This is a genomic window from Acrocarpospora pleiomorpha (genome assembly GCF_009687885.1).
GTDB classification, from domain to species: Bacteria; Actinomycetota; Actinomycetes; order Streptosporangiales; family Streptosporangiaceae; genus Acrocarpospora; species Acrocarpospora pleiomorpha.
Map to the genome: position 1 here is coordinate 44,619 of NZ_BLAF01000029.1, position 97,305 is coordinate 141,923.

Sequence of the window (97,305 nt, forward strand, 5' to 3'; positions counted from 1 at the left end):
GGCTTCCGCCCTACCCCCGCCACTCAAGGGAGTTCCCGCCCATGACCCAACCCCGACCCGACCCCCAACCCGCCACCGAAAGAGACGCGGTGGACGGCGCCGCGCTACTCGACCGGCTACGCGCCGCACTCACCCGCTACGTCGTCCTGCCGACCGGCGAAGCCGCCGACGCCGTCACCCTCTGGATAGCCGCCACCCACGCCCAACCCGCGTGGGCGCACGCGCCCCGCCTGGTCATCCGCGGCCCCGAGAAGCGGTGCGGCAAATCCCGGCTGCTAGACACCGTCGAATCCACCTGCCACCAGCCGTTCATCACCGTCAACTCCAGCAGCGCAGCGGTGTACCGGTCCATCACCGAAGACCCGCCCACCATGCTCGTCGATGAAGCCGACACCATCTTCGGGCCGAAAGCAGACGGCAACGAAGACCTGCGCGGCCTGCTCAACGCTGGCCACCAGCGCAACCGCCCGGCCAAACGCTACGACGCCGCATCCAACCGAGTGGAATCCATCCCCACCTTCGCCATGGCCGCACTCGCCGGAATCGGCGCCATGCCGGACACGATCGAAGACCGCGCGGTCGTCATCCGGATGCGACGCCGCGGCCCCGGCGAAACCGTCGCCCCCTACCGGCACCGCCGCGACCGGCCCCCACTCCGCCAGCTGGCCGAAGAACTCCGCGCCTGGCTCCGCGCCGACCTGCCCACCCTGGAGAAAGCCGAACCCGGCATGCCACTGGAAGACCGCGCCGCCGACACCTGGGAACCCCTCATCACCGTCGCCGACCACGCAGGCGGGCACTGGCCCGACCGCGCCCGCATCGCCGCCCTGGCCCTGACCGCCGAAGCCGACGACAACGGCCATACCAGCGCCCGGCTACGTCTGCTGGCCGACTGCCGGACCGCTTTCGGCACCGACACCGCTCTCCCCACCGCGACGCTGCTGGAACGGCTCAAAGCCGACCCGGACGGCGAATGGGCCGACCACGGACCCGCCGGACTGACCGCCATGAAACTCGGCGCCCTGCTCCGCGAATTCGACATCCGATCCACCACCGCCCGATTCCCCGGCGGACAAGCCAAAGGCTACTCACGCGCCGACTTCACCGACGCCTGGAACCGCTACTGCCCCGCCCCCGACACCCCGCCAAACCAGCCCGAACCGGCCCCCGGAGACAGACGCGTCGTCCTGTTCGAGAGGGGAAGCCGTACCAGCCGTACCAGCCTCAATTCCGCAGGTCAGCCTGGTACGGCTTCCCACCCTGGTACGGCTTAAGCCGTACCACCCAAAAAGCCGTACCAGCCCTGACCAGGCAAAACGAGGCTGGTACGGCTGGTACGGCTACCCCCCTCAACCGTGTCAAACGCCCTCGGTAACTCGTCACCAAAGCACCCTTGCCGAGGCCACTCCCGCACCCACACAAGTCCGGGAAGGGATGCGCCCGATGGAAACAGCCAAGCGCCTTTACTCGATCAACGCCCTTGCCGATAGCCGTCCGAAATTCCTCACGCCCGATGAGCTTGCCGAGCTCTTCACGGTGCCTCTTGAGACCGTCTACCAGTGGCGACGCAAGCACACCGGCCCGCCCGGTTTCAGGGTTGGCCGACACCTTCGCTATGACCTAACCGCCGTACTCGCGTGGGTCGCCGAACAGACCCAGACCGGAGTGAGCTGATATGGCTGGACACGTTCAAGACCGCTGGTACAAGACCGTCACCGGCCCGGACGGCAAGCCCAAGCGCGAACGCACCGACCGATACGGAACAGGAAAGCGATACCGCGCTCGCTACACAGGCCCGGACGGCACCGAAAAGAGCCAGTCCTTTCCTGATCGCCAAAAGCGACTAGCAGAGGAATGGTTGGCCCGCATAGAAGCCGACATGTCGCGCGGGCACTATCTCGATCCCCGAGCTGGCCGCATCACGTTCGGGCAGTATGCCGAGCAGTGGCTGAGCTCATTGACGACCGATCTCAATACTCGTTCCTCGGTTGTCACACAGATCCGGCGGCATGCTATTCCCCACCTCGGCTCGCGTCCACTCGAATCCTTCCAGCCGAGTCACATCCGGGAGTGGCTGAGTGCGCTGGAAGGCACACTTCCGCAGTCCTCCTACCGCCGTGTCATCTTCAGCAACGTGTCGGCCGTCTTCACGGCAGCCATTGATGATGGTGTGCTGTCGAAGAACCCATGCGCCGCACGATCCGTGAGCGCCCCCGCGCCCGCACGTCGGCGAGTCCAACCTTGGACGGCAGAGCGCGTATTCGAGGTACGGGCCGCACTTCCAGCCCGCTATCAGGCCATGACAGACCTGGGAGGAGGTTGCGGGCTGAGGCAGGGCGAAATCTTCGGCCTTCCGCTCGACGAAGTGGACTTCGATGGTGGATGGCTTCATGTGGCCCATCAGGTAAAGGTCATCAGCGGCCATCTCGTCTTTGCTCCACCTAAGCGTGAGAAGGAACGAGATGTGCCGCTTCCCGATCGTGTCGCCAGTGCGCTTCGCGAGCACGTGAAGCAGTTCCCACCCGCCGAAGTCACCCTTCCGTGGAGGACTCCGGACGGCCCGCCGCTCACAAAGCTGCTGGTCTTCACCCGCGACCGTGGCGGACCAGTACGGCGAACCGACTTCAACGCCTACAGCTGGAAGCCAGCTCTAGAAGCTGCTGGCGTCATCCCTCCACCCAGAGATGGCGCGCGGCACCAAGCTGCCCGTGAGCACGGCATGCACGCGCTCAGGCACTTCTACGCCTCGGTGCTCCTGGACGCTGGTGAGAGCATCAAGGCGCTGAGTCAGTACCTCGGACACAGCGATCCCGGCTTCACTCTCCGGGTCTACACCCACCTCATGCCGAGCAGTGAAGGACGCACCCGGCGGGCTGTAGACAAGGTGCATGAAGCCACCGATTCCAAGTCAGACGGCCCACAGACGGCCCAGGACTGATCAATAGGCCGTGATGGTCAGCGAGAACCGGTTCGCTGACCATCACGCTGTCTGTATCCGAATCCCCTTTGACCTGCGGTTACAGAACCGGCAGGTAGCGCCCCAGCTCGAATTCGGTGACCTGGCGGCGGTAGTCGCGCCACTCGGCGCGCTTGTTGCGGAGGAAGAAGTCGAAGACGTGTTCGCCCAGGGTTTCGGCGACCAGTTCGCTGTGTTCCATGACGGAGATGGCTTCGTCGAGGGACTGCGGCAGCGGCTGGATGCCGAGGGCGCGGCGTTCGCCGCTGGTGAGGGCCCAGACGTCGTCTTCGGCGCCGGGGGGCATTTCGTAGCCCTGTTCGATGCCGCGCAGGCCGGCGGCCAGGATGAGGGCGTAGGCGAGGTAGGGGTTGCAGGCGGAGTCGAGGGAGCGGAACTCGATGCGGGTCGAGCCGCCCTTGTGCGGCTTGTACATGGGGACGCGGACCAGGGCGGAGCGGTTGTTGTGGCCCCAGCAGATGTAGGAGGGGGCTTCGCCGCCGGCGCCCGCGATGGCTTCCGCGCCGCCCCACAGGCGCTTGTAGGAGTTGACCCACTGGTTGCACACGGCGGTGATCTCGGCGGCGTGCTTGAGCAGGCCCCCGATGAAGGATCGGCCGATCTTGGAGAGCTGGTAGTCCGAGCCGGGCTCGTAGAAGGCGTTGCGGTCGCCTTCGAACAGGGACATGTGGGTGTGCATGCCGGAGCCGGGGTATTCGGTGAACGGCTTGGGCATGAACGACGCCCAGACGCCCTGCTCCAGCGCGACCTCCTTCATGACCAGCCGGAACGTCATGATGTTGTCGGCGGTGCTGAGCGCGTCCGCGTAGCGGAGGTCGATCTCCTGCTGGCCGGGCGCGCCCTCGTGGTGGCTGAACTCGACGGAGATGCCCATCGACTCCAGCATCATGATCGCGTTGCGCCGGAAGTCGTGGCCCGCGCTGTGCGGGGTGTGGTCGAAGTAGCCGCCCTCGTCGATCGGCTCGGGGCGCACGCCCTTCTCCGGCTTCTCCCTGAGCAGGAAGAACTCGATCTCCGGGTGGGTGTAGAAGGTGAAGCCCATGTCGGCGCACTTGGCCAGGGCGCGCTTGAGCACCCAGCGCGGGTCGGCGTGCGACGGGGAGCCGTCGGGCATCAGGATGTCGCAGAACATCCGGGCCGCCCCGGGCGTCTCGCTGCGCCACGGCAGGATCTGGAAGGTCGACGGGTCGGGCTTGGCGAGCATGTCCGACTCGTACACGCGGGAGAAGCCTTCGATGGCGGAGCCGTCGAAGCCGATGCCCTCGGCGAAGGCGCCTTCGAGCTCGGCGGGGGCGATCGCCACTGATTTGAGGAAGCCGAGGACGTCCGTAAACCAGAGTCGGATGAACCGAATATCGCGCTCTTCTAGCGTGCGGAGGACGAATTCCTGCTGGCGGTCCAAGGCGCTACCTCACGGAATGGACATCTCTGGGCATCTACCAGTGTGCCCTTTCTGTGTTTCACATGCGTTACGCGCCCCCGGTGCGGACTCTCCGTCGCGCCTCGCGGACAACGGGTGAACATTGTCCTAGCGTGTGATCACATGAGCGCTGAGCTGCGGATACCGTCCGCTGCGGCCATTCTTGTCCCGCTTGCCGAGCTGTTCCCGCCGTTGGGGTGTTCGTCCCGGCCGTGCGACGGGACCGCGCTCCGCGCCTGGGCCGCCCCGTACGGCCTGCCCACCGACGCCGGATTCCACCGCCTCGCGGCCCGCCTGATGCCCGAAGGCCGCCTGCTGTCCCGCTGGCTGACCTGGACATTCGCGTACGACGACTGGTGCGACGAGGGCACCGGCAGCAGGGAGGGACGGGTGCTCGACCGGATGCACGCCCGGCTGCGGGAGACCATGCGCACGGGGCACGGTTCCGCCGAGCCGCTGGTCGCGTCCTTCGCCGACCTGTGGCGGGCGACGGCGCCGCGGATGAGCCCTGCCTGGGCGCGCAGGTTCGCCAACCGCCTGGAGCTCCACGCGGACGCCTGCCGGGTGCAGGCCGTCAACCGGACGTACGGGCGGGTGCCGACGGCGGGCGAGTATCCGGCGCTGCGCCGCCACGCGTTCTGCGGGTTCGTCACCGACCTGCTGGAGCCGTGCCTGCGGATCGACGTGCCGGGACGGCTGCACACCTCGCCGCCGTGGCGCACGCTGGTGGACGCGTCCTCGGACGTGATCGCCTGGTGCAACGACATCGCGTCGCTGGCGAAGGAGCAGGGCGATCCGCACAACTACGTGCGGGTGGCGGCCGAGCGGATCGGGGTGCGGGATCCGGCGGCGTGGGTGGCCGACCGGATCGCGGAGCGGGTGGAGGATCTGCGGGACGCGGCGCTGGCGCTGCCGGGGACGTGCGCGGAGCTGGGCGTGCCGGCCACGGTGGCGCCGGTGGCGGTGTGCCTGCTGGCCGGTCCGCGGGCGCATGTGGAGTGGCTGCTGGAGTCGGCACGATATAGATCTACGTAACGTAATCGATTGCTCGCTCTATGTATATACATGAGGCACGCTAAGCGGGGGAACAGGCGGAAGGTCGTCGTGGGGTGCGCCGTGGTGGTTGCGGTGGCGGTCGCCGTACAGGTGACCAGGACGGTGGCGTGCGCGGACGGGCCGGAGAACGGGCGGGCCTACTTCTACGAGCCGCAGGCGGGGCCGGGGAACTGCTCGCTGGAGGCGGCGGGGCAGCTGTTCGTGTCGGTGTCGGCCGGGGAGTACGCGGGCTCGCAGGCGTGCGGCGGCTACCTGGACGTGACCGGCCCGCGCGGGACGGTCCGGGTGCAGGTGGTGGACCAGTGCGTGAAGTGCGGGAAGGGCGAGCTGGACCTGAGCCGCCCGGCCTTCTCGAAGATCGCCCAACCGGGCGTGGGCGTGACCAGGGTCGTCTACGACCGGGTGCGCAATCCCCAGGTGGACAAGCCGCTCGGGTTCCGCGTCAAGGCGGGGTCGTCGGTCTACTGGCTGGCCGTCCAGGTTCTCGATCACGGCAACCCGCTGCGCAGCGTCCGGATCAGGGACGGCGGGCACTGGCGCGACCTGCGGCGCGGCGGCGACAACTATTGGGTCTTCGAGCACTTCCCTGGCGCGGGCCCGTTCACCCTGCGGGTCACCGACGTCTTCGGCCAGCGCGCCACCGCCACCGGCGTCGTCCTCGCCCCCGGTCGCGTCCAGCGCAGCATCAAACGCCTGTACGGCCAGAACGCCGTCACCCCCATCACGCAGCGAGCCCTCCCGGCAGCCCCAGCAGCCCCCGAAAGCCCCATGTTCTGCTGAACCACCCCAGCAAAACCTCCGTCATACGGTGGAAAGCGTGGCAATCGGTCTTTGATCGGGCATCTACCCGAACGCGATACGGTCCGCGCGACCGTATGACCGACCGGGGGGCGACCGAGATGGCGGCGGATGCCGACGCGCTGACACGTGCCGCGCCAGAAATCACGCCGGAGAACACCCCGCGACCGCCGGTGAAGCCCCACTGGATGAAGGTGCCGGAATCCTGGGCGAAAGCCGCCGCCGTCGCCATCGCCGTGGCCTCCATCGCGCTGGAACTCGCCGACATCTGGATCACCGCCCAGCTCCCCCAGCCGGCCTACACCCCGTTCCCCTTCGCCCCCGAGGACATGGCCGGAACCGCGTTCCCCGTCTTCGGCGCGCTGCTCGTGATCCGCCGCCCGCGCCTGGTGATCGGCTGGCTGCTCTGCCTGGGCGGCCTCGGCTCGGCTGCCAACATCACCGTCTCGAACCTGGCGTTGCTGATCGTCCAGGAGGGCGGCCACCCGGCGGTGTTCCTGCTCTGGCTGTTCGCCTCGGCGGTCTGGAGCCTCACCACCTACGCGCTGGGCATCCTGCTCCCGATGCTCTACCCGACCGGCCGCCTGCCCTCCAACCGCTGGTGCGTGCCCGGCGGTTTCGCGGCGCTGGTCCTGATCGCGGACTGGGCGCGGGTGCTGATCGGCCCGTCCACCCCCAGAACCGGCCACAACCCGTTCGCGGTGGCCGCGTTCGCGCCGTACTACCACGACGCCAGGCTGCTGCTCTCGGCGCTGATCAAGGTGGCCCTGGTGCTGGCCTTCTCCTCGCTGGTGGTCAGGTTCCGCCAAGCCGGTCCGGACGAGCGGCGGCAGATCCTGTGGCCGTCGCTGGCCATCGCCGGCCTGGTCGTGCCGTGGGCGATCGGCGACCCGGTCTGGTGGACGGTGTCACTGACGATCCCGCTCATCCCGGCCGCGGTCACGGTGGCGGTGCTGCGCTACCGCCTGTTCGGCATCGACACCCTGGTCACCCGGGCGCTTGTCGGCGCGGGCCTGGTCGGCGCGATCGCGGGCGGCTACGTGCTGGCCACCGGCCTCTCCAGTTTCTTCCTGGCCGGGGTGGACCAGCTGTTCGGCCTGGCCGCCGCGCTGGTCGCGGGCGCGTTCTTCCACCCGATGCGGCGCGCCCTGCAACGCCTGGCCGACCGCGCCCTGTACGGCACCCGCGGCGACCCCGTCGCCCTCGCCGACGGCCTCAAGGCCCGCCTCCAGCAGACCGACCCCGTGCACGGCCTGCTGGCGGCCCTGGAAACCCTCAAGGACGGCCTCGCGGTGACCGGAGCCGGGGCAGAGGTCGACGGCGCGACCATCGCCGCCGGGGAGCTCCGCCAGGTCTCCCGCGCGGTCCCGCTGATCTGGCACGGCCAGCCGGTGGGCACCCTGCTGATCGGCCCGCCAGGCCGCCGCAGGTTCCCGGCCGCCCACGACGAGCGCGTGATCTCCGCCCTCACCCCGTACGTGGCGGACGCGGCCCACACCATGCGCCTCACCACCGCCCTGCAGCGTTCCCGGGAGCGCATCCTGACCGCGCGCGAGGAGGAGCGCCGCCGCCTGCGCCGCGACCTGCACGACGGCCTCGGCCAGACGCTGACGACGATGGCGATGACCCTCAACATGGCCAGGGTCAGCCTGCCCCGCTCCCCCGACGTGGCCGACACCCTGCTGAAAGAGCTCCGCACCGGCATGGACGCCGTCTCCGGCGACATCCGCGAACTCGTGTACGGCCTGCGCCCGCCCGCCCTGGACGATCTCGGCCTGGCCGGAGCCGTACGGCAGCTGGCGGCCGACGGCCCGATAGTGGAGATCGCCGGCGACCTGGACGGGCTGCCCGCCGCCGTGGAGGTGGCCGCCTACCGGATCGTCCAGGAAGGCCTCACCAACATCCGCAAGCACGCCCAGGCGACCTGGGCCAAGGTCACCCTCCGCCGCGAGAGCGCCCTGATCGTGGAGATCAGCGACGACGGCGCCGGCCTGCCGGAGACCGTCACCCCGGGCGTCGGCCTCGGCTCGATGCGCGAGCGCGCCGCCGAACTGGGCGGCACCTGCGTGATCACCTCCTCCGCGTCGGGCACCACGGTGACCGCGAGGTTGCCCCTCTAGACCCCGGACACCAGCGCGTCGCCCACGGCGGTGCGGCGGTAGAGGACTTCGCGGCCGATTCGCTGGCGGGTGACCAGGCCGCCGTCGGATAACACGGTCAGGTGCTGGCTGACCGCGCCCGCCGTCAGTTCCATGCGCCGGGCCAGCGCCGACGTGGACGCCGGGTCGACCAGCGCGGTCAGGATCCGCGCCCGTGTCCTTCCGATCAGCGCCGACAGCGCGCCCGGCGTGCACGGGACCCCCGCCGACCAGAGATTCCCCGACCCCCGCGCCGGATATATCAGCATCGGCTGGTAGGGCTCGCACAACACCGCCACATCCGGCCACCGGAACACGCTCGGCACCAGCACCAGCCCGTCCCCCGCGATGTCCCCCGAGTAGATCCACGGCCGCGACGTCACCAGCCGATCCCCATGCCAGACCACCGCCGGATGCAGATCCGCGAACAGCTCCCGCACCCCGCCGCTGGCCAGCCGCCTGGTCCGCCACATGACGTCGGCTTCCAGCAGCCCGTGCACCCGGGGCCAGAACTCGGCCAGCGCCAGCGTCCAGAACGCCTCCAGCGTGTCCGCCACCCGCCGCACCCCTTCGGCGGGATCCCGCAGGAAGCGCTGGATCGCGACCGGGTCGACGGGTTCCACCCAGCCGACCTCCTCGGCGGCCTTGTCCGGCGGCGTGAGCCGTACGCGCTGGAGTTCGGCCGCGAAGTCGGGCAGCGGCGTATCCGGCGGCGGAGTCAGGAAATCAGGGAAATATCCGTCGGGCGGGACCAGCGCCAGCAGGTCGGTGAGGTCGAAGGAGCGCAGGCGGGGCCGTACGATCCGGAGCCAGGGCAGGTGGATGGAGTGCCGGGCCGGGGTGCGGAGCACGCGCAGGCTGGACACCAGCTCCCAGAGCGGCGAGAACGCGAACCTGAGCCGCGCCACGTCGTCGGGGCGAAATCGCCATTCGATGGCCATCTTTTAGCCTCCGCTAAAAGATTCGCATCCCCCGGGGCCGGTTGTCCAAGGTTGACGGGTGACTGTCACCGCGCCTCCCACCTTCCTGAAATCCAAGATCGGCGGCTTTCCCCGGGCGTTCTGGGTGCTGTTCGGCGGCACCGTCGTGAACCGGCTCGGCACCATGGTGGAGCCGTTCTTCGGGATCTACCTGACCCAGGCCCGCGGCATGTCCCTGGCCGTGACCGGCCTGGTGCTGTCGGTGTTCGGCGCGGGATCGCTGCTGTCGCAGCCGCTCGCGGGCTGGTTAGCCGACCGGTTCGGCCGCCGGGTCACGCTGACCGGCGGCATGCTGGCCTCGGCCGCCACGATGCTGGCGCTCGGTTACAGCACCAGCGTGCAGGGCATCGCGGCCGGGATGTTCGTGCTGGGCGTGGTGGTGGACGCCTACCGCCCGGCCTCCCAGGCGCTGGTCGCCGACCTGGTCTCGCCGCAGGACCGGCCGCGCGCGTTCGGCCTGCTGTTCTGGGGCCTCAACCTGGGCTTCTCGGTCGCGATGATCACCGGCGGCTGGCTGGCCGAGGCGGGTTTCCTCTGGCTGTTCTGGATCAACGCCGTCACCTGCACGATCTTCGGCGTGCTGGTCTGGCGGGCGATCCCGGAGACCCGCCCGGCCGCGTCGCAGCGCCAGGGCGGCTTCCGCGAGGTGTTCCGCGACCGGCTGATGATCGCCTTCGTGGCCATGAACCTGGCCTACACCTGCGTCTACCTGCAGGCGTTCTACACCCTCCCGCTGGCCATGAAGGACCTCGGCACCAGCGCGTACGGCTGGGCGATGGCCGTCAACGGCCTGCTGATCGTCTTCGTGCAGCCGCTGACCAACACGTGGCTGGCCCGGCGCGACAACAGCAACGTGCTGGCGACCGGCTTCGCCATCGTCGGCCTGGGTTTCGCCCTGACCGTATTCGCCTCCACCGCGTTCGAATTCTCACTCACCGTAGCCGTCTGGACGCTCGGCGAGATCCTCACCGCGGGCATGAGCGGCGCGATCGTCGCCACGCTCGCCCCGGCGCACCTACGCGGCCGTTACTCAGGCCTGTACGGTTTCTCCTGGTCAGTGGGCGCGCTGATCACCCCGCTGATCGGCACCCAGCTCCTTGCGGTCGGCCCGGCGGTCCTATGGTCGAGCGCGGGCGCGCTCGGTATTGTCGCCGCCCTCGGCCAGCTGGCCCTTGCCCCCGCCATCCGCCGCAGGTCTCAGCTGGTGACCGCACCATAATCACGCCATAATCTCCTCAACGGGTGATTTACGGGGAGAACATGCGACTGGCGTTATGGGCGATGGCGGCCGTGGGGCTGGTCATCGTGCCGACGGCCGTGGTCATCCAGATCGGACTGCCGCCCGAGTGGACGCCCGCCCTGCCCGCGACCCCCGACTACGCCGCCGGCTTCGCCTTCCCGCTGGTCGGCGCGTTCCTGCTCGCGCACCAGCCGAAACTGAAGATCGCCTGGCTGATGTACGCGGGCGGGATGTGCTCGGCGATCTGCGTGCTCCTGTCCGTCCTGACAAACCGCGCGGCGGCCGACGGCGATCTCACGCTGGCGGGAGCGCTGAACAACCTCGCCGCGTTGCCGTGGACGCTCGGCGGCGTCATGCTGGCCGTCCTCGTCCCGCTCTTCGCCCCCGACGGGCGGCTCCCGTCCCCGCGCTGGCGCCCGCTGGTGCCGATCGCCGTGACCGGCGCCGTGACGCAGGCGTTCCTGTTCATCACGGCCGGGAAAACACGACTCCCCAACCCCCTGGCCATCGATCTTTTCCAGCCCTACCACCGCGTGCTGTACAACGCCGTCTACGTCCTCATGGTCGTGTGCATCGTGGCCGCGCTGGTGTCCTTCACCGTCCGGATGCGCCGCGCCGACCCGGTGACCCGGCGGCAGATCGCGTGGCCGCTGTTCACCTTCGCCGGCTACGTCGTGTGCCTGCTGCTGGGCCCGAACTTCTGGGTGCTCGGCGCGCTCTGGACCGGCCTCATCCCCATCGCGATCATGGTGTCGGTGCTGCGCTACCGCCTGTTCGGCATCGACACGGTGATCAGCCACACCATCGTGGCCGCCGGGCTGATCACCGTGGTCAGCGCCGTCTATTTCGGCGTCGGCGCCGTGTCCAGCCTGCTGGTCTCCAGCTATCACCAGGTCGCCGGGCTGGCCGCCGCCCTGTTCGCCGGCGCGTTCTTCCAGCCGCTGCGGCGGGCCCTGCAACGCCTGTCCGACCGCGTGCTCTACGGCAGGGTCGGCGACCCCCGCCTGCTCGCCGACCGCCTCATCCAGGAGGTACGGCAGGCCGACCCCGCCGGGGCGCTCGGCGCGGTCGTCGCCGTGGTCCGGGACGGCCTGGCCGTGGCCGGGGCGGCCGTCGAGGTGCTCGACGGCCTGCGGGTGGACAGCGGCACGGTCGGCGAGCACCCCCGCGCGATCGACCTGGTCTGGCACGGCGAACCCGTCGGCCGCCTGCTCCTGGGGCCCTGCGGCCCGCGCCGGTTCGCCGTCTCCCACGACGAACGGGTGATCGCCACGCTGCTGCCGTACGTGGCGGACGTGGCGCACGCCGCCCGGATGGCCGCCGACCTGCAACGTTCCCGCGAGCGCATCCTGGCCGCCCGGGAGGAGGAGCGCCGCCGCCTGCGCCGCGACCTGCACGACGGCCTCGGCCAGACGCTCGGGGCGATGGCCATGACCATCAACATGGCCAGGATCAGCATCAGCCGCTCCCCCGGCACGGCCGACGACCTGCTCCAGGATCTCCGCACCGGCATGGACGCGGTGGCCGGCGACATCCGCGACCTGGTGTACGGGCTGCGCCCGCCCGCCCTCGACGATCTCGGCCTGACCGGCGCGGTGGCCTCGCTGGGCACCGAGACGCTGCCCCCGGTGATCAAGGTGGAGGTGGTGGCCGACGAGCTGGGCGAGCTGCCCGCCGCCGTCGAGGTCGCCGCGTACCGAATCGTGCAGGAGGCGCTCACCAACGTGCGGCGGCACGCCCAGGCGGGCAAGGTGCTGATCCTGCTGGCCCGGGAGGAGGAGCAGCTGGTGGTGCGGATCGAGGACGACGGCGTCGGGCTGCCGGAACACCGGCGCGCCGGGGTGGGCACGGCCTCGATGCGGGAGCGCGCCGCCGAGCTGGGCGGCACCTGCGCGATCATCTCACCGGACAGCGGCGGCACCCTGGTCGAGGCCCGGCTGCCAGCCGTCGCCGGCCAGCCCGCGCGCTCTTCCTGAACAGGTCGTTGTGTTCCGAGCCGAAGGCTTTACAGTTACCGATGCAATGGTGATATTTCGTGCGCTGGGCCCGTTCCAGGCGGTCTCAGGCGATCAGTTGCTCGATCTCGGGGGGCAGCGGCAGCAGGCCGTGCTCGCCCGGCTCCTCGTGGCGGGCGGGCGGGCCATTCCGGTGAGCACGCTCATCGACGAGCTCTGGCCGGGCGCGCCCCCGGCCCAGGCGCTGTCCACGATCCAGGGGTACGTGTCGCGGCTGCGCCGCGCCCTGGAGCCGGGCCGCGCGCCACGCGAGGAGGCCGGGATCCTGGTCTCCGCGCCGCCCGGCTACGCGCTCCGCGCCGGTATAGAGCGGGTCGACGCCTGGCATTTCGAGAGCCTGGTCAAGCGGGACGGCGACGATCTGGAGGAGATCACCAGGCGGCTGGACACCGCGCTGGCGCTGTGGCGGGGCCCCGCGCTGGCCGAGTTCGCCGACCTGCCGTGGGCCCAGGCCGAGTCGCTCCGCCTGGACGAGCTGCGGCTGATCGCCGTCGAGCGCCGCGCCGACGCCGCCGTACGGCTCGGCAAGACCGCCGCCCTCATCCCCGACCTGGAGGCGCACGCCTCGGGCTACCCGCTGCGGGAGGAGGCGTGGCGGCTGCTCGCGGTCGCGCTCTACCGGTCCGGACGGCAGGCCGACGCGCTGGGCGCGCTCCGCCGGGCCAGGCACGTGCTCAGGGACGAGCTCGGCCTGGATCTCGGGCCCACGCTGCAGCGACTCGAGCAGGACATCCTCGCCCAGGCGTCCCATCTGGACGCGTCACCGGCCGCCACGGTCACGGTCAGGCCCGCCGCGCCGGGGACGGCGTTGCGGGTGGTGGTGGCCGACGATCAGGCGCTCGTCCGCACCGGCCTGCGGGTGGTGCTGGACAGCGAGCCGGAGCTCGAACTGGTGGCCGAGGCGGAGAACGGCGAGCAGGCCATCGCGGCCGTGCGGCTGGCCAGGCCGGACGTGGTGCTGATGGACATCCAGATGCCCCGGCTTGACGGGCTGGCCGCGGCCCGGCGCATCCTGGCCGGGGAGGACCCGCCGAAGGTGATCATGATGACCACGTTCGGCACCGACGACAACCTGTACTCGGCGCTGCGGGCCGGGGTGAGCGGGTTCGTGCTCAAGACCTCGCCGCCGGAGCAGCTGATCGCGGCGATCCGGGCGGCCGTGGCCGGCGACGCGCTGATCGACCCGGCGGTGACCACACACCTGATCGCGGCCTTCGCGGGCCGCCAGGATCCGGCCGCCCCGGCGGGGTTGTCCGACCCCGAGATCGATCTGGTCCGGCTGGTCGCGCGCGGCTTCACCAACCGGCAGATCGCGGTCACCCTCGCCGTGCCGGAGCAGGCGGTCGCGGAGGAGGTGAACCGGCTGCTGAAACGTCTGGAGCTGCTGGACCGGGCGCAGCTGGTGGTGCTGGCCTACGAATCGGGTCTGGTCAGCCCGGGATCCTGAACTTATCGTCAGGTTGACGACAATAAATCGGGGGCCGTACCCTGGTCGCGTGGCCCAACTCCGTATTGCCCTCGCCCAGACCAATCCTGTCGTCGGCGACCTCGCCGGAAACGCCGACAAACTGATCGGGTGGACCCGCCGCGCCGCCGACCGCGGCGCGCACCTGGTGGTGTTCACCGAGATGTTCCTCACCGGCTATCCGGTGGAGGATCTCGTGCTGCGGACCTCGTTCGTGGACGCGTCCATCGCCGGGCTCGAGGCGGTCGCCGCCCGGCTCGCCGCCGAGGGGCTCGGCGAGCTGCCGGTCGTGGTGGGTTACGTCGACCGGGCAGGGCTGACGCATCGGGTGGGGCAGCCGAAGGGCGCGCCGCTGGACGCCGCCGCGCTGCTGCACCAGGGGCGGGTGGTGATGCGGACGGCCAAACATCACCTGCCGAACTACGGCGTCTTCGATGAATACCGATATTTCGTGCGCGGGGATCGGCTGCCCGTCTTCCGGTTGCACGGGGTGGACGTGGCGGTGGCCATCTGCGAGGACCTGTGGCAGGAGGGTGGTCCCGTCTCGGTGGCGCGGGAGGCGGGGGCGGGGCTGCTGGTGGTGCCGAACGCCTCGCCGTACGAGATGAACAAGGACGACGTGCGGTTCGCGCTGTGCGCCCGCCGGGCCGGGGAGGCGGGGTGCGCGCTCGCCTACGCCAACCAGGTGGGCGGGCAGGATGAGCTGATCTTCGACGGGGACTCGCTGATCGTGTCGGCCGAGGGGGAGCTGATCGCGCGGGCCGGGCAGTTCACCGAGGAGCTGCTGGTCGCCGATCTGGAGCTGCCGCTGGGTTCGGGCCAGCCCGGGGAGTTCCAGGTGGACGCCGAGGACGGCACGACGATCACCGTCGAGCGGGTCGTGCTGTCGGAGGAGCCGCTGGCGTATCCGGCCGAGCCGCCGGTGATCCAGGAGCGGCTCGACGACCGGGCCGAGGTGTATCAGGCGCTGGTGCTCGGAGTGCGCGACTACGTGGCCAAGAACGGGTTCCAGTCGGTCATCCTCGGGCTGTCCGGCGGCATCGACTCGGCGCTCACCGCGACCATCGCGGCCGACGCGATCGGGCCCGACCGGGTGCACGTGGTGCTGATGCCGTCGCGCTACTCCTCCGACCACTCCGTCGAGGACGCCGAGGAGCTGGTCCGCCGCCAGGGGCTGCAGGCGCGGGTGGTGCCGATCGCCGACGTGGTCAACGCGTTCGAGAAGGAGATCGAGCTGACCGGCCTGGCGGCCGAGAACCTGCAGGCGCGGGTGCGCGGCATGCTGCTGATGTCGCTGTCCAACCAGCACGGCCACCTGGTGCTCACCACCGGCAACAAGAGCGAGCTGGCGACCGGCTACTCCACCCTGTACGGCGACTCCGCCGGCGGCTTCGCCCCGATCAAGGACGTGCCCAAGAGCCTGGTCTGGGAGCTGTCCAAGTGGCGGAACACGCGGTCCACGCCGCCGCCCATCCCGGAGAACTCGATCACCAAGGAGCCGAGCGCGGAACTGCGGCCCGAACAGCGGGACACCGACTCGCTCCCGCCGTACGAGGTGCTCGACCGGCTCCTGGACGACTACGTGGAACAGGATCTGGGGCGGGAGGAGCTGATCGCGGCCGGGCACGATCCCGAGCTGGTGACCCGGGTGATCCGGCTGGTGGACACGGCGGAGTACAAGCGCCGCCAGTACCCGCCGGGTCCGAAGATCAGCCCCAAGAACTTCGGACGCGACCGGCGCCTTCCCATCACCAACCGGTGGCGGGAAGGCTAACGGGACAGGAAGCCGCGCAAAGCCTCGTCGACGATTCTGGCGGCCAGGTCGTCGGCGAGGGGCGTGTTGTTGTGGGCCGCCCCTTTGGTGTACCAGAGCATGGTGCCGCTGAGCATGCCGATGGCCAGCTCGATGTCCAGGTCGGGGCGGAGTTCCCCGCTGGCCACGCCGCGTCCCAGCACCGCGCGCATCGCGACCCTGCGGGGCTCGATGGCGGTCTTGTGGAAACGTTCGTACAGGTTCGGGTGGCGGTCAGGTTCGCTCATCGCGATGTTCATGATGCAGCGGGTGCGCAGGGTGAGCGAGTCCTGCCGCATCACGTCCAGATAGGCGACCAGATCCTCCCGGACCGTCCGGCCCTCGACCACCGGCAGCGGGGCCTTGAGGGTGGCCAGGGCGTCCCCGACCAGCTCCTCCTTGTTGGCCCAGCGCCGGTAGATCGTCGTCTTGCCCACTCCGGCGCGGGCCGCCACGGCCTCGATCGACAGCTCGGACACCGAGGTGCCCTCGCCGATCAGATCGAGCGTGGCGTCCACGATCGCCTTCTCCGCCCGCTCACTCCGGGGACGCCCCGCGGGCCTGGCGGTTCCCATCACGGTCATCTCGGAGCCTCCTCTCGCGCGTGTGATCGTTAAACTACCGCCGATTCCCGCTCCACGTCAGTGGCGTGGGCCGGGACGTACTTCGCGCTCTTGCCCGGCATCCAGCGGGCGACCACGAGCGCGCCGATCAGGGCGACCAGGGCCGAACCCGCCGCCGCCCAGTGAATGCCGGTGACGAACGCGTCGTTGGCCGCGTCCATCAGCGCCGCGCCCTGCGCGCCCATGCGCTCGGTCACGGCGGCGGCCCCGGCGATCGACTCGGTCACCGCGTGAGCGGCCTCCGGCGGCAAGCCGGTGACCTGGCCCTCCATGTTCCCCCGGTAGCTGGCCGAGAGCGCGGCGCCCAGCACGGCGATGCCGAGCGTGCCACCGACCTGGCGGACCACGTTGCTCATCGAGGAGCCTACCCCGGCCTTCTCCCGTGGCAGCGCGTTCATGATCGCCGTGGTCGAGGTGGGCAGGATGTTGGCCATCGCCGCGCCCTGCACGAACCCGAGCACCAGCAGGATCCACAGCGGCGTGTCCGCCTCGGCGAACACGTAGCCGGCCAGCGCGACGGCGATCACCAGCATCGAGACGGTGCCGACCGCCCTGGCGCCGAACCGCTCCACCACCCGGGCGCTCTGCGGCGAGAACAGCAGCTGCGCCACCGCGAACGGCAGCACCAGCGCGCCCGACTGCAGCGGCGAGAAGCCGCGGACGATCTGCCAGTAGAACGCCAGGAAGAACAGCACGCCCATGGCCGCGAAGAACACCAGGCCGACGGTGATGATCGCGGTGGAGAAGCCCGCGTTGCGGAAGTTGCGCACGTCGAAGGCCGGGTGGTCGATGCGGCTCTCGTACCAGACGAAGGCGGCCAGGATGGCCAGGCCGATCGCGGACGGCACGATGACCGTGACGTCGGCGGCGGTGCCCAGCTCGGTGATCCTGACGATGCCGTAGACCAGGGCGACCAGGCCCAGGATGGACAGCAGCACGCCGACCGGGTCGAGCGCGGCCCGGTGCGGGTCCTTGGAGTCGGGCACCAGCGAGGCGATCAGCACGATCGCGAGCAGCACGATCGGCACGTTGATCAGGAAGACCGAGCCCCACCAGAAGTGTTCGAGCAGCAGGCCGCCGGTGATCGGGCCGATCGCGACGGCGATGCCGACGCCGCCCGCCCAGACGCCGATCGCCCGGCCGCGCTCGTGGAGCGGGAAGACGTTGGAGATGATCGCCAGGGTGGCGGGCATGATCGCCGCGCCGCCGATGCCCATCAGGGCTCTGGCCACGATCAGCTGCATCGGATCCTGGGCGTACGCGCTGGCCAGCGAGGCCAGGCCGAACAGGATCATGCCGATCAGCAGCATGCGCTTACGCCCGTAGCGGTCGCCGAGCACGCCGAAGGTGAACAGCAGTCCCGCGAACACGAGCGTGTAGGAGTTCATGGCCCACTCCAGCTCGCCCTGGGTGGCGCCCAGGCCGTGGACCGGGTCGGCGATCGTCTTGATCGCCACGTTCAGGATGGTGTTGTCGAGCACCACCGCGAGCAGGCTGAACACCATCACGCCGAGGATCTGCCAGCGGCGCGGGTGACCAGAGTCTGGTTCCACGATATTTCCCCCCAAATACGATACGATCTAGTTTCGCAACGCCACCGTATCGTATGGCTTTACGATACGCAACGGTCCCGTAAAGCAATCCTCAAGGGCGGGTCATTCCCCTAGATCACACAAGCACCGGCTCGGGCGCCTTCCGCCAGATCGGAGCGGCCGCGGCGACCACGGCCAGGCCGATCAGTCCCGCCCCGGCGAACGCCCAGTCCGGACCTGCCCCGTCGATGATGGCTCCGGCGATCGGGCCCGCGACGGCGATGCCGGTGGTCAGGAAGGTGCCGTGCAGGCCCATCACCTCGCCGCGCACCGCCGTGGGCGCCCACCTGTTGACCATGTCGACGGTGGCGGACTGGGAGGGCGCGCAGAGCAGGCCGCTGGGGATGAGCGCCAGGCAGAGCCACCACCAGCCGCCGCCCGCCAGCCCGACCGGAATCGTCAGCGCGCTGAGCGTGGCGATCATGGCCAGCGGCGAGAAGCCGCGCGAAAGGCCGCCGTAGACGAACCCGCCGACCAGCGAGGAGAGGCACCAGATGCTGATGACCGGGCCGATCCAGCCGGTGGCGCCGCTGTCCTCCAGCGTCGCCACGATGGCGAGGTCGGTGGAGGTCAGCACGAAACAGAGCGTGGACCCCATCACCAGCACGGTGAGCAGCCGGGGCGTCAGCCACTGCCGCCGGGGAACGTGCTCGCCGGTCTCGGCCGCGAGCTCGGCGGCTGACCGGGTGGGCGGATTCAGCGCGAATAACGCCAGGCCCGCGCCGAGGAAGCCGACCCCGATCACCGCCATCGCGGTGGTGCTGGACAGCGCGCTCACCCCGGCGGCCGCCACCGCCGGGCCGATCATGAACGACGTCTCGGTGGCCATCGAGTCCAGCGCGAACCCGGTCCGATGGCTCTCAACGGGCACCATCGCCGCCAGGCACTGCCGGATCACCCCGAACACCGGCAACATCAGCAGCCCGCTCACCCCCGCCAGGACCAGCAGCGCCGGGTACGGCAACGCCCACGCGCTCACCCAGAACAGGAACTGCGCCAGCATGGTGACCACCACCACCGGCCGCACCCCGCGCCGGTCGATGAACCGGCCCGTGATGGGCGAGCCCAGCGCCATGCCGATCGTGGCCGAGGCGCCGACCAGTCCGGCCTGGGTCCAGGTCATCCCGAGCGACTTCACCGTGTGCAACGTCAGCACCAGGCTGGTAGCTGTGTGCGGGATCCGGGCGAGGAGTCCGACTACGAGCAGGTTCCGCACGCCGGGCTCAGCCAGGACCCGACGGTAAGGTTCAATTTCCATTTTTGCGACTTACCTCCGCATGGCATTGTGCCCTGCGGCACCGACAGGTTCGCCACTGGATTACCGGGGCGGCGTGGGGTGTTCCCACCTGGTGACGGCATGCAATGATCTGACTGTCCGGGGACGCCACTGGGGCGCCACGAGACCTGGAGGTAGCCATGTCCTCTGCTAGTTCTGTCAGTGCGCTCTATGGCGGGAACGCCGGGCGCAGGGTCACCGTCCGCGATATCGGCGCCGCCAAGGCGCGGCACGAGCGCTGGCCGATGGTCACCGCGTACGACGCGATGACCGCGCGGGTCTTCGACGAGGCGGGCATCCCCGTCATGCTCGTCGGCGACTCGGCCGCGATGGTGGTCTTCGGTTACGACTCGACGCTCCCGGTGACCGTCGACGACCTCATCTCCCTCACGGCCGCCGTCGTCCGGGGCTCCTCCCGGGCCATGGTCGTGGCCGATCTCCCGTTCGGCTCCTACCAGGCCTCACCCCAGCAGGCCCTGGAGTCGGCGACCCGGTTCATGAAGGAAGCCGGAGCCCACGCCGTCAAACTGGAGGGCGGCACCCGGGTTCTCCCCCAGATCGAAACCCTCGTCTCGGCCGGCATCCCCGTCATGGGCCACCTCGGCCTCACCCCCCAGTCGGTGAACGTCTTCGGTGGGTATCGGGTGCAGGGCCGCGGCCAGTCGGGCGAGGAGCTGATGGCGGACGCCAAGGCTCTCGAGCACGCGGGTGCCTTCTCGCTCGTCCTCGAGTGTGTTCCCACCGACCTGGCCAACCGCGTCACCACTGCCCTCTCCATCCCCACCATCGGGATCGGCGCGGGCCCGGGCACGGACGCGCAGGTTCTCGTCTGGCAGGACCTCATGGGCCTGACCGAGCACCCCGCGAAGTTCGTCAAGAAGTACGCGGACCTGGCGGGCGAGATGCACCGCGCGGTCCGCACCTTCGCCGACGAGGTGGTCACCGGCGCGTTCCCCACCGCCGAACACAGCTACAGCTGAACAAGCGGCGCCGTGGCCCGGGCCACCTCCGGGCCACGGCCTACTGCGACGCGCTGATCAGCCACTCCGCGATCTCGCCCGGGGCGACGACCTGGTGAAGGTGCTCACCCGGAATGCGCGTGACCGGCCACCCACGCTCGTCAGCCTCCTTGGCGACCCTCGCATAGGGTTCGCCGAACCACAGGTACGCGCCGCGCACATGATCCCACTTGGCCGGTACAGGAATCTCCTGGTCGTAGTACGCCAGCGGAAGCCGCGGCTGCTCAGCCACGATCTGGCGGCGAGCCGCCTCATCGGGCACCAGTTCTGCGACCGCCTCCTCCGGCCACCAATCCGTCCAGCGCGGCAGGATGCCGTCCGGATCGGCCATCGAACCAAGGAAGACCAGGTGCTCCGGCTCGGCCGCCCGGGTGGAGCCCCTCCGGGGTGGCAGGGCCGCGTCCACGAACAGGCAGATCGTGATCTGCCCGCGCAGGGCCTCCACCACCAGGGGCACGAACAGGCCCGCGTTGCTGTGCGCCACGATCGCCAGCGGCCCGAGCGGCGCCGACGCCACCACCTCGTCCACCACCCTCGGCCAGTACGGCGGAGCCCCCACCCCGACATCGACCAGCGAGGGCACGACCGCCGCCCGCCCCCGGGCGCGTAACGCGGCGGCGACCGGCGTCCACGTCGAAGGCCCGACGGAGGGACTGTGCACCAGCACGAAGGTCGCGTCCATTACCCCAGCATTCACCCGAGATCGTCCCTCTAGGGCGGACGTCCTCTTAGCGCGAACGAAGAGGCACCGGCTTACACGGAACGAACAAGATCACCGCTAGCGTTGCGCACCGAATCGGCTACGTATCGTATAAGCGGAAGGTAAAATCCGTGTTTGACAGCAAGCGTTTAGCCGTCCTCGGCATGGGGCTGACCCTGGCGCTCGTGACCGCCTGCAGCGGCTCCGACGCGACTGCCCCGGTCGCGGCCGAGTCCGGCGCACCCTCGTCGGTGCCGCCCTCGGAGGTCCCGTCAGCGGTCCCGTCGGAGCTCTCGGACGAGAGCCCCGCGCCGCCGGTCAACCCGGCCAAGGCCACCTGCGACTACCGCAAGGACGACACCGGGAGCCCGGCCAAGTTCGTCGGCTTCCCGGCCAAGAAGCCCACCAAGGCCGCGTTGAACGCCAAGACCATGACGATGCGCACCAACCACGGTGACATCGTGATCGAGCTCACCCCGAACACGCCGTGCACGGTGAACTCCTTCGCGTTCCTGGCCGACAAAAAATACTTCGACGACACCGTCTGCCATCGCCTGGTCACCGCCGAGACCAACGGCGTGGACATGCTCCAGTGCGGCGACCCGCAGGCCAAGGGCGACGGGAAGAACCCGACCGACGGCACCGGCGGGCCCGGCTACCTGTTCCCGGATGAGAACCTCGGCCCGCAGTACGTGCGCGGCGTGGTCTTCATGGCGCAGGGCGGGGACGCGGCCAACTCCAACGGCAGCCAGTTCGCGATCTCCACCGCGAACGAGACCGCGCAGCTGCCCGCCGCCTACACGCCGTTCGGCGTGGTCGTGAAGGGCATGGAGATCATCGACAAGATCGTCGCTGGAGGCGTGCAGACCACCCAGGACGACATCCTCAGCGACGAGGGCGGCTCCAACGCGCCGAAGATCCCCGTCAAGATCTCCACGATCGTGCTCAAGTAGCGCTCACACGACCAAGGGGTGGAGCGAGGCGCGGCGGCGGGTGCCGTCGTACTCGGCCCAGGCGGCGGCGAGCCGGGCGACCGATTCGGTGAGTTCGGCCTCCGGGTGCACGAACGGCAGCCGCAGGCGGTCCACGTGCTCGCCCGCCGGGTCGAAGGACGGGCCGGGCGGGACGGCGACGCCGTGGCGGGCGGTCAGCTGGGCCAAGGCGCCGGCGTCGCCGCGCGGGAGCCGTACCCACAGGGTCTGGCCGCCCAGAGCGGGCTGGTGGGACCAGGAGGGAAGCCGAGTGGCGAGCTGGGCGCGCAGGTGGTCGTGGCGGTGTTTGAGGGTGGCCACGCGGGCTTGGCGTATCTCGTCCAGGCGGCGCAGGAGAGCGATGGCGGCGAGCTGGGCGAGGACGTCACCGCCCAGGTCGTGGATGGCGCGCAGGCGGGCCAGCCGGGAGATGACGGGGGTGGCGGCACGGATCCAGCCAACCCGGATGCCGCCCCAGATCAGTTTGCTGAGGGAGGCGACCGTGATGAGGTGCTCGCCCTTGACGTACGCGGCGAGAGGGAACGGGAGCTCGTCGTCGAAGCAGAGCTCGGCGGGGACCTCGTCGTCGATCACCGGGACGTCGGCGGCGGCCGCCCAGCCGGCCAGGCGGCGCCGGGCCAGCGGGGGCATGATCAGGCCGGTCGGGTTGTGGGCGGTCGGGATCACGTACGCGAGGGCGGGCTTGCCCACCTCCGGCTCGCGCGGGGACAGCACACCCCGGTCGTGGGCTTCGGCCAGGTCGCAGGGGGAGAGCAGGGCCCCGGCGTCGCGGAAGATCTCGATGGCGCTCGGGTAGGTCGGGCTCTCGATCCTGACCGTGTCCCCCGGCGCCACCAGCAGCGCGGTGATCAGCGAGATGGCCTGCTGGCCGCCGTTGGTGACCAGGATCTGGTCCGGGCCGGTGGGCAGGCCGCGGCGGCTGTAGTACTCCGCCAGCGCCCGCCGCAGATCCGGATATCCAGCCGGATGGTAGCCAATATCGTGGCGAACCCCGCTCAACCGCGTGACCGCCTCCTGGTACGCCTCGATCAGCTCGGGCGGCGGCTCGATCGGCGCGGCACAGGTCAGCAGCGTCACCCCGTCCGGCGGGTCGAGCACGTGCAGCAGCAGCGGGTTCGACACCCCGTCCGCCGCCCGGGTGGCGGGCAGCTCCGCCTCGGCGACCCTGGTTCCGCTGCCCTGCCGCCGGATCACCCGCCCTTCCTGCTGCAGCAGGTCGTAGGCCGCCACGACCGTCCCCCTGCCGACGGCCAGCCGCCGCGCCAGCACCCGGTCGGGCGGCAACGCCGACCCCGGCGGCAGCAGCCCGTCGTCGATCAGCGCCCGCAGCCGGATCGCCAGCAGCAGATACAGCGGCCCTCGCCCGGACGCCCAGCGCCCCAGCCACCCGATCAACCGCTCGACGTCCATCCGCGCACTCCCTCCATTGGCTCGAGAAGCGGACCAATTCGGAGCCATTGGATCTGACATCGGGCGGAGTTTCAAGTAATCCTTGGCGTTATGAGTGCTTTTCGACCGGAAACGCGGCTTGTTCACCTGCCGAAGCCGGTGCTGACCGGGAGTTCGCCGATCTCAGTGCCGATCTACCAGACGTCGGGGTTCGAGTTCGAGGACCCCGCGGTGTTCGCGGACGGGATGACCCGCCCGGACGGCGCGTTCGTCTACGCGCGCTACTCCAACCCGACCGTACGGTCCCTGGAGGACGCCGTCGCCGGCCTCGAAGGAGGCGTGGCGGCGGTGGCCGCGGCCTCCGGGATGGGCGCGATCAACATGGTGCTGCTCGGGTTACTGCAACCGGGCGACCACGTCATCGCGCAGCACGCGCTCTACGGCGGCACCGCGCACATGCTCGACGATCTCGTCGAGCGGTTCGGCATCCAGGTCAGCCACGTGCCGGAACACGACCCGGCGGCGGTCCGCGCGGCCATCCGGCCGCAGACCAAGCTGCTCTACCTGGAGACCATCGCCAACCCGATGACCCAGGTCGCGGACCTGCCCGCGATGTGCGCCGCCGCGCGCGAGGCGGGCATCCTCACGGCGGTGGACAACACCTTCGCCTCACCGGTCCTGTGCCGCCCGATCGAGCACGGCGCCGACATCGTCCTGCACTCGACCACCAAATACCTGAGCGGCCACGCCGACATCATCGGCGGCCTGGCGGTCTTCGCCGACGACGCGCTCTACCGGAAGGTCTGGTCCTACTCCTGCGCTCTCGGCGCCACCCCCGACCCGTTCGCGGCCTGGCTGACCCTGCGCGGCATGCAGACGCTCGCGCTGCGGATGGAACGCCACTGCGCCAACGCCCGCGTGCTGGCCACCCGCCTGGCCGGTCACCCGGCGGTCGCCGCCGTGCACTGGCCCGGCCTGGCGAGCCACCCCTCCCACGAGATCGCCGCCAAACTCCTCCCCGACTTCAGCGGCGTGTTCTCCTTCGACCTGCTCGGCGGGCGCGCGGCCGGCGAGAAATTCATGAGCTCGGTACGGCTCGCGCTCCTCGCCCCTTCCCTGGGCGGCGTCGAGACCCTGATCCTCCACCCCGCCAGCACCTCCCACCGCCACCTGGACGAGTCGCAGCTGGCCCAGGCGGGGATCGGCGCGGGAACCGTCCGCGTGGCGGTCGGCATCGAGCACGCCGAGGACCTCTGGGCCGACATCGCCCAAGCCCTGGACTAGAGTTCCCCGGATGACGGTCACACGGGCGGACGTGGCGCGGGCGGCGGATCGCATCGGCGGGTATGTGCTGCGCACGCCCGTCATCGAGGTCGAACCCGGGCGCTGGCTCAAGCTGGAATGCCTCCAGCACGCGGGCTCCTTCAAGGTCAGGGGAGCCTTCAACCGGCTCCTCGGCGCCACCCCGCCCGCCGCCGGGGTGCTCGCGGCCAGCGGCGGCAACCACGGCCTCGCGGTCGCCTTCGCGGCCCGTCGCCTCGGCGTACGCGCGGAGATCTTCGTCCCCGAGGTGTGCGCGCCCGTGAAGATCGCGGGCCTGCGCGCCCTGGGCGCGGAGGTGGTCATCGGCGGGGCGATCTACCAGGAAGCCCTCGAAGCCTCCGGGAAACGCGCCGCCGAGACGGGCGCCGTCGAGATCCACGCCTACGACCAGCTCGACGTCGCCGCCGGTCAGGGCACGGTGGCACCGGAACTCCTGGAGCAGGTCGGCCAGGTGGACACGGTTGTGGTGGCCGTCGGCGGAGGCGGCCTGGTGGCCGGGATCGTCGCCGGTCTGGACGGCCGGGCCCAGGTGGTCGCCGTGGAACCGGAGCGTATCCCGACCCTGCACCGTGCCCTGGCCGCAGGCGGGCCCGTGCGCGTCGAGGTCAGCGGCGTCGGCGCGGACGCCCTCGGCGCGAGCATGCTCGGCCGCATCGCGTACGAGACCGTGGCCGGACGCGTCACCAGCGTCCTGGTCTCCGACGACGCCATCGTCGAAGCCCGCCACGCGCTCTGGCACGACCACCGCATCGCGGTCGAGCACGCGGGCGCGGCGGCCCTGGCCGCCCTGCGCGCCGGGGCTTACACCCCCGCGCCGGGCGAGCGGGTGGCCGTGATCGTCTGCGGTTCCAACACCGATCCCGCCACCCTGGCCGTCACACGTCGGTGATTCTGAGCCCGGCGTGGGCCTTGTACCGGCGGTTGATCGAGATCAGGTTGGCGGTGAAGGCCTCGATCTGGTGGGCGTTGCGGAGGCGTCCGCCGTAGACGCCGCGGACGCCGGGGATGCGGGCGGCCAGGGCCTGGACCAGATCCGTGGCCTCGCGGTCGTCGCCGAGGACCAGGACGTCCAGGTCGATGGTGGCGACGGCGGGATCCAGGAGCAGGACCGCGGACACGTGGTGGAAGGCGGCCACGACCCGGCTGGCGGGCAGCAGCGCCGCCGCCTGCTGAGCCGCGCTGCCCTCCTCCACCACCAGTGGGTACGCGCCCTGCTTGTCGAAGCCGAGCGGGTTGACGCAGTCCACCACGATCTTCCCGGCCAGCTCCCCGGCCAGGGCCGACACGGTCGCCGCGTGCCCCTCCCAGGGCACCGCCACGATCACCACGTCGGCCGCCGCCGCGACCGCCGCGTTCTCGCCGCCCGTCACGTTTCCCGCGACGCTCAGCTCAGCGGCGGCCGCGTGCGCCCGCTCCGCGTTGCGCGAGCCGATCAGCACCTGGTGCCCGGCCAGCGCGAACCGGTGCGCCAGGCCCTTGCCCTGATCACCGGTGCCGCCCAGGATCGCGATCGTCAGTTCCGAAATATCATTCCGCTCAACCATGGGCTAGATCATGCCAGGCCCTCCGAAGGGACCCGTCAGCCGTCCCCTCAACAGTTGCTGATGGCCGGGAGGCCGAGCACCCGGGAGGCCAGCCAGGCGATCGCGAGCGGGCCGCCCTCGACCGCGCCCAGCACGTGGCTGCTCGCCGGAACCGACGTCCACAGCACGTTGGCGCCCTTGGCGCAGTACTCGCGCCGCAGCGTGCGGCTGACCGCGATCGGGATGATCTCGTCGCCGGTGCCGTGGTAGACGAACATGGGCACGGACGGCTTGCTCGCGCCGAGCCGGTTCTGGGCCAGCCTGGCCTGCCAGTCGGGGCGGTGCATCACGTCGGTCGTGGTCAGGTCGGTCAGGTGGCGGCCGGCCAGCTTGGATCTGATCTCGTCCACGCAGTCGTCGCGGGCGTCGTCGAACAGGGCCGCGCCCTCGGGGGTGAGGTAGCTCTCCAGGGCGAGTTCGGGGTAGGCCGCGTCCAGGCCGACGCCCGCCGCCGCGGCCAGGCCGAAGTCGGGGCCGCCGTCCACGTTGTCGGCCACCGCCTGGAGGTCGGCCGGGACTCCGCCGGCGGCGACGCCTTTGAGTTTGAGCTCGGGGGCGTACGAGGAGTGCAGCTCGGCCGCCCACCCGGCCGACGAGCCGCCCTGCGAGTAGCCCATGATCACGACGGGGCCGCCCGCCGCCACGTTCGCGCCCGGGGTCCTGGTCGCCGCCCTGATCGAGTCGAGCACGGCCTGCCCCTGCGAGCGGCCCGCCATGTACGTGTGATCGCCCGGCGTGCCGAGCCCCTCGTAGTCGGTCACCGCGACCGCCCAGCCCTTGAGCAGCAGCAGGCTCATGAACGCGAGCTCCAGCTCCGTCCCGTTGGCCATCGCCTGCGAGGGGGCGCACTGGTCGCCGAGGCCGTGGGTGCCGACCGCGTACCCGGCGACGGGACGTTTCCCGAACGGGTAGGACGCCTTCGGAACCAGCAGCGTGCCGGACACGATGGTGGCGGCGCCGGTCGCGGAGGTCGAGCGGTAGCGCAGGTGCCAGGCCTTGACGGGAACTTCCAGCAGCCGGCCCGGCGCGAGGTAGACGGTGGTCGGAGTGGCCTCGACGACGTCGCCGGGAGCGGCCGCGGAGGCGGGAGCGAGGAACAGGGTGGATAACAGGAGGGAGCCGATGGCGAGCACGGCGGATCTGACTCGAACGTGCATGGTGAGGCCGCCCTTCGTGGCGTCACTGCTCGGTGGACGGCGCCGTGAGCTTGATAGTTACCCGGCAGTAGCTCCTGGTCAAGAGGGCATAGCAGGGAAAAATGTGACACCTGCCACCGGCAATCTGGCCGAACCCCGCCGCACGGCCGTGACCTGGGGCACGATGGAACGCATGGACGCCGCCGCGGTCAGATTCCTGCGGGAGGCCCTCGCCTCCACCGACTGGGTGGCCCGCACCCGCGAATTCGGCCGCACGCTCCGCGCCACCCGCTCCCCCGGCGGCCTGCTCCTGGTCGGCACCCCCGACGAGGAACCCTGGCACCTGACCGCGCACCTCAGCGACGAAGCGCGCCTGTCCGGCCTGGGCCAGCTCGCCCCCACCCTGCTCCGCTGGTCCCCTCCCCCGGACGCCCCCGCCCACCTCCGCGTCGGCCTGGACCGGCTGACCGCCGCCACCCGGGGCGAAACCCTCTTAGTCGTCGCCGAGGACCAGGCGCCCGTCCCCCTGCTGGAACGCGTCGACGACGCCCGCAGGACCGGCGCCACCATCCTGGCCCTGGACGGCGGCGACCCCGATCTCGCGTCCCTGGCCCACGACGCCCTCTCCATCCCCGAGATCGGCGCCCCGCTCTCCTTCGACGGCGCCCAGCACCTGATCAGCATGGCCGCCGCCGAACTCCCGCACCGCGCCTCCCTGCGCGAACGCCTCGCCCGCCTCGCCGACCGGGTGACCGGACCCCGGACCCTCGACTGACCTCAGGCGTCGCTCAGATCGGTGACCCGCTTGGTGAGCCGCGCCGCGACCTCTCTGAGGGATTCGATGACCACGGCCTGCACGGGGTCGGGCTCGCCGGATTTGGTACGGCTCACGCGGGTGAGCGCCTCGATCCGCCGCGACCCGACCCCGGGGATACCGGTGATCACGACGTGCCCCTCGGGCACGTCCAGCAGCGCCAGCGAAGGGACGATCGCGACCCCGTGACCTGCCGAGACCAGGTCCAGGGTGGGCGGAAACTCCGAGATCACGTGCACCCGGCGCGGGGTGAAACCGTGGAACTGGGCGAGGCGGTCCAGGGCCTGGCCGCAGGCCTGGTGCGGGACACCCGCCACCCAGGGCAGGTCGGCCAGGTCGGACACCTCGGTGGGCGGGTCGATGCCCGGCGGGGCGACGATGCGGTACTCGTCGTCGTAGAGGCGGTGGCGGATCATGGACGGGAGGGCGGGGGCGGGCTGGTTCATGTCGCGTTCCGTGACCATCAGGTCGACGCCGCCCAGGCGAAGTTCCTGGAGGGCGGCCTGGCCGTACAGCTCGTGGATCACGGGGGTGATGAGCGGGTGGCTGCCGGCCAGCTCGGCCAGGGCGGGGACGAGCAGGTGGCGGATGACGGTGGGGAAGGCGGCGATCGTGACCGGGCCCGCCAGGCGTTCGGTGAAACGGTTGAGCTCGTGCCGGGCCTCGGCGAGCTGTTCCTCGATGCGCTCGCCGTAGGCGGAGAGCACGCGCCCGGCCGGGGTGACCGAGATCCGGCGCTGGGAGCGGTCGATCAGGGCGATGCCGACCTCGCGTTCCAGCTGGGCGAGTTGCTGGGAGATCGCCGAGGGCGTCAGGTGCAGGGCTTCCGCGGCCTTCATGACGCCGCCTCTGCGGGCGACTTCGTGCAGAATGCGCAGGCGACGGGGGTCGATCTCCATACAGTGGAGCTTACGCCGGACTTAAGTTTTCTTCACTTGCGCTACAGCACCGCGCCCTCAGATGATTGACGCAAATGTCTACATTTATCACCATTCTTGGCACGGGTGGGGCGATTGCCCTGCTGATCGGATACGGCATGGTCTCCTCGTCGCGGCTGTCCGGCGACGGGTTGGCGTACCAGGCGATCAATCTGGGCGGGGCGCTCGCGTTGGCGATCAACAGCGGGTATCACGGCGCCTGGCCGTCCGCGATCCTCAACGTGATCTGGACCGCCATCGGAGCGCTGGCCGTCGGAAAGTTCATCGCGAAACGCGCGGCCGCCCGTACCGCGAAGGGGGCCTGACCTCGGTGATCGGCTGAACGCTCAGACGTGGGGCGCGACGGCCATCGCGTTGATGTCGTAGCCGTCGCCGACCACGCGCCAGCCGCGCAGGTCACGGCTGTGCGGCACGGCCTGGAAACGGCGGACGCCGTCCTGGGCGGCGACCGCGGCCAGGCCGGAGCCGCGCGCGTCGATCACGGCCTGGTCGGCGTGGCGGGCGGCCCGGCTCAGCGCCATGGCGACGGCGGCGCTGGTGTCGCCGACGGCGAGGACCACGAAATCGGTCGGCACGCCGTCGACCAGGGCGTCCGGCCGGTTGCCCAGCCGCCCGCGCGGTTCGGGATCCGCGCCCCCGACGGCGATCACCTCGTGACCGGAGGAGGCCAGGAATTCGGCCACCCGTCGTTCGGCGTCGGACAAACGACGAGCCCGCTCGTCCACCCGGCTCAGCCCGCTCTCCCCCACCTCTCCAGCTTGACAGTTAACCGACGGGAATGTCCCCTATTTCCGGTCAAGGATCAGTCGTCGTCCTCGTCCTGATCCTGGGCCTGCCATGCCTTGTTCCGTTCGGCCGCCGTCTTCAGGGCGTCAGCCGCCTCGACCTCCGAGGCGTAGGGACCCATGCGGTCCTTGTTCGGGCAGCCCTGATCGGGCTCGACGCGCATGTGCTTCAGGCAGAACCACCATTGCTCGCTCACGACCTAATCCTGCCCCGTCAGGGCGCAACTAGACTTGCCCCATGACGACGCTGCTGCGCCCGGGACGGATCTCGGCTACCCGGAAGGTTCCCGCCCACATCGAACGCCCGGAATACGTGGGCAAGCCGGAGCCCAAGCGCGGCGAATCAGACGTGCAGACCGCGGAGACCATCGAGCGCATGCGGATCGCGGGCCGGATCGCGGCGCAGGCCCTGGCCGAAGTCGGCAAGCACGTGGCGCCCGGGGTGACCACCGACGAACTCGACCGGATCGGCCACGAGTTCCTCTGCGACCACGACGCCTACCCGTCCACCCTTGGCTACCGCGGCTACCCGAAGTCTCTGTGCACCTCGATCAACGAGGTCATCTGCCACGGCATCCCCGATGACACGGTGCTGAACGACGGCGACATCGTCAACGTGGACATCACCGCCTACATCGGGGGCGTGCACGGCGACACCGACGCCACCTACCTGGTCGGCGACGTGGACGAGGAGTCCCGCCTGCTGGTCGAGCGCACCCGCGAGGCCACCAACCGCGCCATCAAGGCCGTCGCCCCCGGCCGCCAGCTCAACATCGTCGGCCGCGTCATCGAGGCCTACGCCAAACGTTTCGGCTACGGCGTGGTCCGCGACTTCACCGGCCACGGCATCGCCCGCTCCTTCCACTCCGGCCTCATCGTCCCCCACTACGACGACCCGTCCCTGGCCGTCACCCTGGTCCCCGGCATGACCTTCACCATCGAGCCCATGCTCACCCTCGGCACCATCGACTACGAGATCTGGCCCGACCGCTGGACCGCCGTCACCAAGGACGGCAAACGCACCGCCCAGTTCGAGCACACCATCCTCGTCACCGACACCGGCCACGAGATCCTCACCCTCCCCTGAGCGGGAGGCCTACGAGGAGCCGGTCTTGTTGGGTTTGCGGCGGTTGAGCTTGGCCAGGTAGTCGTTGTAGGCGTCCAGTTCGGGGTCGCCGGTGCCGCCGGATTTCGCGGCGCGGGCGTCGGCGCGGCGGTCGGCGCGGCGGGCCAGGCGGTCGTCGGCCCGCCACCACTGGATGGCGAGGGCGATCACGACGATCAGGGTGGGAATCTCGCCGAAGGCCCACGCGATGCCGCCGCCCAGTTTCTGGTCGGCGACGGCGGTGTCGCCCCAGGTGCGGCCGAGCTGGTCATACCAGTCGGAGGCCAGCACGGTGCCCATGCTCATCAGGGCCAGGCCGAAGAAGGCGTGGAAGGGCATGGTCACGAAGAGCAGGATGAGGCGGCCCACGTGGGGCAGCTGGATCGGGGCCGGGTCGACGCCGACGATGATCCAGAAGAACAGGCAGCCGGTGAGCAGGAAGTGGGTCGACATCGCCAGGTGGCCCAGGTGCTCCTCCATCGCGGAGGCGAACAGGGGGGTGAAGTAGAGGGCGTAGGTGGAGGCGATGAACAGGGCGGTGGCGATGCCGGGGTGGCCGATGACGCGCATCGCCCGGCTGTGCAGGATGACCGTCAGCCATTCGCGGGGGCCGCGGTCGCCGCGGCGGGCGGCCGGTTTGAGCGCGCGCAGGGCCAGCGTGACGGGGGCGCCCAGGACCAGGAAGATCGGGACCAGCATGGACAGGATCATGTGCTCGGTCATGTGCACGCTGAACAGGACCGGTGCGTAGCGGGCGACGCCGCTCTGGGTGGCCAGCACCAGGATGGCCACGCCGATGAACCAGGCCACGGTGCGGCCGACCGGCCAGGAGTCGCCGCGGCGGGACAGCCGGACCAGCGCGGCGGCGTACAGACCGCCCAGGGTGACGGCGACGACGGCGAAGAACAGGTCGAACCACCACAGGGTGAGCAGGTTGCCGAGGGTGATCGGTGGCGGGACCAGGTAGCCGAGCAGGTCGAAGGCGCGGTCGGTGGGAACGTCCACGGGGGGCGGGGCGGTCTGGGCGAGCGCGACCGCGACGCCCACGGTGGCCGCCATCAGCATGATCTCGCCGAGCGCCAGGCGCAGGAAGGCGCCCGGCCTTCCGGCGCTGAGATGGGGAAGCGTGCGGCCGCGATGCCACCAGCCGATGACGCCCAGCACGCCGAAGGCGAGCAGTTTGGCCAGCAGGAGCAGGCCGTACGCGGAGGTGAAAAGGGCGTCGACGCCGGCGAGCCGGGCCACGACGCTGGCCAGCCCGGACAGGCCGACCCCGGCGAAGCACCACAGCGCCATCCGGGAGAACCGTTCGGCGGCCAGGGGGAGCTTGTCGGCGGACCTGATCGCGTGCACGCACAGCAGGCCCAGGCCGCCCACCCAGACGGCGAGGAACAGCAGGTGGAAGGCGACCGAGGTGGTGGCCAGGCCGTGGTTGGGCGAGGAGGACGAGTGCCCGGTCAGCGCCGGGGGCAGCAGCGTGACCAGCGCGAAGACCAGCAGGCCCCCGGCCGAGCCGACGGTGATCGCCCCGCGCGCGAACAGCGCGATGGACACCGCGAACAGCACCACCAGGGTGAGCGCGATGCCCTGCGGGGTCTGGCTGGCGTAGCTGGTGAGCTCGTTACCGCCGAGGATCACCCCGATCGGCTGCCCCATCGACTGGGAGAGCCCGAACACCAGCGTGGACGCCGCCGCGATCGCCCACACCAGCGCGGCCCACGACGCGGCCTTCACATACTCCAGCGCCGGCTTCCCCAGCAGCCCCTTGTCGCTGGGCAGCAGCGCGGCGGCCATCAGCAGCAGGCCGACGGTCAGCACACCCGCCGCGTCCATCAACAGCTTGGAGAGCGGCACCATCCACCGGGTCAGCGCGCCCTCGTCCGGCAGCCCCGGAATGACCCGCGGCGTCGCCGCCCCGCCGGCCACCATCCCGATCACCAGGGCCCCGATGGCCGCGCACACGCCCGCGATCGCGAACCGCACCGTTCTGTTCATCCCCGGCCTCCGGCCTGTACGGCAACCGCCCCAGCCATCACAGTCCGCCTCGTCATGATCGTCAACATGCTCACGGCTTCTTCCGCATGCTGAACGCCATCCCGATACCGATGCCCGCTAGCCCGAACACCACGACCCACACCCAGCCCGGCACGCTCGGCGACTCGGCGACCCGCGCCTCCGGGCTGGCCGCTGGACTGGCCTCCATGCTCACCTCTGGGCCGACCTCCACGCTGGCCGACGGCGCGGCGATCACCGGAGCGACGGCAGTCTCCTCCGGCGACGGGGGCGGCGCGAGCCTGAAGGGAATCTCGCCTTCGATCGGGTGGCCATCCCGGGAGACGACCCGGTAGGCGATCGTGTAGGCGCCGCCGGGCAACTGCGGGCCGACATCCTGGAGGACCCTGGGACCGCGCACCTGGGGCTTGCCGTCCTCGTAACGCAGCCCACCAGGGCCGGTGACGATCACGACGGGAAAGCGCACCGACTCGGTGAACTCCAGGGTCACCTTCCTGAGCACCTCCACCCGGGAGTCCCGCAGCGGATCGCTGGTCCGCAGGGAGGTGTGCGCGAACGCCGGAGCGGTGCCCGACAGGAGCATGGCGAGGAAGGCCAGCGCGGCGAGGAGCGGGGAAATCTTCATGACGCCCCCAGGCTACCGACGCACGCGCTCGCTCCCTACCTCGCAGGCCACCTTCCAGCCTCCGCCCTCAGAGTCCGACCTCAGAGCCCGACGCAGGAGAGGGCCCGCTGGTAGGCGTCCACGCTCGCGTCGTGGTCACCCAGCTGGGACATCGTCTCGGCGGCGTGATGCCAGCTCTCGGCCACCTTGCGAGTGGCGGAGAGGTGCTTGAGCGACTCCCCGGCCACCGAAAGCTCCGTAGTGCACTCCTGGTCCCTGCGCTGCATGAAGTAGATCTGGCCGAGCATCAGGTGTGCCTCGGAGTGCAGACTGCGGTTGTTCTCGCCGACCAGGTCCACGGCCTGCTGCGCGTAGCCGAGGGCGGCGTTCAGATCACCCAGGGCCAGTTCGCACCTGGCCAGGTAGAGCGAGCAGTGGATGATGTCACCCAGGCCAGCGGAGGACTCCTTCAGTTCGCTCATCGCGCGCAACGTGATGTCGCGAGCGAGCTCGGCCTCGCCGGGGCGCACCTGGAGCAGCAGTTTAGCGTAGGCGCCGCGGAGCCGGGCAAGGTTACGGGGGCCGCCGGTCTCGGACTGGACCGCCAGGGCGCGCTCGATCAGCGACATGGCCTCCTCGCCGAAGCCGAGGTGCTCGGCGGTCACGGCGGCGTTCCAACAGGCGGCGACAGTCGAGCGTGGGGAGGCGAGCGTCTCGGCGGCCGACAGGAGCTCGGTGGCGAACTGCCGGGCCCTGAGCAGGTCACCGCGCCAGAAGTAGACCGAGAGCAGGGTGGCGCCGAGTTCTACCAGATCGTCGTTCCAGTGCTGGCGGGCGGTCTCGCCGAGGATGCGCTCGCCGACGTCGACACCTTCTTGGAAGTCGCCGCGCTCCCGGTAGCAACGGCAGAGCGCGACCGCGATCGCCACCCGGCGAGAGGGGGTCTGGGCCTCCGTGTCGGACTCGAGCAGGGAGTCCAGCATCTCGATCGCCTCGTCCAGCTCAGCGCACGCCTCCAGAGAGCGGGCGTAGCCGAACTGGACGTCCTGGCGGAGCGAGGCCAGCCCAACGAGGCTCTTGTCGTCCATTAGTTCGCGGTAGCGACGGCGCGCCTCAAGGAACTCGCCGTTCTCCAGCGCCATCCGGGCGAAACGCAGCCCCAGGTCGAGTTCCTCCATCTGCTCGGCCGTGACACCGTTGACAAGATACGTCAACGAACAGTCGAGCTTCTGCGCAAGCAACTCCAAAACGGCGGGAGTTGGCGTACGCTTACCACTCTCGATGAGTGAGACGTATGAGTCTGACAATTCGGGATGGGCGAGCTGGGCCTGAGAGAGACCGCGTTGGCGGCGGATTGTTTTTATCCGCTGACCCACCAAATCTTGACTGGTCACATGCACCCCTTGAGAAGATGTAGGCCCCACAACCAAACACCGACGGGAGTTCCCCCCATGAAACGCCGCCTCGCCGTCTCTGTCGTAGCTGTCTTGATCGCAGCCGGAGTGGCTGTCTGGTTAAATGCTACGACCGCAGGCGCCGCCCCGTCTCCCCTACCGCAGTCACCAGCGTTCATGTGCTGCTGATTCGTTACGCGCGCAGCGCGTGAAGACGGGCCGACCTGGTGTGCTCAGGCGCAGCCCACGAGCACAGCAAGAGGCAAGACCGCGAGCCTCTACGTGGAGGAACGCGCACTGTCCACTTCTGGACACCGGCGCGGCACCTGCGCCGGACATGTGAAAACGTACGGGGTTAGTGGTTGACCATAGGCCGCCTAGAGCGCGGCGGCCGAAGGCCGACCGGAGCCCACAGTCCGATCGGGGCCCGGCCGCATCTCTCGCCAAGAGGTTTCACGCCACGGCCACCCCCTTTCGGGCCAGCATGACAAGGTAGTCGACTCCATTGTGGCGGCGCTTTCTGGAAGATTCCAGAGAGCGCCGCCTGACTATGTGTCAGGAAGCGCCACCACATCTTGTCACCAACCGACCACTTTGGGTGACCATTCCCGGGAATTCGAATTCAGGACGCCCGAAGCGCGAGATAAAGGTCTACTCGATCCGCCATCGCGGAGAGATCTTTTCCCGTCAATTCCTCGACTCGCCGAATGCGATATCGCACCGTGTTCACATGCACGTGCAGATGCTCGGCACAAGTGTTCCAGGAACCTGCACAATCAAGGAAAGTGCCGAGGGTACGCACAAGATCCGCCTGATGTTTTCTGTCATACGCGAAGAGCGGATCAAGCAACCGTTCCGAGAATGATCGGCGAACATCGCCGGGAACGGTCGCCAGCAGCAGTTCGTGGGTGTAAATCTCGGCGCTGGTGACCACCCCGCCCCCGCGCGCCTCGGCCATCCGGCGCGCGTGCCCGGCCTCCTCCACCCCGCCGCGAATGGCGGCGGGGCCGGTCAGGGCGGCGCTGACGCCGATCGACACCGCCACGCCCGGCAACGCGGCCACCCGGGCGGTCAGGGCCGCGGCGACCGTGTCGGCCGTGCCCGACCGCAGCGGGACCAGCGCGATCGCTCCGTCGGCCGCGGCGGCGGCGACCACCCGGCGGTCCATGAGCTCCTCCACCACCTGGCCGCCCAGCACGGCGGGATCGGCCGACGGCTCGGCGACGGTGGCCGACACGACCGCGTACGGCTCCCCCGCGTCGATGCCGCACGTGCGCAGCCGGGCCGACAGCTCCGACAGGTCCGCGGTCCCGGCGGTGGCGAGTGCGATGAGTTGTTCCGCCAGCCGACGCTCGACCCGGCGGCCACCCTCAATCCGGGTCCGTTCCAGCGCCACGCACGAGGCCAGCTCGTAGCCGATCTCCGGGTCCAGCTCGCCCCCGCAGACCAGCGCCCACCCGGCGGCCCGGTGCGCCCGGTCCACCGCGAAGATCGTGTACGGCCCGGCGGTCACCAGCGGCAGCCGTACCGCGCCCAGGAATTCGGCGGCCAGGCGGGACGCGTCGGCCGCCGGCAGCGAACCGGCGATGACGGTTCCGGCGGCGGAGACGACCGCGCCGGTGACGCCCAGTTCCGCCGACATCAGCGCGCACAGTTCGGTCAGGCTCGCGCCCTCGGCCACGGCCGCCACGATGCGCCGGTGCCGTCCCAGCGCGCGGCGCAGGTCGCCGGCCTGCGCCCCGGCCAGGCGGCGGGTGACGGCCTCGGTGACCGCGCCGAAGGACACCTCGACCGGCACCTCGATCAGCGGCAGGCCGCGCTCCCGGCAGGCCGCCAGCAGATCCTCGGGGATGTGGCCGAGCCGGGCGTCCCCGGCGGCCAGCGCGGCCACGCCGCCGCGGACCAGGATGTCCACGAACCGCCACGAGTCGGCGGGCTCCTGCCGCCACATCATCCCGGTCAGCACGAGCTCGCCGCCGGACAGGTAGCGCCCGGGATCGGGCAGGTCGGTGATGAGCGCGCCGGTGATCTCGGCCTGCGTCTCCCCGGCGAGCAGGATGAGTCGCAGATCGTCGAGGGCCAGCAGATCGCGTATCCGCACACGCCCACACTATTTGGACGAATCTACAAGGCGCAGCCGCCGCCCGGCCCCGCGTTTCATGGCCACACCTCTAGGCCGCCCCTGAGCTGGGCTGATCTACTCACTCTATGAGCATTGCCACGGGACAGAGCCAGGGCGTCGGCCAGGGCGTCGGTCACAGCGCGCTGCGTCCGGACGGGACGCTGAAGGTCACCGGCGAGTTCGCCTACTCCTCCGACCTGTGGCTGGACGGCATGCTGTGGGGCGCCACCCTGCGCAGCCCGCACCCGTCGGCGTGGATCAGATCCATCGACATCGCCCCCGCCCTGGCCATGCCCGGCGTGTACGCCGTGCTCACCCACGAGGACGTGCCCGGCACCAAGTTCTACGGCCTGGAGCACAAGGACCAGCCGGTCCTCGCCATCGACCAGGTCCGCTACCAGGGCGAGCCGGTGGCCCTGGTGGCCGCCGACCACCCCGAGACGGCCCGCCGCGCCGCCGACGCCATCCAGGTCCGGTACGAGCTGCGCGAAGCGGTCACCGACCCCCGCCGCGCCGCCTTCGACCCCGCCTGCCCCCAGGTCAACCCGCACGGCAACGTGGTCCGCCACCAGCCCGTCCGGGTGGGCGCGGAGTTCACCGCCGACGTCGTCGTGACCGGCGAGTACGAGGTCGGCATGCAGGACCAGGCCTTCCTCGGCCCCGAGTCCGGCCTGGCCGTGCCCGCCGAGGACGGCGGCGTCGACCTCTACATCGCCACCCAGTGGCTGCACGTCGACCAGGACCAGGTCGCGCCCTGCCTCGGCCTGCCCAAGGACAAGGTCCGCCTCACCCTGGCCGGGGTCGGCGGCGCGTTCGGCGCCCGCGAGGACCTGTCCATGCAGATCCACGCCTCGATGCTGGCCCTGCGCACCGGCAAACCCATCAAGATCGTGTACGGCCGGGAGGAGTCCTTCTTCGGCCACGTGCACCGCCACCCGGCATGGATGCGCTACGAGCACGGCGCGACCGCCGACGGCCGCCTGGTCTACGTCAAGGCCGAGATCGTCCTGGACGGCGGCGCGTACACCTCCTCTTCCCCCGCCGTGGTCGGCAACGCGGCGTCGCTGGGCGTGGGCCCGTACGAGGTGGACAACATCTGGATCGACGCGTACGGGACCTACACCAACAACCCCCCGTGCGGGGCGATGCGCGGGTTCGGCGCGGTGCAGGCCTGTTTCGCGTACGAGTCGCAGATGGACCGGCTGGCCGAGGCGTGCGGGCTCTCCCCCGTCGAGATCCGGGTGCGGAACGCGGTCTCCCAGGGGTCGAAGCTGGCCACCGGTCAGGTGGTGGACACGCCCGCGCCGCTGGCCGGCATGCTGCGCGAGCTGGCGGCGATGCCGCTGCCGGGGCCCGGCTCGGCGGATCTGCGCGCGCTCCCCGGCGGGGTCGCGCAGACCACGCACGGCGAGGGGGTGCGGCGGGGCGTCGGCTACGGGGTGGGGATCAAGAACATCTGCTTCTCCGAGGGGTTCGACGACTACTCCACCGCGCGGGTCCGGGTTGAGCTGCTGGGCGGCGAGCCGCACGTGCTGGTGCACACGGCGGCGGCCGAGGTAGGCCAGGGGCTGATCATGGTCAAGAGCCAGATCGCCAGGACCGAGCTGGGCATCGAGCGGGTGACGATCGTCCCGGCCGACACCTCGGTGGGCTCGGCGGGGTCCTCGTCGGCGTCGCGGCAGTCGTACATGACCGGCGGCGCGGTCAAGGTGGCCTGCGAGGCGGTGCGGGAGCGGCTGGACAAGCTGAGGGCGGGCGGGGCCACGCTGGCGGAGGTGCTGGCGGACGGGCCGGTCGAGGAGACCAGGGAGTTCCGGCACCGGCGCACGTTCCCGATGGATCCGGTGACGGGGCAGGGCGACTCGCACACCCAGCTGGCGTTGTGCGTGCACCGGGCGGTGGTGGACGTGGACGTGGAGCTGGGTCTGGTCAAGGTGGTGGAGCTGGCGGCGGTGCAGGATGTGGGGCGGATCATCAATCCGCTCGCGCTGGAGGGGCAGATCCACGGGGGGTCGGCGCAGGGGCTGGGGCTGGCGCTGATGGAGGAGATCCAGGTCAGGGACGGCAAGGTGCTCAATCCGTCGTTCACCGACTATCTGATCCCGACGATCCTGGATATGCCGCCGATGCGGCTGTCGATCCTGGAGAACCCGGACCCGCACGCGCCCTACGGTCTGCGCGGCGCGGGTGAGCCGCCGACGTTGTCGTCCACGCCCGCCATCGCGGCCGCCGTCAGGAACGCGACCGGGCTCGCGCTGACGCGAGTGCCGATCCGGCCGGACGACATCGCCCTCGCCGGTTAGAGATCGTCGGGGTCGCAGGCGATGCCGTCGTTGTCCTTGTCGACATACCACGCGTACTGCGGGTGGGTGCCCTTGAAGAAGGGCCCCGCGCCCGCCGCGACGGCCTCGCGGCAGCTCGCGTATTTGGTCTGATTGTTTCCGCTGGCCGCGGGGCTGGGGTTGTCTCCCGCCTGCGGCGCCAGCGGCTGGCCGGTGTTCTGCGGGGTTCCCGATTGCGTCACCGCGGGGTTGGTGAGACCAGGGTCGGTGGCGGGCGGCGGAGTCACGACGGCGGACGGCTGCGTCACGGGCGCGGACGCGCCCGTGGGACCGCTCAGGCGGGCCCGCAGGGCCACCGCCTCCTGCTGGCTGAACCCGGCGATGCTCAGGCTGTCCTCGGTGATCTCCTGCGCCACCCGGGGGGCGGCCACCACCTTGTCGGCGACCACGATGGCCAGCTGCCGGTTGACCGTGTCCCTGGTCAGGTCGGCGATCTGGGCGCGGCTGTCCGGCGCGAGCACGACCCGGACCGCGTACTTCCCGTCGGTCTCGGCGAGCGACTCGATCTTCTGCACCACCGCGACGGTGACCCCGGGCTCCAGCTGATAGCACATGGCCCCGGCGTCGTCGGGAACCGCCTCGGCGCCCGCGCAGGGACCGGGCCCGACCAGCTCGACCGGCGCGAAGTGGATGGGCGTGGCCAGCCGGCGCAGCGTCGTGGTGGACAGCGGCGGCGCGTCCGGATTGCGGGTCATCAGCACCGCGACCGTGGCCAGCACCCCGCTCATCACCACCACCAGCACGAGCGCCACGGCCAGCGCCACGGTGGTGCGCCTGGTGGCCTGCGGCGGCCCGGGCGGAGCCGCGGGGGCGCCTGGAGGCCCTGGTTCTCCGGGGCCTGATGGACCTCCTGGGCCTCCAGCGCCGCCCCCCGGCGGGGGCTCAGCCGCGCCCGGCGTGTTCTGCATCCCGACCTCGATCCCTACCATCGCCCGCCGAGCCTATCGAGGTCCGCCAGCGCACGGTAATCAGATGACAGTCTGTCACCAAGCCAGCCGAACATCTGTCAGACTGCCCGCCGCGACGCGGGTAGAGCACCCCTATGAGGGTCGCAGTCCCACGCGAGGTCAAGAACAACGAGTTCCGGGTCGCGCTCACCCCCGCCGGAGCGCACGAGCTGGTCCGCCACGGGCACCAGGTGTTCGTGGAGCGGGACGCGGGCGCGGGCTCGGCCATCGGCGACGCCGACTTCGCCGCCGCCGGGGCCGCCCTGCTCGACAGCGCCGACGACGTGTGGGCCGCGGGCGACCTGATCCTCAAGGTGAAGGAGCCGGTGCAGGCGGAGTACCACCGGATGCGCAAGGGCCAGGTGCTGTTCACCTACCTGCATCTGGCCGCGTCGGAGGCGTGCACGCGGGCGATGCTGGAGTCGGGGGTGACCGGCATCGCGTACGAGACGGTGCAGACCGCGTCCGGCGCGCTGCCGCTGCTGGCCCCGATGTCGGAGGTGGCCGGACGGCTGGCCCCGCAGGTCGGCGCCTACCACCTGATGCGGCAGGGGGGCGGCCGCGGGGTGCTGATGGGCGGCGTGCCGGGTGTGTACGCGGCGAAGGTGGTGGTGATCGGGGCCGGGGTGTCGGGTATGAACGCGGCGGCGATCGCGCTCGGCATGCAGGCCGAGGTGCTGCTGCTGGACCGGGACATCGACCGGCTCAGGCAGGCCGAGGCGATCTATCGCGGGCACTGCAAGACGGTCGCGTCCAACGCGTACGAAGTGGAGCGGGCGGTGCTGGACGCGGACCTGGTGATCGGCGCGGTGCTGGTGGCCGGGGCCAGAGCCCCGAAGCTGGTGGACAACGACCTGGTGAGCCGGATGAAGCGGGGCTCGGTACTAGTGGACATCTCCATCGACCAGGGCGGCTGCTTCGCCGACTCCCGGCCCACCACCCACGACGACCCGGTCTACCGGGTGCACGACTCGGTCTTCTACTGCGTGGCCAACATGCCGGGCGCCGTCCCACACACCTCCACGTACGCGCTGACCAACGTGACCGTGCCGTACGCGCTGGCGATCGCGGACCTGGGCTGGCGGGCCGCGCTGGCCGCGGACGAGGCGCTGGCGCGCGGCCTCAACACGCACCAGGGGCACCTCACCAACCAGGCCGTGGCGCAAGCGCACGGGCTGGCGTGGGTGCCCCTGGCGAAGCTGCCGGCGTGACCGGTCAGGAGGACGGGCTCGGCGAGGCCATCGGCAGGTCCGTGGCCGCCGTGGCCGACGGCTGGGCGGACGGAGCCGTCTCCGGGATCACGGCCTCGGCCGCGGTCTGGTCGGCGCCGCCGGTGCACGCGGCGCCCCGCTCCGGCGTGTCAGGGCCCTGCTTGAACTTCCTGATGAAGGCGGCGATGTCCGGCGAGTCCGCCGAGTCCACGGCCAGGTTGTGGTTCCAGGACGCGAGGGCGATCTTCGACGGCAGCCCCGGGTACGGGCTGAGCAGCATGTAGTCCGAGGAGGCGTGGGTGCGCAGCTTGGCGACGTCCGCCTCGGGCAGGTCCGGCTGGTAGGTGATCCAGACCGCGCCGTGCTCCATCGAGTGCACGGCCGTCTCGTTGTTGATCGGCTGGTCGTAGATGCCGCAGTTCTGCCAGGTGGGGTTGTGCTCGCCGCCCACCGGCGGGACCTCCGCGTACTTCACCTTAATCCCGGTGTGCTGCGACCCCTTGTAGGTGAAGTTCTTCACCTTGGGCAACATCGCCGCCTCGGCCGAGGCGGCCTGCTTCTCGACCTCGGACTTGTTCATCTCCTCGCGGATGATGACGAAGGCCACCGCGCCTACCAGGATTGCGATGACGAGGCCGCCGATCCCCCACATCAGGAACGCGGTCCTGCGTTCCTTGCGCTTCTGCTCGGCGCGCATGCGGGCCAGGTGTTCTCGCCGTGCCTGCGCCTTTTCCTTGGTCATCGACCCTCCATCACGCAATCACATATGGGTATGGAGAATAGTGGGTATAGACAGGCGTTTGGTTCAGTGATCCCCTTGCCCCGGTAACCTGAGAGTGATGAACAGCCCCCGATTCCGCCCCCTTCCGATCCTCGGGGCCCTCGCCGTTCTGATCGCGGCCGCCCTGATCATCGTGACCGTCGCCAGGTCCGGCACGCCCGGCGACATCTCGGCCGAGGCGGGATTCTCCCGTGACATGGCCGTTCACCACGCGCAGGCGGTGGACATGTCGTTCGTGGCCAGGGACGCCAGCACGGATCCGGATCTGCGTACCTTCGCGTACGACATCATCAATACCCAGAGCACCCAGCGTGGAATTTTCATCGGCTGGCTGGACCAGTGGGGTCTCACCCAGACTTCCACCCAGCCGGTGATGACCTGGATGTCGGGTCACGGGCACGCGGGCACCCCCGGGGTCATGCCCGGCATGGCCACCCCCGAGGAGATGACGAAGCTGCGGGCGGCCACGGGCGTCGCGGGTGAGATCCTCTTCCTGCAGCTGATGATCCGCCACCACGAGGGCGGCGTGGACATGTCCAAGGGCGTGCTCCAGCTGACCAGCCGGAGCGAGGTGCGGACGATGGCGCAGCACATCGTAGACGGCCAGACGGCCGAGATCAGCGTGATGAAGGAGATGCTCGCCAAGCGTGGCGGGCAGCCGTTGCCATCGATACTCAAGTGAACCCGTGTCACCCTGCGCGGGAAGCTTCCGGTCAGGGCACCATGTAATCGACCGGAGGGAAGAGAATTTGAATCAGGAGCCGGAGAGCCGCCTTGAGGTGAGCATCTCGGCCGAGGTCGAAGCGGGGCAATACGCCAATTTCGCTTCGGTCTGGCACACCCGGGATGGGTTCGTTCTGGATTTCGCGGTGATCACGAGGCCGCCGGGCCTGGCCGACGATCCGTCGTCGGGCGAGCAGTATCTGAGCGTGCCCACCCGGATCGTCAGCCGGATCAGGATCCCGCCGGCGCAGGTGTTCGAGCTGATGAAGGCCCTGGAACAGCAGCTCAGCGCGTACGAGAGCGAGACCGGTCAGAAGGTGTGATCAGCTCGCCCTGGCGGGCGAACTCCACGTCGGGCCACTCCTTGGCCAGCGCGTCCAGCTGGTCGTCGGTGCGGGTGGGCGCGTGGTGGGTGAGCAGCAGGCGGCGGGCGCCGCAGCGTTCGGCGAAGGCGAGCGCGTCGGTGATCGTGGCGTGGCCGTACGCGTCGGCGAGGGCCTGCTCCTCGGGGCGGAACTGGCCGTCATGGATGAGCAGGTCGGCTCCCGCCGCCAGCTCCTCGGCGGCCCTCGAGCCGAGCTGGGGGGCGTGGTCGGGCAGGTAGACCACCGACGTGCCGCCTAGTTCGACCCGGGTGCCGACGGTGACGCCGCCCTTGTGGGTGATCTCGGCCTGCCGCACGGTCATCCCGGCCAGCTCCCGGATCGGCGCCGACGAGGTGAACGACCAGTCGCCCTGCAGGCCGCCCGGTTCGATCGGGAAGTGCGGCGGGGACATCGCCCGGGTCAGGGTGGCGAGCGGGTCGGCGCCGGGGATGATCAGTTCGACCTGGGCGTCCTGATGGTCGACCGCCCGGCTGAACGGCAGGCCCTGGACGTGGTCCCAATGCAGGTGGCTGAGGAGGATCGGGCCGCGAAAGGGCCCGGCCAGCTGCCTGAGGCCGGTCCCCGCGTCCAGCACCAGCGCCGGAACGTCCCCGGCGGGCAGCACCGCCACGCAGCTGGTGTGCCCGCCGTAGCGGACGAACTCGGGCCCGGGGGCGGGGGTGGAGCCGCGCACGCCGAGCAGCAGGAGCCTCACGCGCGATCCTCCCGGCGGTGCCCGGCGGCGAGATGTTCGAGCGCGGCCCTGTCGATGGTGTCGGCGGTGGCCTCGGCCACCCGGATCGGGGTGACCGCGGTCAGGGTGGCCGTCCGGTGCCCGGTCTCCAGCACGGCCCGCTCCCCCAGCACCACGCCGGGGCCCAGCTCGCCGAGCGTGCGGCCGTCCACGTCCACCGTCACCACGCCGTCCAGCAGCAGGAACAGCGAGTCGCCCCGGTCGCCCTGGCGGACCAGGGTCTGGCCGCCGGCCAGCTCGCGGACCAGCGGCTTGCGCCCGCCGCGCATGATCAGCCGGGACAGCTCCCGCTCCAGCGCGGTCTCGGCGGCGGTGACCACCACCGGGGAGTCCTCCGCGCCCCACGGGGTCGCCGTCTGCGCCGCCCAGGCCTTGAAGTCGGTGATCCCGGCCTTGAGGGTGAGCGCGCCGTCCGGACCGTACACCCAGTGCCGGGGGAACGGGCTGGCCCCGCTCAACCCGATCTCGCCGCGGCCGTCGGCGTGCAGGGTGACCGTGAGCGTGGTCCACACCAGCGGGGACTGCCAGCGGGCGAACGGCGCGGTGGCGGCGGCGCGCGGGAACGGGAGCGCGGTCCGGCCGCCGGCCGACTGGGTGACCTTGATCCAGCCGTCCCCGAGTTCGGCCTCGCCGCGCAGGTCGGGCAGGCCGATCGCGGCGAAGGTGGCCCCGAGCGGGCCGACCCGGACGGTGGTGGAGCCCATCAGGCCGCCGCCGTCCACGCCGTGGGCGACCGCCTGGCCGTCCTCGAAGTCGGCCCAGACGCGCAGCCGGTTGGCGAAGCGGAACCTGTCGGCCTGGCGCAGGCTCTCCAGGTCGTCGATCCGGGCGGGGGGCGGGTCGTCGTAGTGGGAGATCCCGGCGGCGAACATGGTCCGGGTGTAACCCTTCACCGCCTCGGACGGAATCCAGGACAGGGACGTCGCCTCTGACTGCACACGCATGCCGGCCTCCTTAAGGTCCGCTTCGACGCTAGAAACCGCGCGCGACCCCGGCCAGGGCGGTAGCCACCGGCCAACAGGGGGTTAACCCTCTTGGCCCGGTTCACCAGATTGGAGGACATTCAAGAGGTGGATCGCATCACGGTGCTACTCGCCGACGACAACCTGATCGTCCGTGAGGGCGTGCGCGCGCTGTTGAGCCGGGACCTCGCCCTGGAGGTGGTCGGCGTGGCCGCCGACTACGACGAGCTGGTCGCCCGGGCCCAGGAGTTGCGGCCCCAGGTGCTGGTCACCGATATCCGGATGCCGCCGACGTACCAGGACGAGGGCATCGACGCCGCCCGGGAGGTGCGCGGGCGGCTGCCCGGCACGGGCGTGGTGGTGCTCAGCCAGTACGACGACCCCGACTACGCGGTCAAGCTGCTCGCCGAGGGCGCCGACGGATACGCCTACCTCCTCAAGGACCGGGTCGCCGACGCCCGGCTGCTGGGCCGGGCCATCCGCGAGGTGGCGGCGGGCGGTTCCATGATCGACCCGCAGATCGTGCAGGACCTGCTGTCCCCCGCGCGCTCCTCCGAGCTCACCCCGGGCGAGGAGAAGCTGCTCAGGCAGGTCGCCGAGGGCCGCTCGGTGAAGGCCATCGCGGCCGCCGCGCAGGCCAGCCCCGAGTCGGTCAACGCGCTGGTCGAGCAGCTGTTCCTGAAGCTGGCCAGGGGCGCGTCCGCCGGTCGCAGGGGCGCGCTGAAACGGCTGCGCATGCTGCACACGGCGATCCTGCGCCGGGACGAGCAGGGCGAGCGGCTGTCCCGGCTGCTGCCGCACGGCGTCGCCGACAAGCTGCTGGCCGACCGGATGGACCGGACCGAGCGGCTGGACGTGACCGTGCTCATGTCCGACGTGCGCGGCTACTCGGCGATCGCCGAGCACACCGACCCGGCCGTGCTCGCCGGGCAGCTCAACGCGCACCGGCGGGCCATGAACGCGGCCATCCTGAGCGAGGGCGGCACGGTCATGCAGTATGTCGGCGACGCCGTGATGGCCGTGTTCGGCGCGCCCGACCCGCGCCCCGGCCACGCCGGCTCGGCCGTGCTGGCCGCCCGCGCCATGCACCGCCGGCAGCGCGCGCTCAACCAGGACTGGTCCGGCGACGGGCACACCCCGTTCCGGCTGGGCATCGGGCTGTGCACCGGGGAGGTGGCCGCGGCCCTGCTCGGCAGCGAGGAACGCGTGGAGTACACGCTCGTCGGCGATACCGTGAACCTCGCCCAGCGCATGCAGGATCTGGCCCGTCCCGCCGGCACCGTGGCGGCGGAGGGCACCGTGACCGCCGCGGACATCCCCTGGCCGTGGACCCCGCTCGGACCGCGCGCCGTCAAGGGCCGATCCACCCCCGTCGTGGCTTTTCACCTCCCGGAGGATTTCTGATGGCAACCGAACTGTCCGTCGACGCCCCCACGCCCGACGGCACGCAAGAGGCTCCGGCCGTCCGGATCCGCGGGGCCAGGCGGACCTTCGAGGCCGAACTGGCGCCGGTCCGGGCGCTGCGCGGCGTCGACTTCGACGTGAGCCGCGGCGAGTTCGTCGCGGTGATGGGCCCGTCGGGGTGCGGCAAGTCCACCCTGCTGAACGTGATCGCCGGTCTGGACGGCGTCGACGACGGCACCATCGAGGTCGCGGGCGAGCGGGTGGACGGCAAGGACGAGGACTGGCTGGCCCGGTTCCGTCGCCACCACATCGGTTTCGTGTTCCAGTTCTTCAACCTGCTGGACGGGGTGTCCGCGCTGGACAACCTGGTGCTGCCGGGCGTGCTCGGCGGGATGAAGCGGCGCGCCGCCGAGGCCAGGGCCAGGGACCTGCTCGACCTGCTCGGCCTGGGCGACCGGGTCCAGCAGGTGCCGGCCGTGCTGTCCGGCGGGCAGCGGCAGCGGCTGGCCATCGCGCGGGCGCTGGTCAACCAGCCGAGCCTGCTGCTGGCCGACGAGCCCACCGGCGCCCTGGACTCCGAGGGCGGCCTGGAGGTGCTCGAGCTGTTCCGGCGGCTGCACGAGGACGGGCAGACGATCATCATGGTCACCCACTCCCCCGAGGTGGCGGCCGGCGCGTCCCGCGCGATCCGGATGCGGGACGGCCGGGTGGAGGGATGACCCTGCAGTGGGTGTGGCTCCGCCTGGAGTTACGCCGCCGGTGGCGGTCGCTGGCCGTGCTGGCGCTGCTGATCGCCTTCGTCACCGGGACCGTGCTCGCGGCGGTGGCGGGGGCCCGCCGCGGCGCGAGCTCCTACGACCGGCTGCTGGCCGGCACGCTCCCCGCCGACGTGGTGGTGCTGCCCAACCAGCCGGACTTCGACTGGGATCGCATCCGGGCGCTGCCCGAGGTGGCGGCCGTGTCGACCTTCGTCGTGGCGAGCTTCGGCGTGGTGACGGACAAGCAGAACATCTTCGGCAACTTCCCGCCCGGTGACGACGACGTGCTCAGGACGGTCGAGCGGCCCGTGCTGCTCGCCGGCCGGGTGTTCGATCCGGCCCGCCTGGACGAGGTCGTCGTCTCCTCCGAGTATCCGGCGTTGACCGGTCAGAGTGTCGGGGACCGGGTGACCCTGCAGCTGCCCACCGCCGAGCAGATCGCGTCGGGCGTCAATCCGATGGCCCAGCCGATCGGGCCGAAGATCGAGGCGCGGATCGTCGGGGTGGTCAGGTCGCCCTGGTTCACCAATCCGCTGGGCGGGGCCTTCGTCGTCCCCTCCCCCGCCGTTTTCACGAAATATCAGGAAAACTTCCTCGGGAAGCCCCATATCGGCTACGTCAACGCGCTGGTCCGGCTGAACGGCAGCGCGCACGCTATCCCCGCCTTCAAGGCGAGCCTGGCCCGGGCCACCGGCATCCCCAACATCGACGTGTGGCGGCGCTCCGACGAGACCGACCACTTCAACCAGGTCCTCGGCTTCGAGGCCGCCGCGCTACTCGCCTTCGCCCTCGCCGCGCTGGCCGCCGCGACCGTGCTGGTCGGCCAGTCCGTCGCCCGGTACGCCACCGCCACCGTGGCCGAACTCGGCCCCCTGCGCTCGCTGGGGCTGAGCCGGCGGCGGGCGGCGGCCATCGCCGCCGTGGCCCCGATGCTGGCCGCGACCGCCGGATCGGTCGTCGGCGTCGCCTGCGCGGCCGTCGCGTCGGCCTGGATGCCGATCGGCAGCGCCGCGAACTTCGAGCCCGCGCCCGGATTCGATCTGGATCCGCTGATCCTGCTGCCCGGCGGGCTGGCCGCGATCGTCCTGGTCACGGCAGCCGCCGCGGCGACCGCCTGGCTCGCCCTGCACCGCGACCCCCGCCTCGCGCCGTCCCGGTCGATGGTCGCGGTGGCCGCCGCGCGGCTCGGGCTGCCGGTGCCGATCCTCGTCGGCACCAGGTTCGCGCTGGAGCGCGGGCGCGGCGCGACGGCCGTGCCGGTCCGGCCCGCCCTGCTCGGCGCGATCACCGGCGTACTCGGCGTGCTGGCCGCCTTCACCTTCTCCAGCGGCGTCGCCGACGCCGCCGTCAACCCCGCCAGGTACGGCCAGACCTACCAGGCCTTCGCCTACTTGGGCATGAACAGCCAGAGCAGCTCCGGGACCGGCAAGGTCCTGTCGGACGCCATCGCCGACCCGGACGTGGCCGCGCTCACCGAGGCGAAGATCGGCGTCGCCCAGGCGGGCGAGGACATCTCCGTCACCATGTACGGCTACCGCTCCCCGGCCACCCCGATCACCCAGGTCATCGTGGACGGCCGAGCCCCCCGCACCCCCGACGAGACCCTGCTCGGCGTCACCACCGCCCGGCGGCTCGACGCCCACGTCGGCTCCACCGTCGACCTCAACGGCCCGCTGGGGCGGCAGCGGTACCGGGTGACCGGGGTCGGATTCGTCCCGTCCGGCTCGCACAACGACTACGACGACGGCGGCGTGGTCACCCACGACGGATACGAACGACTGTTCGACTCCTACAAGTACCACATCGCCTTGATCGCCTTCCGCCCCGGCGCCGATCCGGACGCCGCCATCCAGCGGCTCACGGCCTACGCCGCCGCCGCCATCCCCGGCGGCGCGGGGATCCTCATCGAGCCCCCGGAGGTGCCGACCAAGTTGGTCGAGATCCAGAACGTCCAGCCGCTCCCCATGGTGCTGGGCGGATTCCTGGCCCTGCTCGCGGTCGCCGCGGTCGGACACGCGCTGGCCACGGCCGTACGGCGCAGGAAGCACGAGGTCGCGGTGCTGCGCGCGCTCGGCATGACCCGCCCGCAGGCCCGGCTCATCGTGATCGCCCAGGCCACCCTGCTGGCCCTGGTCGGCCTGCTGTTCGGGGTGCCGCTGGGGTTCGCGCTCGGCCGGGTGCTCTGGCGGGTGGTGGCCGACTCGACCCCGCTGTTCTACTCCCCGCCGCTGGCCCTGCTGGCGCTGCTGCTGGTCGGCCCGGCCGCGCTGCTGGTCGCCAACCTGCTGGCCACCTGGCCGGGGCACCTGTACACGCGGCTGCGTCCCGCCCACGTCCTGCGGGCGGAGTAGTCGTGTCCGGGATGTGGCTCAGGCTGGAGATACGGCGGCGGTGGCGGTCGCTGGTGGTGCTGGCGTTGCTGATCGCGTTCGCGGCCGGGACGGTGCTGGCGGCGGTGGCGGGGGCGCGGCGCGGGGCGACGGCGATCGACCGGCTGGTGGCGGTGACGTTGCCGTTCGACGCGGTCGTGGTGCCTAGCATTCCGGGGTTCGACTGGGAGCGGGTCCGGGCGTTGCCGTCGGTGGCGGCGCTGATGACCTTCCCGCTCACGCCCGGCTACACGGTCCTGGATCCGCCGGGAGTCTTCCCGGACATGCCGATACCCGGGGATGCGAGCACGTGGCAGACGATCGAGAAGCCGGTCGTGCTGGAGGGAAGGCTGCCGTCCTCCGGCCGGGTGGACGAAGTGGTGATTCTCCCGAAATTTACGGAAACGTATGGCAAGCGGGTCGGGGATACGGTCACCGTCCGGCTGACCACGCCCGAGGCGGTCGACGCGATTCTGAGCAAGGGCCCGAGCGGTGACCTGTCCTACACCGGGCCGACGCTGACCGCGCGGATCGTGGGGGTGATCCGCTCCCCGTGGTTCTCCGACACGATCGAGTCCAAGGGCGAGGTCATCTTCCCACCCGCCTTTTTCGCGAAATATCGGGACAACGTGATGGGGACCAAGGGGCTGGGGGTGGTCCAGGCCCTGGTCCGGCTGAAGGGCGGCCCCGCGGCGCTGCCCACGTTCAAGCGCGAGCTGGCGCAGGCCACCGGCCGCTCCAGCATCGACGTCTGGCCCGGCGAGGAGCTGAAGACCACCGAGCAGCAGTTCCTGGTCTTCCAGTCGCTGTCGCTGCTCGCCTTCGGCCTGGCCGTGCTGGCGGCCGCGCTGGTCCTGATCGGCCAGTCGGTCACCCGGTACACCGCCGCCACGGCGGCCGACCTGCACCAGCTGCGCGCGGTCGGGATGACCCCCCGGCAGGGCGTCGGCAACGCCTCCCTCGGCCCGGTGCTGGCGGCGACCGCCGGCGCGGTGCTGGGCGTCGGCCTGGCGTACGGGGCCTCGAACTGGATGCCGGCCGGGGCGGCGGCCCTGCTCGAACCGGACCCGGGCCTGGACTTCGACGCGCTGATCTTGATCCCCGGCGCGCTGGCCGTCCCGGCGGCGGTCGCCCTCGCCGCGGCGCTGTCGGCGTCGGCTGCCCTCGGCCGCCTCGGCTCCCGCCCGTTCCGCCGCTCCGCCGTGGCCACCCTGGCCGCGCGGGCCAACCTGCCGGTGCCCGCCGTGGTCGGCACCCGCTTCGCGCTGGAACCCGGCCAGGGCTGCGGCGCCGTCCCGGTGCGGCCCGCCCTGCTCGGCACGGTCACCGGGGTGCTCGGCGTGCTGGCCGCCTTCACCTTCTCCAGCGGCGTCACCGACGCGGGCGAGCGCCCGGAACGTTTCGGCCAGACCTTCCAGGCCGGCATCTACCTCGCCCAGAACGGCAAGGTCCCCGCCGACGACGCGGTGCGCCAGGCTCTCGCCCAGCACCCGGACGTGACCGGGGTCACCGGCGACGCGACCGCGGTGGCCCAGTCCGGCAAGACCGCCGTCGCCCTGCACACCTTCGACCAGGGCCCGAAGGCGCTGCCCGTCGTCGTCAGCGAGGGCCGGCTCCCCCGCGACGACCAGGAGGTCATGCTCGCCGTCAACACGGCCAAGGCGCTCGGCGCGGACGTCGGCGACGAGATCCCGCTGACCGGCGACCCGGGCCGGGGCACGTTCCGGGTGAGCGGCATCGGCCTGGTCCCGAAGGGCGCGCACAACGAGTACTTCGACGGCGGCCTGGTGACCCCGGCGGGGTTCGACGCGCTCTTCGACACCTTCAAGTTCTACTCGGTGCTGGTCGCCGTGCGCCCGGGCGTGGATCCGCAGACGCTGATGGACACGGTCAATAAGGTCCCGGGCGTCGAGTTCGCCATGTACGAGCCGCCGATTCCGCTGGTGCAGCTGGCCCAGATCAGGGACATGGAGATCCTGCCCGTCCTGCTGGCCGCCTTCCTGGCGCTGCTGGCGGTCGGCGCGGTCGGGCACGTGCTGGCGACCGCCGTACGCCGCCGCAGCCATGAGGTGGCCGTGATGCGCGCGCTCGGCCTGACCCGCCGCCAGGCCCGCTGGATCGTGGTCACCCAGGCGTCGGTGCTGGCCGTGATCGGCCTGCTGTTCGGCGTGCCGCTGGGGATGGCGCTGGGCCGCACGCTGTGGCGTCTGGTGGCCGACACCTGGCCGTTCGCGTACGTGCCGCCGGTGGCGTTCTGGGCGCTGATCCTGATCGGCCCCGCCGTCCTGTTCATCGCCAACCTGCTGGCCGCCTGGCCGGGGCATCTCGCGGCCAGGCTCAGGGTCGGCCACGTCCTGCGAGCGGAGTGATCCAGATGACCCGTGCTCTCGCGCTCTGGCTGGGCAGCGCGGCGGCGCTGACCGCGCTGGGCGTCGGCCTCTGGGACGGCACCAACCTGGCCAGCGCAATCGTGGCGGCCGGGTGGGCGGTCACCGCCGCGGGCTGCCAGCTGGTCGGGCGACCGGCCGTGGCCCGGTGGGCGGTCCTGGTGGCCGTCCTGCAGTCGGCCGCCGCCATCTGGACCACCGCCGTGCCCGTGGCCATGGCGGGCTGGCTCGCGTTCGCCCTGGCCCTCCCCGACGGGGAGCTGCGCAGCCTCCCGCGCCGCGCCATCGCCGCCGTCGCCGCCGTGCTCGGCGTCGGCCTGGCCGCCCTGAGCGGCCCGCCCAGCCTGTACGGCCTGGCCGCCGTGCTGGCCGCGGGGACCGGAGCCACCGGCATCATCCTGCGCTGCGGCCAGGCCTCGCCCCGCCAGCGGGCGGCCCTGCAGTGGACGGGCGCGGGCCTGCTGCTCGCCGGTTCCGCGGGGGCCACCCTGATCGGCCTCTACCTGCTGCTCGGCATCCCGGCCAACCCGCTCACCTGGCTGGTCGTGGCCCTGGTCGTGGTCCCGGTGGGCGCCCTGCTCGGGCACGTGCCCGCCACCGCCCACGTCGGCGACAAGGCCCTGCTCGAAGCGGTCGTCGCGGCCGGTTTCACCGTCATGATCGCCAGCGTGTACCTGGTGGTGGTGCTCGGCCTGGGCCGCCTCCCCGAAGACACCGAACGCGACCTGCTGGTCTCCAGCATGGCCGCGGCCCTGGTCGTGGCCGTGCTCGCCTTCCCGCTCCGGGTCCGGCTGCTGGCCACCGCCCGCGCCATCACCGGGCGGGCCGGGGTGCCGCCGGAGGAGGTGCTGGCCACGTTCGGCGCCCGGATGAGCCGCGCCGTCCCGTTCGACGAGCTGCTGCTCCAGCTGGCCGAGTCGCTCAAGGCGGCCATGGCGCCCGCCGGGGCGGAGATCTGGGTGGGCTCCGACGGCGTGCTGCACCGCACGCTCAGCGTGCCCGACCTGCCCACCGCCCGTCTTGAGCTCAACGAGCGGGAGCGGATCGTGGTGGGCAGGACGCGGGTCGGGGGCGCGTCCTGGCTGGCCGTCTGGATGCCGGGGCTGCTCAGCGACGACGGCGGCCCGATCCGGGTGGCGCCCGCCGCGCATCTGGGCGAGCTGCTCGGCCTGATCGTGGTCCGCCGCCCGGTGGACGCGCCTCCGTTCTCCGAGGCCGACGACCAGGTGCTGGTCCAGCTCGGCCGCCAGGTCGGCCTGGCTCTGCACAACATGCGCCTGGACTCGGCCCTGCAGGCCTCGCTGGACGAGCTGCGCCGCCGCAACGAGGAGCTCCAGGCCTCCCGCCTGCGCATCGTCACCGCCGCCGACGCCGCCCGCCGCGCCATCGAGCGCGACCTGCACGACGGCGCCCAGCAGCATCTGGTGGCGCTGTCGGTGAAGCTCAGCCTGGCCGGGGAGATCATCGCCGAGGAGCCGGGCGCCACCGAGAACCTGTTCGACGAGCTGCGCGCCGACGTGCAGGGCACGATCGCGGCCCTGCGCGAGCTGGCCCACGGCGTCTACCCGCCGCTGCTGCGCAACCACGGCCTGGACCACGCCCTGCGCTCGGCCGCCCGCCGCTCCCCGCTGCCCTGCTCGGTGAGCGTGGACCTGCCCCGCCGCTACTCCGAGGAGATCGAGGCGGCCGTCTACTTCTGCTGCCTGGAGGCCATCCAGAACGCGGGCAAGCACGCCGGCGCGGACGCCGCCATCACCGTGGACCTGGCAGCCACCGGCGCGCTGCTCCGCTTCGAGGTCGGCGACGACGGCACCGGCTTCGCCGTCGGCGACGCCGGGCACGGGTTCGTCAACATGCGGGACCGGCTGGGCGCGATCGGCGGCACCCTCACGGTGGAGTCCGAGCTCGGGGCGGGCACCCGGATCCGCGGCGAGATTCCCGTCGAAACGAACGTTTGACCTGGTGTGCCGCGTGAATGGAAGACATCATGAGTGAGTACGACGCGATCGTCGTGGGTTCCGGGCCGAACGGCCTGGTGGCGGCGCTGACCATGGCCGAGGCGGGCCGCCGGGTGCTGCTGCTGGAGGGGGCGGAACGTTTCGGCGGCGGCCTGCGCAGCGCGGAGCTGACGCTGCCGGGCTTCACGCACGACGTGTGCGCGACCGTGCTGGCGCTGTCGCTCGCCTCGCGCGCGCTGCGGGACCGGCTGCCCGATCTGGGGGTGGAGTTCGCCCATCCGGAGGTCCCGGCCGCGCACCCGCTCGACGACGGGCCCGCCGTGCTGATCCACCGCGACCCGGCCGCGACGGCCGCCGGTCTCGGCCGGGACGGCCGCGCCTGGCAGGCCGCCGTCGGCGCGACCGCCCGGGCGGGCTTCCCGCTGGTGGACACGCTGCTGTCGCCGCTCGGCCTGCCCAGGGCGCCGCTGGCCGCCGCCCGTTACGGCGCGCTCGGCGCGCTCCCCGCGACCGTCCTGGCCCGGTCCCTGTTCCGTACGGCTCCCGCCCGCGCCGCGTTCGCCGGGATGGCGGCGCACTCGATGCTCGACCTGCGCGCCCCCATCACCGGCGGCTACGGGATGATGCTGGCCTCGCTGGCCCATTCGGTCGGCTGGCCGGTGGCCAGGGGCGGCTCCCAGGTGCTGGCCGACCTGCTGGTCGAACGGCTCCGCAAGCTGGGCGCGGAGACCGTCTCAGGGCACCCGGTCACCTCACTCCGCGATCTTCCCCCGGCCGGAACGGTGCTGCTCGACCTGCCGCCCCGCCAGTTCCTCCAGATCGCCGACCTCCCGGCCGGGTACGCGCGCCGACTCGGCCGCTTCCGCCACGGCCCCGGCGTCTTCAAGATCGACTGGGCGCTGGACGGTCCGGTCCCGTGGCGCGATCCCGAGATCTCCCGCGCCGGCACCGTCCACCTCGGCGGCACCCTGGAGGAGATCACCGCCGGCGAGACCGCCGTGGCGCAGGGCCGACCGGCCGTCAGCCCGTACGTTCTGGTCGTCCAGGCGGGCGTCGCCGACCCGACCCGGGCGCCTGAGGGGAAGCAGACCCTCTGGGCGTACTGCCATGTGCCCAATGGCTCGGACTATGACATGGCACCGCATATCGAAGCGCAGATAGAGCGTTTCGCCCCGGGATTCCGCGATCGGGTGCTCGCCCGGCACGTCATGCCGCCCGCCGCGATGCAGTCCCACAATCCCAACTACATCGGCGGCGACATCGGTGGCGGGGCCGCCGACCTCGGGCAGTTCTTCGGACGTCCCCTGTACAGCCTCAAGCCTTGGCGTACCCCGCTCAAGGGCGTCTACCTCTGCTCGGCCAGCACCCCGCCAGGCGCGGGCGTGCACGGCATGAGCGGCCACCACGCGGCCCGCCTGGCCCTGGCGGACCTCAGATCGGGACGAGTTCGCGGAGCCGGGCGGGCGTGAGGTTCTCCTTGCGGATGTAGCCGGTGGCCCCGCAGGTGTGCGCGTCGGGGGGAAGGTCCTCCGCCGCGTACGTGGAGACCAGCACGACGGCGGTGTCCGGATGGCTGGCGAGGATGCGGCGGGTGGCCTCGATGCCGTTGATGCCGGGCAGGTTGATGTCCATCAGGATCACGGTGGGGCGGGTGCGGGCGACCTCGGCGAGGGCGTCCTCGCCTGAGACGGCTTCGGCGATCACCCGCCACCCGGCGACCAGGGCGACGAGCCGGCGGGCGGCTGCTCGAAACGGTCCCTGGTCGTCGACTATCAGTACGTTCACTCGCACTTCGACGGGCCCCATGTCTCCCAGCCTGCCCCATCGGGCCCGCCCTGGTGAGGGTGTTATCCCCCCTGTTCGGCGAGGTAGAGCAGCACGGCGAGCACCCGGCGGTTGACCTCGGGGGTGGATTCGAGGCCGAGTTTGGCGAACAGCACGCTGATGTGCTTCTCCACCGACTTCTCGCTCAGGTAGAGGGTCTCCCCCACGGCGGCGTTGCTCTTCCCCTGGGCGATCTGGGCGAGCACGTCGCGTTCCCTGGGGGTCAGCGTGGCCAGCGGCGAGGCCCGGCGTTTCATCGAGTCGGCGAGGATGCCCTCGACCACGATCGGATCGATGACCGAGCCGCCGCGCGCGACGGCGCGCACCGCCTCGACCAGCTGGCCGGGCTCGCCGACCCGTTCCTTGAGCAGGTAGGCGCGGCCCGCGCTGCCCCCCGCCAGCAACATCGTGGCGTAGGAGGGCTCGGCGTACTGCGAGAGCACCACGACGCCGGTGGACGGACGGCTGGCGCGCAGCTTGGTGGCGGCCTGGATGCCCTCGTCGGAGGAGGTCGGGGGCATGCGCACGTCGGTGACGACCACGTCGGGCTGGTGGGTCTCGACGGCCGCGAGCAACTCGGGCAGGTCGGCGCAGGCGGCCACCACCTGGAGCTCCGGATCGCGGGACAGCACGCGCTCGACGCCTTCCCGGATCAGCAGCGAGTCTTCCGCGATCACTACCCGCAACGTCACGCGCCGCAGCTTACACCTGGTGGCCTTACGCCAGTTCGGCGGCGATGGCCGCGGCGAAGGCGTCCACGTCGGCCTCGGTGAGGTCGAAGGCGCACATCCAGCGGACCTCGCCGATGTCGGCGTTCCAGGTGTAGAAGCGGAAGCGCTCGCGCAGCCGGTCGGCCGCGGCGGCGGGCAGCCGGGCGAAGACCGCGTTGGCCTGCACCGGCCGGGTGATCTCGACGCCGCCGATGCCCTCGACGGCCGCCGCCAGCCGCCTGGCCATCGCGTTGGCCTGGCGGGCGTTGCGCAGCCACAGGTCGCCCGCCAGCAGCGCCTCGAACTGCACGGAGACGAAGCGCATCTTGGAGGCCAGCTGCATGCTCGTCTTGCGCAGGTACGGCAGCCCGCGCGCGGCCGCCGGATTGAGCACGACCACGGCCTCGCCAAGCAGCAGGCCGATCTTGGTGCCGCCGAAGGAGAGCACGTCCACGCCCGCGTCCGTGGTGAGCGCCCGCAGCGGCACGTCGAGGGCGGCGGCCGCGTTGGTGATCCTCGCCCCGTCCATGTGCACGAGCAGACCCAGCTCGTGCGCGTGCGCGCAGACGGCCTTGATCTCGTCGACCGTGTAGAGGGTGCCGAGCTCGGTGGCGTTGGACAGCGAGACGACCCGGGGCTGGGCCCGGTGCACGTCGCCGAAGCCCCACGCCTGCCGGTCGATCAGGGCGGGCGTGAGCTTGCCGTCGGGGGTGGCCACGGGCAGCATCTTGAGCCCGGCGACCACCTCGGGGGCTCCCCCCTCGTCGGTGTTGATGTGAGCGCTCTCGGCGCAGATGACCGCCTCCCAGGGCGCGCACATGGCGCGCAGCGAGACCACGTTCGCGGCCGTGCCGTTGAACACCGGCCAGGTCCTGGCCTCCTCGCCGAAGTGCGCCTGGAAGATCTCCTGGAGCGCCTCGGTGTAGACGTCGTCGCCGTAGGCGACCTGGTGGCCGCCATTCGCGAGCGCGATGGCGGCCAGGATCTCCGGATGCACGCCGGCGTAGTTGTCGCTGGCGAAGCTCGTCACGGCCGGGTCGTGACGCCGGATCGCATGGGTGGGCACGCGCGTCATCCCGTCAGGTCGATGCGGCGGCCGTTGACCTCGCCGGCCGGCGTGTCCCACAGGTCGCTGAGGGCGATGGCGAGGTCGGCCACGTCGGTGAAGCCCTTGAACTCCCGGCCAGGGGCGGCGACGGCGCGCATCGCGTCGTGCACGAGCGCCGTCACGACGAGGATCACCGCGGCCGAATCGGTGCCCTTGAGCGCGTCGGCGAAGGCCAGCGTCCACGCCTCGGCGGCGGCCTTGGCGGCGGCGTAGGCGGCGTTGCCCTGGGTGGGACGCTCGGCGGCCTTGGCGGAGACGATCGCGAACCGGCCGTCGGCGGAGGCCCGCAGCAGCGGTTCGAAGGCCAGCGTGACGTGCTGGAGCGTGCGGATCAGCAGATCGTGCAGGAACGCCCAGTCCTCGAGCGAGGTCTCGGCGAAGCTCGGCGACCCGCGCCAGCCGCCGACCAGGTGGATGATCCCGTCCACCCGCCCGTGCTCGGCCTTGACCCGCTCAGCCAGCTCCTGTACGGCCCGCTGATCCAGCAGGTCCACCGGCAGCGACCCGTCGGCGCCGGACTTGTCCACGCCGATGACGGTGTCACCGAGCCCGGTGAACCGGCGGACGACGGCCTGCCCGGCCGGACCGCCCGCCCCGGCGATGAGAATGACCCGCGACATCAGCGCACACCCTTCGTGGATTCGACGACATCGGTGAGCTTACGGCGCAGCGCCTCGTAGAACATGCTCAGCGGGAACTCGTCAGGCAGGACCGCGTCCACCATGGCCTTCTGCTCCTCCGGCAGGTCCCGGGCCGCCCACTTGGACGCCGGGTGCGGCGACACGTAGGCGGCGACCAGGTCGTGCGCGGCCAGCCAGTGCGCCAGCTTGGCGCGGTCGATCCCGTCCCGGTACAGCTTCTCGACCTGGCCGCGCAGGTCGGCGACACCCCCGGCGACCCTGGGCCAGTCGATGCTGAGCCGGTTGTCGGTCCACCGCACGATCCCGTTGCGATGCAGGTACGCGAAGAGCAGCTGCCCGCCGAGCCCGTCGTAGTTACGCACCCGATCCCCCGTGATCGGGAACCGGAACAGCCGATCGAACAGCATCGCGTACTGGACATACCGCGCCTGCGGCACACCTTCGTCCTCCAGCCACACGGCCTCGCCGAACGCGGTGAGGTCGCAGCGCAGCTCCTCCAGCGAGTAGAGCCAGTACGGCATCCGCTGCTTGATCATGAAGGGGTCGAACGGCAGGTCCCCGTGCGAGTGCGTCCGGTCGTGGATCAGGTCCCACAGCACGAACGCGTCCTGGGCCAGCTCCCGGGAGGCGACCAGCCGGGCCGCGTCCGCGGGCAGGGCCAGTTTCAGCGTCTCCGCGGCCGCCGAGGTGACGGCCCGGAACCTGGCCGCCTCGCGGTCGCAGAAGATGCCGCCCCAGGAGAACCGGGCGGGGGTCTCGCGCACGGCGACCGTCTCGGGGAACAGCACGGCCGAATTGGTGTCGTAGCCGGAGGTGAAGTCCACGAACGTGATCGGCACGAACATCGGGTTGTCGTAGCGCCCGGCCTCGACCTTGGCCAGCCAGTCCGGCCAGACCGTCCTGATCCAGACGGCTTCCAGGTTGCGGCTGGGGTTGCCGTTCTGGGTGTACATCGGGAAGACGACCAGGTGTTCCAGGCCGTCCTCCCGCTGCTCGTCGGGGTGGAAGGCGTTCAGCGAGTCCAGGAAGTCGGGCACTTCAAGCCCGTTGTCCGCCCATTTGGCGAGATCGGCCACCACGGCGTCCAGGTAGGCGGCGTCGTGGGGGAAACGCGGCGCAAGCCGTACGACATGGTCGGAGATTTCCGATACGAGGGCGGCGGCGCGGGTCTTGTCCTCGGGGACCGAGCCGTCCTTGGCCTGGAGGGGACGCAGTTGCTCCACGGCTGCTTTCAGCTCGGCGAACTCGGCGGGCACCGCGGCGGCCGGACGTGCGGCGGAGGGGACCCGCGCCGCCCAGGTCACCAGGTTGGCCCAGAGCCGGGCGTGGTCGAACTCGCCGATGGAGTCGTCGCCGAACAGGTCGGAGTCGGCCACCACGACGACCCGGCCCGCGCCATGGCGCACGGCCACGACCAGCGGCTCCCCCGCCGGATCGGCGTCGGCGGAGGTCCGGAACAGCACGTTCCCCGCCCCGGTCAGCGCCCCGGCGCGATAGAAACACGCCCGAGCGGCCCCCGCGAGCAGATCCACCCCGTCCACCTCGCCCGCGCCCTGCACACCCCGGATCCAGGCGGCCACCTGGTTGTGGCTGTTACGCGGGTCCTGGACGGTCACGTGGGCGACCCCGACGCCGAACCTGGCCAGCAGGTCGGTGAGATTGCTGCCGTACTTCTCCTGCTCGTGCTCGGCCAGCACCACCAGACCGCCCCCGGCCCGCACATACTCCTCGACGGCGTCGAGCTCCTCCACAGGGAAGACAGGGCTGCCGAGCCCGGTGGTGCGCTCCCAGCGGTCCGCGGCCGGATGGGCGATCACGAACACGTCCTGCCCGGCCAGCGCCGAGGCGGTCAGCGGCCCCTCGGTAAACGCGGCCACCTGGTATCCCAGCCTGCGCAGGAGCTCGGCCGCCCGGGTGTACCCATTGTCATCGGGATGCCCCGGATTCATGGCCTCCGCCCGTTCCCTGCGGATCGTCCACGCCTCGCTGTGCGCCTCATCGAACAACACCCGCGGGAAGGCAGTCATGAAATATCTCCTGTCCGATACGCCATATAGCGGAAAATATACACAACAACCTCGATGCCACGACAAGTCGCCCTCACGGGGGACGGCGTATCACCCGTATGGCGGACGTACCCGCGCGGTCCCCGCCCGTAGCGTCCGCGGCGATAAACCGAACCCGAGGGGGAAACGATGTTCAAACTCAACGACGCGGTCAGATTCCGCCGCTCCGTCACCGGAGTCCTGCTGATCCTGGCCCCGCTGCTCCAGCTGATCGCCGTCCTCGTCGACCCCGGCACCTGGGGCGACGACCGCGAGGCGGTCAGCTTCGGCGACAACCCGGCGCTGGCGCAGCTGCAGTCCGCGCTCTACCACTGGTCCTGGATCCTGCTGCCGGTGGCGCTCATCGGCGTGCTGCACGTCGCCCGCAGGCGCGGCGTGGTGCTCGGCCACATCGGCGGCGCGATGTCCGTGGTCGGCTTCCTGTCCCTGTCCGCCCTGCTGATGATCGACCCGGTGGAGTGGTACCTGGGCCAGCGGAACCCGCCGGAGCAGGCCGCGAAGATCCTCGACGAGATCCTCAACCTGCCCGGCGTGATCTTCGGCTTCCAGATGCCGTGGATCTTCTTCGGCCCGATCGGCGCCGGCCTCGTCGCCATCGCGCTGCGCCGCGCCGGATTCGCGCCGTGGTGGGTCGTCGGCGCGATCCTGCTCGGCTGGTGGGCCGGCTTCCTGGCCCCGTACGGCCCGCTGACGGTCCCGCTCTGGGCGGCCCCCGCGGCCGCGTTCGGCTACCTGGGCGTCAAGGTCCTGCGGATGACCGACGCCGAGTGGATCTCCTACTACCCGAGCGCCGCCCCGGGCGTCACCACGCCAGACTCGTACGCGAAGACCACCGCCTGAGCCCGGTCCCGCAGGCTCAGCTTCATGAGCACCCGGGCCACATGGGTCTTGACCGTGGCCTCGCCGACGAAGAGCTCCCCCGCGATCTCGGCGTTGGTGAGGCCACGCGCCAGCATGCGCAGCACCTCCAGCTCGCGCGGGGTCAGCTCGGACAGCTGCGGCGGCCGGACCGGATCGTGCCGCCCGGCGAAGGACGCGATCACCCGGGTGGTCACGGCCGGATCGAGCAGGCCGTCCCCGGCGGCCACCACCCGGATCGCCTCCACCAGCTGCTCCGGCGGCGACACCTTGAGCAGGAACCCGCTGGTCCCGGCGCGCAGCGCCGCGTAGAGGTTCTCGTCGGTGTCGAACGTGGTGAGCATGATGATCTTCGGCGGGTGCGGCGTGTCCAGCAGCTGCTTGGCCGCCGACAGGCCGTCCAGGCGGGGCATCGAGATGTCCATCAGCACGACGTCCGGCCGGACCCGGCGGGCCAGCGCGACGGCCTCGACCCCGTCCCCGGCCTCGCCCACGACCTCCATGCCCGGTTCGCTCTCCACCACCATGCGCAGCCCGGCCCGGATCATCGCCTGGTCGTCGGCGAGCACGATCCTGATGGTCATACCAGTACCACTCCCTGGGAGGTGGGCAGCACCGCGCGGACCCGGAAGCCGCCCTCCGGCCGCGGGCCCGCGTCCAGGGTGCCGCCGAACAGTTCGGCCCGCTCGCGCATGCCGATGAGGCCGTTGCCGGTGGACAGCTCGGAGTCGGCGCCCTTGCCGTTGTCGGTCACCTCGATGGTGACCGAGAGCGGGTGGTAGGCGATCCGGATCCGGACGTCGGCCTCGCCCGCGTACTTGACGGCGTTGGTGAGCGATTCCTGGACGATCCGGTAGGCGGACAGGTCCAGGCCGGGCGCGAGCCGTACCGGCTCGCCTTCGATGGCGAGGGTGACCCGCAGGCCCGAGTTGCGCACGGTGGAGATCAGGCTCTCGACCAGGTCGAGGCCGGGCTGGGGCAGCGCCTCGTCCTGGGGCATGCGGAGCGCGCCGAGCATGATCCGCAGCTCGTTGACGGCCTCCCGGCCGGTCTGCTCGATGTTCAGCAGGATCGGGTTCTCGCCGCCCTGGGTGCGGCGCAGCGCCCCGGCCTGCATGACCATCATGCTGACGCTGTGCGCGACCACGTCGTGCAGTTCCCTGGCGATCCGGTTGCGCTCGGCGGTCACCGCCTCGGCGGCCCTGCGCTCGCGTTCGAGCTCGGCTTGCGTGGCCTGCTCGGCCATGCGCTGCATCCGGACCAGGTAGCCGCGCAGACCGAGCCCGGTCAGGTAGGCGAAGCCGAACATGACTGTAAGGAAAATTACTTCCTCAGGCGGCAGGATCCGGTGGTCGATGGCCCCGGAATCGAACACCAGGATGCCCGCCAGAGCCCACAAACCGCCAGGTCGGAACGGTAGTTTCGCGCCAAGCGTGTGGAAGGCGATCAAGAGGGAGATGAGCTGGTGAACTTGACAGCTCTCATGACCCTGCCGATGCCATACGTACTGCATGAGTACGATGCCTATGAACACCACAACGGGCGACTTACAGCGGAATGCGAGCAGAATCCCGGCTAGCAGAGCCTGGGGGATCCACCACAGCTCGGGGTTCTGCGCAGCGCCGTGAGCGGTCGCCGTGGTGAACGCCTCAACGACGCCGATCGCCGCCACGGCGGTGCCGATGAGGAGATCCACCTTGGAGATGCGGAAGGCCATGGGGGCAGATTAATCTGTCCGCGACGTCACGAGTAGCGCTCCATGGACCGGTTCAATCCGATTACAAGTGGTTTGCAAGCGCATGCTTGATCCTTGGCGGGTATCAAGTGAATGTCGTCACGGTGCCAGCCCTTGTCCGGCACTCGGCGCACTGCGAGTCTGGATCTGTTCCGAGTCGAAGAGGAGGCGGAGATGCCCCGCCTAGCGGTTATCGCGGGGCTCGGCGCCCTTGGCATGTTCACCATGCCCATGCTGCACCCCCACCCCAGCGGCTCGACGGACCGGGTCACTCCGGGGGCCGTGCGGGTGGAGTCCGAGTCCCATGTCTCGATCACGTTATTCGACGACCGCAGCAAGCTGCAGCAGGTCGTCCGAGAGTACGACACCGAACTCGCCGAGGGGAGCGGTTTCACCGTTACTCCGGACGGAGTGATCGTGACGGCCACGTCGGTAGTCCAGTCGGACCGGGACGCGCGGATCTACGCCGCGAACCGCGTCTTCGCCGAATACTTCAAGGTCAGTATCCCGGCCGACTTCGAGAAGCACACGATCAGCGACCCCGACCTCAACATCCGGCTGCAGGCCTGCTACCCGCCGCGCACCCAGAGCTCCACCTGCAACGCCACCGTGACCACGACCGTGACCGCCTTCCCCTACCTGCAGCCGCCGCTGCCGCAGGGGCTCAAGGCCGAGATCCTGCACGCCGGCGACTCCCCGGTGGCCCCGGCCGTGCTCAAGGTCGCCCCGGCCGGCAAGGACGGGCTGCCGACCGTGCCGCTCGGCTCCGTGCTGGGCACCACCGTGGAGTCCATCGACGTCATGACGCTGGCCACACCGCCGTCGGCCAAGGCGCCGCCGAAGCTGGACACCGCGCACTTCGACCCGCCGGGCAGCCGGTCTTTCAAGAAGGAGGACCAGCCCAAGGTCGACAAGCTGGTGGCCGCCCGCGACTCCATCGGCGGGGCGGTCATCGACGACTACAAGAGCGAAGTGGTCGGCCTGCTGGCCGGCGGCGGCAGCTTCCCCGCCACCGTGACGCCCGTGGAGGACATCAAGTCCGCCCTCGTCGCGGCCGGGGTGAGCGCGCGGCGCGGCCCGGTGGACGTGGTGTTCGAGAGCGCCCTGGCCTCCTACCACAACAAGCTGTACGCGGCCTCGATCCCCGTGCTGGAACGCGTGCTGAGCCAGCGGCAGGACCATCCGGTCGCCATCGAGTACCTCCGGATCGCCAGGACCAAGGCGAACACGGGCGAGGACGCGGGCACCAAGAAGCAGAGCGCCGCGCCCGTGGCCAAGCAGGCCTCGGGGGTCTCCCCGTGGGTCTGGGTGACCGGCGGGGTGGTGCTGGTGGCCGCGCTGGTGGCGATCGCCGTGCCGATGTTGCTGAAGCGGCGGCGCGGGGGGAACGGCCCCGGCGGCGGGCCGCCGCTGGAGAACGCGGCGCTGGTCACCTCCTGGCCCGCACAGACCGAGATGTTCCACGGCGGGGGCGGCTCGCACCCGTCGATACCGCCCCCGCCGCCTGGATCTGACATGTCACCACCACTCGGGCAGGCCCAGCTCGGGCAGCCGATGCCGGTCCAGGTCGGGCAGATGGGCATGCAGAAGTTCTGCACCCAGTGCGGCATGCGGCTCGGGCACGCGCACCGGTTCTGCGGCTTCTGCGGCCACGCGGCGGACATGCCATGAGCGACGGATCCCCGATTCCGGCCCTGGTCGGCCAGCAGCTGGGCGACTACACCATCGAGGCGGTCATCGGCCGGGGCGGCATGGCCACCGTCTACCGGGCCCGCGACCAGCGGCTCGGGCGGGCGGTGGCGCTCAAGATCCTCGCCCCGCAGCTGGCCCACGACGCCCGCTTCCGTGACCGGTTCGTACGCGAGTCGCGGCTGGTCGCCAGCATCGACCACCCGCACATCATCCCCATCTACGAGGCCAGCGAGAGCGAGGACCTGCTCTTCATCGCGATGCGCTACGTGGAGGGCAGCGACATGCGGCGGCTGGTGCAGACCCACGGGCCGCTGCCGGTGGCCCGCGCCAACCGGCTGTTCGCCCAGATCGCCTCGGCGCTGGACGCGGCGCACGCCAACGGCCTGGTGCACCGGGACGTGAAACCGGCCAACATCCTGGTGACCGAGGCCGACCACGTCTACCTGACCGACTTCGGGCTGACCAAGAGCGCCTCCGCGGAGGCCGGGCTGACCAGCCACGGCCACTTCATGGGCACGCCGCGCTACGTCGCGCCGGAGCAGATCCGCGGCCTTCCGGTGGACGGCCGCAGCGACGGGTACGCCTTCGCCTGCGTCGTCTACGAAGCGCTCACCGGGCAGCCGCCGTTCCAGCGGGACACCGAGCTGGCACTGCTGTACGCGCACGTGTCGCACGATCCGCCGCCGCTCACGCCGTACCGGCCGGATCTGCCGCACGGGGTGAACCAGGTGATGCAGCGGGCGCTGGCCAAGTCGCCGGTGGACCGGTATCCGACCTGCACGGCGTTCGTGACCGCGCTGCGGGACGCGATCAGCGGGACCGAGAGCGACCATCCGAGCCAGCCGAGCCAGCCCAGCAATCCGGGCGCGCGCAGCTGGCCGCCCCCGGCGGGGACCCAGTCGTCGCCCTACTACCCGCAGCAGTCGTATCCGGGCCCGACGTCGAATCCGCCGATGTCGTATCCGTCGGTGTCACATCCGTCGCATCCGTCGCAGATGTCATACCCGTATGGGCAGCATCCTTCCCATCCGAATCCTTCCTATCCGAATCCGTCGTATCCGACATACGCGCCGCAGACCGTGCCCAGCACCGCCGTGAAGAAGAAGTTCCCGGTCGGGGCGGTGATCGGCGGGGTGACGGCGCTGAGCGTGGTCGCGGCCGCCATCGTCTACGTGGTCTCCCAGAGCGGCGGCGACCAGAACGCCCCCTGGAACACCTACCCCGGGAACATCGCGGCGCCGTTCTCCTTCTCCTACCCCGACACATGGACCCTGAAGGAGTACACCGACCAGCACGTCACCGCCGCGGCGGCGGTGGAGGAGTTCGACGGCCTCTTCGCCGTCCCCGGCAACACGGACTGGTCAGCCGTGAACCCGATCATCCAAAGCTCCCCCAACCGAGCCACCGGCATGGTCGCCCAGACCACCGAAACGATCAGCACCTCCAACTCCACCGAAGACCTGCAAACCGGCCTCCAGGCCACCCTGCCCGGCTCGGTGGCCATCCCCGGCACCCCGGAGGCAACCTCGGTAGGCGGCCAGCCCGCCTTCAAGATGACCGGCGTCCTCAGCGACGGCGCCGGAACCGGCCGCCTCGACTTCCGCACCTTCCTGGTCGCCAGAACCGGAAAACCCTCCGCCCTGATCACCTTCTTCTGCCCCACCGCCAAATGCGACGACGGCATCATCAACACCATCGTGAACAGCGTGAAGTTCACCAACTAGGGAGAGCTAAACCCAATCGGTGACCAGCTGGATCGGGTCGAACTCCACCGGGAAGGGCACCGAGAGTCGGGCGGTGTCGCCTGCTTTGACTTCCTCGGCGAGGTCGTATTCCTCGTCGCCGAGCTGGTAGATGAACAGGCTCGGCGACTCCAGGAGCTCGATCCGCCAGTACAGGGGAATGCCGGCCGCGGCGTAAACCGCCTTCTTGATCTGCCGATCCCGCATCTGCGTGCTCGGGCTGACTATCTCTACGGCGAGCAAGATGTCCTTTGCTTCGAACATCAGTTCGGTGCTGCGCATGGCCGCTTTGGATACCACCACGAGGTCCGGGATGTAGTAATCCTGCGGACCCAAGCGCAGGTTGACCTCCAACATCGGCTTCAGTTCCGGTGGCGACGCCACCCGGAGAATCGTGGCGAGTTCCAAGAGAGCATCTTGGTGGAGGGGGGTTGGTGCGGGACTCACGAGCAGGCTCCCGTTGAGGAGTTCGTAGCGGTTCCCGTCCTCGGGGAACTTGAGCATGTCATCGACAGTGAACGGCGGCTTGCCGGGAATAGCCGTCCGATCGTCAGACATCGGCTCAGACATCGGTTCTCTAGCTGCCATTACGGTCACCCGCCAAGTATCGGGATTCTCGCGCTCCGTCACATGCTACTTCCCGAAATTCCGTAACTAAAAGTAGTCAAGCTATCACGACATTTCCCATTTTCGGATGCCTTGGTGGATGGCGTTGTGGGTTGCGCGGGCTAGGCGGCTGCCCCAGCGGGAGCGGGGGCCGCCGAAGGATTCGGGAGAGCCGTGGGTTGGGGCGGCGACGCAGATGGCGTCGGAGGCGGTGCCGGTGCCGGGGTAGCCGGATTCGAGGAGGGCCTGGGTTTTGGCTTCGGTGATGGTGATGACGGTGTTGACGAGGGCGGCGTCGGTGAGGGGGACGGGGAGGGTGGCGATGATGTTGATGGTGCCGGGTTGGAGTTCGGGGTCCACGGTGCCGGCGGGGGCGGCGGCCCAGGTGGGGATGCGGAGGCCGACGGTGGCCAGGGCGGTGGTGTCGTGGTCGGTGGCGTGGGTGTAGGCGGGGACGTGGGCGGCGGTGAGCATGCCGACGCCGGGACCGGGTGGGGAGATCTCGGTTAGGTGGGCGGCCGGGTCCATGCGCGAGTAGTGCGGGACGACCTGGGCGTTGAGGACCCAGTGGCGGGGGCCGATGCCGCCGCCGAGGGGTGCGGAGGAGATCATGCGCCAGCCGGGGCCGAAATGGCAGAGCAGGGCGGCGAGGTGCGCGCCGTCTTCGTGACGGTGGGTGAGGGTGACGCGCATCAGCGGTCCGCGGGGCGGATGAGGTGGATCACCGGGCGGCCATGGGGGTGGGTGACCTGGACGTGGGCGTCGAAGTGGCGGGTGAGCAGGGGTTCGGTGAGGACGTCCTGGGGTGGGCCGGAGGCGGCGGCGTGGCCTTGGGAGAGCAGGAGCAGGGAGTCGGCGTACTGTCCGGCCAGGCTGAGGTCGTGCAGGGTGGTCACCACGGTGAGGCCGTCGTCCAGGCGGAGGCGGTCGAGGAGTTCCAGGACCTGCTGCTGGTGGCCGAGGTCGAGGGCGGTGGTGGGTTCGTCGAGGAGCAGGATGGGCGCCTGCTGGGTGAGCGCGCGGGCGAGCACCACCCGCTGGCGTTCGCCACCGGACAGGTGGCCGAGCGGGCGATCGGCGAAAGCGGCCAGATCCAGCCGGGCCAGGACGGAGCGGGTGACCTCACGATCGTGGGCGGTCTCCCGGGCGAGATACGGGATGTAGGGGGTTCGCCCGAGTATCGCGTAATCGGCGACGGTCATATCGGGCGGCAGCAGCGGGTTCTGCGGGGCGTACGCGATCAGGCGGCCCCGCTCGCGCGGTTTCATCCGCCGGACCCCCCGCCCGCCGACCAGCACCTCGCCGTCGTGCGGCAGCAGCCCCATCATGGCCTTGAGCAGCGTCGACTTCCCCGCGCCGTTGGGCCCGATGACCGCCAGCCAGGCCCCGTCCGGTACGGCCATGCCGACATCCCCCAGCACCGCCCGCCCCCCGAGCCGCACCCCCAGCCCGCGCACCTCGATCACGTCTCCACCCGCCTGGTCAGCCGCAGCACCAGCACGAAGAACGGCGCCCCCACGAAGGCGGTCACCACCCCGATCGGCAGCTCGGCCGGCGCCAGCACGGTCCTGGCCACCAGATCCGCGATCACCAGGAACGCCGCCCCGCCCAGCAGCGACAGCGGCAGCACGATCCGGTAGGACCACCCGGCCAGCCGCCGCACCACATGCGGCACGACGATCCCTACGAACGCGATCAATCCGCTCACCGCCACCGCGGACGCGGTCGCCAGCGAGGCGGCCAGCAGCACGAACAGCCGCACCCGCCGGGCGTGCAGCCCGAGACTGGTGGCCTCGTCGTCGCCGACCGCCAGCACGTCCAGCAGCCGCCCATGCGCGAGCATGACGACGACCGACACCAGCGCGTAGGGCGCGATCATCACCAGTTGCGGCCAGCCGCCCCCGACATCCCCCAGGATCCACGAGTAGACCCGCTGCAACTCCTCGACCTTGAGCTGCTGCACGAACGTCTGGATCGCGGTCAGGAACGAGGTCACGGCGACCCCGGCGAGCACCAGCGTGGCGGTCCCGCCGCCCCGCCCGGCGGTGTTCCCCAGCGCGTACGCCAGGAAGACCCCGCCGACCGCCCCGGCGAAGGCGGCGACGGGCACGGCGCCGGAATCCCCCGTCACCACGATCACCAACGTGACCGTCAGCCCCGCCCCGGCCGCCGCCCCCAGCAGGTACGGATCCGCGAGCGGATTGCGAAAAACCCCCTGATATCCGGCCCCCGCGATCGCCAGCAGCCCGCCCACCAGCCCGGCGAGCAGCACCCGAGGAACCCGCAGCTCGAACAGCACGCCCTGCTCGACCGGCAGCAGCCCCGAGTCGATCGACACGAAGGGCAACCGATCGAGCAACGCGTACAGGACGGAACCGGGCGCGAGACCGGCGGCTCCGACCAGCAGTCCGGCCGCCATGGAGCCCAGCAGCACGACCACGGCCGCGCTGAGGGCCCACAGCCTGAACCTGTGCCGAGTCAATCAGCTCGTGGCCTTCTGCACGGCCTCGCTGATGCTCCTGGCCAGGTCGACGATCCTGGGCCCCCAGCGGGAGGCGATGTCGTCGTCCAGCTCGACGACCTGCTCGTCCTTGATGGCGGACAATCCCGACCAGCCCGGACGTTTGGCCAGCGTGCCCGCGTTCTGCCCGCAGCACTTCGTGTCCGCCAGGAAGATCAGGTCGGGGTCGGCCTTGGCGACGAACTCGGCGGAGAGTTTGGGGTAACCGCCCGCCGCGTCCGGAGCCTCGTCCGCGATGTTCTCCAGGCCGAACAGCCCGTAGATCTGCCCGATGAAGGTGAGCGAAGTCGTCGAATAGGGCACGACGTCGAGCTCGTGGTAGTAGGTGAGCCCCTTGCCCTTCGGCGCGGCCATGACCAGCTGCTCCAGCTGGTTCTTCATGGAGGCCACCAGCTCGGTCGCCTGGCGCGCGTTCCCGGTCGCCAGGCCGAGGTCGTTGATCTCGTCGTAGGCGGCGTCCAGGTTGGCGGCGGCGGGTTCCAGCAGGACGGGCACGCCGACCTTGCCCAGGCCGTCCAGCACGCCTTCCAGATCGTTGGCGAGGATCACCAGGTCCGGCTTCTCGGCGATGATCGCCTCGACGTTGGGCTTGAACCCGGAAAGTTCGGTCTTGGGCGCCTCGGCCGGGTGGTTGGACTGGTCGTCGACCGCGATCACCTGCGGTCCCGCGCCGATCGCGTACAGCGTCTCGGTGGCCGTCGGCGACAGCGACACGATCCTGCTCGGCCGCTGGGCGATGGTGATCGAGCCGTTCCCGGCGTTCACGGTCACCGGGAAGGCCCCGGCCGCGACGGACGGGGCAGGGGTTGGGGTCGCCGGGGTTTGAGTCGAGGGAGCGGCGGTGTCGGCAGGCTGACCGCATCCGGCCAGCAGGAGAACACCCAGCAACGCGCCCGCGAGAGCCTTGGGCCTCACGGATTCCTCCAGAGTCGCCGGGAAACGAGAGACCGCGTCATAAGACGGATCACCCTTTCCACGAGGGATGATGACGTCAGCGCACGATGCAGGCGACCTGGCTCACCCGCCCAGGGGAGGGCGGGACTGACAGTTGCGGGACAGCGCCGGGCTCAAACCGGACTTCGCTGCACGATACGCGTCGAACGAACGGTACCAATGTCCGGACGGCAGGCTTCAGCCAGGCCCCGACCGGGACATACGGGAGCGACTCCCGCAAGACCAGGACAGAGCTGGATAGGCTGGCTCGCGTGAGCGGGGTCCGGCGGCGTCTGGGGCGAGCGGTCCGGGCTACCGGGCGGCTGCTTCTCGGGCTGCTGCTGGTGCCGGTCTGCGTGATCGGTTCCGTGGTGTTCCTGCTGGCGTTCCTGTCCAGCGCCACCTTCGTCGGGCTGATCATCCTGCCGTACGTGGTGCGCCTGAACCGCTGGATCGCCGGGCGCGGCCGCAAAGTGGCGGCGGGATGGCTGGGCGACCCGGTCGTCGCCGAGTACGCGCCCATCCGGGGCGGCATCCTGGCCCGGGCCAGGATCGTCCTCGGCGACCCGATGACCTGGCGGGACGCGGGCTGGATGGCCAGCCACATCGTGATCGGCGTGATCATGGCCGGGCTCGGCCTCAGCGTCTGGGCGGCCCTCGGTTTCGACCTGTCCGTCCCGATCTGGTGGTGGGCGCCGCTCCCCGAGCACGCGATCTACCTGGTCGGCTTCGCCCTGGACAGCTGGCCCCGCGTGGCCATCACGATCCCGCTCCACTTCCTGGCCGTCGCCATCGCCGGCTCGTACGTGCTGCCCCTGCTGGCCACCGCCGACGCCCGCCTGACCCGCGCCCTCCTGGCCACCCCCGAGCGGGTACGGCTGGCGGAACGCGTCGTCGAACTCACCGAAACCCGCACGGCCGCCCTGGACGCGCACGGCGCCGAACTCCGCCGGATCGAGCGCGACCTGCACGACGGCGCCCAGGCCCGGCTGGTCTCGATCGCGATGCGCCTCGGCGTGGCCGAACGCATCCTGGCCAATGATCCGGACAAGGCCGCGGAACTCATCGCCGAAGCCCGGCTGAGCACCGAGGAGACGATGACCGAACTGCGGGACATCATCCGCGGCATGTACCCGCCGATCCTGGCCGACCGCGGCCTGCCCGGCGCGGTGGCCGCGCTCGCCGCCCGCTGCCCGGTCCCGGTGGCGGCCACCGTGGACGGCGTGGACCGGCTGCCCGCGGCGGTCGAGGCGGCCGCCTATTTCGTGGTCGCGGAGGCGCTCACCAACGTGGCCAGGCACAGCACCGCCGCCAGCGCCACCGTGCACGTGCACGGCGATGAGGCGTCCTTGACCCTGCGGGTGAGCGACGACGGCCGGGGCGGGGCCGACGAGGCGTCCGGCAGCGGTCTGGCGGGCATCCGCCGCCGGGTCGCCGCCTTCGACGGCAGGACCGAGCTGTCCAGCCCGCCCGGCGGGCCCACCACCCTGACCGTGGAGCTGCCGTGCGGGTAGTCATCGTCGAGGACAACGTGCTGCTGGCCGAGGGCCTGGCGCTGCTGCTGCGCACCGAGGGCCACCAGGTCGCCGCGACCGTCGACACCGCGCCCGCCTTCCTGGCGGCCATCGAGGAGCACCGCCCGGACATCGCCGTCGTCGACGTACGGCTCCCGCCGACCTTCCGCGACGAGGGCGTGCGCGCGGCCATCGAGGTGCGCCGCCGCCACCCCAGGCAGCCCCTCCTGGTCCTGTCGCAGTATGTCGAGCAGACCTACGCCACCGAGCTCCTGGCCGAGGGCGGCGGCGGCATCGGCTACCTGCTCAAGGACCGGGTCAGCCGGGTCTCGGAGTTCGTGGACGCGCTGGCCCGGGTCGCCGCCGGCGGCACCGCGATGGACCCCGAGGTGATCTCCCAGCTGCTCACCCGCAGCCGGGTGGATCACCCGGTGGACACGCTCTCCCCGCGCGAGCACGAGGTCCTGGGCCTGATGGCGGAGGGCCGCTCCAACGGCGACATCGCCGACCTGCTCACGGTCACCGAACGCGCGGTGCACAAGCACGTCGGCAACATCTTCATGAAGCTCGGCCTGCCGCCCAGCGACAGCGGCCACCGCCGGGTGCTCGCCGTCCTGAGCTACCTCTCCAAGGTGTAGCCCGCTACACCCTTAAGGGTGCGCAGCATCGCACGATCAAGAAGGGGGTCTGCCCTGCCGCGCGGAAGGCCGGGACTCGGGAGGCTAGGTCCCATGTCGCTGACCATGCATCCCCCCGTTCCCGCCGCCGTCGCCCCCAGAGACCGGTTCATCGACATGCTGCGGGTGTTCGGCATCGCGGGAGTCGTCGTGCAGCACTGGAGCGTGCCCGTGCTCCTGTACGCCGACGGCAGGCTCACCACCGGCAACGCGCTGGCCGCCATCCCGCTGGTCACCTGGCTGAGCCAGGTCATGCCGCTGGTCTTCTTCGCGGGCGGCGCGGCGAACGCGATCAGCTGGCGGAAGGGCGGCGACGGCTGGGTGGTGCGGCGGGTCGGCCGCCTGGGCTGGCCGGTGCTGCCGCTGGCGGCGGTGTGGTTGCCGCTGCCCTACCTGCTGGGCTGGCTGGGCGTGCCGGCGCAACCGGTCGAGGTGGCGTCGCGCATCGTGGGGCAGTTGCTGTGGTTCCTGGTGGTGTATCTGATCGCCGTGGTCGCGACGCCGTACCTGATCCGGATGCGGGCCGCGGTGGTGCTGCCCGTGCTGGCCGGGGGCGCGGTGGCCATGGACGTGATCAGGTTCACGGGGTTCGAACCCGCCGGATACCTGAATGTGGTGTTCGTCTGGCTGGCCGTGCACCAGATCGGCTTCCTGTACGCCGAAGGCCGCCTGGCGTGGCTGTCCGGCCGCAGGGCCGCCGGGCTGGCAGTGGCGGGGTTCGGGATGGTGGCGGCGCTGGTGGCGGCGGGACCGTACCCGATGAGCATGATCGGGATGCCGGGGGCGATCTCCAACATGGCGCCGCCGAGCGCCTGCCTGCTGGCGCTGTTCGCCGGGCAGCTGGGGCTGGCCATGCTGCTGCGGCCCGCGCTGAACCGGGTGGCCGCCCGGCCGAAGCCCGGCGCGCTGCTGGAGTGGCTGGCGCCCCGGATGATGACGATCTACCTGTGGCACATGCCCGCATTGGTGGCCGTGGCCGGGGTCGCGGTGGTCGGGTTCGGCCTGGACACTCCGGCGATCGGGTCGGCGCGGTGGTGGGCGCTGACGCCGTGCTGGCTGTTCTGCCCCGGCGTGCTGCTGGCCGGCCTGGTCCGGGTCCTCGGCCGGTTCGAGCAACCGCCCGCGTGGGTCGGCGGCTCGGCGGTGCTGGTCGGCGGGGGGCTCACCGCGTTGATGATCACCGGCTTCCAGCCTGGCCCGGTGCCGGTTCTCGCGTCGGCCGTGCTGCTGCTGGGCCTGGTCAGGACGCGAGTTGCCGTTCCGCGTCGTCGATGATCTTCTGCAAGCGGAGGCCGTGCCGGGCGTCCAGCGGGTGGCCGCCGCCCGCGCGCACGGTCTCCGCGAACGACGCCATCATCCGGGAGAAGATCTCCTCCCCCAGCTCGTTGCCGAGCAGGGAGGCGCTGCCCAGCTCACCGTACACGTCGATCCTGGCCGGGGGCAGCTCGCCGGTGGCCGCCATGCAGAGCGAAGCCTCGCTGACCGCGCCGGTCTCATGCTCCAGCAACAGTCCCACCCACCCGAGCGGGTTGCCGTGGGCCCGCACCGACGTGACCGGTCCGAGCGCCGCGTCCAGCAGATCGATCGTGTGCGGCCCGACGTCCAGCACCGCCCCCCGCTCCAGCCGCCACGGCGTGGCGAAATCGCCCCCGCGCAGCGCGCCGGAGATGTTCGCCGCATGCCCCCCGAACGGGCGCAGGGCCCGCGCCTTCGCCAGGAACTCCTCGGTGGCCCGCGAATACCGGAAGGTGTACACCATCTGGCTGGCCACCCCCGCCTCGCCGATCGCCTCGGCCAGCCGCCGCGCCCCGTCCAGGTCGGCGGCCAGCGGCTTCTCCAGCAGCAACGCCTTCCCGGCCCGCGCCGCCACGACCCCCAGCTCAGCCTGTACGGCGGGCGGCACGCTGAACGCCACCGCCTCGCAGACCTCCAGCAACTCCTCGATCCGCTCGAACGACGGCGCCCCGTGCTTGCCCGCCAGCTCCGCCGACGCCTCAGGACGCCGCGCCCAGACCCCGGCCAGGCGCGTGAACGGCCCTCTCGCCAGTTCGGGCGCGTGCACCATGCCCGCCCACGGCCCCGCCCCGATCAACCCAACCGACACCGGCTCCACCGCCGCCTCCTCCCTGGATCTTCAGGGCGAGACTAGCCGGTTGAGTACGCTCGGGCATGATGAGAGACCTATGGAACTCATTCTGCTGCGGCACGGCGAGACCGAGTGGAGCAGGGCGGGGCGGCACACCGGCCGCACCGACCTGCCGCTGACCGAGCACGGCGAGGAGCAGGCCAGGCTGCTCGCCCCGGAGATCAAGAAGCACCGGTTCGATCTCGTGCTGGTCAGCCCGGCGCGGCGGGCCAGGGACACGGCCGAACTCGCCGGGATCGGATCGTACGAGATCGAACCGGACCTGTGGGAGTGGGACTACGGCGGCTATGAGGGCATCACCACCGCGCAGATCAGGGAGACCCTCCCCGGCTGGTACATCTGGCGGAACGGCGTGATCCCGGGCGACGCGGCCCATCCCGGGGAGGACATCGAGCATGTGGGGCTACGCGCGGACCGGGTGATCGCCCGGGCGCTGGCGATGATGCGGACCGACCATCACGAACCCGGGCCCACCATCGCGCTCGTCGCGCACGGGCACTATCTGCGGATCCTGGCCGCCCGCTGGCTGGGGTTGCCGCCGGACCACGGCCGGTACCTGCGCCTGGACACGGGGACCTATTCTTCCCTCGGCTTCGAGCACGGCGAACATGTGATCCTGCGCTGGAACGCGCCTGTCAGCTGACGTTCAACTGACGACGGGGGCGGGCTGCGGACCTCGGCCGGTGAGCCACTCCAGGACCTTACGATGCCCTCTGCGGGCGTCCTCGAAGTGGCCCCACCGCCAGTATCTGGGCTGGTCCCGCACCCCGGTGACCCAGGTTCGATAGGCCACCGGGCGCGGCTGACCGTCGCTCGGCTCCGTCGCCGAAGCGACGCCGTACGTTCTGATCACGACGCGTCCGCCAGGCGCGAACAGCACGTCGTCCGCCACCGGGTACAGGGTCATCTGGTCCAGCATCACAAGCCCCCCTATTTGACTGGGTCCCACTCTGCCGGATCCTTGTTACACCCCCCGCGCCCATGGGTTACGCGCGTGCGCGTCGTGTAAAAACGGCGTTACACGAGGAGGGTGTCGAACTCGCCGTCCTTGACTCCGAGCACCAGTGCGCGGATCTCGTCCCGGGTGTAGATCAGGGCAGGACCTTCGGGGAAGCGGGAGTTCCGGACGGCTACCCCGCCGTCGGGAAGCTCGGCCAGCTCCACGCAGTTGCCGGTGGAGTTGCTGTAGAGGCTCTTCCGCCATAGGACGCCGTAAAGGTCGTTCGACGGCATGCCGTTATATGTCTGCATACAAGTTCTCTCTCAGAAGATCTTCGAGCAGATCCCGGGTGCCACCCGGCGTGGTGCTCTCCACGCACAGCTGCTCCATGGCCGTGAGGTACGGATCGATGTCCTCACGTTTGTCCAGGTACAGAGCACCCCAGAGTTGCTCGACGTAGACCACGTCCGACAGGTCGGACTCCGGAAAGCGCAGGATCGTGAACGCCCCGCCTTCGGCAGCGTGCATCCCGAAGCGGAACGGCATCACCTGCAGCGTGATGTTGGGCAGCCTGGCCACCTCGAGCAGATGCTCGATCTGCTCGTGCATGATCTTCGGCCCCCCGATGGGCCGGCGGAGCGCCGCCTCGTCGATGACCGCCCACAGTCTCGGCCCGTCCTTCTGCTTGAGCCGTTCCTGTCGCTGCATGCGCAGATGCACGCGCTGTTCGATCGCGTCTTCCGGGGCGTCCGGAAAGCCGAGCTGGACGACGGCTCGTGTGTACGCGGCGGTCTGCAGCAGGCCGGGCACGAACTGCACCTCGTAGGTGCGGATCACGCTCGCCGCCTCCTCCAGCCCCACGTACGTGACGAACCAGTTCGGCAGGACTTCGCCGAACTTGTGCCACCACCCCGGCGTGTTCGCCTCCCGGACCATCTCCAGGAGGCCACGTCGATCGGCGTCGTCCAGGACGCCGTACAGCGTGAGCAGGTCTTCGACATCACGTGTCTTGAATCCGACCCGCCCGAGCTCCATCCGACTGATCTTGGACTCGGAGGCGCGGATGTGGAATCCGGCCTCTTCTCGGGTGAGATCCCGCTCCTCGCGCAGCCTCCGCAGGCTGGCGCCCAGCATGATGCGCCGAACAGTGGAGCCGGACCCCGGCGGATCGATGGACACGTGATCATTCCTCCGGTATGTGGACTGAACACCAGTCTGTCAAAGATCGCCCCCTTCTTCCCAGGGTCGTTTTGAGTAACCGTAGCGCTTGCCGCGACCATCTGCACGTGCATTCGCTATTGCACATGCACGGGAGATTGCATCATCATGATCTCGTGCACTCCATGCTCCAGTGGTCCACGCTCGACTGGTGGCCTCCGGTGGGCTGGTGGCCGCATCCCGCGCGAGATCTGCTCGCCGGCAGCACCGGATGCGCCGCCAGCGCGACCTTCGTACTGCCCCCGCGCGCCGAGTCGATTCACTCGGCCAGGAGCTTCGCGATGGGCACCCTGGCCGGGTGGGATCTGGCCGGCCTGGCCGACGGCATGGAGCTGGTCGTCTCCGAGCTGGCCACCAACGCGCTGCGGCACGGCATGGAACCCGGCGTGCCCCGCCGCCGCGAGGTCATCCGGCTCTCCCTGGTCCGCCAGGGCTCGCTGGTCACCTGCGCGCTGACCGACCCCGGCACGGCCGAGCCGGTCAAGCGCGACCCCTCACCGTTCGAACCCGGCGGCCTCGGCCTGCACATCGTCGAATCGATCAGCGTCCGCTGGGGCTGGTGCCCGCTAACCCCCCAAGGCAAAGCGGTTTGGGCAGTTTTAGCCGCATAGTACGGGAACATGGGCCGGGGTGGGTCCGCGCGGCCCGGACCGCACGGACCTACCCCCCGGTCTGTGTTCATGGCCGGGTCGGCCGAGCTGTTCTTGAGGCTTGTGTGGCATGTGGGGATTTGGTTCCTGGAATTCCCGGCCGTATATCCGGGAATCACCTCCGATCGCGTTCTGGTGTGCTGAGGTGGAGTCGAGCACGCTGCGCGGAGGGAGCGGGAGAACAGGAGAATGACCTTTTCGGAGCGAACTGCGCAGAATATCTTGATCTCACGTGCGTCACCACCGCGGCTTCCCGATGGCCTGAGAGATCTGTGATGGACGATCACCTAATCGCCTGGCTGACAACTCTCGACGAAGATCGACTCGCCCGCGTCCTGGCCAACCGCCCGGACGCCATCGCCGCGCCCTGGCCCCGGCGGCTGGACGCGCTGGCGCACCGCCTCGGCAACACCTTCGCCGTCATGGAGGTCATGCGCGGCCTGCCGCTGCCCCCGCTCGAGCTCCTGCAGGCGTGCCTGGTGATCGGCGGCCGGCCGACCGAGGACGAGCTGGCCCGCTTCCTCGGGGTGAGCACCTCGGAGGTGATCCCCTGGCTGGACCGCCTGTACGACTGCGCCCTGGCCTGGCCGGGACAGGACGGCCGGATCCACCTGGCCGAGGCGGTCGCCCGCTGGTGGACCGCCCCCTGCGGGCTCGGCGAGCCGCTCCTCACCTACCTCGACTCCTGGATGCTCAACACCGAGGGCGTGCGGCGGATCTGCCGCACGCTCGGACTGGCTCCGCAGGGCGGGAAGCGGCAGATGGTGGCCCGGGTCACCGCCCTGCTCAGCGACCCGGAACGCCTGACCGAACTCGTCACCACCGCGCCGGACGGCACGGTCGGCGTGCTCGACGACTTCGCCTGGGACGGTCCTGTCCGCAGCGTGGACGGCAACCGCTTCCTCAACGCGGGCACGCCGGAGAAGTGGGCGGCCGATCGGGGGCTGCTGTTCCGGACGCAGTGGGACGTGGCGGAGATGCCGCGTGAGGTGGCGCTGGCGTTGCGAGGCCCGGAGTATCACGGGCCGTTCACGCCGTACCCGCCGGATCTGGCCCACATCCAGGTCGATCGGGACACGGTCGAGTACGCGATGTGCCTGGCCGCGCCGCACGTGCTGGATCGGGCGACCGCGCTGCTGGAGAACACCGACAAGACGCCGCTGCCGCTGTTGAAGAACGGCGGGGTCGGGGTGCGCGAGGTGCGCCGGGTGGCCAAGGAGACCGGCTGCTCGGAGGAGGAGACCCGGCTGTTCCTCGAGGTCACCGCGGTGGCCCGGCTGCTCGCGCTGGACGAGGCCGCGGGCGGCCTGGTGCCCACCGACCGGTTCGACACCTGGCGGCTCGAGGACGCGCCCGCCCGGCTGCGCACGCTGCTGGCCGCCTGGTGGCGGATGGAACGCTCGTCGCTGCGCCGCAGCGACGGCCGCTACCCGGCCGTGCTCGGCGACGACCCCGCCGGGGAGACCATCGCCCGGATCCGCTGGGCGGTGCTCGGCGCGCTCACCGAGGTCCCGGACGGGTACGCCTTCGCCACCCTGCAGGAGCTGGTGCAGTCGGTGCACTGGCGGGCGCCGCTGCTGGACCGGGAGCTGCTCGCCGAGTGCGCGCCCGGGATCCTGGAGGAGGCCCGCCTGCTCGGTCTTGCCGCCCACGACTCGCTCACCGATCTGGGCCGCGCCCTGGCCGCGCTCGGCCAGGTGGCCGGCAACGAGAACGACGAGACCGTCCCCGAGGTCGAGTACGACCCGGTGCTGGCAGAGCGTTCCGTCCGCGCCCTGGCCAGCGCCCAGCGCACCGCCCTGTTCGGCGCCGACCTGACCGCCGTCGTGACCGGCCCTCCCGCCGCCGAACTGGCCTCGCTCCTGGATCGGGTCGCCGACCGGGAGTCCAAGGGCGCGGCGTCGGTGTGGCGGTTCACCCCCGCCACCGTACGGCGGGCGCTGGACGCGGGCGCCGGGGCCGACGCCCTGCTGGACCAGCTCGCCCAGGTGGGCACCCTCCCCCAGCCGCTCATCTACCTGATCAGGGACGTGGCCCGCCGCCATGGCGAGGTCACCGTCACCACGGTCGGCTGCATCATCCAGGGCAGCGACCCCGCCCTCCTGGCCGAGATCGCCGGCCACCGCCGCCTGGCCAAACTCGGCCTGCGCCTGCTCGCCTCCTCGGTCCTGGCCAGCTCCGCCCCCGCCGACCGCACCCTCGCCGCCCTCCGCGAAGCCGGGTACGCCCCCGTCCCCGTCAACGACACCGGCGAGATCGAGATCCGCCGCGAACCCCAGAGCGGCCGCCTGATCCTGCTCCCCGGCGGCCGAGTCGCCGAACTCGACCCTTTGCCACTGCTCACCGAACCACCCCCCGACCCCCACGAACACGCCAAACGCCTGATCACCACCCGCGAAGAGGCCAAACAGAACGGCCAGACCTGGGCCCTGATCGGCCGCATGGCCACCCGCCTCCCCACCGCCGAACAATCCCTCCTCGGCTTCGTCGTCGACCGCGGCGTCCGCGCCTTAATCACCTTGTCCGACGGCGTCACCGCCACCGTCAGCCACGGCGAACTCCACTCCGGCGTCTTGGACGCCTGGTGCGAGGAAGCCGGCGACTACCTCGAATTCCCGTTGAACGAAATCGCCTCAGTCACCGCTTCGACCTAAGGGCGGAGCGTGAGGGTTTCCGTGGACGCGGATTTCACGGCTTTCTCCGTGGACGGCCAGGGTGTGGTCTGGCCGTTCGACCATAGGTCGGATTGGTTGTTGTAGTTGGGGTGGAAGGCGTGGCCGGAGGAGCCGGTTAGGTTGATCCAGCGGGAGTTGTCGAGGTTGGAGAGGTCGACGATCATGCGCATGGAGGGGACCCAGTCGACCTCGTAGCCGTTGGCAGGGTTCCAGCCGGTGGCGTTGACGGCGTCCTTGCTGCCGGAGGTGCGGATGGGGCCCCGGTTGAAGAGCCACTCGATGGGGGCGATGCCGGAGGTGCCGAAGGTTTCGTTGGTGAGTCGCAGGGTGTGGAGGTCGCCCCAGCGCCAGCCGGCGGGGTCGTCGCCGAGGAGGTCGGCGATTTCGGCGTCGGCGTCGGCGAGGGCGGCGGACAGGATGTCGTCCCGGGTCTCGACCCCGTTCTTGGTACGGACGTCGTCCCACCAGGCGGCGTCCTCGTCCTCCAGGAGCCTGCGCATGACCTCGAACCAGCGGTCGTTGCCGGTCGGGCGGGCGTCCTCCGGGAGTTCGTCGTCGAAGACGCGGGCGAGCAGGTTCTTCCAGACGACGTTGAAGTAGGCGGCGCCCGCGGAGTCGCGGTCCTGCTGGAAGTTCCAGCTTTCGAAGAGTTCGGTGCCCCGGCCGATGGTGCGCATCAGGTGGGGGACGAGAACGGGCGCGAAGCCGTTGGCGGAGTCCATCTGGATCTCGCCCATCGTCTTGGCGGTCATCTTGCCGGAGGCGAGCACGTCCTTGATCCGGTCGATGATGCGCTGCGAGCGGTAGCCGTACGACCAGTCGGCGGTGAGGAATGGACCGTAGTCCGGGCCGACGGCGGCGTTGTTGGCGGTGGCGATGAAACCCTCAGGCGGGTTGTAGGAGAAGGGCAGCTCGGCGAAGGGGATGAAACCGGTCCATTCCTGCTCGCCCGTCCACCCGGCACTCGGCCATTGACCGTTGCCCCCGGCCCTGACCGGTATCTTCCCCGGCGCCTGATACCCGATATTTCCGTCTACATCCGCATAAATCAGGTTCTGCGAGGGCGCTTCGAACTTGGACGCCGCAGCCCGGAACTGCTCCCAATTCTCGGCCTTGTTCAGCAGGAACACCGAATTCGCCGTCTGCCCGGGATCGAGCGCAGTCCACCGCAGCGCGACCTCATGCCTCTCTCCGGTTTCCGCGCCTGTCGCTGATTTCTCTCCGGTTTCCACGCCAGGCGCTGGCGATTCAGTGGGTTCTGACAGGTTCCTGGCCGCACCGGGAACGGCGACGGCCGCGCTTTCCAGCACGTCGGAAATGATCGGACCGTGCTTGGTCGATCGAATCGTGAGCTCCACCGGCGCGCCCCCGGCGACCTTGATCTGCTCGGTCCGCGTTTCGAACGGCGTCCAGGTGCCCTCGACCTCGTACGTTTCCCCCTTGACCCGCTCAACGTACAGATCAGTGACATCCGGCCCGAGATTGGTGAACCCCCACGCGATGCGGTGATTGTGCCCGATCACCACCCCAGGCAGCCCCGAGAACGTATATCCCGACACGTCATACGGACAATCCGCCGTCCTGGTGCGGCAATGTAACCCCGCCTGATACCAGATCGACGGAATCCGCGGCCCAAGATGCGGATCGTTCGCGAGCAACGGCTTCCCCGTGTCCGTGAATTTCCCGCTCACAACCCACGAGTTGGATCCGATGCCCTTCCGGTCGGTGCCCTCCGTACCAATAAGGGAGGGAACCTTCCGGAGCACCTGGGACACCCGGCGGAGCGCCGACGCGGACGTCACAGCCGGGGCGCCGGGGTCGAACGCGCCGTCCTTGACGCCTCCGGTCGCGACGATCGGCCGGTGCCGGTCGTAGGGGTAGGCGGGGAACAGCTCGTTGACCCGCTCGACCGGCAGCACGCTCGCGTCCAGCGCGCGTTCGAGCTCGTCGTCCATGTTGGAACGCAGATCCCACGCCATCGCCTTCAGCCAGGCCAGCGAGTCGGCGGGCGTCCACGGCTCGGGCGTGTAGCCGCCGTTGGTGAGCTTGAGCACCGCGAACTCCAGGCTCCGCGCCGCGAACCCGTCGTTCTCGGCCAGCCACGCGTTCACCCCCGCCGCGTACGCCTCCAGACCACGTTTCGCCTCCGGAGCCAGCAAAGCAAGCTCTTGCTCGGCGACCCGCCGCCAGCCGAGCGTTCTGACGACCTTGTCGATGTCGAGCGTGGACGTACCGAATAGCTCCGACAACCGCCCCGCGGTCGTCTTCCGCCGGAAATCCATCTCCCAGAACCGGTCCTGCGCGTGCGTGTACCCCTGCGCCCGGAAAAGATCATCAGCGGTCTCCGCAAAGATCTGCGGAACCCCGTAAGCGTCGCGATACACGGTCACCGGCGCGCTCAGCCCAGGCAGCCGCAGCTCGCCGTCAGTCTGCGGAAACGACCGCCGCACAATCCAGGTGCCGACCCCAGCCAGCACGACCGCCAGCACCACCAACACGGTCAAAACCCGGAACAACCAGCGAAGCGGCCAAGCAAATCGTGCATAAGGCGCTAACTTGACCATTCCCTGACCTTTCCTGGCATTGTGCGGATCAAAGTATCCAGGTCGGGGATGTGAGCTTGATTACCCGAGGGTAGCTATTAGGACACGAGCCCACCATCCAGGCCGCATGGCACGAGATTGTCGGTACCTATCCGGGCACGGGCGCTCCATCCAGACGACCGCCCGAGACGAGATTGCCAGTACCCATCCGGACACGAGCGCTCCATCCAGACGACCGCCCGAGACGAGATTGTCGATACCTAGTCGGACACGAGCGCCTGCGCCAGCAGCTTGCTCTCTATCCGGGCACGCTCCGGCCCGAGTTCCGCCGCGACCGCCGCCGCGTGCTCCGCCCCGAGCGGCGCGAGCAGCGCGTGCGCGAGCACGGCGGGATCATCCGCGGGCCGTACCTCCGCGAGAAGCATGCGCAGGTGGGCGTGCCAGAACCGGTAGGCCCCCACCCGGTACCGCGCACCCGGGCTCGATGTCTCGGAAACCCGGAGCAGGTCAATGTTCTCGAACAAGTACCCGGCATAAACCTCAACGAAAGCGACGATTCGCTCCTTCGCCGGAGCCCCCGGCCCGACCGGCGGCGGCCCCGCCAGCACCGCCTCCTGCAGGAGCTTCTCCTTGTTGTCCAGCAACGCGAACACCAGCCCCGACTTATCGCCGAACCGGCGAAACAGCGTCCCCTTCCCGACCCCTGCCTCCGCCGCGACCGCGTCCATGGAGACGTTGTCGACCCCATGCTCCCGAAACAGCTTGATCGCGGCCGCGAGCACCTTCTCCCGGTTCCGCGCCGCGTCCGCCCGCTCCTTGGGTGGTTCCTCCCGGAAAATCTGCAACAACCGCGGCTCGTCCATAGACCGGACTTTAGCCTTGACCTGCCAGCGACTGCCCCCGCCCGGACGCACTGCCCATTGCTACCGAACTCCGCACCGGCGCAGGACCAGCAGGGCCAGTGCCCGGGTCACGTCCCGGAGCTCACGCAGATCCACCTGCTCCCTCGGCGCATGCGCGAACCGGACATCCCCCGGACCATAGTGCAGGGTGGGGATCCCCGCCCCCGCGTAGATCCGCAGGTCACTGCCGTAGGGTGCGGCAGTCGTCCCGGGACGGGTGCCCGTGACGTCCTCGACCGCCCGCTCCGTCTCGCCGAGCAGCGGATGACCGGCGGGCAGCCGCCCGCTGGCGAACCGGCCACCCGGCCAGGTGATCGCGACCGGGTTGGCGAGCAGCCACGGGTCGTCGATCCCGACCAGCGCCTCCTCCAGTGCCGCCGCCGCGTCGTCCGGATCCTCGTCCAGGCGAACCCCGAGGCGGCCTTCGGCCACCAGCAGATCCGGCACGCTACTCGCCCAGTCACCCGCGCGGACCGTGCCCACCTCGATCGGGTACGGCGTCGCGTTCCCCGCGAACAGCCGATCCGGATCGCGGTTACGCTCGGCCTCCAGCTTCCTGATCGCGGTGAACACCGGCCAGAAGGCCTCGACGGCGTTGACGCCCTCGTAGCGTGTGGCCCCGTGCGCGGCGCGTCCGGCGACTTCCAGGCGGAACGTCAACGCTCCCGCGTTGGCGGTGATGATATTCCCGCTGGTGGGTTCGGTGATCACGGCCGCCTCGCCGGTGTGGCCGCGCAGCATGGTCGCGAACGCGCCCAGACCGCCGTCTTCCTCGCTGACCACACAATGGAGGGCAAGCGGGCGCGCCAGCCGTACTCCCGCGACCCGCAGGGCGGTCATGACGGCCAGGTTGGCGGCCAGCCCCGCCTTCATGTCGCAGGCGCCCCGCCCGTGCAGGGTGGTCGCGGTGAGCCGTGCCCCGAAGGGATCGTTTCCGTCCCATTTGGCCAGATCCCCCGTCGGTACCACGTCCACATGCCCCTGCAGGATCAGCGCGGGCTCGCCCTCCCCTTCGGTCCTCCCGACCACGCCGTACCCTTCGGCGCGCGGCGCCTCCGCGCCCGGATAGTCCGGATGCCCGCGAAGCATCTCCAGGTCGAGCTTCCACATGTCCACATCGAGCCCAAGCTCCCCCAGCCGCCGGGCGCACTCCCCCTGCAACTCCGACTCGTTGTCGCCACCGGTCACGCTCGGCACCCGTACGAGCTCGGCCAGCAGCCGCACGGTCCCAGCCTCATCAATGGCATCCAAAACCCGCGTTTCCACACTCATGCGGAAACTGTACGACCTGTCCTAGTTCCGTCCGGGACTGACTTCGAGGGCTGCCTGCCGGGCGGCGACCAGGCTCTCGTCCAAAGCCGCCCGCAGTTGCTCGAGATTGCGGGACAGCCGTTCGATCTCCCCTTTGGCCAGGTCGTCCCGCACGGTGCTCGCCAGGAGATCCTGGTATTCGTCCGCCTGGTCGGCGAGCGCGCGCAGCTGATCATGCGCTTGGAAGAGGCGGTCGGCCTCGCGGACCCGGGCGGCGTAGCGCTCCAGCGCCTCGACCCGGCTGGTCACCGAGGCGACCACCGTGTCCAGGGTCTCCCGCATCGGGGCCAGCGCCTCCTCGACCGGAGCGGCCACCCCGCCGGCGAGCAGCTGGGCCTGATCGGCCCGCAGCCGGGTCACCCTGCTCAGCGCCTTGGCGATCTCCCACTCCTCCACGGGCAGGATGACCTCGTGATCGGCCGCGTCCAGCAGGCCCTCCTGGTAGACGGTGGCCTTCCGCACCCGCCGGATCGCCTTCTGCGCGCGCACCACCAGCACCCGGCCGGCGTCGTCGAAATCCTGATCCACCAGGAACCAGCCCGGATTGGCGTGCGCGAGCTCGGCCAGCCGCTGCCTCGGCAGGGTACGCGCCCGACGTAACGCCGACAGCACGCCGAGAACCACCGCGAGCAGCAGCGCGGTCTGGATCACGCCCAGCTGGGGCGTGACCCAGAAGTAGGTCAGCAGGCACAGGACGAAGCGCATCGGGGCCCGCCAGCCGTCCTTCTTGTCCGACCCGTAGCGAGACCAGGGACTGCCCGTGCGCACGTGCCGTACCAGCGCCGGGTCGGCCAGGAGCGCCTTCCTGGTGTCGGCGGGGATGTCCGGGTCCAGAATGGTGCGCGCCCGTTTCCCGGAACGCTCCGGTCTCTGCGGCTCCGGAAGGCCGGCTCGCCGGACCACTACCCTGACCCAGTCCGCGGGCATATGGCTGTCGAAGGCGGTGTCATCCGGTTCGATGACGACGGAAACCGTGCCTTCGCCCTGGTGCCTGGTGGCGACCGGCCCGATCATGGACGCCGGATAGCGCACCCAGTAACCATCGCCCGAGCTCTGGCACCGATACTGCCCCGGTGCCACGTCGATCCCGACGACGTACATACCGTCGCCGGGAATACGGTCCTCATATTTCACCGCCACCCGCAACGCCCCCTTTACCGTGACTTTACCCATCGGTACCCGGGGACGAGCGGATCACATCAGCTGATCGACACCTTCGTGAACCGCGCCTCGAACCCCTTTCCGACCGGCGCCGCCGCCATCGCCCCCGCCAGTGCGGGCACCCCCGGCGGGAAGTACGCCAGCCGGATCATGTTCACCGGCTCACCCCCGTCCACCCCATACCGCACCGTGACCGCGTCCCCCTCCCGATGCAGATCGATGGTCACCGACGACGGCGACCCCGGCGCGGGCAACACCGACCAATCCGAGAACTCCCGCGTCACCACCACACTGATCTGCAAGGCCCCGTCCACGAACTCGGTCCCCGCCTTGATCCAGTTCTTCTCGTCGATCCGCAGAATCGCCCCCGCCTGGTCGTACTGCTCCGCGTAGTCCGCGTCAAAGGTCACGGTCACCCGCAGATCCCCTTCGACCACCCGCCCGTACATGGGGGCGTTGTCGAACGAGTACCCGTAGTGCGTCTGCTGCCACAGGTCCGTCTTGGTCTCGACGTTGACGGTCAGCGTGCCCTCGCCCGCCGACCACGACTTCGGTTCATTGATCCATTCCATGAGATGGATCGTCCCATGAGAGCGCTCTCATGGGGAGCCCCTCGTACCACGACCTGGCCTGAAGTCCCAAACCTGGCCGACCGCACGGCCAAGGCCCCCCGCGCCAGTGTGGCCACGGCGGACGTTGCCGATGTGACCGCCCCGGCCTCTGCGGCGCTCTTCTACCGCTACGCATTAGCGATGCCTATCCCAGACGCGGCGGTACTCGCTTACAAATCGATCCACAGTTGGCGCAAAGAATGCAGTCTCGTCCACTCCGTCTTCACGCCGACCCAGCTTCTCGCGAATGCGGAGGTTGAAAGGTTGAGGTGGGGCGGCGTGGGTCAGCGGATGAGGAGGGCGTCGCCGAGGACGGCGCCGCGGCTGTTGCCGTTGGCGTTTTCGCCGCCTACGCGGACGGTGGTGATGCGGAGTTTGACGTTGCCTTCGATGGGGACTGAGATCTTTTCCTGGGAGGCGTACTTCATGCGTTTGCGCAGGAGTTGGCGGCCGTTGCCGGAGATGGTGAACTCGACGACCGCGTCGGGGCTGAGGGCGTCGTTGAGGCCGATGGTGGCTTCCAGGCGTTTGGCTTTGCCGTCGAGGGTGTATTCGGCGAAGCTGGCGTCGCCGATGTTCCAGACGCCGAGGCCGACGCTTTTGACGAAGATCTGGCCGTTGATGGCGAGGGGGTCCACGCCGTAATCGTCGCCTCGGTCTATGTCCAGGTCGGCCAGGTATTCGGATTGGCCGATGGGCATGTCGGTGGGGGCGGTTTCCGTGGGGAGGGCCGTGGTCGCGGTCGGGGTGGGCTCTGGTGTCGGGGCGATGACGATGTTCGCGCTGGGGCTCACGGTGACGGTGGCGGTCACGGATTCGGTGACGGTCGCGGTCGGGGTCGTGGTGGAGGCGCTGGTGAGTTCGGTGGGGGCGACTGGGCCCCAGAAGAACATGGCGAGGCCGACGACCACGGCGGTCACCAGGATGGCCACGATGACGGCGATCTTGTTGGTGCCTCCGCGTTTGGGGGCGTTGTACTGTTCGTAGGGAACCGGCAAATTCGCGGTCACCGCTTTCACCCCATTCCACACGGCGAATAGGGATGAAACGTAGCCGCAACCAGCCAGGGTTCGTCACCCGATTATCAACCCGTTATCCGGACATAAATCCCGATGTCACGAAATTTCGGGACTAATGGTTGGTCACAAGATGGGGACGAGGAGAAAGTCAGGTACCCGATCTCCATTTTGGTGGTGGCCGGAATCTACTCCGTGCCGTCCGCCGGCAGGCGCTCCGGCAGCCCGAGCCGCGGGAACTGGTCGTCGTGGAACGTGACGATCTCGGTGATCGCCCCGCCGGTGACGCGCAGGACGTCGATCGTCAGCGGCAGGTACGCGCCCTCCCGCTTCCGCCAGAGGTAGAAGGCGACGGCGGGCTGCCGGTTCACGGAGGTGAGGACGGTGCGCAGGTGCTTCAGGTCCAAGAAGCCGCTCTCGACCCAGTCGTTCACCACCGTCTCGCGGCCGACGTACAGGCCCGGCGTGGGCGGCATCGAGCAGCGGACGTCGTCCCGCAGCAGTGCGGCGAGCCCGTCGATGTCGGTGGCCACGCTGGCGTCGGTATAGCGGCGCACCAGCTCGCGCGTCCCGGCGTCCTCATCCCCGCCGGTCCAGTCCTGCCGCTCGGCGGGCAGGTGCTCCCGCATGCCGGCGCGGGCCCGCTGCAGCGCGCTGTTCACGGAGTTGACGGAGTCCCCGAGGAGCTCCGCGACGTCCTTGGCCGGCCAGCCGAGCACGTCCCGCAGGATCAGCACCGCCCGCGGGCGCGGCGCGAGGTGCTGGACCGCGACCAGGTACGCCAGCTCGATCGTCTCCCGCGCGAGGGCGAGGGTCTCCGGCTCGTCCGCGTCGCCCGCGGGCAGCTCGTCGAGCAGCCGGTCCGGGTAGGGCTGCAGCCACAGCACCTCGCCGCCGGTCGCCGGCTCCGGGCGGCACTTGGCGAGCAGGTCCAGGCAGGCGTTGGTGGCGATCCGGTACAGCCAGGCCCGGAACGTCGACCGCCCCTCGAAGGTCTCCCGCCGCCGCCAGGCACGCAGGAACGTCTCCTGCACGGTGTCCTCGGCGTCCTCGAACGACCCGAGCATCCGGTAGCAGTGCACGTGCAGCTCCCGCCGGTGCCGCTCCGCCAGCCCCGAAAACGCCGGCTCGTCGACCTCACCCAGACCGCTCCCGCCCAGACCGCTCCCGCCCGGCTCCTCCAGCCGCGTGTCCGCACTCATCACGTCATCCTTCCGCCTCGTCGTGTCCCGTCGTAGATGTGACGGGTGCGGGCGCGACAACTCATCACTCCAGGCGTTCGTAATAGGCGGGAAGGTTTTGCCAGGGGTTGGGGCACGCGCCGCTGGTGACGAATATCGTCTGGGCCAGCCGGGTGGCGCCGCGTTGCACGAATCGGCGGGCCCAGCCGGGCACGCCGTACACGAGATGGCAGAACTGTTCGGGGAAGCGGGCCCACGCGGGGGCGTTGACCGCGCGGTAGGAGGTCCATGGGCCTTCGAAGGTGACGAGCAGGTCGGTGCAGGCGGCGTAGCCGGGGTCGGGGTAGACGCCGGGGTTCAGGACCAGGCGGCCCTGGCCGCGCAGGGCCGCGGCGGCGACCCGGTAGTGGGAGAGCCGGTCGGCGTTCGCCGCGACCTGGTCGAGGAAGGCGCCGCCGACGCCGTACCAGGAGCGGTAGCGGCGCGCGTCCACTACCAGCTCCCGGATCGGCCGGTCACCGTAGGCGGTGTCGAGGTATCCCAGGACTTCGACGCCGGCCGCCAGCAACGGCTCGAGGACGCGGACGAAGTCGGGGTCCCTGGTCGTGCCGGGCCCGCTGTCCACGTTCAGCACCACGGTCTTGGGCGGCCGCGCGGCCAGCCGCCGCCAGGCCGCCTCCTGGGCGACCGGATGGAAGTACGCCGGAACCAGCACGCTCACGCCGGAACCTCGTTCCAGGCGTCCGCCAGCGAATCCCGCAAGGCGATCCTCGCCTTCCAGCCCAGCGCGGCCCCGATCGCCGTGACGTCGGCGCACGACCACGGCAACGCCGAACTCCCCTCCGAAGCGGACACCACCCGCCCTTGCCACGAAGCCACTTCGATCATGAGCTCCACCAGATCCCGTACGGCTACCGCCCGCCCGGTCCCCACATTCAGCACCGGCGGCAACACCCCCGGAGCGAGCGCCGCGGCCACGATCGCCTCCGCCGCGTCCCGGACATCCACGAAGTCCCGCACGTCACTGGTCACCCCCAGCCGCAACTCGCCGCCGGCCCGCATCCCCGCCACCAGCCGCCCGGTCAGACTGCCGACCGGCGCCCCCGGCCCCACCGGATTGAACAGCCGCAACACCACTCCGTTCCGGACCATCCCCGCGACCACGCGGGTCCCCGCCAGCTTGGTCAGCCCGTACTCGCCGAGCGGCCGGCATTCCGCCCCCTCCCCCACCGGCACGTCATGGGCCCCGTACTCGGCCGCCGACCCGACATGCACGACGCGCGCGTCCGGCACGACTTCCCCCACGGCCCGCACCAGCCGAGCCGCCCCGACCACGTTCCCGGCCACCAACCGCTCCGGCGACCCGTGCACGACCCCGGCACAGTTGACGACAGCCCCCGGCCGCAGATCCTCCAGGATCCGGCGGATCTGAGCGTGCGGCGTCTCGGCCAGATCGAGGTCCGACCGGCTGGGGGCCGCGACTTCGACGGCCCCCAGCCGCTCTCGCACATGCCGTCCGACGAAACCGGAAGCACCGACGAGCAGCACGCGCATGTCACACGCCTCGCAGCAGTGCCGGACGCAGCAAATCGAATTCCGCGTTGGCGCGGTCGTAGTCGTCCGGCCGCCCGATATCCAGCCAGTGCCCGTCGAAGTCGTACTGCGCCGGATGCCTCCCCTTCCGGAGCAGATCGAGCACGAGCTCGTCGAAGCCCAGGGGTAACCCGGGCGGGTAGCCGTAAAGGCATTGTTTGGAAATGGCGTACACCCCCATGCTGACCCGGTAGTCGATTGTGGGTTTCTCGGTGAATTCGACGATGCGGCCGTCGGCGGCGGTGAGGACGCCGAAGTCGATGGTGACCTCGCGGCGGTAGGTGGCGATGGTGAGAGGGGCGCGGCCCTGGCGATGGCCGTTGAGCAGGTCGCCGAAGTCGAGGTCGGTGAGAATGTCGCCATTCATGACCAGGAACTCGGCGGGGAGCGTGTCGAGCATGGTGAGCAGGGGGCCCATCGTGCCGAGGGGTGAGGTTTCCAGCGCGTAGTCGACGCGCAGGCCCCACTGGGTGCCATCCCCCACATACGCCCGGATGAGGTGCCCGAGATGCCCGATGGCCAGCGTCGCGGTGGTGAAGCCGCGTTCGCCGAGCTGGCGCATGATGATCTCCAGGATGGAGTACTGCTCGCCGATCGGCACCAGCGGTTTGGGCAGCGTGGTGGTGTACGGGCGGAGGCGAACCCCTTTGCCACCCGCCAGGATCACTGCGTGCACGAATCCCTCACACGTTGTAGATGGTCGTCTTGTACCGGTCGAGGTTGCTCGGGAACCAGGCCGCGCATGCCTTGAGCCCGTCGTCGAGCGTGTATGCCGGAGCCCAGCCACGCGCCCGAAGCCGGGAGCTGTCACAGACGAGCCGCATGACCTCGGAGTTCTCCGGGCGCAGCCGTTCGGTCTCGCAGCTGAACTCCACCGAGGCGCCCATGATCTCGGCGATCTTCCCGGCCAGGTCGCCGATGGAGATCTCCTCGCCGGTCCCGGCGTTGAACAACTCGCCCTCGACGCCCTCGGCCGTCCCGAGATGGGCGAAGGCGGCGGCGGTGTCCTTCACGTACAGGAAGTCCCGGGTCGGGCTCATCGCGCCGAGCCGTACCGAACGGGCCCCGGCGGCGATCTGGCCGATGATCGTCGGAATGACGGCCCGGGCCGACTGGCGCGGGCCGAAGGTGTTGAACGGCCGGAGCGTCACGGCGGGCAGCCCGAAGCTGAGGTGGTAGCTCTCGACGAGCTTGTCCGCGCCCAGCTTGGAGGCCGCGTAGGGCGACTGGGCCTGCAGCGGATGCGCCTCCGAGATCGGCGCCGAGCGCGCGGTGCCGTAGGTCTCGCTGGTCGAGGTGTGCACCAGCCGCCCGGCGGAGGCGTCCCTGACGGCCTCCAGCACGTTGAGCGTGCCCAGCACGTTGGTCTCCACATACGACCGGGGGGCGGTGTAGGAGTACGGAATCGCGATCAGCGCCGCGAGATGGTAGACGACGTCGGCCCCGGCCACCAACTGCCGTACGCTGCCGGGATCGCGCACGTCGCCGGGCACGACCTCGACCGAGGCGAGCACGTCGGGGGCGAGGGTGTCCAGCCACCCCCAGCTTCCGAACGAGTTGTACTGGGCCATCGCGCGCACCCGATGGCCGCGCTCGACCAGCAGTTCGACGAGGTGGGAGCCGATGAAGCCGTCGGCTCCTGTGACAGCGTGCATTCGCATCGCAAGCCTGTTCTGTAGGGGATCATCTGTGCAGGGAGGTGCGCGCGACCGCCGACCAGGCGTGGCAGGTGATCGCGAGCAGCAGCGCGAGATGCGCGGCGAGCTGGATCCCGGGCGTCTTCGGCGCGGCCAGTTCGGCGGCCAGGGTGACGGCGAAGAGCCCGAGCACGGGACCGTTGATCCCGCAGGACTGCAGAATGAGCGCGACCAGCACCGCGCCCCCGAGCGCGAGGTTGACCGCCAGCAGGAGCGGCTCCGGCCGCGCGAGCGCCCACGCCAGCGCGGTGAGCACGAGCAGCACCGCGAGATACCGGCCGAGCGCGCCGAACAGTTCGGCTCGGACGGCGCGCGCGAACCGCAGCGCGGTGGCGGTCCGGCCGAGCAGCAGGTGCCCGCCGCGCCGGAACCGGAACACCGCCCATTCGGCGGCGCCCATGCTCAGCGACAGCGGCACCATCGCCGCCGCCCCGTTCGTCCCCACGGCGAGCAGCCCGCCGCAGAGCGCCCCGAACAGGGCAGGAGGGACCGCGCCGAGCAGCCGCCCCCGCGTGACGGCCTTGGCGGGAGTCCGGCTGACGACTTCGGCGAGCACGACGGCCTCGGCGACGGAGAGCGCGCCCGCCGCCCAGACCACCCACGGCGCGGGCCACCCGCTGGCCAGGTGGACCGCGCTGACCACGCACCCGGGAACGAGCACGGCCAGCAGCACCAGTTCCCCGTCGGCGATCAGGATTACCCCGGCCGCCAGCAGGTAGGCCGCCTGCCCGACCGCGAGCACGATCCCGGCCACGCTCGCGGAGGTCAGCACGCCGACCCCGGCGATGACGGGCACCAGCACCGCCAGCCCGAGCCGCAGCGCCCGCCGCGCGACCGCCAGCCCCGCCTCCCCGTGGCCGATCGCCACGTAGGCGAGATACGCGGCTCCTTGCCCGTACGCCCATGCCAGCAGCAACGAAACCACCAGCACGACCGTGGACCCCGTCACCGCCTGCGCCGCGGTGACGTAACACAGCCCGGGTAGCCCGAACAGGATCCCCCGGACGGCATGCCGCCCTGGACTCCCATCCCACGGCATGGGAACGTCCGCCGTCGGCTCGACCGGCTTGCGCGGCACGCTTCGATACAGCTCCTCCGCGTACGCGAACACGTCCGGATGCCCGTGCCGCGCGGCGGCCTCGTCGGTCAGCCCGCCGAACTCCAGTCCGGCCGCGATCTCCAGCGGATCGACCGCGTTGGCGCACAGCTCACGCACCTGATCGTCGACCGGCTCCGGCAGCAAGGTGGGCGCGCTCATGCCGCCACCAGCCGCGGATAGAGCGTGCGAAAACTGTCCACGGCCCGATCCACGGTGAACAGCCCGAGCGCGCGTTCCCGAGCCTCCGCGCCCAGCCGGTTGCGCAGCTCGTGATCGTTGAGCAGGGTCAGGCACGCCGCCGCCATCGCCTCCGGATCACGCGGCGGCACCACGAGCCCGGTCCCCGCGACCGCCTCCCGCACCCCGCCCACATCGGTGGAGACCGTCGCCCGCCCGGTCGCCATCGCCTCGATCAGCGTGTACGGAAACCCCTCCGAAATACTCGACAACACCACGACATGCCCCGCCGTGTACGCGTCCCGGATGTTGTCCACCCGCCCTTCGAAGGCGACCGGCAGATCCCCGGCCAGCTCCCTGCACCCGGCGAGATACTCCTCCCGCCCGGCCGGAGTGCCGCCGAACACCCGCAACCGCGCCTCCGGCAGCTTCGCGTGCACCCGCCCGAACGCCAGGATCAGCGTCTCCAGATCCTTGATCGGGTCGATCCGCCCGGCCCAGCTGAGCGTGGGCGCCTCCGGCTCGGACCCGGCCGGCTCGAACTGCTCCGGGTCCACACCGTTGTAGACCGTACGCAACCGGGCCGGATCGGCCCCGCACCGCACCTCCCACCGGATGTTGAACTTGTTCCCCGGCGTAATCAGGCTCGCCTCCAGATACGCCGCCGCGCACAGCAGCCGCAGAAAGCTCAACATCAGCGCCTTCACCGGCCACCGATACGGCGAGTTCCGGAACCCCAGATACCGCTCCCGCAGATACACCCCATGCTCGGTGAGCACGAACGGCGTGCCTTCGGTCCACTTCGCCGCGAACGCGGGCAGCACGGCGAGCCCGTTCGCCACCACGTGGGTGACGTCCGCCGCGGGCGCCGGGTGGAGCAGCGGGCGCAGCGAATGCTCGATCAGATCCACCGCCGTGACCGCGTCCCGCACGGTCGGCGTCACCCCGATCCGCTCGAACTCGGCCCGCCGCGCCTCCCACACGTCCAGCACGCAGCGCACCGAGGTCTCGCCGCAGAGCGGGACGCCGCCGCGCAGCAGCTCGCGCAGCAGGGCGCCGAAGCGGGCCGCCGACCCCTGCCAGGGGTCGAGCATCAGGTCGAGCATCTCGCGGAACAGCTCCTCGAAGCGTCTTCTGGTCCGGCCTCTGGGCGGGCGGCCGGGTGGCCCGCCCCACAGCGGGATGGGCGTGACGGTGGCGTTGCCCGGCAGCTCCCAGGCGAGGCTCTCCCGCCCGGTTCCGGTGATGGCGCGCAGGTCGAAGCGGTATTCGGGCATGCCGCGCACCAGCTGGTCGCACCAGACGCTGACGCCGCCGTGGTGGTGGGGGTAGGTGCCCTCGGTGACCATCGCGATGCGCATGGGTGTTACGGCAGCAGCAGCTTGATCGGCTGGAGCAGCGCGTTGCGCTGGTATGCCGACAGCTCGCCCGCGTACGCGGAGCCGAACGGGCTGCTGCCCAGGTTGAGCAGGTTGGGGACCCTGGTCCCGGTGGGGGCGGTCAGCGGGACGTCCAGGTTGTCGGGGGCGTCCACGTAGACGACGCCGTTCTGGATGTAGCCGGTGACCTGGTTCATGTTCTGCTGCCAGAGCCGCATGCGCCTGATCTCGGCGCCGATGGCCGCGGTGCGCAGGTTCACGATGGGGGTGTTGGCCGAGAACAGGGTGCCGTACTGGGTGAACAGGCCGGAGAGCACCTGGTAGAGCAGATGGTCGCCGGTCAGGTTGGACTGGTGGGCGTAGTGCGGCCAGGGCAGGCCGCTGAGCACGTGCCGCAGCGCGTTGCGTACCTCGATGGGCGCGATGTGCTGGGTCCAGCCGGAGGCAGGGTCCAGCGGCGGGACGCAGGTGGTGGTGGCCGGGTTGTCCTCGCAGATGCCGGATCCGCCGTCGGCGCGGCTGTTGTAGATCCAGTTGTACTCGTCCACCTCGTCGGCGACGGTGGCGACGTTGTAGAAGATGTTCATCGGGTAGCGCGGCACGGTGAACGCGCCGCCGACCGGGCGCTGCGCCGGGTCGCGGGAGGCGTCGCTGCCGATCCACTTCACGCCGGTGCTGTTCAGCGCCGGGGCCAGGTTGGGGTTGTCGACCGGCTGGCGGGGCTGCAGGAACAGGCCCGAGTGCTCGCCGGTGACCAGCTCGGTGGTGTCGACGGGGAGGCCGTGCTGGGTGGCGAACTGCTTGTTGCGGTTGATCTCGTCCTCGATGGTGGCCCCGGACGTCCAGACGATCTGGCCCTGCGCGTTGGTCGCGCATCGCCACGGCAGGACCGAGAAGTCCTGGGCGCAGCCGAGGAACGGGTGGGTGTAGGTGTGGTTGCTCCACCGGAACCTGGCCTTGTTGGCCTTGAGGCTGGTCAGCAGCGGGTCGGAGCCGCCGTGCTCGGCCGCGTAGAGCACGCTGCCCACGCCGTTGTAGTAGAAGTCCAGCGTGAAGCCGCTGGCGTTCTGCCACTGGACGGCGGTGGTGACGTCGGCGGGTGTCATCCGGATGCCGGTCTCCGGGACGCCGGGCGGGCAGTCGCTGGCCGGCGTGCAGTTGTTGACCGGGTCCCATTTGGTGTCGTCGCCGAGCACGTCGTCCACGTGCACGGCGAAGTAGTTGCGGTCGTAGCCGAAGTGCACGCCCTTGGTGAGCCAGCTGATGATCCCATGGGAGATCATCTGGAACTGCTTCTGGTTCTGGTTGAACGCGGCCGTGACGACCATCTCGCTGCGCCCGTCGTGGGTGTAGACCCCGGCGAGCACGCCCTGGGTGGCGCTGTTCGGGACGGGCGCGGTGACCAGCGGCTGGAAGCTCCGGCCGCCGGCCGGGTCGTCGGGCAGCGGTGTGGCCAGGTAGCCGTAGCTCTCGCCGACCACGGGCGACTCGTCCTCGAACGGCACCTGCCCGGCCAGGTACGGGAACGGCCCGCCGGGGACGACCGTGGCGGTCATGCCGTCCAGGGTTCCGGCGTATTCGGGATAATTGAGGCCGACGTCCGGGTAGGCGTACACGTACGCACTGAGCTGGCGGATGCCGAATTTCCGCTCGAAGTTCACCAGTGCGGTCATTTCCGCTTGATTGGTGAAGGGATTGGCGTTCGGCAGGATCACGCCCTGGAACTTGGCCCGGTCGGACGCGCCGACCGTGTCGGCCAGAAATCCGGGGGTGATGATCGGCCGGCCGGGGCTGGTGAGATCCACTTTCTGGTACGGCACGCCTTCGGAGTCCATCGCGTGCGCGATCGCCTCGGTGGACGGGGTGCCGTCGGATACGAGCAGGATCTTCATATTGATCATTGGTTCGGCGGCGTGGGCCGCGGTCCCGGGAATCAGGACGAAGGCCGAGGTCAGACCGAGGACAGCCGGACCGAATCTGCGCACGAATGCCACCATGCCTCCTATGGGGAAATCCAGACATGTGCCATATCTGCGGCCTTTTCCTAATGAAGGCGCGAAATGGCTATCTGGTGAGATCGCAAGGCATAGTTATAGCGGCGGGTTCCTTATTGACGGGGAGTCTCAGAG

General features: G+C 70.5%; 86 protein-coding genes. 36 read left to right on the forward strand and 50 right to left on the reverse strand.

Going from position 1 to position 97,305, the window contains the following annotated elements; all coding sequences use genetic code 11:
• Positions 1 to 41 precede the first annotated feature (41 nt).
• The 3 genes from Aple_RS25230 to Aple_RS25240 all read left to right on the forward strand — a co-directional run bounded on the left by Aple_RS25230 (position 42) and on the right by Aple_RS25240 (position 2,938).
• Positions 42 to 1,274, forward strand: a complete 1,233-nt coding sequence (locus Aple_RS25230; protein WP_174889873.1) for a DUF3631 domain-containing protein — start codon at positions 42 to 44, stop codon at positions 1,272 to 1,274.
• Between the two features lie 169 nt (positions 1,275 to 1,443).
• Complete coding sequence (locus Aple_RS25235) at positions 1,444 to 1,674, forward strand: helix-turn-helix domain-containing protein (protein ID WP_155347176.1); 231 nt, start codon at positions 1,444 to 1,446, stop codon at positions 1,672 to 1,674.
• Between the two features lies 1 nt (position 1,675).
• Entirely contained in the window at positions 1,676 to 2,938 is a 1,263-nt protein-coding gene (locus Aple_RS25240) for a tyrosine-type recombinase/integrase (protein ID WP_155347177.1), read from the forward strand.
• Positions 2,939 to 3,017: 79 nt separating this feature from the next.
• On the opposite strand, the gene glnA2 is transcribed toward Aple_RS25240, so the two are convergent.
• Entirely contained in the window at positions 3,018 to 4,379 is a 1,362-nt protein-coding gene (glnA2, locus tag Aple_RS25245) for a gamma-glutamylpolyamine synthetase GlnA2 (protein ID WP_155347178.1), read from the reverse strand.
• A gap of 141 nt (positions 4,380 to 4,520) precedes the next feature.
• On the opposite strand from glnA2, the gene Aple_RS25250 reads away from it, so the two are divergent.
• From Aple_RS25250 to Aple_RS25260, 3 genes are all read left to right on the forward strand, one after another.
• Positions 4,521 to 5,432, forward strand: a complete 912-nt coding sequence (locus Aple_RS25250) for a terpene synthase family protein (RefSeq protein ID WP_155347179.1) — start codon at positions 4,521 to 4,523, stop codon at positions 5,430 to 5,432.
• An 81-nt stretch (positions 5,433 to 5,513) separates the two neighbouring features.
• On the forward strand, positions 5,514 to 6,233 hold the full coding sequence (locus Aple_RS25255) for an expansin EXLX1 family cellulose-binding protein (RefSeq protein ID WP_170321657.1): 720 nt from the start codon (positions 5,514 to 5,516) through the stop codon (positions 6,231 to 6,233).
• Positions 6,234 to 6,328: 95 nt separating this feature from the next.
• Positions 6,329 to 8,371, forward strand: a complete 2,043-nt coding sequence (locus tag Aple_RS25260) for a sensor histidine kinase (protein WP_155347181.1) — start codon at positions 6,329 to 6,331, stop codon at positions 8,369 to 8,371.
• Here the strand turns inward: Aple_RS25260 and Aple_RS25265 are convergent.
• Complete coding sequence (locus Aple_RS25265; protein WP_155347182.1) at positions 8,368 to 9,330, reverse strand: ArsR/SmtB family transcription factor; 963 nt, start codon at positions 9,328 to 9,330, stop codon at positions 8,368 to 8,370. The genes Aple_RS25260 and Aple_RS25265 overlap by 4 nt on opposite strands.
• A gap of 58 nt (positions 9,331 to 9,388) precedes the next feature.
• Between Aple_RS25265 and Aple_RS25270 the strand changes: the two genes are divergently transcribed.
• Genes Aple_RS25270 through Aple_RS25285 form a run of 4 tightly spaced genes read left to right on the forward strand, consistent with a single transcriptional unit; the run spans position 9,389 to position 15,863 of the window.
• Entirely contained in the window at positions 9,389 to 10,588 is a 1,200-nt protein-coding gene (locus Aple_RS25270) for an MDR family MFS transporter (protein WP_155347183.1), read from the forward strand.
• Positions 10,589 to 10,629: 41 nt separating this feature from the next.
• On the forward strand, positions 10,630 to 12,585 hold the full coding sequence (locus tag Aple_RS25275) for a sensor histidine kinase (protein WP_155347184.1): 1,956 nt from the start codon (positions 10,630 to 10,632) through the stop codon (positions 12,583 to 12,585).
• A gap of 46 nt (positions 12,586 to 12,631) precedes the next feature.
• Positions 12,632 to 14,071, forward strand: coding sequence for a BTAD domain-containing putative transcriptional regulator (locus Aple_RS56055; protein WP_155347185.1), 1,440 nt, complete (start codon positions 12,632 to 12,634; stop codon positions 14,069 to 14,071).
• A gap of 49 nt (positions 14,072 to 14,120) precedes the next feature.
• Entirely contained in the window at positions 14,121 to 15,863 is a 1,743-nt protein-coding gene (locus Aple_RS25285; RefSeq protein ID WP_155347186.1) for an NAD+ synthase, read from the forward strand.
• Here the strand turns inward: Aple_RS25285 and Aple_RS25290 are convergent.
• The 3 genes from Aple_RS25290 to Aple_RS25300 form a co-directional block, all read right to left on the reverse strand.
• Positions 15,860 to 16,465, reverse strand: coding sequence for a TetR/AcrR family transcriptional regulator (locus Aple_RS25290; RefSeq protein ID WP_155347187.1), 606 nt, complete (start codon positions 16,463 to 16,465; stop codon positions 15,860 to 15,862). The genes Aple_RS25285 and Aple_RS25290 overlap by 4 nt on opposite strands.
• Positions 16,466 to 16,494: 29 nt before the next feature.
• A complete protein-coding gene (locus tag Aple_RS25295; protein WP_155347188.1) occupies positions 16,495 to 18,057 on the reverse strand; it encodes an MFS transporter in 1,563 nt (520 codons plus the stop codon).
• A gap of 115 nt (positions 18,058 to 18,172) precedes the next feature.
• Entirely contained in the window at positions 18,173 to 19,354 is a 1,182-nt protein-coding gene (locus Aple_RS25300) for an MFS transporter (RefSeq protein ID WP_155347189.1), read from the reverse strand.
• A 158-nt stretch (positions 19,355 to 19,512) separates the two neighbouring features.
• Between Aple_RS25300 and panB the strand changes: the two genes are divergently transcribed.
• On the forward strand, positions 19,513 to 20,352 hold the full coding sequence (gene panB / locus Aple_RS25305; protein ID WP_155347190.1) for a 3-methyl-2-oxobutanoate hydroxymethyltransferase: 840 nt from the start codon (positions 19,513 to 19,515) through the stop codon (positions 20,350 to 20,352).
• Between the two features lie 40 nt (positions 20,353 to 20,392).
• On the opposite strand, the gene Aple_RS25310 is transcribed toward panB, so the two are convergent.
• Positions 20,393 to 21,073: an alpha/beta hydrolase gene (locus Aple_RS25310; RefSeq protein ID WP_155347191.1), complete on the reverse strand. Its 681-nt coding sequence runs from the start codon at positions 21,071 to 21,073 to the stop codon at positions 20,393 to 20,395.
• A gap of 149 nt (positions 21,074 to 21,222) precedes the next feature.
• Here Aple_RS25310 and Aple_RS25315 point away from each other — a divergent pair, with 149 nt between their 5' ends.
• Entirely contained in the window at positions 21,223 to 22,044 is an 822-nt protein-coding gene (locus tag Aple_RS25315) for a peptidylprolyl isomerase (protein ID WP_246264765.1), read from the forward strand.
• A 3-nt stretch (positions 22,045 to 22,047) separates the two neighbouring features.
• Here the strand turns inward: Aple_RS25315 and Aple_RS25320 are convergent, their stop codons facing one another.
• Positions 22,048 to 23,493: an aminotransferase-like domain-containing protein gene (locus Aple_RS25320; RefSeq protein ID WP_155347192.1), complete on the reverse strand. Its 1,446-nt coding sequence runs from the start codon at positions 23,491 to 23,493 to the stop codon at positions 22,048 to 22,050.
• A gap of 90 nt (positions 23,494 to 23,583) precedes the next feature.
• Between Aple_RS25320 and Aple_RS25325 the strand changes: the two genes are divergently transcribed.
• Together Aple_RS25325 and Aple_RS25330 are read left to right on the forward strand one after the other, a co-directional pair.
• Positions 23,584 to 24,756, forward strand: coding sequence for a trans-sulfuration enzyme family protein (locus Aple_RS25325; RefSeq protein ID WP_155347193.1), 1,173 nt, complete (start codon positions 23,584 to 23,586; stop codon positions 24,754 to 24,756).
• A gap of 10 nt (positions 24,757 to 24,766) precedes the next feature.
• Entirely contained in the window at positions 24,767 to 25,684 is a 918-nt protein-coding gene (locus Aple_RS25330; RefSeq protein ID WP_155347194.1) for a threonine/serine dehydratase, read from the forward strand.
• On the opposite strand, the gene npdG is transcribed toward Aple_RS25330, so the two are convergent.
• Together npdG and Aple_RS25340 are read right to left on the reverse strand one after the other, a co-directional pair.
• The gene (gene npdG / locus Aple_RS25335; protein WP_155347195.1) at positions 25,671 to 26,339 is read right to left on the reverse strand and encodes an NADPH-dependent F420 reductase; all 669 of its coding nucleotides are present in this window, start codon (positions 26,337 to 26,339) and stop codon (positions 25,671 to 25,673) included. The genes Aple_RS25330 and npdG overlap by 14 nt on opposite strands.
• A gap of 47 nt (positions 26,340 to 26,386) precedes the next feature.
• On the reverse strand, positions 26,387 to 27,535 hold the full coding sequence (locus Aple_RS25340; protein WP_170321658.1) for a lipase family protein: 1,149 nt from the start codon (positions 27,533 to 27,535) through the stop codon (positions 26,387 to 26,389).
• 172 nt (positions 27,536 to 27,707) lie between these two features.
• On the opposite strand from Aple_RS25340, the gene Aple_RS25345 reads away from it, so the two are divergent.
• Positions 27,708 to 28,289, forward strand: coding sequence for a hypothetical protein (locus Aple_RS25345; RefSeq protein WP_373869630.1), 582 nt, complete (start codon positions 27,708 to 27,710; stop codon positions 28,287 to 28,289).
• 2 nt (positions 28,290 to 28,291) lie between these two features.
• On the opposite strand, the gene Aple_RS25350 is transcribed toward Aple_RS25345, so the two are convergent.
• Entirely contained in the window at positions 28,292 to 29,227 is a 936-nt protein-coding gene (locus Aple_RS25350) for a LysR family transcriptional regulator (protein WP_155347196.1), read from the reverse strand.
• Between the two features lie 74 nt (positions 29,228 to 29,301).
• On the opposite strand from Aple_RS25350, the gene Aple_RS25355 reads away from it, so the two are divergent.
• On the forward strand, positions 29,302 to 29,571 hold the full coding sequence (locus tag Aple_RS25355) for a CBU_0592 family membrane protein (RefSeq protein ID WP_155347197.1): 270 nt from the start codon (positions 29,302 to 29,304) through the stop codon (positions 29,569 to 29,571).
• Between the two features lie 21 nt (positions 29,572 to 29,592).
• On the opposite strand, the gene Aple_RS25360 is transcribed toward Aple_RS25355, so the two are convergent.
• Positions 29,593 to 30,015 (reverse strand): CdiA C-terminal domain-containing protein, encoded by a 423-nt coding sequence (locus Aple_RS25360; RefSeq protein ID WP_155347198.1) that lies wholly within the window; start codon positions 30,013 to 30,015, stop codon positions 29,593 to 29,595.
• A gap of 53 nt (positions 30,016 to 30,068) precedes the next feature.
• Positions 30,069 to 30,248, reverse strand: coding sequence for a hypothetical protein (locus tag Aple_RS25365; RefSeq protein ID WP_155347199.1), 180 nt, complete (start codon positions 30,246 to 30,248; stop codon positions 30,069 to 30,071).
• A 41-nt stretch (positions 30,249 to 30,289) separates the two neighbouring features.
• On the opposite strand from Aple_RS25365, the gene map reads away from it, so the two are divergent.
• Positions 30,290 to 31,138 carry a type I methionyl aminopeptidase gene (gene map / locus Aple_RS25370; RefSeq protein WP_155347200.1) on the forward strand — a complete coding sequence of 283 codons (849 nt, stop codon included), beginning with the start codon at positions 30,290 to 30,292 and terminating at the stop codon, positions 31,136 to 31,138.
• A gap of 9 nt (positions 31,139 to 31,147) precedes the next feature.
• Here map and Aple_RS25375 read toward each other — a convergent pair whose 3' ends face one another.
• The 4 genes from Aple_RS25375 to Aple_RS25390 form a co-directional block, all read right to left on the reverse strand.
• On the reverse strand, positions 31,148 to 33,151 hold the full coding sequence (locus tag Aple_RS25375) for a bifunctional copper resistance protein CopD/cytochrome c oxidase assembly protein (protein WP_155347201.1): 2,004 nt from the start codon (positions 33,149 to 33,151) through the stop codon (positions 31,148 to 31,150).
• Positions 33,152 to 33,221: 70 nt separating this feature from the next.
• Entirely contained in the window at positions 33,222 to 33,794 is a 573-nt protein-coding gene (locus tag Aple_RS25380; protein ID WP_155347202.1) for a copper resistance CopC family protein, read from the reverse strand.
• Between the two features lie 80 nt (positions 33,795 to 33,874).
• The gene (locus tag Aple_RS25385; RefSeq protein WP_308805520.1) at positions 33,875 to 35,197 is read right to left on the reverse strand and encodes a helix-turn-helix domain-containing protein; all 1,323 of its coding nucleotides are present in this window, start codon (positions 35,195 to 35,197) and stop codon (positions 33,875 to 33,877) included.
• 592 nt (positions 35,198 to 35,789) lie between these two features.
• Complete coding sequence (locus Aple_RS25390) at positions 35,790 to 37,268, reverse strand: PucR family transcriptional regulator (RefSeq protein ID WP_155347204.1); 1,479 nt, start codon at positions 37,266 to 37,268, stop codon at positions 35,790 to 35,792.
• Between the two features lie 107 nt (positions 37,269 to 37,375).
• Here Aple_RS25390 and Aple_RS25395 point away from each other — a divergent pair, with 107 nt between their 5' ends.
• Positions 37,376 to 39,592, forward strand: a complete 2,217-nt coding sequence (locus tag Aple_RS25395; protein ID WP_174889874.1) for a xanthine dehydrogenase family protein molybdopterin-binding subunit — start codon at positions 37,376 to 37,378, stop codon at positions 39,590 to 39,592.
• Here Aple_RS25395 and Aple_RS25400 read toward each other — a convergent pair.
• Entirely contained in the window at positions 39,589 to 40,395 is an 807-nt protein-coding gene (locus Aple_RS25400; RefSeq protein WP_155347205.1) for an excalibur calcium-binding domain-containing protein, read from the reverse strand. The genes Aple_RS25395 and Aple_RS25400 overlap by 4 nt on opposite strands.
• Before the next feature lie 278 nt (positions 40,396 to 40,673).
• On the opposite strand from Aple_RS25400, the gene ald reads away from it, so the two are divergent.
• Positions 40,674 to 41,789, forward strand: a complete 1,116-nt coding sequence (gene ald / locus Aple_RS25405) for an alanine dehydrogenase (RefSeq protein WP_155347206.1) — start codon at positions 40,674 to 40,676, stop codon at positions 41,787 to 41,789.
• Positions 41,790 to 41,793: 4 nt separating this feature from the next.
• On the opposite strand, the gene Aple_RS25410 is transcribed toward ald, so the two are convergent.
• Positions 41,794 to 42,531 (reverse strand): thioredoxin-like domain-containing protein, encoded by a 738-nt coding sequence (locus Aple_RS25410; RefSeq protein WP_155347207.1) that lies wholly within the window; start codon positions 42,529 to 42,531, stop codon positions 41,794 to 41,796.
• A 97-nt stretch (positions 42,532 to 42,628) separates the two neighbouring features.
• On the opposite strand from Aple_RS25410, the gene Aple_RS25415 reads away from it, so the two are divergent.
• Together Aple_RS25415 and Aple_RS25420 are read left to right on the forward strand one after the other, a co-directional pair.
• A complete protein-coding gene (locus Aple_RS25415; RefSeq protein ID WP_155347208.1) occupies positions 42,629 to 43,252 on the forward strand; it encodes a DUF305 domain-containing protein in 624 nt (207 codons plus the stop codon).
• 67 nt (positions 43,253 to 43,319) lie between these two features.
• Entirely contained in the window at positions 43,320 to 43,616 is a 297-nt protein-coding gene (locus tag Aple_RS25420; RefSeq protein WP_155347209.1) for a DUF3467 domain-containing protein, read from the forward strand.
• On the opposite strand, the gene Aple_RS25425 is transcribed toward Aple_RS25420, so the two are convergent.
• Entirely contained in the window at positions 43,579 to 44,373 is a 795-nt protein-coding gene (locus Aple_RS25425; RefSeq protein WP_155347210.1) for an MBL fold metallo-hydrolase, read from the reverse strand. The genes Aple_RS25420 and Aple_RS25425 overlap by 38 nt on opposite strands.
• Complete coding sequence (locus tag Aple_RS55625; RefSeq protein ID WP_155347211.1) at positions 44,370 to 45,356, reverse strand: cyclic nucleotide-binding domain-containing protein; 987 nt, start codon at positions 45,354 to 45,356, stop codon at positions 44,370 to 44,372. Before Aple_RS55625 ends, Aple_RS25425 begins: the two co-directional genes overlap by 4 nt.
• Before the next feature lie 126 nt (positions 45,357 to 45,482).
• On the opposite strand from Aple_RS55625, the gene Aple_RS25435 reads away from it, so the two are divergent.
• Genes Aple_RS25435 through Aple_RS25460 form a run of 6 tightly spaced genes read left to right on the forward strand, consistent with a single transcriptional unit; the run spans position 45,483 to position 55,719 of the window.
• Positions 45,483 to 46,778 carry an adenylate/guanylate cyclase domain-containing protein gene (locus tag Aple_RS25435; protein WP_218038502.1) on the forward strand — a complete coding sequence of 432 codons (1,296 nt, stop codon included), beginning with the start codon at positions 45,483 to 45,485 and terminating at the stop codon, positions 46,776 to 46,778.
• Positions 46,778 to 47,497 (forward strand): ABC transporter ATP-binding protein, encoded by a 720-nt coding sequence (locus Aple_RS25440; protein ID WP_155347212.1) that lies wholly within the window; start codon positions 46,778 to 46,780, stop codon positions 47,495 to 47,497. Before Aple_RS25435 ends, Aple_RS25440 begins: the two co-directional genes overlap by 1 nt.
• Positions 47,494 to 49,887 (forward strand): ABC transporter permease, encoded by a 2,394-nt coding sequence (locus tag Aple_RS25445; RefSeq protein ID WP_155347213.1) that lies wholly within the window; start codon positions 47,494 to 47,496, stop codon positions 49,885 to 49,887. Before Aple_RS25440 ends, Aple_RS25445 begins: the two co-directional genes overlap by 4 nt.
• Positions 49,888 to 49,898: 11 nt before the next feature.
• The gene (locus Aple_RS25450; protein WP_246264771.1) at positions 49,899 to 52,274 is read left to right on the forward strand and encodes an ABC transporter permease; all 2,376 of its coding nucleotides are present in this window, start codon (positions 49,899 to 49,901) and stop codon (positions 52,272 to 52,274) included.
• 5 nt (positions 52,275 to 52,279) lie between these two features.
• On the forward strand, positions 52,280 to 54,250 hold the full coding sequence (locus Aple_RS25455) for a GAF domain-containing sensor histidine kinase (RefSeq protein WP_155347215.1): 1,971 nt from the start codon (positions 52,280 to 52,282) through the stop codon (positions 54,248 to 54,250).
• A 29-nt stretch (positions 54,251 to 54,279) separates the two neighbouring features.
• Positions 54,280 to 55,719 (forward strand): phytoene desaturase family protein, encoded by a 1,440-nt coding sequence (locus Aple_RS25460; RefSeq protein WP_155347216.1) that lies wholly within the window; start codon positions 54,280 to 54,282, stop codon positions 55,717 to 55,719.
• Here Aple_RS25460 and Aple_RS25465 read toward each other — a convergent pair.
• Genes Aple_RS25465 through Aple_RS25485 form a run of 5 tightly spaced genes read right to left on the reverse strand, consistent with a single transcriptional unit; the run spans position 55,682 to position 60,560 of the window.
• Positions 55,682 to 56,056: a response regulator transcription factor gene (locus tag Aple_RS25465; protein WP_155347217.1), complete on the reverse strand. Its 375-nt coding sequence runs from the start codon at positions 56,054 to 56,056 to the stop codon at positions 55,682 to 55,684. The two genes, Aple_RS25460 and Aple_RS25465, sit on opposite strands and share 38 nt — an antisense overlap.
• 41 nt (positions 56,057 to 56,097) lie before the next feature.
• The gene (locus tag Aple_RS25470; protein WP_155347218.1) at positions 56,098 to 56,766 is read right to left on the reverse strand and encodes a response regulator transcription factor; all 669 of its coding nucleotides are present in this window, start codon (positions 56,764 to 56,766) and stop codon (positions 56,098 to 56,100) included.
• A gap of 25 nt (positions 56,767 to 56,791) precedes the next feature.
• Positions 56,792 to 57,859, reverse strand: coding sequence for a threonine aldolase family protein (locus Aple_RS25475; protein WP_155347219.1), 1,068 nt, complete (start codon positions 57,857 to 57,859; stop codon positions 56,792 to 56,794).
• Entirely contained in the window at positions 57,856 to 58,512 is a 657-nt protein-coding gene (locus tag Aple_RS25480; RefSeq protein WP_155347220.1) for an SDR family NAD(P)-dependent oxidoreductase, read from the reverse strand. The genes Aple_RS25475 and Aple_RS25480 overlap by 4 nt, the downstream gene beginning before the upstream one ends.
• Positions 58,512 to 60,560, reverse strand: a complete 2,049-nt coding sequence (locus tag Aple_RS25485; RefSeq protein WP_155347221.1) for a DUF6421 family protein — start codon at positions 60,558 to 60,560, stop codon at positions 58,512 to 58,514. The genes Aple_RS25480 and Aple_RS25485 overlap by 1 nt, the downstream gene beginning before the upstream one ends.
• 168 nt (positions 60,561 to 60,728) lie before the next feature.
• Here Aple_RS25485 and Aple_RS25490 point away from each other — a divergent pair, with 168 nt between their 5' ends.
• Positions 60,729 to 61,439, forward strand: coding sequence for a hypothetical protein (locus Aple_RS25490; protein ID WP_155347222.1), 711 nt, complete (start codon positions 60,729 to 60,731; stop codon positions 61,437 to 61,439).
• Here the strand turns inward: Aple_RS25490 and Aple_RS25495 are convergent.
• On the reverse strand, positions 61,379 to 62,041 hold the full coding sequence (locus Aple_RS25495; protein WP_155347223.1) for a response regulator: 663 nt from the start codon (positions 62,039 to 62,041) through the stop codon (positions 61,379 to 61,381). The two genes, Aple_RS25490 and Aple_RS25495, sit on opposite strands and share 61 nt — an antisense overlap.
• Entirely contained in the window at positions 62,038 to 63,174 is a 1,137-nt protein-coding gene (locus Aple_RS25500) for a sensor histidine kinase (RefSeq protein WP_155347224.1), read from the reverse strand. Before Aple_RS25500 ends, Aple_RS25495 begins: the two co-directional genes overlap by 4 nt.
• Positions 63,175 to 63,366: 192 nt before the next feature.
• Here Aple_RS25500 and Aple_RS25505 point away from each other — a divergent pair, with 192 nt between their 5' ends.
• Positions 63,367 to 64,863 carry a S1C family serine protease gene (locus Aple_RS25505; RefSeq protein ID WP_155347225.1) on the forward strand — a complete coding sequence of 499 codons (1,497 nt, stop codon included), beginning with the start codon at positions 63,367 to 63,369 and terminating at the stop codon, positions 64,861 to 64,863.
• Complete coding sequence (locus Aple_RS55630; RefSeq protein ID WP_281361611.1) at positions 64,860 to 66,608, forward strand: serine/threonine-protein kinase; 1,749 nt, start codon at positions 64,860 to 64,862, stop codon at positions 66,606 to 66,608. The genes Aple_RS25505 and Aple_RS55630 overlap by 4 nt, the downstream gene beginning before the upstream one ends.
• A 6-nt stretch (positions 66,609 to 66,614) precedes the next feature.
• Here the strand turns inward: Aple_RS55630 and Aple_RS25515 are convergent, their stop codons facing one another.
• From Aple_RS25515 to Aple_RS25535, 5 genes are read right to left on the reverse strand one after another with little or no spacing between them, the layout of a single operon-like run.
• Positions 66,615 to 67,256, reverse strand: coding sequence for a Uma2 family endonuclease (locus Aple_RS25515; RefSeq protein WP_155347226.1), 642 nt, complete (start codon positions 67,254 to 67,256; stop codon positions 66,615 to 66,617).
• Positions 67,257 to 67,298: 42 nt separating this feature from the next.
• Positions 67,299 to 67,925, reverse strand: a complete 627-nt coding sequence (locus Aple_RS25520) for an adenosylcobinamide amidohydrolase (protein WP_155347227.1) — start codon at positions 67,923 to 67,925, stop codon at positions 67,299 to 67,301.
• Positions 67,925 to 68,698, reverse strand: coding sequence for an ABC transporter ATP-binding protein (locus Aple_RS25525; RefSeq protein WP_246264766.1), 774 nt, complete (start codon positions 68,696 to 68,698; stop codon positions 67,925 to 67,927). The genes Aple_RS25520 and Aple_RS25525 overlap by 1 nt, the downstream gene beginning before the upstream one ends.
• Positions 68,695 to 69,714 carry a FecCD family ABC transporter permease gene (locus Aple_RS25530; RefSeq protein ID WP_373869628.1) on the reverse strand — a complete coding sequence of 340 codons (1,020 nt, stop codon included), beginning with the start codon at positions 69,712 to 69,714 and terminating at the stop codon, positions 68,695 to 68,697. The genes Aple_RS25525 and Aple_RS25530 overlap by 4 nt, the downstream gene beginning before the upstream one ends.
• Positions 69,715 to 70,668, reverse strand: coding sequence for an ABC transporter substrate-binding protein (locus Aple_RS25535; RefSeq protein WP_155347228.1), 954 nt, complete (start codon positions 70,666 to 70,668; stop codon positions 69,715 to 69,717).
• Between the two features lie 290 nt (positions 70,669 to 70,958).
• Between Aple_RS25535 and Aple_RS25540 the strand changes: the two genes are divergently transcribed.
• From Aple_RS25540 to Aple_RS25550, 3 genes are all read left to right on the forward strand, one after another.
• Positions 70,959 to 72,200 carry a sensor histidine kinase gene (locus tag Aple_RS25540; protein ID WP_218038503.1) on the forward strand — a complete coding sequence of 414 codons (1,242 nt, stop codon included), beginning with the start codon at positions 70,959 to 70,961 and terminating at the stop codon, positions 72,198 to 72,200.
• Positions 72,191 to 72,838, forward strand: coding sequence for a response regulator (locus tag Aple_RS25545; RefSeq protein WP_155347230.1), 648 nt, complete (start codon positions 72,191 to 72,193; stop codon positions 72,836 to 72,838). Before Aple_RS25540 ends, Aple_RS25545 begins: the two co-directional genes overlap by 10 nt.
• Before the next feature lie 93 nt (positions 72,839 to 72,931).
• Complete coding sequence (locus Aple_RS25550) at positions 72,932 to 74,152, forward strand: acyltransferase family protein (protein ID WP_155347231.1); 1,221 nt, start codon at positions 72,932 to 72,934, stop codon at positions 74,150 to 74,152.
• On the opposite strand, the gene Aple_RS25555 is transcribed toward Aple_RS25550, so the two are convergent.
• Entirely contained in the window at positions 74,118 to 74,990 is an 873-nt protein-coding gene (locus Aple_RS25555; RefSeq protein ID WP_174889875.1) for a Gfo/Idh/MocA family protein, read from the reverse strand. The two genes, Aple_RS25550 and Aple_RS25555, sit on opposite strands and share 35 nt — an antisense overlap.
• A gap of 70 nt (positions 74,991 to 75,060) precedes the next feature.
• Here Aple_RS25555 and Aple_RS25560 point away from each other — a divergent pair, with 70 nt between their 5' ends.
• The gene (locus Aple_RS25560) at positions 75,061 to 75,666 is read left to right on the forward strand and encodes a histidine phosphatase family protein (protein WP_155347232.1); all 606 of its coding nucleotides are present in this window, start codon (positions 75,061 to 75,063) and stop codon (positions 75,664 to 75,666) included.
• Between the two features lie 3 nt (positions 75,667 to 75,669).
• Here the strand turns inward: Aple_RS25560 and Aple_RS25565 are convergent, their stop codons facing one another.
• From Aple_RS25565 to Aple_RS25575, 3 genes are all read right to left on the reverse strand, one after another.
• A complete protein-coding gene (locus Aple_RS25565; protein WP_246264767.1) occupies positions 75,670 to 75,930 on the reverse strand; it encodes a hypothetical protein in 261 nt (86 codons plus the stop codon).
• 110 nt (positions 75,931 to 76,040) lie between these two features.
• Positions 76,041 to 76,274, reverse strand: coding sequence for a DUF397 domain-containing protein (locus tag Aple_RS25570; RefSeq protein WP_155347234.1), 234 nt, complete (start codon positions 76,272 to 76,274; stop codon positions 76,041 to 76,043).
• Complete coding sequence (locus tag Aple_RS25575) at positions 76,261 to 77,097, reverse strand: Sco1979 family transcriptional regulator (protein ID WP_218038506.1); 837 nt, start codon at positions 77,095 to 77,097, stop codon at positions 76,261 to 76,263. The genes Aple_RS25570 and Aple_RS25575 overlap by 14 nt, the downstream gene beginning before the upstream one ends.
• 209 nt (positions 77,098 to 77,306) lie before the next feature.
• Between Aple_RS25575 and Aple_RS25580 the strand changes: the two genes are divergently transcribed.
• Positions 77,307 to 77,792, forward strand: coding sequence for an ATP-binding protein (locus tag Aple_RS25580; protein ID WP_155347270.1), 486 nt, complete (start codon positions 77,307 to 77,309; stop codon positions 77,790 to 77,792).
• Positions 77,793 to 78,106: 314 nt separating this feature from the next.
• Positions 78,107 to 80,485: a helicase-associated domain-containing protein gene (locus Aple_RS55635; protein ID WP_155347236.1), complete on the forward strand. Its 2,379-nt coding sequence runs from the start codon at positions 78,107 to 78,109 to the stop codon at positions 80,483 to 80,485.
• Here Aple_RS55635 and Aple_RS25590 read toward each other — a convergent pair.
• From Aple_RS25590 to Aple_RS25655, 14 genes are all read right to left on the reverse strand, one after another.
• Entirely contained in the window at positions 80,482 to 83,070 is a 2,589-nt protein-coding gene (locus Aple_RS25590) for a penicillin acylase family protein (protein ID WP_155347237.1), read from the reverse strand. The genes Aple_RS55635 and Aple_RS25590 overlap by 4 nt on opposite strands.
• A gap of 239 nt (positions 83,071 to 83,309) precedes the next feature.
• Positions 83,310 to 83,912 carry a TetR/AcrR family transcriptional regulator gene (locus tag Aple_RS55640; protein WP_174889876.1) on the reverse strand — a complete coding sequence of 201 codons (603 nt, stop codon included), beginning with the start codon at positions 83,910 to 83,912 and terminating at the stop codon, positions 83,310 to 83,312.
• A gap of 60 nt (positions 83,913 to 83,972) precedes the next feature.
• Positions 83,973 to 85,223, reverse strand: coding sequence for an ArgE/DapE family deacylase (locus Aple_RS25600; RefSeq protein ID WP_155347238.1), 1,251 nt, complete (start codon positions 85,221 to 85,223; stop codon positions 83,973 to 83,975).
• Positions 85,224 to 85,244: 21 nt separating this feature from the next.
• The gene (locus Aple_RS25605; RefSeq protein ID WP_155347239.1) at positions 85,245 to 86,435 is read right to left on the reverse strand and encodes an Rv1352/Rv1906c domain-containing protein; all 1,191 of its coding nucleotides are present in this window, start codon (positions 86,433 to 86,435) and stop codon (positions 85,245 to 85,247) included.
• A gap of 26 nt (positions 86,436 to 86,461) precedes the next feature.
• Positions 86,462 to 86,995, reverse strand: coding sequence for a DUF1349 domain-containing protein (locus Aple_RS25610; RefSeq protein WP_155347240.1), 534 nt, complete (start codon positions 86,993 to 86,995; stop codon positions 86,462 to 86,464).
• Positions 86,996 to 87,318: 323 nt separating this feature from the next.
• Positions 87,319 to 88,044, reverse strand: a complete 726-nt coding sequence (locus Aple_RS25615; protein ID WP_155347241.1) for an NPCBM/NEW2 domain-containing protein — start codon at positions 88,042 to 88,044, stop codon at positions 87,319 to 87,321.
• A gap of 194 nt (positions 88,045 to 88,238) precedes the next feature.
• A complete protein-coding gene (locus Aple_RS25620) occupies positions 88,239 to 89,252 on the reverse strand; it encodes an RNA polymerase subunit sigma-70 (protein ID WP_155347242.1) in 1,014 nt (337 codons plus the stop codon).
• Positions 89,253 to 89,316: 64 nt separating this feature from the next.
• The gene (locus tag Aple_RS25625) at positions 89,317 to 89,952 is read right to left on the reverse strand and encodes a spherulation-specific family 4 protein (protein WP_218038504.1); all 636 of its coding nucleotides are present in this window, start codon (positions 89,950 to 89,952) and stop codon (positions 89,317 to 89,319) included.
• Positions 89,949 to 90,785, reverse strand: a complete 837-nt coding sequence (locus Aple_RS25630) for an NAD-dependent epimerase/dehydratase family protein (protein ID WP_155347243.1) — start codon at positions 90,783 to 90,785, stop codon at positions 89,949 to 89,951. The genes Aple_RS25625 and Aple_RS25630 overlap by 4 nt, the downstream gene beginning before the upstream one ends.
• 1 nt (position 90,786) lies before the next feature.
• Entirely contained in the window at positions 90,787 to 91,500 is a 714-nt protein-coding gene (locus Aple_RS25635) for a nucleotidyltransferase family protein (protein WP_155347244.1), read from the reverse strand.
• Between the two features lie 7 nt (positions 91,501 to 91,507).
• Positions 91,508 to 92,479 carry an SDR family NAD(P)-dependent oxidoreductase gene (locus Aple_RS25640; protein ID WP_281361612.1) on the reverse strand — a complete coding sequence of 324 codons (972 nt, stop codon included), beginning with the start codon at positions 92,477 to 92,479 and terminating at the stop codon, positions 91,508 to 91,510.
• Positions 92,480 to 92,507: 28 nt separating this feature from the next.
• Positions 92,508 to 93,779 carry a hypothetical protein gene (locus tag Aple_RS25645; RefSeq protein WP_155347246.1) on the reverse strand — a complete coding sequence of 424 codons (1,272 nt, stop codon included), beginning with the start codon at positions 93,777 to 93,779 and terminating at the stop codon, positions 92,508 to 92,510.
• On the reverse strand, positions 93,776 to 95,158 hold the full coding sequence (gene pelF, locus Aple_RS25650; protein WP_155347247.1) for a GT4 family glycosyltransferase PelF: 1,383 nt from the start codon (positions 95,156 to 95,158) through the stop codon (positions 93,776 to 93,778). Before pelF ends, Aple_RS25645 begins: the two co-directional genes overlap by 4 nt.
• 5 nt (positions 95,159 to 95,163) lie before the next feature.
• Positions 95,164 to 97,161 carry a hypothetical protein gene (locus Aple_RS25655; protein ID WP_155347248.1) on the reverse strand — a complete coding sequence of 666 codons (1,998 nt, stop codon included), beginning with the start codon at positions 97,159 to 97,161 and terminating at the stop codon, positions 95,164 to 95,166.
• Positions 97,162 to 97,305: the final 144 nt, after the last annotated feature.

Excerpts from the sequence above, each read along its gene's own strand:
- Aple_RS25500 (WP_155347224.1), bottom strand. The coding sequence starts at position 63,174 with ATGGCCTTCCGCATCTCCAAGGTGGATCTCCTCATCGGCACCGCCGTG.
- Aple_RS25250 (WP_155347179.1), top strand. The coding sequence starts at position 4,521 with ATGAGCGCTGAGCTGCGGATACCGTCCGCTGCGGCCATTCTTGTCCCG.
- Aple_RS25565 (WP_246264767.1), bottom strand. The coding sequence starts at position 75,930 with ATGACCCTGTACCCGGTGGCGGACGACGTGCTGTTCGCGCCTGGCGGA.
- Aple_RS25325 (WP_155347193.1), top strand. The coding sequence starts at position 23,584 with ATGAGTGCTTTTCGACCGGAAACGCGGCTTGTTCACCTGCCGAAGCCG.
- Aple_RS25480 (WP_155347220.1), bottom strand. The coding sequence starts at position 58,512 with ATGTCGCGGGTCATTCTCATCGCCGGGGCGGGCGGTCCGGCCGGGCAG.
- ald (WP_155347206.1), top strand. The coding sequence starts at position 40,674 with ATGAGGGTCGCAGTCCCACGCGAGGTCAAGAACAACGAGTTCCGGGTC.
- Aple_RS25355 (WP_155347197.1), top strand. The coding sequence starts at position 29,302 with ATGTCTACATTTATCACCATTCTTGGCACGGGTGGGGCGATTGCCCTG.
- Aple_RS25580 (WP_155347270.1), top strand. The coding sequence starts at position 77,307 with ATGCTCCAGTGGTCCACGCTCGACTGGTGGCCTCCGGTGGGCTGGTGG.
- Aple_RS25495 (WP_155347223.1), bottom strand. The coding sequence starts at position 62,041 with ATGACCATCAGGATCGTGCTCGCCGACGACCAGGCGATGATCCGGGCC.
- pelF (WP_155347247.1), bottom strand. The coding sequence starts at position 95,158 with ATGCGCATCGCGATGGTCACCGAGGGCACCTACCCCCACCACCACGGC.
- Aple_RS25445 (WP_155347213.1), top strand. The coding sequence starts at position 47,494 with ATGACCCTGCAGTGGGTGTGGCTCCGCCTGGAGTTACGCCGCCGGTGG.
- Aple_RS25605 (WP_155347239.1), bottom strand. The coding sequence starts at position 86,435 with ATGGGTAAAGTCACGGTAAAGGGGGCGTTGCGGGTGGCGGTGAAATAT.
- Aple_RS25350 (WP_155347196.1), bottom strand. The coding sequence starts at position 29,227 with ATGGAGATCGACCCCCGTCGCCTGCGCATTCTGCACGAAGTCGCCCGC.
- Aple_RS25645 (WP_155347246.1), bottom strand. The coding sequence starts at position 93,779 with ATGAGCGCGCCCACCTTGCTGCCGGAGCCGGTCGACGATCAGGTGCGT.
- Aple_RS25240 (WP_155347177.1), top strand. The coding sequence starts at position 1,676 with ATGGCTGGACACGTTCAAGACCGCTGGTACAAGACCGTCACCGGCCCG.
- Aple_RS25290 (WP_155347187.1), bottom strand. The coding sequence starts at position 16,465 with ATGACCGTGATGGGAACCGCCAGGCCCGCGGGGCGTCCCCGGAGTGAG.
- Aple_RS55640 (WP_174889876.1), bottom strand. The coding sequence starts at position 83,912 with ATGGACGAGCCGCGGTTGTTGCAGATTTTCCGGGAGGAACCACCCAAG.
- Aple_RS25395 (WP_174889874.1), top strand. The coding sequence starts at position 37,376 with ATGAGCATTGCCACGGGACAGAGCCAGGGCGTCGGCCAGGGCGTCGGT.
- Aple_RS25300 (WP_155347189.1), bottom strand. The coding sequence starts at position 19,354 with ATGGAAATTGAACCTTACCGTCGGGTCCTGGCTGAGCCCGGCGTGCGG.
- Aple_RS25560 (WP_155347232.1), top strand. The coding sequence starts at position 75,061 with ATGGAACTCATTCTGCTGCGGCACGGCGAGACCGAGTGGAGCAGGGCG.
- Aple_RS25345 (WP_373869630.1), top strand. The coding sequence starts at position 27,708 with ATGGACGCCGCCGCGGTCAGATTCCTGCGGGAGGCCCTCGCCTCCACC.
- Aple_RS25475 (WP_155347219.1), bottom strand. The coding sequence starts at position 57,859 with ATGACGCGCGTGCCCACCCATGCGATCCGGCGTCACGACCCGGCCGTG.
- Aple_RS25590 (WP_155347237.1), bottom strand. The coding sequence starts at position 83,070 with ATGGTCAAGTTAGCGCCTTATGCACGATTTGCTTGGCCGCTTCGCTGG.
- Aple_RS25340 (WP_170321658.1), bottom strand. The coding sequence starts at position 27,535 with ATGCACGTTCGAGTCAGATCCGCCGTGCTCGCCATCGGCTCCCTCCTG.
- Aple_RS56055 (WP_155347185.1), top strand. The coding sequence starts at position 12,632 with ATGGTGATATTTCGTGCGCTGGGCCCGTTCCAGGCGGTCTCAGGCGAT.
- map (WP_155347200.1), top strand. The coding sequence starts at position 30,290 with ATGACGACGCTGCTGCGCCCGGGACGGATCTCGGCTACCCGGAAGGTT.
- Aple_RS25465 (WP_155347217.1), bottom strand. The coding sequence starts at position 56,056 with ATGGGGCCCGTCGAAGTGCGAGTGAACGTACTGATAGTCGACGACCAG.
- Aple_RS25235 (WP_155347176.1), top strand. The coding sequence starts at position 1,444 with ATGGAAACAGCCAAGCGCCTTTACTCGATCAACGCCCTTGCCGATAGC.
- Aple_RS25375 (WP_155347201.1), bottom strand. The coding sequence starts at position 33,151 with ATGAACAGAACGGTGCGGTTCGCGATCGCGGGCGTGTGCGCGGCCATC.
- Aple_RS25440 (WP_155347212.1), top strand. The coding sequence starts at position 46,778 with ATGGCAACCGAACTGTCCGTCGACGCCCCCACGCCCGACGGCACGCAA.
- Aple_RS25455 (WP_155347215.1), top strand. The coding sequence starts at position 52,280 with ATGACCCGTGCTCTCGCGCTCTGGCTGGGCAGCGCGGCGGCGCTGACC.
- Aple_RS55635 (WP_155347236.1), top strand. The coding sequence starts at position 78,107 with ATGGACGATCACCTAATCGCCTGGCTGACAACTCTCGACGAAGATCGA.
- Aple_RS25550 (WP_155347231.1), top strand. The coding sequence starts at position 72,932 with ATGTCGCTGACCATGCATCCCCCCGTTCCCGCCGCCGTCGCCCCCAGA.
- Aple_RS25570 (WP_155347234.1), bottom strand. The coding sequence starts at position 76,274 with ATGCAGACATATAACGGCATGCCGTCGAACGACCTTTACGGCGTCCTA.
- Aple_RS25640 (WP_281361612.1), bottom strand. The coding sequence starts at position 92,479 with ATGCACGCTGTCACAGGAGCCGACGGCTTCATCGGCTCCCACCTCGTC.
- Aple_RS25410 (WP_155347207.1), bottom strand. The coding sequence starts at position 42,531 with ATGACCAAGGAAAAGGCGCAGGCACGGCGAGAACACCTGGCCCGCATG.
- Aple_RS25505 (WP_155347225.1), top strand. The coding sequence starts at position 63,367 with ATGCCCCGCCTAGCGGTTATCGCGGGGCTCGGCGCCCTTGGCATGTTC.
- Aple_RS25620 (WP_155347242.1), bottom strand. The coding sequence starts at position 89,252 with ATGAGTGCGGACACGCGGCTGGAGGAGCCGGGCGGGAGCGGTCTGGGC.
- Aple_RS25310 (WP_155347191.1), bottom strand. The coding sequence starts at position 21,073 with ATGGACGCGACCTTCGTGCTGGTGCACAGTCCCTCCGTCGGGCCTTCG.
- Aple_RS25260 (WP_155347181.1), top strand. The coding sequence starts at position 6,329 with ATGACCGACCGGGGGGCGACCGAGATGGCGGCGGATGCCGACGCGCTG.
- Aple_RS25610 (WP_155347240.1), bottom strand. The coding sequence starts at position 86,995 with ATGGAATGGATCAATGAACCGAAGTCGTGGTCGGCGGGCGAGGGCACG.
- npdG (WP_155347195.1), bottom strand. The coding sequence starts at position 26,339 with ATGGTTGAGCGGAATGATATTTCGGAACTGACGATCGCGATCCTGGGC.
- Aple_RS25520 (WP_155347227.1), bottom strand. The coding sequence starts at position 67,925 with ATGCGCGTCACCCTCACCCACCGTCACGAAGACGGCGCGCACCTCGCC.
- panB (WP_155347190.1), top strand. The coding sequence starts at position 19,513 with ATGTCCTCTGCTAGTTCTGTCAGTGCGCTCTATGGCGGGAACGCCGGG.
- Aple_RS25485 (WP_155347221.1), bottom strand. The coding sequence starts at position 60,560 with ATGACTGCCTTCCCGCGGGTGTTGTTCGATGAGGCGCACAGCGAGGCG.
- Aple_RS25230 (WP_174889873.1), top strand. The coding sequence starts at position 42 with ATGACCCAACCCCGACCCGACCCCCAACCCGCCACCGAAAGAGACGCG.
- Aple_RS25380 (WP_155347202.1), bottom strand. The coding sequence starts at position 33,794 with ATGAAGATTTCCCCGCTCCTCGCCGCGCTGGCCTTCCTCGCCATGCTC.
- Aple_RS25460 (WP_155347216.1), top strand. The coding sequence starts at position 54,280 with ATGAGTGAGTACGACGCGATCGTCGTGGGTTCCGGGCCGAACGGCCTG.
- Aple_RS25265 (WP_155347182.1), bottom strand. The coding sequence starts at position 9,330 with ATGGCCATCGAATGGCGATTTCGCCCCGACGACGTGGCGCGGCTCAGG.
- Aple_RS25575 (WP_218038506.1), bottom strand. The coding sequence starts at position 77,097 with ATGCTGGGCGCCAGCCTGCGGAGGCTGCGCGAGGAGCGGGATCTCACC.
- Aple_RS55625 (WP_155347211.1), bottom strand. The coding sequence starts at position 45,356 with ATGCGTGTGCAGTCAGAGGCGACGTCCCTGTCCTGGATTCCGTCCGAG.
- Aple_RS25415 (WP_155347208.1), top strand. The coding sequence starts at position 42,629 with ATGAACAGCCCCCGATTCCGCCCCCTTCCGATCCTCGGGGCCCTCGCC.
- Aple_RS25600 (WP_155347238.1), bottom strand. The coding sequence starts at position 85,223 with ATGAGTGTGGAAACGCGGGTTTTGGATGCCATTGATGAGGCTGGGACC.
- Aple_RS25450 (WP_246264771.1), top strand. The coding sequence starts at position 49,899 with ATGTGGCTCAGGCTGGAGATACGGCGGCGGTGGCGGTCGCTGGTGGTG.
- Aple_RS55630 (WP_281361611.1), top strand. The coding sequence starts at position 64,860 with ATGAGCGACGGATCCCCGATTCCGGCCCTGGTCGGCCAGCAGCTGGGC.
- Aple_RS25330 (WP_155347194.1), top strand. The coding sequence starts at position 24,767 with ATGACGGTCACACGGGCGGACGTGGCGCGGGCGGCGGATCGCATCGGC.
- Aple_RS25320 (WP_155347192.1), bottom strand. The coding sequence starts at position 23,493 with ATGGACGTCGAGCGGTTGATCGGGTGGCTGGGGCGCTGGGCGTCCGGG.
- Aple_RS25490 (WP_155347222.1), top strand. The coding sequence starts at position 60,729 with ATGTTCAAACTCAACGACGCGGTCAGATTCCGCCGCTCCGTCACCGGA.
- Aple_RS25630 (WP_155347243.1), bottom strand. The coding sequence starts at position 90,785 with ATGCGCGTGCTGCTCGTCGGTGCTTCCGGTTTCGTCGGACGGCATGTG.
- Aple_RS25275 (WP_155347184.1), top strand. The coding sequence starts at position 10,630 with ATGCGACTGGCGTTATGGGCGATGGCGGCCGTGGGGCTGGTCATCGTG.